The sequence below is a fragment of the Martinezella lusitana genome (genome assembly GCF_014207095.1).
In the GTDB taxonomy this organism is placed as follows: domain Bacteria; phylum Pseudomonadota; class Alphaproteobacteria; order Rhizobiales; family Rhizobiaceae; genus Rhizobium; species Rhizobium lusitanum_B.
On record NZ_JACHBG010000009.1, the window covers coordinates 57156 to 172498 of the forward strand.

Below are 115343 nucleotides of genomic sequence, written 5' to 3' on the forward strand. Positions count from 1 at the left end.
GCGAACTCGAAACAGCGTATCAAGGACGGCAGCGCCGACGCAAAGGACATGCTTTGGGGCATCTGCTGGCGGATCGAAAATGGAAGGAGGGTTCAAAGCCGCTTTCCGTTTGTCTTCATCAATGGGTTTCTCTGGAACGAAGGCTGCATCATTTGACAGCACCGGCGGTCAGGCCGGCAATGATCTGCCGTTGCGCGAACATCGTCAGCACGAGAACCGGCAACGTCACGATCAGGGCGGCAGCCGCAAGCGGCCCCCAGCTGACCTGCTCGAAAGAGAGCATATTGTAGACTGCCACCGGTAGCGTGCGGGTCTCGCGGCTGGCAAGCACGATGCCGAAGACGAAGTTGTTCCAGGAGAAGATGACCGAGAGAATGAAGGCAACGACGATGCCAGGTCGCGCGATCGGCAGGGCGACGAGGCGAAAGACCTGCCACGGTGTTGCGCCATCGATGCTTGCAGCCTCCTCCAGTTCCATCGGTGTGGTCTCGAAATAGCCGATCATGATCCAGACGACGATCGGGACTGTCACGACGAGATGGATGATGATCTGCGGCCAGAGCGTTCCCAAGAGATTGAGCCATTGGAACAGCAGAAACAGCGGAATGAGGAAGGACAGGCCCGGCGTCATGCGGGCGATCATGATGACGATGGCGGACTTCTCAGCCTTAAGCCGCGCAATACCGTAACCGGCCGGTACGCCGATGACGAGCGCAAGCAGGGTTGCTGCCCCTGTCACCAGAATGGAGTTCCAGAAATAGAGGAAGAAATTGTTTTCCTGGAAGACGTTGACGTAGTTCGTCCAGGCAATGCGATCAGGAATGAGGATCGGTGGATAAGCGCCGTTGTCGATCTCGTATTTCAGCGAAAGCGAGATCATCCAGAGGAAGAACAGCACGACGGGTGAAACAATCACCAGCGCCACGAACAGCAGGCCGATGCGGTTGAGTGTCGAACGCTTCATCTCAATGCCCCTCCGCGTCAGTCCATTTCGTCCGCTGCCGCATCATCAGGAGGATAAAGGAAAGCGCGACGATGAGAATGAAGAACACCACCGCCATGGCCGAGCCATAGCCGATGTCGTAATAGGAAAACGCGGTATTGTAGAGGTAGATATTGATCGTCTCGGACGCTGTTCCGGGGCCGCCTTGGGTCATCGCATAGATGATGTCGAAGCTCTTGATCGCATCGATGCCGCGAATGATGATGGCGATTATCAGGAAGGGCGAGATCATCGGCAGCGTTAGATAGCGAAACTTCTGCCAGGCATTGGCGCCGTCGATTTCAGCGCTTTCATAGGGCTCACGCGGCACCGAGGCGAGGCCGCCGAGCACGATCAGCATGACAAGCGGCGTCCATTGCCATACCTCGACCAGAACGAGCGACGGGATGACGCTGGATTGATTATAGATCCACTCCTGCGGTCCGATGCCGACCAGCGATAGCAGGTAGTTCAGTACGCCGAGCTGAGGATGGAACATCATCGTCCATACGAGCGCCACGGCGACCGGCGTTGCCATCATCGGCATGACGAAGACGCCGCGCAGGAAGCCACGCAGCGGGAAATTTGAATCGAAGATCAGCGCTGCAAGCGTCCCGAACACCAAGGGGCCGACCACGGACAGCACGGTGTAGAGAACCGTATGCCATAGTGACTCCCAGAACCGCGCGTCCGTCGCCAACCGGACATAGTTATTCCAGCCGATAAAGCTTTGCGATTGACCGAGCGTCCACTTGTTCACGCTCATCCAAAGGGTGAAGACCCAGGGGAAGACAATGACTGCGGCGATCACGATCAGTGCCGGAACGACGAAGGGCCAGTAGTTGGGAGCAAGCCTTTGCGGCTTGCTCCTCTTCTCAGCTTTCGTTCTGGTCTCTTCGATGCTCACGGAGGCCATTATCCCTCGCTTCGCGCCAATACCGGCTCGAACTGCGCCGTCGCCGTCTTCAGTTCGCTTGCAGGATCGGCGCCACCGATCATATTGGTGAGCGCGACGCCGTAGATGTCACGGAACTCGGTGACCGGAATGATGACGGGCAGGGCGAGTTGCGAGACCTTGGCGGAACCCGCCACAGCATCCAGCCATGCGCCCGGCATTTTCACGCCTTCGCGCACCTTCTGATCTTCCAGGATGGACTGACGGAAGGGAACGCCGGCGCCGGCCTGCAACAGCTGCGCGCCCATGTCGTGCGAAATCGCCCATTGGCAGAAGAGATAGGCTGCTTCCTTCTTTTGGCTGGCGGCGGTGACGCCGATTCCGTCGCCGGTGGTGGCGGCTGCCTGCGCATTCGGTCCTTTCGGCATGATGCCATAGCCGACCTGGCCGACGACGCGGGACTTTTCCGGGTTTTCGATCGGCGGTGCGAAGCCGACGCCGTCAAGCCACATGCCGATCTTGCCTTGCAAGAAGGCGGATTGTGCTTCGGCCCAGTTGAAACCGGAAACGCCGGGAGGTGCCGATTTCGTCATCAGGCGCTGATAGAGCTTGGCGGCGTCGACGGCGCCTTGCGATTCCGTCTGCAGTTTGCCGTCGGCCGAGAGTGGCGTCGTGCCATGGCCGAGCATGAATGTCGTCCAGACCGGCGCGTTGGCGTTCTTCAGGCCGCGCGCGACAAAGCCGTAAGTGTTGGTCGCTTTGTCCGTCAGAGCCTCGGCGGCCTTGACCATGTCCTCGAAGGTTGCAGGGTAGGTGAGACCCTTCTTTTCGAACAGGGTCTTGTTCCAGTAGACGATCCAGTAGTCGACCGAGAAGGGGAGCGAGCGCATGACGCCCGCGGAATCCTTCGCGAATTTCAGGCCCGCCTCGGCAAAGTCGCTTTCCGTCAGCGACGCATCGGTGAGCGACGGATCTTTCATGAAGCCGCTGATATCGGCGAGCCAGCCGCCTTTTTCGAACTGGCGCTTCTGGACGTGATAGCTCAGATGCACGACATCGAAGCTTGGCTTGCCGGAGGAAAGCTCGATCGTCGTCTTCTGCCGCTGCTGCTGCTCGGGCGTTGCCTCGGCATTGACCTTGATGCCGGTCAGTGCCTCGAATTCGCTTAAGTATTTGAGGATCGTCTCGCTGCGCGGGCTCTTGATCAGGTTGACCTCAAGCGTCGTGCCGGAAAAGCGCTTCCAGTCTACGGCGGCCGATGCGGTGCGAACACCCAGAAGGCTTGCTGCGCCAAGCGCGGCGGTGCCGGCCATGAAGCTGCGACGTGTCGGATTGAAAAATGACGATGACATTCTGTTCCTCCTCCTTTGGCCGAGAATCTCCTCATTCGCGGCCTTGTTATTCAAACCCATTCAAATCTTCAATGCGCGGTCCCGGGCACCGCCGATATGCGAGACGAGTGCTGTGACGGCTTCGTCGGCCGAGCGCCGCTCTATCGCCTCAAGCACTTTCAAATGTTCCTCCATCACCGGCCCGACATGGCCATTGATGCGGAATCTGTCCTGGCTGATCAGCCGCATCTTGATGGAATTGACGCGATAGGCATTCGAGATGATCGTGTTGCCAAGCGCGTCGATGAAGGCGTCATGCATGCCCCAGTCCACCGACTGCGCATGCAGCTCGAGTTCCGGAGAGTTATCGCCAGAGCGGATGGCATCGGCAATATCGCGATGATCCTTCAAGAGCTTGGCAATCGTGTCGTCCGACGCCGAATAGGTGAACAATGCCACCGCTTCCTTTTCCAGGAAGAGACGAAGCTGAAACGCTTCGCGGATCAGATCCAGATCGATATGGGCGATCTGCAACCCGCGCTGCGGCACCGTCTTGATCAGTCCTTCGGCTTCCAGGCGCGGAATGAGCTCACGGATTGCTCCGAGCGTCAGCCCCGTCAGCTCGACGAGCCGTCGCTGTGAGATGAACTGGCCTGGGCGAACGTCGCGCGCCAGAAGGTGGCGCGTGAAGCTCTCATAGGCTTTTTCCCTCAACGTCGGCTGTTCGCCTGGTCCGTCCATCGGCAGCTCCGGGTTGTTCGGTTAAGCCGCCTTGGCGCGAAACAATGCGTCGAAGGCAGCAAAGAGCTTGTCAGAATCCTGAGCGTTCATTGGCACGAGTGGCGGGCGTACCGCAAGCCAGCTCGCGTCATTTGCAAGGCGAGCAAGGATCGCCTTGATGGACGGGATGACCGGATAGTTCAGCAATTCTCCAACGAAACGTTCGACGTTGGCGTCATCAACGCCTTGCTCGGCCATGGCCTGCACTTCGCGGGGAAGCAGGTTCGCCATGCCCGAAATCGCACCTTGCCCGCCGAGGCGGACGCCGCGCGCCAGATGGCGTTCGTCACCGATCAGAATGATGAGGTCGCCATGCGTCTTCAAGAGCGTCTCTGTATAAGGCCAGTCGCCTGAGGAGTCCTTGACGCCGACCACGACCTCCGGAAATGCCGCGCGGAGCTGCCCGACGAGAGAAACGGAAAGTGGTACCATCGTCACCGACGGAATGTTGTAGACGATCACGTCGCGGGCATGGGCGCCCAGCATGGTGAAAACGGCGGCGAACCATTTGAAAAGTCCATCGTCGCTGACGTTCTTGAAATAGGACGGCGGAGCAAGAAGGATGCCGCGAACACCCTGTGCGAGCGCCTGGGCTGCCTGCGCTGCGGCGTCCTCGGCGGCGTCGACCAGAACGCCCATGACGATCTGCCTGGGAGCGATGCCGGCCTCTAGCATTGCCGCGAGAACCTGCTGGCGTTCCTGCATTCCGATCGAGGCGCCTTCGCCCGTCGTGCCGAACAGTGTGACGCTCCTGCAGCCATTGGCAAGGCAATGCTTGGCTTGTGCGATCACGCCAGCAACTATGATCTCGCCCTCAGCGTCAAAAGGGGTTGCCAAGGCCGCCGACAGGCCAAAATTCTCTCTCATTCGATCCTCCCGATCTTGTGAGATCAGTGCGTATCATGCTGACATGTTAGTTGTAAAGTGAAGTTTATATTAGTCGCGCATATGTGATTTATATGCGCGATGGATTGATGGAAAGAGGCGGTCAAAGTTGGTTGACTTGAGTGGTTATCGCACAACGCAGTCGCGTGATGTCCCGCAACAAGAGTGTTGCGAGACACCGCTATGCGGTGAGAGCGAGGCCTGAGCCGTGGACTGCTTAGTTGTGGCTCACGAGACGGTTCGCTAGCTCCTGACGGGCACGTAGTCGAGCCCGCCATCGATCTTCTGTGGCCTGCCGTGAAGGAAAAGCTCGCCGATGCGTGGGGCTGAGCGGGCAATGATCTTGCCGCGCTTGATGACGGCGAGGCGATTGGGCTTCAGGCGAAGCGCCTCCAGCGTATCGACGGCCTGCAGCACCACGAGATCGGCATTGCAGCCCTTTTCCAGCCCGTATCCCTCAAGGCCCATCGTCCTGGCGGAGTTGACGGTGAGGGCGTCAAAGATCTTCTTTTTATCCTCGATGCCAGCCATCTGCGCGACGTGGATGGCCATATGCCCGACTTCGAGCATGTCGCCGGAGCCCATCGAATACCAGGGATCCATCACGCAGTCATGGCCGAAGGAAACGTTGAGGCCCGCATCCATCAGTTCGCGCACGCGCGTCATGCCGCGCCGCTTGGGGTAGGTGTCATGCCGGCCTTGCAGCATGATGTTGATGAGCGGGTTGGGGATGACGTTGATCTTGGCTTCCGCCATCAGCGGGATGAGCTTGGAGACGTAATAATTGTCCATCGAATGCATCGAGGTCAGGTGCGAGCCGGCAACGCGGCCCTGCAGTCCGAAGCGGATCGTCTCCGCTGCCAGAGTTTCGATATGGCGCGACATCGGGTCGTCTGTTTCGTCGCAATGCATGTCGACGGGAAGACCGCGATCGGCGGCGACCCTGCAAAGCGCTTCGACCGAGGCTTTGCCCTCACCCATCGTGCGCTCGAAGTGGGGAATGCCGCCGACGATGTCGACGCCCATGTCGAGCGCCCTCCCAAGCGAGGCGACGCCATCTTTGGCGCGGTAGTAACCATCCTGGGGGAAGGCGACAAGCTGCAGGTCTATATAGGGCTTGACCCTGTCCTTCACTTCCAGGAGCGCCTCAGCCGTCACCAGTTTGGGATCGGAGGTATCGACATGGCTGCGAATGAACAGCAGCCCTTGCGTGACGGCGAGATCGCAATAGCGTAGCGCCCGATCGACAAGCTCCTCCTTGGTCACGATGGGGCGCAACTCTCCCCAAAGCGCGATACCTTCGAGGAGCGTGCCGGAAACGTTCATACGCGGCAGACCGAGCGATAGCGTCGCGTCCATGTGAAAATGCGGGTCGACAAAGGGCGGGCTCACCAGCCTGTTCGTCGCATCGATCTTGTCCTTCGTCTCGGTGGTGATCGAGGCTTCGATTGCTGCGATCTTGCCATCCTTGACTGCGATATCGATGCCCTTGCGGCCATCGGGCAGATTGGCATTGCGAATGATCAGATCGAACATGAAAGGCTCCTCGGATTATCTCTCGCCACGGCGATAGGGTTGCATCAGCGCCTGCGGCACGCGGGCTCGCCGGCTCATGACGGCAAGGGCGACGATGGACAGAATGTAGGGCGTCATCAGAAAGATCTGATAGGGGATGCCCTGGACTGCGGTTTGGAGGCGCAATTGGAATGCGTCGAAGAAGGCAAAAAGCAAGGCGCCGAACAGCGCTCGGCCCGGCCGCCAGGACGAAAAGACCACCAGTGCGATGCAGATCCAGCCGCGGCCCTGCACCATCGTCGGAAAGAAGCTGTTGAAGGCTGACAAGGTCAGGAAGGCACCGCCCATGCCCATCAAGGCACTCCCCGCGATGATGCTGCCGTACCGGATTTTCATCGGGTTGAGGCCTTGGGCCTCGGCGGCATGCGGGTTTTCACCCGCCATGCGGATCGCAAGCCCGACCGGCGTGCGGAAAATGAGGTAGGCCATGACGAGCGCCACCAGGATCGCGAGATAGGTCGGTGCCGTCTGGGTGAAGAGAGCCGGGCCGATGAAGGGCAGGGTCGAGAGGCCGGGGATCGAGATCGGCTGGAAGGGCGTGATGGTCGGCGGCGTTCCGGCAACCGGCACGACCAGCCGGAAGATGTAATAGCTGAAACTGGATGCGAAGAGCGTCACGCCAAGGCCAGAAACATGCTGCGACAGGCCGAGCGTCACGGTCAGGGCTGAATGGAGCAGGCCGAAAATGCCGCCGGCGATCGCTGCGATCAGAAGGCCGGTCCACAGGTCGGCGCCGTGATAGACCGAGAGCCAGCCGATCATCGCGCCGAACGTCATGATGCCCTCGATGCCGAGATTGAGGACGCCGGCTCGTTCGCAAAGCAGCGCGCCGAGCGTGCCGAAGATCAGCGGTGTGGCGATCCTGAGCACGGCAGCCCACAGTCCGGCAGAGGCAATGATGTCGACCAGCGTGCTCATCGGCGGATCCTGTACTGCGTGAAGAACAATGCAATCAGCATGGTCAGTAGCGAGAGGGCGACCGTGACGTCGGCGATATAGGTGGGGATGCCGAGGCTGCGGCTCATGCCATCTGCGCCGACGAACATGGTTGCGGTGAAGATCGCCGCAAGCACGACACCAAGCGGGTTGAGGTTTGCGAGCATCGCAACGACGATGCCGGCATAGCCGAAGCCGGGCGAGAGATCGGTGGTCACATAACCTTTGACGCCCATGACTTCGATCGCACCGGCAAGGCCGGCCAGCCCGCCCGAAAGACATGCGACCTTGACGAGGGTCGAGCCGAGGCGAACGCCGGCAAAGACAGCGCCCGACGGGTTGAGGCCGGCTGCCCGCGATTGCACGCCGAAGACGGTGCGCGACTGGACGAAATAGACGATCGCCGCGATGACGATCGCAATTGCAAAGCCGATATGAAGGCGTGAACGGGCGATCAGCTTCGGTAGCATGGCCTGATCGACAAGAGCCTGGGATTGCGGCCAGCCGAATGCCGTCGGATCCTTCAGCACGCCGTCGATCAGCATGGAGACGAAGAGAACGGCGATGAAATTCAGGATGAGGCTCGTCACAACCTCGTCGACGGAAAAGCGCAGCCGCAGCCATAGTGGCAGGAGGATCAGGATCATTCCGGCGATGGCGCCGATCACCATCAGGAGCGGAATGAGGAAAGGGCCGGGCACACCGGCGAGCATTTTCGACCCGAATGCTGCAACGGCAATGGCGCCGAAATAGAATTGCCCCTCGGCGCCGATGTTCCACAGGCGGGCGCGAAACGCGACGGCGGCGGCAAGCCCCGTCAGGATCAGCGGTGTTGCGCGTGTGAGTGTCTCTGTTGCCGAGAGCCGCGAGCCGAAGGCGCCAAGCAAGATCCGCCGATAGGCTTCGAAGACCGGCGCGCCGGCAATGGCAATCAGGATGCCGGCGAGCGCGAGGGCTGCGATGATGGCAAGCAAGGGCGCGAGGATCATCATGTAGAGTGGGCGGTGTTCTCGCCGTTCAAATCGCATGGTCGGCCCTGCTCTTTTCTTTCCATTCGCCTGCCATCATCAGCCCCAGCAGCCGTGCATCGGCCTCATCGGCATCGATGGGCGGGGAAAGACGCCCGCCGACGATTGCCTGGATGCGATCGGCCAGCGCAATGACCTCGTCCAGATCCTCCGAGATCAGCAGGACGGCAGTGCCTTGCCGGCGAGCTTCCAGAATGCGCCCGTGAACGGCGGCGACAGCGCCCTCATCCAGTCCGCGCGCTGGTTGGGCGGCGATGAGGATGCGCGGGCGTTCATGGAGATTGCGTCCGAGGATCAGCTTCTGCATGTTTCCGCCCGACAATAGGCGGGTGCGGGTTACAGCATTGCCGCCGCGCACGTCGAATGCCTCGATGATCTCCTGCGCGAAGGCCATGCCTGCGCCTTTGTCGACCAGTCCGTGTTTCGAATAGGAGGACAGGCGCTCGAGCACGGCATTTTCCCAGATTGCCATTTCGCCGATGGCGCCGTCGCGGTTTCGGTCCTCCGGAATGCGTCCGATACCGGCATCGATGATCGCGGCGACGTCGAGATCGCCGACGGGCTTATCGAATAGGAGAAGCTCGCCTGAGGAACGATTTACGGTGCCGGACAGAATCTGGCCCAGGCTCGCCTGGCCGTTTCCGGACACCCCGATGATGCCGAGAATCTCGCCCGCACGGACATGAAAGCTGATCTTCCTCAGGCGCTCGACGCCGTCGCTTTTGAACGTGATGTCGCGAGCTTCGAGTGCGATGCCGCCAGGTACGCTTTTTTCCCTGGTCGGGCGTGTGACGCGATGTCCGACCATCAGTTCGGCAAGCTCTGCTTTGCTGGTCTGAGACGCCTGCCTTTCGGCTGCAACCTTGCCGCCGCGCAGCACGACAATACGGTCGGCCGTCGCCATGACCTCATCGAGCTTGTGAGAGATGAAGATCAAGGACAGGCCCTGTGCCGCCATTTGTTTCAGCGTCGAGAAGAGTTTCTCCGCCTCGATCTGAGTGAGAACCGCGGTCGGTTCGTCGAGGATCAGGATGCGTGCATCGTTGTATAGCGCTTTCAGGATCTCCACGCGCTGCTGCTCGCCGACGGAGAGATCGCCAAGGCGCGCGTCGGGATCGACTTTCAGGCCGAAGCGCTCGGAGATCGCCAGGAGCTTTTTGCGGGCTGCCGCCGTTTGGGACCTGAGCGACCAGAGTACCTCCGTACCCGTCATGATGTTTTCGAGGACGGTCAGGTTCGGCGCGAGCGAGAAATGCTGATGCACCATGCCGACGCCGGCTTTGATTGCGGCGCGCGGTTTGCCCTGCGGCAGTTCCACGTTGTCGATGAGGATGCGCCCGGTGTCGGGCACATAGTGCCCGAAGAGGATGCTCATCAATGTCGTCTTGCCCGCACCGTTTTCTCCGAGCAGGGCAACGATCTCGCCCTTTGCCAATGACAGCGAGATATTGTCATTGGCAATTGTGCTGCCGAAGCGCTTGCTGACACCTTCGATGGTCAGGACAGGAATGCTCATTTCGGAAATCCTGCAATCGGGAAGCGGTGCTGCCAACGTTGCTCGGCCTCGAGCACAGATGCAAGCTGCAGCAAGAGGTTATCCTCACCCATGGGTGCCATCAGCTGGACCGGCAGCGGCAATCCTTCGGTATCTTCGCCGAAGGGAAGCGTGATCGCTGGAAAGCCGGATATATTGGCAAGCGAGGCAAGCGGCGCAAAGGTGGTCATGCGCTCAAGGTGCAGCTCGGTGTCCGAATGATCCGTGGGGAAGGATCCGATCAGCGGTGGCGCCGAGGCGAGCATCGGCATGACGATGACGTCCACCGTGTCGAAGATCTCCCACAGGCTGCGGCTGGCCCTTACGGCGCCATTGAGCGAGCTCCAAAGGGCTGTTGCCGGCATGGCGCGTCCGCGCGTGATGAAGGCCTGCGTCATCGTCTCGGCGGCGCGCATGTCCAGGTCGAGATCGTCAATCAGGCTGGCAATATTGACGGAAATGATATCGCCAAAGGCGCGGGCGCTGGCCTCAACGGCGCGTTCTACGTCCTCCCAACGAAGGGATATCAATTCGTATCCCTGTCCTTCCAGCAAGCGGGCCGCCGCCTCCACCGCTTCGGCTCTGTCTTGCTCGATCGCATAGTGCTGTCCGGTGTCGGCCAGAAGCCCAATGCGAAGCTTGCCGGTCTTGGCGGAAAATTGCGTGATATCAGCGAAAGGTCCTCGTGTCCGACCGCGTATGACATCGAAGATCCGCGCGGTATCGCGCACGGAGCGGGTCACGGCGAGTTCGCTGGCTATGCCACCAAGATGATTGCCGAAGGACGGGCCGGCGGGCACGGCGCCGCGCGTCGGCTTCAGCCCGATAAGGCCGCAACAGGCGGCCGGCACGCGGATCGAGCCGCCCGCATCCGTTGCATGGGCGATTGCCACGATGCCGGCGGCAACTGCGGCCGCGGCTCCACCCGACGAGCCGCCGGCAGTTCTCATCGGATCCAAAGGGTTCCGGCAGATCGGCCCGATTGCCGGCTCGGAGGCGAGGGAGAAGCCGAACTCCGGGCTGGTGCTCAAGCCAAAGACGCAGAGGCCGGCATCGCGAAAGCGCTCGGCCAGATCGCTGTCTGCGCCATTGCCGCTACGGATGAACAGCCGTGAGCCAGCCATCACTGGCAGCCCCGGAAAGGGGCCGCCGAGATCTTTGGCAACCGTCGGCACGCCGGCAAAGGCGCGCTCAGCGAAGCGCTCTGGATGCGCTGACGCCTCCTGATCCAGGGCGCGCGCTGCCGCAAGCCCTGCCTCCGGATTGAGATAGGTGATGGCGCCAAGCTCGTCTTGCTTGACGCAGGCGGCAAGAGCTGCCTGCGTGGCATCCACGCAGGCGAGCTTGCCGGCCTTGATCGCGCCGGCCAGCTCGGTGGCATCGGCGAATGACAGGCTGCTCATGATCGAACCGGAGGGTTACTTCGGCTGATCCGGCACCTTCGGCACCTCGAAGGTGCCAGCTTTGATGTCGGCACGGACCTTTTCCATGGCCGCTTCCGCTTCTGCCGATGCGGTGCCCTTCACGTAGACGATGTCGCTGCCGCCCTCCTTCATCAATCCATAGGCCGTGTAGTTGCGGCCGACCGGCTTGCCGGCGGCAACGTCGGCGATGGCGGCATTGAGAATGGGACGGAAATACCACATCGCATTGGCAAAGACGGTGTCGGGGTAGCGCGGCGTGTAGTCGATCAGCGATCCCACGGACTTGATATGCCGCTCCTTGGCGGCATCGGCCGTGCCGATGCGTTCGCCGAAGAGAACATCGGCGCCTGCGTCGATCTGTGCGAGACCGGCCTCACGCGCCTTGGGCGGATCGAAGAAGGTGCCGATGAAGGAGACGAGGTGCTTGCAGTTCGGATTGACCGCCTTGACGCCGGCGGCGAAGGCGTTGATCAGCATGTTGACTTCGGGGATCGGAACGGCGCCGACGGAGCCGACGACATTCGACTTCGTCATCTTGCCGGCGAGCATGCCCGCAAGATAAGCGCCGTCATAATTCCATGTGCCGAATACGCCGAAATTGCTGCCGGCAGCCTCGCCGCTTGAGCCGAGCACGAAGGCGGTGTCCGGATAGTCACCTGCGACTTGGCGGGCTTCCTTTTCAACTGCATAGGCCTCTCCGATAATCAGCTTGTTGCCCTGTTCGGCATATTCGCGCATGGCGCGCGGATAGTCCGTGCCCGAGACTCCCTCAGAGAAGACGTATTCGATGACGCCTTCCTTGGCAGCGTCCTGAAGGGCTTTGTGAAGACAGGAATTCCAGGCATTTTCGACCGGCGAGGCGTGAATGCCTGCGACCTTGAGTGGCGCTGCCGCTCGAGCAGCCGGTGCAAGCGCACCGACGCCGAGGGCAATGCCGGATGCGATGACGGCACGGCGTGTCAATATGATCTGCTTGGTCATTTTTTAGTTCCCCTGCTTTTTGATCATTTGGTAAAAAAATCATAGGAGGCGTCTAAAAAAGTGTCAAGCAACAGCTATGCTCAAATAATATGCGAAATGATGAAGGCCTACATGTCTCCATTGGAGAGAAACAGTCTGGGCGGTCGGTAATTTCGTGGCTGGCGAATTGCGATCTTCAGCCATCAGGTGCGTATGTCCCTCAGCCCGCAATATGCTGGATCAGATGCGCTATCGCTGCGCGATATCGATCCGTATCGCCGCCTGCATCGACCGCAAGGGCTGCCCGATCAAAGGCTGCAGAAAGGATGTCGGCAAGTGCGTCGGCTGGGGTGTTGGAGGCGTGACCCAGATTGAGCGCTGCTTCCAGCCCGTGCTGCAGGGTCAGTGCCGTGGTTTCCTCGTCCAATTGCTTCATGTCGAGATAGCCGAGCACTGTCGGTCCTTCGATCAGCAAAAGCCGTGTACGGCCGCTCACCCGCATCGCATCGAGATAGGCATTGCTGCCGGCGATCAGTGCATCAAGAGCTGAAAGACGATCAGGCGTCGCCGCTTCGATCGCGGCTGTGACGGCAAGCGCCTCCTCGTTGACGACGGCGCGAAAGAGCGCGCGCTTGTCCTCGAAATGATGGTAGAGCGCGCCGCGCGTGATGCCGGCCGCCGCCACGATCTCCGGCGTCGACGTTTCGGCATAGCCCTTTTCAACGAACAGCGCGCGCGCTGCGGCGATGAGCGCGGCCTTGGTCTTTTCGGTTCTTTCCCGATTGGAGCGATAATCTTGCATGCATGCAGCCTGTATGTTATTTGCGAAAATACAGGCAGACTGTATGTCTTTTTTGAGGAGAAGTGAAGCATGAAGGTGACAAGCTATTACCCTGTGATCATGACGGAGCGCGTTGAGGAGACTGCGGCCTTCTACAAGATGCATTTCGGTTTTCAGGAGAATTTCGCCAGCGACTGGTATGTGCATCTGCAGCATGGGCAGGATGGCGCGATCAACCTGGCCATTCTGGACGGGCAGCATGAAACCATTCCGGAGCAGGGCCGCGGGCGGGTTGCGGGACTATTGCTTAACTTCGAGGTAGATGACGTCGATGCCGTTTATGACCGTCTGCGGCAGGCCGGCCTGCCCATTTTGCTTGCCATTCGAGACGAAGCTTTCGGTCAGCGCCACTTCATCACCGCCGATCCGAACGGGGTGCTGATCGACATCATAAAGCCGATACCGCCGAGCGCGGAATTTGCGGCGCTTTATGTCGACGATGCCCTGCCAAAAGAGCAGTAAGCTCTTGAAAGGCAATCGCTAAAATCCGCTGATACAACTCTATCTTTCATTAACTAGGTCACTTCACCCATCTTTTGGGGTTTCTATGCGAAAAGCCCGATGAAAGTGAGGTGACCCCATGCATGAACTTCCGGTTTCGTCGAAAATCATCAAGTCCGTCTTTTTCCGTCCCGATGACGGGCGGCTCTACATCCGTTTCAAGAATGGCGAGGAACGCCAGTTCACCGGCGTGCCGCAGAAGGCGGCGCTGGCCATGGTCAAGGCAACTTCGCCCGGCCAGCACTACATCGAACATATTCGCACCCAGTTCGAACGCGTCGCCTGAGGGACCCGGTCGTGGCTGCCCTCCCGCTTTGGAGACAAGTAGCGCCTGTGTCACCCGCAAGCTCGATGGGCAAAGTCAGCTTTGCCGACTAGCGCATTGATAAACGGCCAGTTACGCTATCTATATCAATCAGAACCATTTTTCTGGGAGGACGAGGCGTGGTTGATGAAAAGCAGCTCATCTCCAGGATCACCTGGAGGCTCATGCCGTTTCTGGGCATCCTTTATCTGATCGCCTATATCGATCGTCAGAATGTCAGCTACGCGAAGCTGGAAATGGTCGGCGATCTCGGCATGAGCGAATATGCCTATGGTCTCGGCGCGTCGCTGTTTTTCATCGGCTATTTCATCTTTGAGGTGCCGAGCAACCTGCTGCTCGACAGGTTCGGCGCCAGCAGATGGTTTGCGCGTATCCTGATATCCTGGGGGATAGTCACGATCGCTCTGGCCTACACGCAGAATGCGACGATGTTTTACATCCTCCGCTTCCTGCTCGGTGCCTGCGAGGCAGGCTTCTTTCCAGGCGTTCTATACCTCCTGACGCTGTGGTATCCGTCCGCCTATCGCGGCACGATGGTCGGTCTGTTCATGATTTTCAGTGCCTTTGCCAATGCGATCGGTGCGCCGCTGGGGGGGATGCTCCTCGATCTAAACGGCCTTTATGGCATGGCCGGATGGCAATGGGTCTTCCTCGTCACCGGCATACCCGCAGTTATAGCCGGGATCATCACGCTCTTCTTTCTGCCGGATCTGCCTGCCCAGGCGGCGTTTCTCAGCGACGCCGAAAAGACATGGCTCAAGGACCGGCTCGCGGCGGAAAATTCGAGCATGGAGAAGAATGCCGCCGACGGCTTCCGCGCGCTCATCAATCCGCGCGTGTTGCTGATGGCGCTTTGCTATGTCGGCTTTCCGCTGGCTGCATACGGTCTGAGCTACTGGCTGCCGACCATCGTCAAGAACTTCGGCGTTAGCAACACAACGAACGGCTTCCTGAACATCATTCCCTGGCTTCTCGTCGCCATCGCCCTTTATGCAGTGCCGGCAGCCGCTGACAAGGCGCAGTCCAAGACGCCCTATATCGTCTTGCCGGCATTGGTCGGCGCGGTCAGTCTGGTTCTCTCTGCCGTCATTCCCGACCATACCCTGCAGTTCGCCTTCTTGTGCGTCGCGGCCGCCGGGATCTTCGCCGGGCAGCCGGTGTTCTGGAGCCTGCCGTCGCGTTTCCTACAAGGGGCAGGCGCTGCGGCGGGGCTGGCTGCCATCAATTCAGTCGGCAATCTCGGCGGCTTTGTCGCCCAGAACGTCGTTCCCTGGATCAAGGATTCGACCGGCAGCACGATCGCGCCGATGTTCTTCCTTGCTGCTTGTCTGCTTGCTGCGGCGCTGTTGGTTCTCGTCATCGGCCGCATGATACCGAGGGCTCCACGAAGAGAGGATCTTGGCAATTCAGGTGCCGCAGGCGCGAAGTGATAGCCGGCAAGCCCATGTGATGACTTACGTCAAAAAAGGGGCGGCTGAAGGCCGCCCCTCTATCGGTTTGGATGCAGATCCTGCATTCAGGCTCGCACCGTCCGCTCAGGCGAAGGCATAGGATCCATCCGGGCGTTTGGGCACCCGCCGCTGCCAATGGATATAGCCTTCCTCTTCCATTGCCTTTTCATCCATCTCGACACCCCAGCCGGGCCGGTCGGGTCGAAGCTCGAGATAGCCATCCTTCGGCAGATAGGGATCGACGACATAGCGGGTTTCGCCCTGCCGCTGCTCGATCTCGTTGCCGCCATAGACATAGGCTTGGCCCTTCGGCAGCCGGTATTCGAGTATCCTAAAGTTCTGTGCGGCGGCCGAGAAATGCACGTTGACGGCGGTTGCGAGCGGACCCATCGGATTGTGCGGGGCAACGCCGACGAAATGCGCCTCGGCGATGGTCGCAATGCGCCGCATCTCGCTGATACCACCGACGACGCAGATATCGGGCTGGATGAGGTCGGCGCCCTTGACCTGCAACAGGCGCAGGAACTCGTTGCGGTTATAGAGGGATTCGCCGGTTGCGAGCACGCAATTGAGACCCTGCTTCAGTTCGCCCCACATCTCGATATTTTCGGGGCGCAGCGGCTCCTCATAGAAAAGCGGATCGTAAGGCGCGAGTGCGTTGCCGAGCTGGCGCGCGGCAACCGGTTCGAAGATCTTCGCATGGGCGTCGAAGGCAATCTCATAGTCGTCGCGCACGGTCTCACGTAGCGAGCGGAAATAATCGGCCGATGCCTTGACGACATTGCCCCAGCGGTGGGCATGCATGTCGATGCGCCAGGGGCTGAGTTTGAAGGCGGTAAAGCCCCATTCGGCATTCAGGCGATCGAACTCCTCGCGCGCTGCCGGAGCATCCGGCGCGGTATAAACGCCGGCATAGACCTTGATGCGATCGCGCACCGCGCCGCCGAGCAGCTTGTAGACCGGAACATTGAGGGCTTTGGCTGAGAGATCCCAGAGGCAATGGTCGAGCGCGGAAATCGCCGAAAGGCCAAGGGCTCCCGGCGGAAAACGGCTCTGCTGGATCAGCAGGTTGATGAGATAGTCGATGCGGCTCGGATCCTGGCCGGCGATGAAGCCGTAGAGATAGTCGAGGATCGGCGGCAGTGCCAGATCGGGGCCATGATTGTAGCATTCGCCCCAGCCAGTCAGTCCGTCATCCGTGTCCAACGCCACGATGACGCGCGGACGATCCTTGTCGCGGGTCATATACACCCGCATGCGGTCGATCTTCATCTAACTTTCCTTCTATAGATTGACATGGATACGGCATGGGAGGCGCCGCAGATGGGAAAACATTTGCCAAGGCGAGCCAAAGCGGCGGCACGTGATTGCTGGGGCCGTGAGGATGCAAGCCATCAGGCGGCGCTCCCGTTTTTGACGGTCTCAGGCTCGACATAGCGGAAGCGCCGCGAGCGGTCCCGATCACGCGGATCGGGGCGCGGGATGGCTGAGATCAGCGCTTGCGTATAGGCATGTTCGGGTGCGTTGCAGACCTTGTCGGCATCGCCAACCTCGACAAGGCGGCCCTTGTACATGACGCCGACCCGGTCGCACATGTAACGGATGACGCCGATATCGTGGCTGATGAAGATATAGGCGAGGCCGAGTTCGTCCTGCAGGCGCATCAATAGATCAAGTACCTGGGAGCGTACGGAAACATCAAGAGCCGACGTCGCCTCGTCGGCGACGATCACGCGTGGATTGAGGGTTATGGCGCGGGCAATACCGATGCGCTGGCGCTGACCGCCGGAGAAGGCATGTGGATAGCGCTCACGCGACCTTGGATCGAGCCCGACTTGCTCCATCAGATGGCAAACGCGTTCATCGAGTGCCCGGCCCTTGGCGATGCCGTTGACGAGCAACGGCTCACCGATGATCTGTGAGACGGTCATGCGCGGATTAAGGGAGCCGAAGGGATCCTGAAACACCATGCGCAGTTCGCGGCGGGCGGCCGCAAGAGTTGTCCCTTTCGCGCTTGCCAAATCGGTGACGCCGCCATCGGAGCCACGATAAAGGATTTCCCCGGCAGTTGGGTCGATAAGACGCATGATCGAACGACCCATCGTCGTCTTGCCTGATCCGCTCTCGCCGACGATCCCGAGCGTTTCGCGCGGCGAAAGCGAGATCGAGACATCATTGAGAGCGCGGACTTCGCCGAAGGCCATCGACACGTTGCGCAATTCGAGGATCGGCGCCGCGGCTCTGTCGAGCGGCGGGCGTGCCAGTCGGATTTCGGCCTTCCGCTCGAGCTTCAGCACCGAGCCGATCAGCATGCGCGTATAATCGTCCTTCGGCGCATGGAAGATCTGCTCGACCGGACCATATTCCTTGACCACGCCATTGTGCATGACGAGCACGTCGTCGGCGATCTGAGCGACGACGCCCATGTCATGCGTGATAAACAGGACCGCCATGCCATTGGCTTTTTGCAGCCGGGCGATGAGGTCGAGGATCTCGGCCTGCGTCGTTACATCGAGTGCCGTCGTCGGCTCGTCGGCGATCAGAAGCTGCGGTTTGCAGGCAAGCGCCATAGCGATCATGGCACGCTGGCGCATGCCACCCGAATATTGAAAAGCGTAGCGGTCGATCGCCTTTTCCGGGGAGGGGATCTCCACCTGTTTCAACAGGGAGATCGTCTCGGCGCGTGCTTCGGCCTTACTCATTTTCGTGTGGAGGCGCAGCGCTTCCATGATCTGGTCGCCGACCGTGTGGACCGGCGACAGCGAGGCCATCGGCTCCTGAAAGATCATGGCGATGTCACGCCCGCGGATCGACCTGATCTGTCGCCCGCGCGGATTGAGCTTGACGAGATCGACGGAATTGCTGTTTGCGCCATTCAGGATGATGGAGCCGGCGGTGATGCGGCCGGGCGCATCGACAATCTGCAGGATCGAGCGGGCCGTCACGGATTTCCCCGAGCCGCTTTCCCCAACGACGCAGAGCGTTTTTCCCGGTTCTATGGCAAAGGATAGATTGTCGACTGCGCGAAACGTGCCGGTTCGCAGCGGAAAGTCGACGGTCAGGTTTTTGACCTGCAGCAATGGGCGAGCGGTGTTCACGGAAACAATGTCGGTCATGCCCGCCTCATTTGTTGTAGGGATCGGCCGCATCGCGCAGGCCATCGCCAAGAAGGTTGAGCGCCATGACGGCAATGACAACGGCAACACCGGGCAGGAACAGCCACGGCGCCGTTGCGATCGAGCGGATGTTCTGCGCCTCGCGCAGTAGAACCCCCCAGGAGATGGTCGGCGGCTGCAGGCCAAGGCCTAGGAAGGAGAGGGACGTTTCGGCGAGGATCATCGCTGGGACCGCAAGCGTGATCGAGGCGATGATGTGGCTGGCAAAACTTGGCAGCATATGGCGGAAGATGATGCGCCCTTCGCTGGCGCCGTCCAGTCTTGCTGCAGCCACGAATTCCTCGGTGCGCAATGACAGGAAACGGCCGCGCACGACGCGGGCAAGCTGCGCCCAGCCGGTCAGAGACAGGATGATGGTGATCATCATATATTGCAGCGCTGCCGGCCAACCCTGCGGCAGAGCCGCCGCCATGGCGAGCCAGATCGGAATGGTGGGCAGCGACAGTACGAAGTCGATCAAGCGTTGGATGAAGAAATCGAGCTTGCCGCCGTAATAGCCTGAAATTCCTCCAAGAACGATGCCGAGCACCAGCGAGAAGAACACGCCGACGAGCCCGATCGATAACGAAATCTGCGCGCCCTGGACCGTGCGGCTGAAGACGTCGCGGCCGAGCCGATCCGCACCGAACAGCAAGAGTGGCGTCGATTTATCCGAGGATGCAAGAAGATGGATGTTGGTCGTGAAAAGGCCGAGCACGGAATAGTCGTAGCCGCGCCCGAACAGCCTGATGGAGACCGGCTTCGTGGTGTCTTCCTTGAAAATGGCAGCAAGCGTTTCCGGGTCTCTTGTCAGTTTCAGCGGGTAGTAGTGCAGCCCGAAGGAAAAGCCATTGTCCGTGTCGATGAAATGCACCCGCTGCGGCGGGTGGAAGGTTGCGCGTGCGTTTTGCTGATTGGAATCGTTGATCGCAAAGAAGCCCGGCACGATCGCAACGATATACATCAGCACGGTAACGACGAGGGCGACCATGGCAAGCTTGTGACGGCGGAATGCCCACCAGATCAGCTGCCATTGCGATGCCACGGCGTTTCGGTCGGGACGGAGATTTGTAACGGCAATATCGGCCATGGGCTGCTCCTATTCCAACCGAATGCGAGGATCGACGAGGGCAAGCAGAATGTCACTGATGAGTGACCCGATCAGCGTCAGCGCGCAGATCAGAAGCACGAAGGCGCCGGCAAGATACATGTCCTGCGCCATCAGGGCCTGAAGCAGCAATGGCGCCGCCGTCGGCAGATTGAGAACGATGGCGACGACGACGGAACCCGAAATGAGATTGGGCAACAGCCAGGCGATCGTCGAAATGAAGGGATTGAGCGCGATGCGCAGCGGGTATTTGACCAGAAGCCGAAACTCCGAGAGACCCTTTGCCCGCGCAGTCGTCACATAGGGTTTTGGCAGCTCGTCGAGCATATTGGCGCGCATGACGCGGATCAGGCTGGCGGTCGAGGACACCGCGAGAATGATAACGGGAAGCCAGAGATGCGACAGGAGGTTCAGCATTTTGGCGATGCTCCAGGGCGCAGTCTCGAACTCGGAGGAGAAGAGACCGCCGACATCCTGGCCGAACTCGACGGCGGCGACATACATCAGCACCAGTGCCAGCAGGAAGGAGGGGATTGCGAGGCCAAGAAAGGTGAAGGCGGTAAAGAAATAATCGCCGATCGAGTATTTCTTCACGGCGGAATAGACGCCGATCGGCAAGGCGATGGCCCAGGTGGCGATCAGGGCTGCCAGCGCCAGAATAAGCGTCAGCGCCATGCGTTCCCAGATGAGGCCCGAGACTGGCTGCTGCCACTCAAATGAGATGCCGAAATCCCCGCGCGAAAGAATGCCCCACATCCACTTCAGATATTGGATGAGCATCGGCTGATCGAGGCCGAAACGCTCGCGCAGCTGCGCAGCCGTATTCTGATCGACCACCTCATTCGACGAGGCGAGCGTGGCGATATAGGTCGTGACATAATCGCCCGGCGGTAGCTGGATCAGCACGAAGGCGAGGAAGCTGATAGCGAAGAGGGATGGGATCATCCATAAGAGGCGTTTACCGATGAAGACCAGCATGGCTATTTCTCGCAGTAAGCGCTGCCACGGGCAGCTCCGCATGAAGGAGAGCGCCGCCCATGGAGGACGGCGCTTGATCGGTGTGATCAGCTGGTGAAGAAGAACTGCTGCGGCATGGCGGGTCCCGGATTCGGCCAGGACCAGCTGTCCGGCTGTTTTTCGGGAACATTGTGCAGATTGTTGCGGATGATGCCGAAACCGCCGACCGCAAGGCAAAGCCCAACAGTTTCAAACTCTTCGGCGGCGATGTCGAAGATCTGCTTCATCACGGCACCGCGCTTTTCGAGATCGGCCGTTGAACGCGCCTCGTCGAAAAGCCTCATGCGCTTCTTCTGGCTTTCCGGCGGCTCCTCGCCCTGTTTGCCGTTCGAGGTGTACCAGACCGACCATGGGATTGCGTAGCGCGAACCCTGCGGATGAAAGGCGAAGAAATCGCGCGGATCGAGCATAGGGTCGAGACCGCCTGGTCCGGGCCAAACCTGTGCGTCGTGCGCATTGTCGTCACCACGGGTATAATAAAGGGCACGCTCGATCGTATTGACCTTCATGTCGACGCCGATCTGCGCCCAATGTGCCTTGACCAGTTCCAAAGCATCGACCAGATCGGGATAGAGGGTCGGAATGACGTCGATCGTGAAGAACATTTTCTGGCCGTCCGGCCGCAGGCGGAAACCGTTTGCGTCCTTTTTACCGTAGCCGGCCTGATCGAGCATCGCGCCGGCCTTGTCCGGATCGTAATTGGTGAATTGACGCGCGTATTTCTTGTTGTACCAGGGATGCTCCGGTCGCGGTCCGGCCTGATACGGCTGGCTTTGGCCAAAGTAGACGATGTCGATGATTTCCTGCCGATTGACGCCGAGCGACAGCGCCTGCCGGACAGACTTGTCGGCAAACATCTTGCGCATGGCCGGATCTTTATGGGTGATGTTGAAGTAGATTTGGCATTGCTGCGAGCTGGAAGGAATAAGAGTGAGAAGGCGATAGTCGCCCTTCTTCATGTTTTGCGAGAGCGTCGGCTTGTTCGCGAGCACACTGATGTGGCGCTCCTGAATATCGATCTTGCCCGAGATCACATTCAGCATCAGCGATTCCACATCCTGTGATATGCCGAAGTTGATCTCGTCGACATAGGGGAGTTGATTGCCCGCAGTATCGACCTGCCAGAAATATGGGTTACGGGTCATGACGACGCGGGTGGCGCCGCCGCTATAGGGCTCTTTGATGACCCAGGGGTCGAGCGTCGGCTTGGCCGGGTTTCCCCAGCGTGAAGGAATTTCGATATCGCCGCAGCGGGCGCGGAAGAGTTCGGGCCAGTTGCTGACGCCGGCCTTCTTGGCATCCTCGGCGACGTTCGGATTGTATTTTGGCAGAAACTGGCTGCAGTAGTGCTTTGGAAACAGCGTCGGATGCTGACCGAGCGGGGTTGCGAGATTTTCCAGATAAAGCGCGTTCGGTGCGGTAAAGCTGAACTTCACCGTATAGTCGTCGATTTTCGCGACATCGACAGCCTTGCCGGCGACGGTCAATTGCGCCGGTGTTGCGCTATAGAGATCGGTGTTCTTGACGCAGTCCTCGATGGCAAAGACCACGTCGTCGGCCGTGAATGGATGCCCATCAGACCAACGCGCGCCCTGAATGAGGTAGAAGGTGAATTGCGTGGCGTCGGCATTGACATCCCAACGCTCAGCAAGGTTCGGCAGGACCTGAGTGAATTCGAGGTTCCAGCGCACCAGGCTCTGATTGCCCACCATGCGCAGAATGCCGTTATGGTCGGAGGAGCCCCGCAGGCCTCGTCGTAGGGTGCCGCCATAGGTCCCGACCTTCTCATAAGGGGGGAGGACCATCGGCTTTTTCGGCAACCGGTCTGCCAGCGGCGGCAGTTTGCCGTCCTTGACGAGCTGAGCCAGCGCGGGTGCTTCGCCGCCCGCATCGGCGGCGCTGACGCGGCCGGCTAGAGACAGCGCTGCCATTCCTGCCATGCCGTTGAGGACGGCACGTCTGCTGACGCCGCGGGACAATATTTCATCGCGCATCGAATCCCTCCCATTTTTACCTCGGCCGGGCTTTGCCTCAACCGATGCGACAAGCTCCCGACCTGCCGCGATGCACCCCTCTGGCGCAGCGTCGAGACCATATGCTGTTCTCAGATAATTACAAGAGTTGACAGATTTTTACAGATTTAGTAGCCCTGTCGCGCAGGAAATGCGCTATGGCTGTCGCTGGTCGGCATTCAAGAAGGATGATGATGAAACTCTCTGTCGCCAACGAACCCATTACGGGCGCGACGCGCTTCGGCGACATCATCTATGAGCGGATCGTCGGCATGATTGCGGAGGGGAAATTCCCGGTCAACGAACGCCTGCCGGCGGAAGCCAGGCTCGCAGAAATGTTTGGTGCGTCACGGCCTGTGGTCCGCGATGCACTGGAACGGCTGCGTGCCGACGGTTTGATCGTTTCCCGCAAGGGGTCTGGCTCTTATGTTCGCCAGAAGCCGGATTCGTCAGTCCTCAAAATGGTGCCGGTCGGATCGCTCGCCGACGTCCAGCGCTTCTTCGAATTTCGCGCCGGGCTTGAAGCTGAAGCGGCGGAGCTTGCTGCCCGCAACTGGCAGCCCGCCGACAAGGAACGGATTTCGGCTGCGCTGCAAAAGATTGAACAATGTCTGCGCGAAGGCAGGCTTGGCGCCGAGGAAGATCAGGAACTGCATGATGCGATTGCCATCGCGACCGGCAATCAATTTCATGTCTCTGCCCGCGAGTTATTCAGGCCGCATTTCGCCATTGGCCACTCCGTCACGCGAAGTCTCAGCCTCAAGCGGACGCCCGAACAGATCCGCAGCGTCCAGGACGAACATGCCGTGATCGTGGAGGCGATCTTTGCGCGTCAGGAGACTGAAGCGCACGATGCCATGAAACGCCACATATTGAATGCGCGCGCCCGCATGTTCCAGGGCGTTTAGGGAGTTTGAGGACACGCGGGAAGAGGCGAGGCACGTCTTGAAGTATGTTCGTGTCCGTCTCAGCGGGCAAGAAGGGTAAGGGTAGGAAGATGAGCGTAGAAATCATGCGGCACGCGTTGGCTGGCGTATCCGGCGTTCCCGTCACGGCCTATGATGCCGGCGGCGAGGTGGAAGCACGGGTAACGGCTCGGGTTTACCAGCGCGTCGCGGCTGCCGGTATCCATAACATCGTTGCAGCCGGCAATACCGGTGAATTCTATGCGTTGACGCCGGACGAAATCCGCCGTGTCCACGAAGCTGCAGTCGCCGGCGTGGACGGCAAGGCGCCAGTCACGGCGGCGATTGGCCGCTCGCTGCGCGAAGCCATCCGAATGGCGAAGGACGCCGCGTCGATGGGCGCTTCGGCCCTCATGTCGCATCAACCGGTGGATCCGTTTGCCGCACCGGCGGCACAGATCGATTACTTCCGGGATTTGGCGGAGGCTTCGCCTCTGCCGCTCGTTGCTTACGTCCGTGCCGAAGGGTTCAGCGTCGACGATATGGTTCGGCTGGCTGGACACGGAAATATCGTCGGCATCAAGTTTGCGACAACCGATCTGATGCTGCTGACACGGTCGATTGCCGCTTCCGATCCAAATGGCGCGCTGTTCGTTTGCGGCTTGGCCGAAAGCTGGGCGCCGACTTTCGCTGCAGCAGGCGCGCGTGGTTTCACTTCCGGACTGGTCAATGTGGCGCCAAAGCTGTCACTTGCCGTTCATGCTGCCCTGGCCAGAGGCGATTTTGCCGCTGCGCGTGCCTTCGTGGCCAAGCTTGAACCTTTCGAGCGCATGCGCACCAAGTTCCGTAACGGCGCTAATGTCACGGTCGTCAAGGAAGCGGTCCGCTATTCTGGTCTGGATGTCGGCCCGGTTCGAGTTCCAGGGCTGCCGCAGCTCGACCGGAAGGATCGTGAAGAGTTACATGCCTTGCTTCGCAGCTGGCGGGAAACCGGCGACGCCTTCTAAGGCTGAGCACATTCGATTCCCACGCAAATGTGCCGCCACTCGTGATTGAGGCTGTCGTCAATCTGGGGGCAAGGCATCGAAGGCTTATGCACCGGCACCCGCAATTGGATTGCGAGAATGGTATTCCGTAACCATGAGCTTATCGCGGAGCATGGCTCTGCGGTGAGCCTAAGGCGCCAGTAGGAATGGACTTCGGCCGCCCAGACCGAAGCGTAGATCACCTGCCGCAGCGCATTGCTCCGCCATCGAGACTATACTCTCACGTTGTGGTTCTCATACTGATTGTCGTTAGACCAGGACATACCGAAGCATGCAGACCGACCGCGTCACGTCGTCTCTCATGAAGCGATTCGGTGATGACGCCACAAATTTGGCCGGTTTACGCAAACCAATGGCGTCGAAAACCTCGAAAAGGAATATCTGGCGTCCGGTCACGGTGGCGATTTCCATCGGCACTCAAAAGCATTGGCGACTTGGCAAAAGCTGCAGCTTCCGGTCGATTGGCCCGACCCAGTCACTTCCTCTTTCACATCCCGTGTTGCCGATCGCATAAGCCGCGACCCTTCGCCGCTGGTGACCACTCTTGCGACTTCCCGCTTTTCAATGCTCTTTGCCAGAGGGCTACAACCGACCACATCGAATCCGAAATACGAAACTCGCTTGAATTGTTTGAAGCATTGAAAACTACAACTCTCCTTGCTACCGTCGCATTCTGATAAGCCGCTCCGGCGCGGTTCGAACAGATGAGGCTCCCCCATGATAGCGGCGCTTTATCGGCGCGCAGAATTGATGCCATTGCCTTCGCGGTTGCTGGCATCATTGACATCATCGCCGCCGGCTTCACGGCGACGAAGCTTGAGGAAACTGCGATCACCGATGTAGCCTGCAAGGTTGCGTATGGCTCGCTCTTAACGAACGCGCCTCCCGTATTCGTTGTCGATCTGCCTGGTATGGCCGCGCTCATGGATTGCATTTTTTGCGTTCAAGATAAGCTCGGTGAAGCCGTAGCCCGACCATAGAGTCGCTTGAGATGAAACCGTTTCGAAATACCGACCGGATGGTCTGGCATGCGGTGGGCAGTTGAGAGCTTAAAGTTTTTTGAGTGCGTGGCCCAAGAGCGTGCGGGCCGATGGTTATGGAGAGTGCAATGGCTGTTTCACGAAAGACCTGGCTTGCGGGCGCAATCATTATCATTGCCGTGGCTGGCTACTACGCATGGACGAAGATCCATGCCCCCAGCCTTCCCGCCGGCTTTGCCGCAAGCAATGGTCGCATCGAAGCCGTCGAAATTGACATTTCCACCAAGACTGCCGGGCGATTGCAGGATTTGCTGGTCCGCGAGGGCGATTTCGTCACCGCCGGCCAGACGCTTGCTCAAATGGATACGGCTCAACTCAGTGCCCGAAAGCGCCAGGCAGAAGCGCAGCTTCGTCGCGCGCAGATCTCGATCGATACGGCGAATAGCCTTGTTGCCCAACGACTGGCGGAGAAGACCTCGGCTATGGCTGTCATCGAACAGCGCAAGGCCCAGCTCGATTCCGCAAGCAAGACGAATGCCCGCAACAGACAGCTGCTGAGCAGCAACACGGTCTCGCAGCAAATCGTCGACGACAGTGAGGCGAACGAGCAGTCAGCCAAGGCGACGCTTGCCTCGGCACAGGCAGCTCTTGCGGCGTCAGATGCCGCCATCAACGCTGCCAAGGCGCAAGTGGTGGATGCAGAAGCGGCGGTCGATGCGGCAAAGGCCGAGATCGAGAGCATAGAAACGGATATATCCGACAGCACGCTCAAGGCTCCGAGGGATGGCCGGATACAATATCGCATTGCCCAGCCGGGTGAAGTGCTTGCAGCTGGCGGCCGAGTGTTGAATCTCGTCGACCTCGGCGATGTCTACATGACTTTTTTCCTGCCGACGGAACAGGCGGGCCGGACCTCGATCGGATCGGACGTTCGTCTGGTGCTCGATGCGGCGCCGCAATATACGATCCCCGCCAAGGTCTCGTTCGTTGCGGACGTTGCGCAATTCACGCCAAAAACCGTCGAAACCGAGGAGGAACGGCAGAAACTCACCTTCCGCGTTCGCGCCCAGATCCCTCAGGAGCTTCTGAAGAAGTACATCCAATATGTCAAAACGGGGCTGCCTGGCATGGCCTATGTTCGCCTCGATCCGCAGGCGCAATGGCCTGACAATCTCGAACGCAAGCTCGTCAAGTAGCGGTTGACGACATGGTCGAAGCCGTCGAACAGACATTGAAGGACGACAAAAGCGACGTCGCGGTTGCCAGGCTGACCGATGTCAGGCTCGTCTACAAAAATGCGATCGGGCTGGACAACATCGCGCTTGATATTCCATCGGGGCGGATGACTGGCTTGATCGGCCCCGATGGTGTCGGGAAATCCAGCCTATTGTCACTGATTTCAGGTGCCCGCGCCGTGCAGACGGGACGCGTAGAGGTATTCGGCGGAGACATGGGCGATGCCCGACATCGCGACCGGACTTGCCCACGGATTGCCTACATGCCGCAGGGGCTTGGCAAGAATCTCTATCCAACCCTTTCCGTCTTCGAGAATGTCGATTTCTTCGGGCGCCTCTTCGGGCAGGACAAGGAAGAGCGGAAAGCCAGGATCGCCGAGTTGCTCGACAGCACCGGTCTCGGACCGTTTGCGCAGCGTCCGGCGGCGAAACTGTCGGGTGGCATGAAACAGAAACTCGGATTGTGTTGCGCTCTCATCCACGATCCTGACCTGCTTATTCTCGACGAGCCGACCACTGGCGTCGACCCGCTATCGCGCCGGCAATTCTGGGAGCTGATCGGCAGCATTCGGACAAGCCGGCCCGGTATGAGCGTCATCGTCGCGACCGCCTATATGGAGGAGGCGGCCGGGTTCGACTGGCTGATCGCGATGAATGCCGGCAAGGTCCTTGATACCGGTACTCCGCAGCAACTTCTTGAACGCACGCAGACCAGCGATCTCGATGCTGCATTCATCGCTCTACTTCCGGAGGCCGATCGGCGTGACCACCACGACATCATTATTCCGCCACGTCCGAAGGCGGCTGAGGGTGTCTACGCCATCGAGGCCAGTCACCTCAGCATGCGCTTCGGCGATTTCACCGCCGTCGACAATGTCAGCTTTCAGATCCCCAAGGGCGAGATATTCGGCTTTCTCGGCTCGAATGGTTGCGGCAAAACCACGACGATGAAGATGCTGACGGGCCTGCTTGCCGCGAGCGAAGGCGAAGCTAAGCTTTTCGGCCGCAAGGTCGACGCCAGCGACATGGCGGTCAGGCGCCGGGTCGGCTATATGAGCCAGGCCTTCTCACTTTATGGCGAACTGACAGTCCGGCAGAACCTCGATCTTCATGCCCGTCTTTTCAGATTGCCCGAAGAGCGGATCCCCGCACGCATCGCCGAAATGACCGATCGCTTCGGGCTGGGCAATGTGATGGATGCGCTGCCGGACGCACTGCCGCTCGGCATCCGCCAGCGGCTGTCGCTTGCGGTTGCAATGATTCACGCGCCGGACATTCTCATTCTTGACGAGCCGACCTCGGGTGTCGACCCGGTTGCGCGCGATGCTTTCTGGCAGATCCTCGTGGACCTCTCGCGCAAGGACGATGTGACGATCTTCATCTCGACCCATTTCATGAACGAGGCCGAGCGTTGCGATCGAATTTCGCTGATGCACGCGGGCAAGGTGCTGATTAGCGACACACCGGCGGCCATCGCCCGCAGCCGCGACGCGGCGACGCTGGAAGATGCTTTCATTGCTTATCTTGAGGAAGCCTCGGGTATCGTTCGAGGCGAAGAAGCCAAGGCTGTCGTGATGGCAAACGCTCACGAGCCACCCACAACGCCGGCCCGCCGACGACTCTTCGATTTTAGGCGGATGTTCAGCTATACGCGCCGTGAAGCGCTGGAGCTGCAGCGCGATCCCATTCGCGGCACGCTTGCCGTTCTCGGGAGCGTTATCCTGATGTTCGTGATCGGCTATGGCATCAACCTCGATGTCGAGGATCTGACCTTCGCCGTGCTCGACCGCGACGATTCGACCATCAGCCGCGACTACGTGCTCGATATTGCCGGCTCGCGATACTTCATCGAAAAGGCACCGATCAAGGACTATGCCGACATGGATCGCCGCATGCGCGACGGCGAACTCAGTCTTGCCATCGAGATACCGCCAAGCTTCGGACGAAACGTGTTGCGCGGCGACAATGTCGAGATCGGCGCATGGATCGATGGAGCCATGCCGCAACGGGCCGAAACGGTCAGGGGTTATGTTCAGGGCATGCACGCCAGCTGGTTGGCACGCAAGGCAAAGGAGCTCTATGGATCAGCAGCCACGCAAGGCGCGTTCACGATCGAAACGCGCTTTCGCTATAATCCGGACGTCAAAAGCCTGGTGGCAATGGTCCCTGCAGTCATCCCGCTGCTGCTGATGCTCATCCCGGCAATGCTTGCAGCCTTGAGTGTCGTGCGCGAGAAGGAACTTGGCTCGATCATCAACCTATACGTCACGCCCGTCAGCAAGCTGGAGTTTCTCATCGGCAAGCAATTGCCTTATATCGCGCTGGGAGTATTGAACTTTGTTCTGCTGACAGCCTTTGCCACCCTGGTTTTCAGCGTCCCCTTTACCGGCAGCTATCTGACCTATCTGACGGCGGCGCTGCTCTATGTCATCATCGCGACTTCGATCGGCATCGTCATCTCGTCCTTCATGAAAAGCCAGATCGCGGCCATTTTTGGCACTGCGCTACTGACCCTGATACCTGCGACGCAATATTCCGGCATGATCGACCCGGTTTCGTCATTGCAGGGCGCAGGTGCATTGATTGGCAAGCTCTATCCGGCAACCTATTTCATGACGATTTCTCGCGGCACCTTCTCCAAGGCGCTCGACTTCGCAGGCCTCTACGGCTCCTTTATTCCGCTATTGATTGCGATCCCGATCCTCTCGATCCTGGGCACGCTGCTTATCAAGAAGCAGGAGGGTTGACATGGCATTGTCCAATATCCTGCAGCTAGGGATCAAGGAGTTGCGTGGTCTGGCCCGCGATCCGATGCTCGTCCTGCTCGTCGTCTATGCATTCACGCTGCAGATCTACACCGGCTCCAGCGCCTTGCCGGAAACGTTGAACAACGCGGCTGTCGCCATCGTCGACGAGGATCAGTCGCCGCTGTCGGGCCGTATCAGCACGGCGTTCTACCCGCCGTATTTCGTGCCGCCAAAGCAGATTTCCATCGCAGAGATGGATCAGCGAATGGATGCGGGCCTCGATACCTTTGCGCTCAACATCCCCCCAGACTTCCAACGCAAGGTCATGGCGGGGCAACAACCGGCCATCCAGCTTAATGTCGACGCCACCCGCATGAGCCAGGCTTTCTCCGGGAGCGGCTATATCCAGACCATCGTCACAAGCGAGGTCGACGAGTTCATGAAGCGCTATCGCGCTGCCAGTAACGTGCCGGTGGAGCTGACCTTGCGGGCCAGATTCAATGCGCAGCTCAACAAATCCTGGTTCGGCTCGATCAACAACATCATCACCTCGATCACGATGCTTTCAATCGTCTTGACGGGTGCCGCCCTCATTCGCGAAAAGGAGCATGGCACGATCGAGCATTTGCTCGTCATGCCCGTAACCCCGCTGGAGATCATGCTGAGCAAGATCTGGTCGATGGGGCTCGTGGTCCTGGTTGCCACCGCTTTCTCTGTCTTCGTCGTGGTCAAGGGTCTGCTTGGTGTACCTATCGAAGGCTCGATGGCGCTGTTTCTGCTTGGAACAGCGCTCCAGCTTTTTGCAACGACGGCAATGGGAATATTTCTGGCTACCGTCGCGGGCTCGATGCCGCAATTCGGCTTGCTCCTGATTCTGGTGCTCTTGCCGCTGCAAGTCCTGTCCGGTGCCATGACACCGCGCGAAAGCATGCCCGATATCATTCAGAACATCATGCTTCTTGCGCCGAACACTCATTTTGTCATTCTGGCGCAAGCCGTGCTCTTTCGAGGCGCTGGTATAGATGTCGTCTGGCCGCAGCTTTTATCCTTGCTTGCTATCGGCGGGGTTTTGTTTTTCTTGGCTCTAGGAAGGTTCAGGAAGTTCCTGAGATAATCGTACGGTGATGCTGTTGCGGCAGTCCGTCGTATCTGTCCAGAGCTGCAAGACTGCTGAAATGCGAATGATTTTTCGCCTGTACCACCAAGGCACAGCTCGTTAGTTCTGTCACAAGACTGACAACTATCAGTTGCGATATAGCGTCGCACGGGCCTGCTTGCTTGATTGCTTCCGTGCGCAAATGCCCTAACTTGGGGTGGCAGTACCCTCTGATCCGAGGCTTATCATGACCGACGACGTCCTGCTGACATTCAATGCCGGATCCTCGACCCTGAAGATCGGGGTCTTCGAACAGACAGGCCGCCATGCCAGGAATATCGGGCGCGGAAAGATCGACTTCGATAAGACGCCGTTGACGCTCGCCTACTCGATCAGAGACGATCGATACGAAAAGACGCTTACAGGAGATAACGCAGAGAATTTCGTCTCCGTCGTCAGCGAGACCCTCGATCACATCCTTGGCCATCTCCCCGGTACCCTGCTTGCGGCATCCCACCGCATCGTTCATGGCGGTCTGCAGTTTCAAGGGCCGGTATTGCTTGACGATGCCAATATCGAACGCGTGGAGGGCCTTGTCCCGCTCGCGCCCTTGCACCAGCCGCAGGCGCTGCGCGTCATTCGCTCGCTTCGAAAACTTCGCCCCGACATTCGGCAAACCGCATCCTTCGATACTGCCTTTCATTCTTCTCAAGCAGATATTGTCAGGCGGCTTGCGATCCCGAGGGCGTTGCACGATGACGGCGTGCGCCGGTACGGTTTTCACGGGCTGTCCTACAAATACATCGCCTCGAAGCTCAATGAGATCGATCCGACGGTGGCACGAGGCAAGGTCATTGCATGTCATCTCGGCAGTGGCGCCAGCCTCTGCGCCATGGAAAACGGGATCAGTTGCGACACAAGCATGGGGTTTTCAGCGCTTGACGGCATTCCGATGGCAACGCGCCCGGGATGGTTCGATCCCGGTGCCCTGCTTTATCTGATGCGAAGCGGCCTGCATCAGCCTGAGAAAATCGAGGACTTCCTCTACCATGAATGCGGGCTGCTGGGCGTTTCCGGCATCAGCGGTGATACGCGCGTTCTTTTGCAGGACAAGCGTCCGGAAGCCGCCGAGGCCATCGATCTGTTCTGTCTGCGCATTGCCGGGGAGATCGGCCGAATGTGCTCTACGGTCGGCGGCCTCGATGCGATCGTCTTCACCGCGGGCATCGGCGAAAACCAGCCGGAGATTAGAGCCCGCGTTGCGCAAAGGTTGCAATGGTTAGGTATTGAGATCGACGGAGACGCAAATGAGCGCAATTTGATCTCGATCAACGCAACCTCCAGCGCCGTCAAGCTATTCGTGATTCCAACCGACGAGGAACAAGTGATCGCCGATGAGACGATAGGGCTCATTGCGTGACGAAAACGAGGAGACGAACATGACCGCAGTCGCCGCACCGCTTTCGCCCGAGGAACTGTCCCTGATCGACCGCTATTGGCGGGCGGCAAACTATCTGTCGGTTGGGCAGATCTATCTGATGAACAATCCGCTTTTGCGCGAACCTTTGAAGGCTGAGCACATCAAGCCGCGACTGCTCGGACATTGGGGAACGACGCCGGGACTGAACTTCATCTATGCCCACCTCAACCGCATCATCACGGCACGCGATCTCGATATCATCTATATGTGCGGACCGGGTCATGGTGGTCCCGGTATGGTGGCCAACACCTATCTCGAAGGTATTTACAGCGAGATCTATCCCGAGGTTCCCGAGACTGCCGACGGGCTGCAGCGTCTGTTCAAGCAGTTTTCCTTCCCCGGCGGTATTCCGAGTCACGCTGCGCCTGAGACCCCGGGTTCCATTCATGAGGGCGGGGAGCTTGGCTATGCTCTCGTCCATGCGTTCGGTGCAGCTTTCGACAATCCCGAACTGATCGTCGCATGTGTCGTCGGAGATGGCGAGGCTGAAACCGGTCCCCTGGCCGCAAGTTGGCATTCGAACAAGTTCCTCAATCCCGCCCGGGACGGTGCGGTGCTGCCAATCCTGCATCTCAATGGTTACAAGATCGCCAACCCCACTATTCTCGGACGCACGAGCGACGAGGATCTCAGGCATCTATTCGAAGGTTACGGCTACGAGCCATTTTTCGTCGAAGGCCACGAGCCGGCAAGCATGCACCGGCAGATGGCCGCAACCTTTGAACAGGTTTTCGATCGCATTCGCTCGATCCAGAGCGCGGTACGGGAAGGCAATGCGCCTGCGGCGTGCCCCCGTTGGCCGATGATCGTGCTTCGCAGCCCCAAGGGGTGGACGGGGCCGAAGGAGGTGGACGGCAAGAAAGTCGAGGGATTTTGGCGAGCCCATCAGGTGCCGGTGTCCAATTGCCGGGAAGACGATGGCCACAGAAAAATCCTCGAAGATTGGATGCGAAGCTATGATCCCGAAGACCTCTTCGACCAGCAGGGCAAGCTCAAGGCGGAGTTGAAGGCGCTCGCGCCCCGCGGCGCAAGGCGCATGGGCGCCAATCCCCATGCCAATGGAGGCCTTCTGCGCAAGGAGCTTCGGGTCCCGCCGATCGGGGATTACGCGATCGAGATCGATGACCGCGGCAGCAAGCAGGTGCAATCGACGGAGATCCTGGGGCATTATCTCCGGGACACGCTGAAACTTAATGCCGACGAGAAGAACTTCCGCATCTTCGGCCCGGACGAGACGGAATCGAACCGTCTCGGCAGCGTCTTCGAGGTGACCGACCGGGTCTGGATGGAACATATCGAGGACTACGATGTCCACTTGGCACGCGATGGCCGGGTGATGGAGGTCTTGAGCGAGCATCTTTGCCAAGGCTGGCTGGAAGGCTATCTGCTGACTGGGCGGCATGGATTGTTCTCGTGCTACGAGGCCTTCATCCACATCGTCGATTCCATGTTCAACCAGCATGCCAAGTGGCTGAAAGTCAGCCGTGAACTCGAATGGCGCAAGCCAATCTCATCGCTGAACTATCTGCTGACCTCGCATGTCTGGCGGCAGGACCATAACGGCTTTTCCCATCAGGACCCCGGCTTCGTCGATCTTGTCGCCAACAAGCGGGCCGATATTGTCCGCATCTATCTCCCGCCGGATGCCAACACGCTGCTCTGGGTCGGAGACCATTGCCTTCAAACCTACGACCGGATCAACGTCATCGTGGCGGGCAAGCAACCGGAATCGCAATGGCTCACGATGGATGAAGCAATCGCCCACTGCAAAGCGGGTGCTGGCATCTGGGACTGGGCAAGCTATGAGGACAATACGATCGCACCCGACGTCATTATGGCCTGCGCCGGTGACGTTCCGACCATGGAGACGCTGGCCGCCGTCATGCTGCTGCATGCTGCAATCCCCGACCTGAAGATCCGCACGGTCAATGTCGTCGATCTTCTTGCCTTGCAGGATCCCGAGCAGCATCCGCATGGGCTCGACCATCATGAATTCGATCGGATTTTCACGACGGACAAGCCGGTGATCTTCGCCTATCACGGTTATCCCTACCTCATCCACCGGCTGACCTACAGACGCACCAACCACCAGAACATCCATGTTCGCGGCTTTATCGAGGAGGGTACGACGACTACCCCATTCGACATGACGGTTCTGAACGAGCTCGATCGCTATCATCTGGCGCTCGAAGCAATCAGCCGTGTCCCAGGTCTTGCGGAGAAAGTGCCTGACGTCGTGGAGGCCCTGGAGGCGAAGCTCGTAGAACATCACGCTTATGTCAGGCAGCATGGCGAGGATATGCCGGAGGTCAAGGATTGGCGCTGGAGGCGGTGACGCTTGCAGTTGCCTATCTGATGGCGACTGACCGCTAAGCAGTAGCAGAACTCGTCGTTAGGTGGTCGCTCTGGCCAGGCGCTGACCGGCTGATGTTACCCGGCCACTGAGCGATCAGCGCAGGCGGTTTCCCTGGGTGTCGAAATAGCGGCGGCGCGAAGGATGGCAGTAGAGATGGATGATGTCGCCGCGCTGGATCTCCGGTCCGTCGCGGTACTCGGCAACCAGGCTTTGGCCATCTTCGCTCTGGCAGTAAAGGTAGCGCGTTCCGCCGAGATATTCGTCGAAATCAACTGTGACCCGAATGGCGTCATCCCGATCCGAGACGACTGTCAGATGCTCCGGGCGCATGCCGAGCATCAGCTGTTCGCCGGGGGACAAGCTTGCCTGCCGTATGTCAGTCTTGATGTAGCCGCCAGCCGTGTTTGCAAGACCGCTACCGACCCATTCCGCTTGGACCATGTTCATCCGCGGTGAACCGATGAAACCCGCCACGAAACTGTTGGCGGGATCTTCATAGACCTCGCGCGGACTGCCTGCCTGTTCTATCCTGCCGTCCTTGAGCACGACGATCTTGTCGGCAAGCGTCATCGCCTCCGTCTGGTCGTGTGTGACGTAGATCATCGTGTTGCCGAGCTCGCGATGCAGTCGGGCGATCTCGATACGCATGGAGACACGAAGCTCGGCATCGAGATTGGAAAGAGGTTCGTCGAACAGGAAGACGTCCGGCTTGCGGACGATTGCCCGGCCGATTGCGACACGCTGGCGCTGGCCGCCGGAAAGCTGGCCCGGCCGGCGATCCAGCAGATGGTCGATCTTGAGGATCGCCGAGGCGGCCTTGACTCGCGCTTCGATGTCCGAAGCTCCAACGCGTGCCATCTTCAGCCCGAAACCGAGATTGTCGCGTACGCTCATATGCGGATAGAGCGCATAGGATTGGAAGACCATGGCGATACCACGCTCGGAAGGATCGAGATCGGTGACATCTCGGCCCTTGATCGCAATCTCGCCGTCAGTGACTTCCTCCAGTCCGGCAATCATGCGCAGCAAGGTGGATTTACCACAGCCGGAGGGGCCGACGAAGACGACGAATGCGCCTTCCAGTATGTCGAGGTCGATGCCGTGAATGACCTCCAGCCCGCCGAAGCTCTTGCGGACGCCGGTCAGGCGCATGCCGTTCTTTGTCATCTCAGGCTCCGCGCTGCATCTGGTCGGCGCGGACCCAGACCAGCATTTCGCCGGGCTCACGATTGTCCCAAAGATGATAGGGAACGAAACGCGCGGTCGAAGAAGTGCTTTTTGGCGGTGCGGTCCGATAGAGATCCGCACCCCAGTCAGCCGTCTCCCGCGTCACGGCAACATCGAGTGCGACCGCTCCTTCCAGCGCGGCTATCTCCGTGGTTTTCGCAGTGGCCGGATCGCTGGAAAGCGAAATGCCGTTGAGATCGCGACCATTGTCCGTGGTCTCGACGCAATAGACGAGCGGCCCACGCATCAGAGCAGCGCGACCGGCATCCTGGCGGACTTTCGGGTTGGCAAACAGCGTGCGCGGGATAAGCGGAAGCGCAAGGTCGACAACATCGCCCGCCTGCCATTCACGCTCGATGCGCGCATAGCCATCGATCGTCACCGTTGCCAGATCGATCGAAGCGCCGTTGACTGCGAGCGTGGCGCCTTTGGCCCATTCGGGAATGCGCAGCGACAGCACAAATCTTGCCGCTCGATCGGTGCTGACGTCGAAGCGGATTGCGCCATCCCAAGGGTAGTGCGTTGTCTGGGAAAGCTGCACGGTCGTGCCGCCGGCGAGCGGTACACGGGCCTTGCTCTCACCGTAGAGATGGACGGCGATCTCGTTGTCGGCTGCCGCATACATATAGGAGCCGACGGAGGCGAGCAGGCGCGCGATGTTGGGTGGGCAGCAGGGGCAATGATGCCAGGTCCAGCGGTGATGCTTGCCGGCGCTTTCCAACGGGTTTTCATAGAAGAAGGTCTTGCCGTCCTGTGACAGCCCCGCCATTGCGCCGTTATAGAGCGCTACTTCCATGATATCGGCATAGCGCCGGTTCGGCCCGCGACCCAGCATACGGTTCGCCCAGAAGACCAGTCCGACGGAGGCGCAGGTCTCTGCATAGGCGCTTTCGTTCGGCAGGTCGTAATAGTCGGTAAAGCCCTCATTGGAGGCTGCAGGTCCGATGCCGCCGGTCACATACATCTGCTTGGTGGTCAGATCGTCCCAGAGCGTCTCGAGGGCCGCGGTCAGCGTGTCGTCGTTATATTCCGTGGCGATGTCGGCCATGCCGGAATAGAGGTACATGGCGCGTACGGCATGGCCCACGACCTTCGTCTGGTCGCGCACCGGTAGGTGCGACTGGCTGTATTCATAGGTCTTCTGCACGAAATTCTTGGGATCGCGGCTGTCGCGAATTGCCTCATCGGTGAAGAAATGCGGCTCCTGGCCGCGCTCGTCGATGAAGTATTTCGCAAGATCAAGATACTTCTTCTCGCCGGTGACGCGGGCGAGCTTGACGAGGGCAAGTTCCACTTCCTCGTGGCCGCAATAGCCGCGAAGCTGGCCTTCGCCATGTCCGAAGACGGTGATCATGTAATCGGCAAAGCGGCTCATGATGTCGAGCAGCTTGCGCTTGCCTGTGGCCTGATAATAGGCAACCGCCGCCTCGATCAGATGGCCGGCGCAATAAAGCTCGTGATGATCGCGGAGATTCGTCCATCTGCGGCCGGGTTGGACGCGCTGGAACCAGGCGTTCAGATAGCCGTCCTCCTGCTGCAGCTTTTCATACATATCGATGATGGCGTCAGCGCGCGCTTCAAGCTCGGGGTTCGGGCGCCTGTAGAGCGAGTAAGCGATGGTCTCGACCGACTTGCCGAGATCGCTGTCCCAGAACATCTGCGTGGAGCCCGACCAGGCCTGTAAGGGAATGACGATGCCGGGGCTTGTCTGGCCGACATCGATGGCCTTGATCATGCCGGCCTCGACGCAGCGATCGAGCAGCGTCGCAGCGGTGGAGTTGCAGATGGCATCCTGGCGGGCGCCGAAAAGGCCAGCAAGCTCGACATTCGGGACGGGAAGCGGGCGAAACTGGCGGTTTTCTCTGTCAGACATGGTTTCATCCTTGTTGAAAGGGTTATTTCACCGCGCCGGCCATCAGCCCGCGCATGTAGTAGCGTTGCAGAAGCAGAAAGACGATGACGCAGGGGATGGTCATGACGGCGATGCCGGCCTGGACCGCGCCCCAGTTGACGGCGCCGAGACGGCCGGTCCTGACGGCGATCATCAGCACCGGCAGGGTGAATTTCTCGTTGCTCGACAGGAGTACTAACGCTGCGAGGAACTCGTTCCAGGCGTTGAGGAAGGCGAAGATCGCAACGGTTGCGACGCCCGGCAGCACCAAGGGGAAGAGGACGCGGAACAGAAGTTTCAGATCGCGTGCTCCGTCGATGCGCGCCGCCTCTTCGATTTCCTTCGGCACGGCGTCAAAGGCGTTGCGCATCATGAAGACGGAAAAGGGAAGCTGCAGCGTCACATAGACGAGCGTCAGCCCGATCAGCGAATTGTTGAGGCCGAGCCTTGCCAGGATGATGAAGAGTGGCGTCAGGATCGACTGGAAGGGGATCATCAGCGTCGCGATGATCAGGATGAAGAGCGCGCTCTTGAAGGGAAAGCGATAGCGCGAGAAACCGTAGCCGGCGAGCAGGCTGACGATGACGGTCAAAAGCACGGTCACGACCGAGACGAAGAGCGAGTTCAGCGTATGCTGGATGACGCCGGCGCCGAAGCCATCGAGCGAGCGATAGGCGCCGAAGCTGAAGCCGGTCGTCGGCCATGGCGGGAGCGGTGGGAGGCTTGCCTCCGATCCATGCCTAAATGAGGACAGCAACGCGATCGCGAACGGCGCGAAGAAGAAAATGACGATGACCACGCCGATGCCGTGGTAGCCGATGCTGCCGAAGAGCTTGCGCCTCGCACGACGCTCTTTTGCGGTGGTCATGGCTTATCCTCCCCGACGCGCAGCAGCCAGAGCTGGACGATGCTGATCAGCACCAGGATGACCAGGAGCGCGATGGAAAGCGCTGCGCCATAGCCGAGATTGAAGGACACGAAGGACTGGTTGAAGATGTAATAGACCACCGAGATCATCCGGTTCTGCGGGCCACCTGATGTCATGATGTAGAACTGATCGAAGGCAAGCACCGAACCGGTGATGGAAATGATCAGCGCAAGCGCGATCGTGCGGCGCATCAGCGGCAGCGTCAGATGCCGGAAACGTTGCCAACGTTTCGCGCCATCGATCCGGGCAGCCTCGGTCAGTTCGGACGGTATTGCCTGCAGGCCGGTCAAAAGAATGATCATGGTGAAGCCAGCGATCTTCCAGACGACCATGACGATGATGGTTGCAAATGCCATGTCGAAATCGGCAAGCAGGTTCGGTCTCTTGTCGACGAGACCAAGCGCCAGTGCGACCGGCGCAAAAAAGCCGCTGTCGACATTGGCAAGCCAGACCCAGAGCAACGACGCTGTCGCAAGCCCGACGACGACCGGAAGGAAGATGATCGTGCGGTAGACGCCGACGAACGGTCTGTGCTTCTCGACGAAGAAGGCGAGGGGAAAGGCAACCGCAAAGATCGCGATTGTCACGACGACGGTGTAATAGGCGGTAAAGCGCAAGGCCGACATGAAACGCACGTCCGAGAGCATACGCGCGTAGTTGCCAAGGCCGATCCAGCGCGGATTGCCAAGCAGCGGCCAGTTGTGGAAGCTCATCCAGACAGTGAAGCCAACCGGTAGGACGAAGAAAATCAAGACGAGCGCCATGGCCGGCGCGATATAAAGAAACCCGTGCCAGTCGGCACGCCTTCGCCTTTTTCGCGGACGTGCGGCTGCGATAGCTCCAGGGCCGGCCATGGAATGCTCCCGATGTTGTGATGGAGGAACCGGGAAGCTCTCGGCGCTCCCCGGCGTTGATGGATCGGTTACTGTTGTGCGTTGTCGATGATCGACTGCATTTCCGACTGGGCATTGGAGAAGGCGCCGTCGGCATCGTTTCCGAAGATGGCGGCGTTGGTAAAGCCCGCCCATGGGCCGTTGGCACTGTTGATCAGATCGTTAAACTGCAGCGTGTAGGGCGTCTTGGCGATGGAGATCGCCTTCAGTCCGACTTGCATGCGCGGATCGAGACCCTGAAGCACCTGCTCGGCGATATCGCTGCGCGTCGGCAGGCTGCCGTATTTCGCCATGATCTTCTGCCCGTCGAGCGAGTAGGTGTATTCGAGGAATTTTTTCACGGCATCGAGCTTCTTCGTACCCTTGGAGATGACGAAATTGTCGCCCCCTGCAAAGGAAGAGGGCTTGCCGTCGACGCCGGGGATCAGCGTCACGCCGAAATGGATATCGGGATATTGCGTAATCAGCGTACCGATCGAAAAGGCGCCGATGCTCTGCTGTCCGATCTTGCCGTTGCTGATGCTGAGGAAATTGGCACCGGTGTCGCTTGCCGCGCCCGCCGGCACCAGATCCTTCTTCACCATGCTGCGATAGATCTCGACAGCCTTGCGCATTTGTGGCGTGTCGAGCGTCGCCTTCTTGCCGTCGGCTGAGAGAATATCTGCACCGGCACCCCAAACAAGCGGCGTGAAGGTGAAGATCATGCAGCCGCCACAACCGCCGCCGGAGAAATAGAAGCCATAGGTGTCGCCGCCGAGCGCGCGAATTTTTTCCGCATTCTGTTCGATTTCCGCCCAGGTCGCTGGCGCCTTTTCGGGATCGAGGCCGGCCTTCTTGTACAGATCCTTGTTCCAGGCAAAAACCGAGGTTTCTACGGAGAGCGGTAGCCCGTAAACATGACCGTCATAGGTGCCGAGCTTCACATGCGAGGGCGAAAGCGAGTTGAAGTAGGGCAGGCTTTTGGCCCAGTCGGTCAGATCCTCAAGCTGGCCGGCCGCAGCAAAGGCAGGCGTGTAGATGAGATCCATCGACAGCGCGTCGGGCGCCTGACCACCGGCAATGGCCGTCGCATATTTCTGTACGAGCTCGGCAAAGGGTACCTCGGTCAGCGCGACCTTGTCATCGTGACCGGCGTTATAGGCCTCAACGACTTTCTTGAAGGAATCGCCAATGCCGCTTCGAACCCACATGGAGATGTTTTCGGCAGATGCTAAGGATGTAAGGCATAGAGATATGAGGCCGGTTGCGGCCAGAAATCGCTTCATCATGTTTCTCCTCCCTTGAGGCAACTCCCATTGCCTCGTTTCTTGCACTAAAGCTTGGAATCTCCTCCGCAAGATTGCCGAACGATTAATTCGCACGGCAACGTCCTGATGCCCGGTTCGACGGCATGTCCTTCGGCAAGCGCCAGGACCGTCAATCCTGCCTCGCGCCCGAGCGCTTTCAGATTCATGTCGATCGTCGTCAACGGCGGGCGGGTCTGGGCAGCGACAATTTCCCAGTTATCGAAGCCGATCACCGAGACATCTTCCGGTACACGCACGCCACGCTCACGCAGCCCGTCCACGACCGCACGCGCGATCTGGTCGTTGCCGCAAAAAATGCCGTCGGGTTTCGGACCAGGCGCCATCCATAGCTTCGCGATCGCCTCATGCCCCCAGGCCTCCGACCATTCCCCGTAAAGCACCGGAAAGGCGTCGCCGACAAGGCCGCGATAGGCCCGGCTGCGTTCGCGCACGGATACGAAACTCTCCGGGCCGGTAACGTGCGCGATCCGGCGGCGACCGAGCTCGATCAGCCGCTTGACGGCAAGGGTCGCGCCCTGAAAATCGTCGGCGCAGAAGGTCACGCTGTCGGGCGCGCCCTCGGTGAAAGCATAGACGACCGGCACGGGTAGATTGGAGAGATCCACCGGCAGCCGGCGATCGATCCTTTTTCCTGAAGCGATAATGCCGTCGACGTGCTTGTCGAGCATGGCGTCCACATGAACCTTTCCGAGCGCCGGATCGTCTTCGATGGTACAGAGAAATACCGAGACGCCGTGATCGGCGAGCGCCTCTGTAATCCCGGCCATCACCGGAAGCGTGAAGCGGCCGTATGTATCATTGGTCAAAAGGCCGATGGTGAAACTGCGATTGCTGAGCAGGCTCTTGGCAAGGGCATTGGGACGAAAGCCGATTTCCGCTGCCATCCGCTTGACGCGGTCGCGCGTCTCCTCTGCCATCCGCCCGGTATTGTTCAATGCCTTCGATGCCGTTGAAATGCTGACGCCGGCAGCCGCCGCAACATCGTGAATCGTCGTTCGACCGCTTTTGGTACGCTGATTTTGCAGATGACCTCTCCTAAATGAATTGATGTGAGAAAAGCTTTTCTCATAGCGATAGTCAAGATGGGAAAAGCTTTTCTCAAGATTTTGTTGTAGCGCGGCCATGTGGCGCCGAGGTCTTGCCGATCCCGTTGAGGCCTGCAGCATGCACCCGTTTTCCGACAGGCCTGATCGGGATAACGGGTCAATGCAACACCCGTGAATGTTGAAGGCGCCGGAGGCAGCCGAAGGCAACCGATGGCTGGGTCTTGCTAGCTCAAAGGGCGGGCGACCGCTGCGCATCCGATTGATTAAATCAGCTAAATTGATATAGAACGAGGATACGCATTCATATCTTGCTGATCGGACCCCCATGAGCCGCAATTTTCTCGTCGTCCACCCTGAGGAGGGTATGTCCGTCCTGAAGGGACTTGCATCGCCGGCAAGGATCTCGGTGCTGAAATTGTTGCACGAGAGAGGCGCGCTGAACGTCAACGAAATCGCTGAAATCCTTGATTTGCCGCAATCCAGCGTCTCGACCAATGTGCAGATGCTCGAGGAGGCAGGGTTGATCCGCACCGAGACGCAGAAGGCGCGCAAGGGCAATCAGAAGGTCTGCCACAGCGTCTATGACGAGATCCTCGTCGTCTTCAAGAATGAAATCAAGGAAGCTGAACCGGATGCCATTGAGGTGGCGATGCCACTTGGTCTCTATACAAGCTTCGATGTGACGGCGCCGTGTGGTCTTTGCTCGGTGGACGGCATTATCGGGCTGCTCGACGTCCCGGCAACATTCCTTGATCCCGACAGGATGAAAACGGCGCTTATCTGGTTCACGCGTGGGCATGTCGAGTACCAGTTTCCCAACAACGCGCGACTGACCAATGCCCATGTTCGTGAGATCGAATTCGTTATGGAGTTGAGCTCTGAAGTGCCCGGCACAAGTGCGGACTGGCCCTCCGACATTACCCTCACCGTCAATGGTGTCGATATTGGAACCTGGACGTCACCCGGCGATTTCGGCGACAAACGCGGGGTTTTTACGCCCGATTGGTGGAAGCTGAAGGGATCGCAATACGGAAAGCTGAAAAGCTTCCGCATCAATGATGACGGTGCCTTTGTCGACGGCCTACGCATTTCGAACGTGACGCTGGCCGATCTCAAGCTCAACGAGCACCATTCGATTCGCTTGCGGATCGGCGTGCGCGACGATGCCAAGCATCCCGGCGGCATCAATATATTCGGCCGCGGCTTCGGCAACTACGATCAGGATATCCTGCTGCGCATCAGGACTCGCTAAGCCAATCGGCTTTTCTGATATTTACCCTTGACCGCAGCCGCGGCTTCCGCTTTATTCATCTCAAATTATGATATATATCATAAAATATGATAAAGTGGAGGATATCATGAAGGCTGCGGTGACCGCGCACGGCAAGTATACGATCTCGGACATCGATCCGCGTCTCTACGGTTCGTTCATCGAGCATCTTGGCCGCGCCGTCTATACCGGCATCTACGAGCCGGAGCACGCGACCGCCGATGAGAACGGCATGCGCAAGGACGTGATCGATCTCGTCAGGGAGCTCAACGTCCCGATCGTGCGTTATCCCGGCGGCAACTTCGTCTCGGCCTATAACTGGGAGGATGGGATTGGCCCCAAGGAAAGCCGGCCGACGAGGCTCGATCTTGCCTGGCATACCTCGGAAAGCAACCAGGTCGGCATCCACGAATTTGCCGATTGGTGCGTCAGCGCCAACACCGAAATGATGCTCGCGGTCAATCTCGGCTCCCGGGGCTTGGACGAGGCGCGCAATTTCCTCGAATATGTCAATCATCCCGGCGGCAGCGAATGGAGCGACAAACGCATCGCAAACGGCCGGGCTAAGCCTTGGAACGTCAAGCTATGGTGCCTCGGCAACGAGATGGACGGTCCCTGGCAGATCGGTCACAAGACGGCGGACGAATACGGTCGCCTGGCGCATGAAACCGCCAAGGCCATGCGGGCCTTCGACAATGGCCTGGAACTTGTCGTCTGCGGATCGTCCAATGCCCACATGCCGACCTATCCGGAGTGGGAAGCGACTGTTCTCGACCATACCTACAACGAGGTCGATTACATTTCGCTGCACATGTATTTCGAGAACCGCGCCAAGAACACCGCAAACTACCTCGCTCGCAGCCTCGAACTCGACCGCTATATCGGTACCGTTGCCGGGGTCATAGACTACGTCAAGGCCAAGAAGCGTTCGGCCAAGGATGTCTATATCTCGTTTGACGAGTGGAATGTCTGGTACCATTCAAAGGAGCGCGACAAGGCAACGCTTGCCGGCGCCAATGGCTGGCCGCATGCCCCAGCACTCCTCGAAGATGATTATAATTTCGAGGACGTGCTGCAGGTCGGCTGTATTCTCAACACCTTCATCAACCGCGCCGATGTGGTGAAAATCGCCTGCCTCGCGCAGTTGGTGAACGTCATCGCGCCGATCATGACGACGCCGGGTGGGGCGGCCTGGCGTCAGACGATCTTCTATCCCTACTACTTCGCCTCGGTCTATGGTCGCGGTACGGCGCTGAGGCTGATGGTCGACAGCCCCACCTATAAGGTGGATGAGCTCGGCGAGGTGCCATACCTCGACGTTTCCGCAGTTCACGATGCGGATGCCGGTGCGCTGACATTCTTCATCGTCAATCGTCACGGGACCGAAGCACTTGACCTTGATGTCAGCCTACTTGAGTTCGGGACGTTGAAGGTCATCGACGATCAGGTCATTGCCCATCCCGACCTCACCATCACCAATACCGCCGAGGCGCCCTTCAATGTCGCGCCGGTCAGGGCGACGGACGCCGTGGTTGCGGATGGCAGACTCAGCGCAAAGATCGCCCCTTTGTCGTATCGAGTGATCCGTTTACAGGCTTGAATTGTAAATCAGGATTTCCGATCTATATCGAAGATGCATCGACATCGAATTAGTATGATTTAATGTCAATACATCGGTCTTGGCGTGCCACTGGGAGGAAGAGATGGAAGCAGAAGCTTCTGTTTTGGCGCTGTTGCCGACTGACGCGTGTCCGTTCTTCATGATGGATATTCGCACGGTTCGCACATGTCAGACACATAGTCGTATCGGCTTTTCGGATTCTGACTGCCTCATCGAGGTGGTCGGATGACGGCGAATATCGAAATCCAGAATGTCAGTAAGCGCTATGGCGCCGTGACCGTCCTTGACGGTCTGTCTCTATCTATCAAAGCCAACGAATTCATGGTGTTCCTTGGTCCTTCCGGCTGCGGAAAGTCGACGCTTTTGCGGATGATTGCGGGCCTAGAGAGCGTCGACGAGGGTGCCATTTCGATCAATGGGCAGCGCATCGACACATTGCCGCCCGGCCAACGCGATGTTGCCATGGTCTTCCAGAGCTATGCGCTCTACCCGCATATGACGATCGCCGACAACATGGCGTTCGGCCTGCGAAATATCAATGTTGCGCGGGACGTGATTGCTGCTCGCGTTGCCGAAGCTGCCCGCATGCTGGAGATCAGCCATCTGTTGGAACGCAAGCCCGGCCAGCTTTCAGGCGGCCAGCGGCAGCGCGTCGCGATCGGCCGCGCCATTGTCAAGGAACCGAAGGCCTTCCTTTTCGATGAGCCCTTGTCGAACCTCGACGCGGCGTTGCGGGTGCGCACCCGTGTCGAACTGGCGCAACTGCGCAATCGTGTCCAATCGACGATGATCTTCGTGACGCACGATCAGATCGAAGCGATGACGCTTGCCGATCGTATCGTCGTCATGAACAACCGCAAGATCGAGCAGATCGGCTCTCCGATGGAGATCTACTCACGTCCGGCCAGTCGTTTCGTCGCCACTTTCGTCGGATCGCCAACGATGAATTTCCTCGACGTCGGCCTTTCCGAGCGCAACGGCTTCCTGTGCGCCAGGCTGCCCGACGGCACGATGTTGCAGACGGCAATCCGTGCCTCAGGCCCCAATGCCGCTCCGCATTCATTGGGCATTCGGGCCGAGGCGGTAAAGCCCGCAGGAGGTGCCGATGCGGCGACAACAGGCAAGGTCGAAGTGCTCGAACGCCTGGGCGACCGCACGCTTCTCTATACGCGCCTTAAGGACGGCAGCACTTTGGTGGCCGAAGACATCGGCAATAGTCGTGTGGCCATCGGCGAGGAAATCGCGCTGATGCTTGACGGCACCCGCAGCCATATTTTCGATGCAGAGGGGCGCGCCTGGCATAATGAGGAACCAGGCCATGGCTGACGTGACGTTGTCGCAAGCTCGATCGGCCACTAGGGCCGGCACCCGGAACAAGGTGCAGAACATCAACGCTCCGCTGTGGCGCAACGCGCTTTTCGTTGCTCCCTATCTCGTCTTCTTTGTCACGTTGCTCGTCATACCCTTGTTCTGGGGCATGTGGCTAAGCCTGCACAAGGCAGATGCCTTCGGCACCGGACGCTTTGTCGGAATCGACAACTACGTGCGCCTGTTCCGTGACAAGATCTTCCTGCAGGTGGTTGGCAATACATTCTACTTCGTCTTCCTGACCGTGCCGGCTCTGGCCATTCTCGGGCTCATGCTGGCTCTGGCGCTAAACCGGAAGACGAAGACGGCGGCCGTCCTGCGCACGATCTATTTCTCATCGTCCGTGCTGTCGGTAACGATCGTGACGCTGATCTGGCGCATCGTCTTCATCGGCAACTTTGGCCTGCTTGCCACGATCTATGGCTGGTTCGGCGCGACTTCACCAGCATTCCTGTCCGATCCGAACCTTGCGATGATTGGCATTGCGATTGCGACGATCTGGTGGTGCATCGGTTTGCCGATGATGCTCTTTCTCTCCGCACTACAGCAGGTGCCGGCAGAGATTTACGAGGCTGCCGCACTCGACAATGCCAGCCGCTGGCGCACGCTGCGATATATCACCCTGCCGTCGATCCGACGTACTTTCGTCCTCGTTCTCATCATTCAGGTCGTGCTTCAGTTCCAGCTGTTCGGCCAGTCGAAACTGATGACGCTCGGCGGCCCGAACAATGTGTCCAAACCGATCGTGTTTTACATTTACGAGGCGGCCTTCACCAAATGGGACCTTGGACTGGGCGCTGCGGCCTCCGAGGTTCTGTTCGTCCTGATCCTGATTGCTGCCATGGCGCAGTACTTCATCTCGCGCCGCAAAGGAGAGGAAGGATGAGTATGGGTTCCGCTGGCAATATGGTGGGTCGCTCGACTGGCGATCGGGTGATCCTGTTCCTTGCCATCCTCTGCGCTCTGATCATGATGGCGCCGGTGCTGTGGGTGATCGGGCTCTCGCTTAAGGACAACAAGGAATTGATGGCGGATATGAACGCCGTCTTCCATGCCCCCTACACGATCAACAACTACATCAATATCCTTGCGACCTCGTCGGTCTTCCGCTGGATTTTAAACAGTGTCATTGTTGCCGGCGGTTTGACGATCATGACATTGATCTTGTCTTCGCTTGCCGGCTACGGCTTTGCCAGGCTGAATTTTCCCTTCCGCGATGTGCTGTTCATCATCGTGCTGCTCGGCCTTGCGGTGCCGGAACAGGCCGTCCTGATCGCCCGGCACCAGTTATTCAGTTGGCTGAAGTTCCACAATACCTATCATGGCCTGGTCCTGCCGGGTCTGTCGGCACCTTTCGGTGTGTTTCTGATGACGCAGTATTTTCGGGCCATCCCGAAAGAGCTCGACGAAGCGGCACTTCTCGACAATGCCAGCCGCTTCAAGATCTTCTGGGCGGTTCTCCTGCCGCTGACGATCCCAGCCCAGGCGACGCTTGGCATCTTCACTTTCCTCGGCGCCTGGAATGACTACTTCTGGCCGCTGATTTCGGGAACGAAGAAGGAAATGTACACGCTGACGATCGGCATTGCCTCGACCCAGACCAACTTCGCACAATCCGAGGGCCTCGGCTTTCTGATGTCGCAAGCGGTCTTCGCCGGGGCACCGATCCTCGTTCTCTACCTGTTTTTCCAGAAATACATCGTGACCGCCGTCTCCGGTGCCGCCGTGCGCTGACGAGGTGGCAACGCGACGATGGTCAATCCGCCTCTTGGGGCGGCTTGCAGCCAGTGATCAAAGAACTCAAGAGGAGGAGTTGGAATGACGCATGCTTTGAGGAAATACATGCTGGCCGCGGCATCGGTCATCGCCTTCGTCGGCGCTACGCCGGCCTTTGCCGCAACCGATCTCACCGTCCAGCGCTTCTTCGGCGCCTGTGATGCCGATTTCGGTACCAACACCGACGTCAGCAAGGCCGTCGGCGAGTGCGGGATCATCACCTCGCTCATCAACAAGTTCAATGCCGACAATCCCGATATTCACGTCGCAGTCACTACGGTCGAGTGGCCGGGCTACGACCAGTTGACGGCGCAGTTTGCGGCCGGAGATCCGCCCGATATCGTGACCATCCACCAGTCCGTGCTCGCAGACTATCAGTCCAAGGGCCTGATCGTGCCGCTCGACGATCTGCTGAAATCGGTTGGTGTTGCGCCGTCCGATTTCACCGATGCCAGCCTTGGCGGCGTGACCAAGGATGGCAAGATCTACGGTCTGCCGATCGACAACTGGACCATGCTCTTCCACATCAACATGGACCTCTTCAAACAGGCCGGTCTCGTCAATGCCGACGGTACGCCGAAGCTTCCAACCAGCGCCGAGGAGCTCCTGGCGCAGGCAAAGCAGTTCAAGGAAAAGACGGGCAAGCCCTATTTCGTGCAGAACCTCGCCAACGAGGTCGCACTCTACACCCGCAATCTCTACACCTACCTTTTCCAGCAGGATGCCGGCTTCTTCGCCGATCCGAAGAAGGTCAAGCTGAATACGCCCGAAGCCAAGAAGGTTCTCGAGATGTACAAGGCGATCTATGACAACGGGGATACGACCAAGGATCTCGATTATGCTGCCAGCATCAATGCCTTCCTGAATGGCGATGGCGGCGTGCATCTGAATGGAACCTGGGTGATCGGCGACTATACGGCGTCGTCGCAAAAGGCAGGCACCGCCCTCAACAAGGGCGGTTACGCCGTATATCCTTATCCTCAGCTTTTTGCCGGCAAGAAGGCGCAATATGCCGACGGCCACAGTTGGGCCGTTTCGCAGAAGGATCGTTCGCCGGAGGCAACCGCCGCCATCGGCAAATTCCTGAAGTTCTTCCACGACAGTGATTTCGATTGGTCGCGGACCGGCCATCTGCCGGCTGTCAAGGCGGTTCTAGACTCGGCCCAGTTCAAGGCCCTGCCGCATCGTGACACGATCTCGTCAATCGCTCAGCTCGGCACGCCGCTGCCATCGGCCGTTCAGCGTCAGTTTGCGATCCAGGATATTATCGGGCAGGAGATGAGCGCGGCGATCACCGGTCAAAAGGGCGTGGATGCCGCACTTTCCGATATGGAATCGCGCATCAACGACCTGCTCGCCAACATCTAAGGCTCACACTCTCTCCGAGCCGAAGAGCAGATGCCTGCCGCCGGTCTCGCGGCGGGCATCAGCACAGTCAGCATGGAATCTGGCGTGCTTGGATCAAATTCTGCGGGTCTTGTTTTCGAAGGGTTGACCCGGTCGATGACGAAACCGCAGAGTAGTAAAAGTCTCGAATCTTGCGATATTCGGGAAGATGCCCGAGCGTTGCAGCCGACGTCACTACCCAATCGAAGCGGGTTGACACGCGGTTGTGATTGGGCGGACGGAAGAGGAGGTCGGGGCTTACCGACGCTTTCCGTTTTATCGACAGGTGTTCTGTGGTGGTGAGAATCCATGTTGGCCAGCTTCTTCGGTAACATCAGGTGGTCGTGGCCTCATCTTTGGTATGCTGACCGGTGCGGTTCTGCTTTGTATTTTCGGCAACAGGCTGAACCTGATGGGGATCGATCCCTACCTCCAGGACATTATTCGAGGCATTGTCATCCTACTTGCCATCTACATCGCCCCTGAATGGCGGTGACTGCCTCACGTCGTTCCCAAACCACAGGAGAATGCGCATGTCTCAATCATTGGCAGGCAAGATTGCCGTCATTACCGGCGCGGCTTCCGGTATCGGGCTCGCCACCACCGAAAAGCTCCTTTCGCTTGGCGCGACGGTCGTTATGGTCGACTGGGACAAAGCAAGGCTCGCGGAGCTTGCCGAGAAAATCGGAAGCAAGGCAGTGCCGCAGGTGACAAACCTGATCGATGCTGAAAGCTGCGCTGCGATGATCCCGGAAATCCTCAAGAAGGTCGATCACATCGACATTCTCTATTGCAATGCCGGCACTTACATCGGTGGCGATCTGACCGAGACGACCAGCGAAGCGATCGACAGGATGCTCACTCTCAACGTCAATGCCGTCATGAAAAATGTTCACGCCGTCGTCCCACATATGATCGAACGCAAGACCGGTGATATTGTTGTCACCTGCTCGATCGCGGGCCACTACCCGGTACATTGGGAACCTGTCTATGCCTCTTCGAAATGGGCGATCACCTGCTTCGTGCAGACGATGCGACGTCAGATGATCCCCCATGGGATCCGCGTCGCTCAGGTTTCACCCGGTCCGGTCATTTCCGCGCTTCTTGCCGATTGGCCAGAGGAAAACCTGCGCAAGGCAAAGGAGTCCGGCAGTCTTATCGACCCGAGTGAGGTTGCCGATGCTGTCGAATATATCCTAACGCGCAAACGCACTGTCACCATTCGCGATATGCTGGTCCTTCCCACCAATTTTGATCGTGTCTGAGGAGCGGAAACGCCTTCACGAAGCAGGGCGACATTCCTGACGCCGGGAAATGCCGCCCATGGCATTCGCCTCAACCCTTACTGGGCTCGCATGGAGCGTCCCGGTAGACCGAGAAATCAAACAGCTCCATTGGAGAACGCTATGCAGTTCGCGGGAAAGACCGTCATCATTACCGGTGCTGGAAAGGGAATTGGCCGTGCCTGCGCCAGGATCATGGCAGAGCGTGGTGCGCAGGTGATTGCGCTTAGTCGCACTGCCTCGGATCTCGAAAGCCTGCAGGCTGAAATCGGTGGTCGGTCTATCGTAGTCGATCTTGCCGAACCCGCAGCTACCCGGGCGGCGATGAAGGAAGCCGGAACTGCCGACTTTCTCATTAATAGCGCTGGAACCAACGTTCTCGAAACCAGCTTTGATATGACCGAGGCGGGATATGAGGCCGTGATGGGTATCAACTTGCGCGCCGCCCTGATCACATGTCAGGAGTTTGGCCGTGCGCGTGTGGCCGCCGGAGGCAGTGGCGCGATTGTCAATATCACGTCGATTGCCGGACACCGCGGCTTTCCGGAGCATCTTTGCTATGCGGCATCGAAAGCCGGTCTCGAAGGGGCGACGCGTGTGCTGGCAAAGGAGTTCGGGCCGCATGGCATCCGGGTCAATGCTGTAGCCCCGACGATCACGCTCACGGAGCTTGCACTCAAAGCATGGAGGGATCCAGCCAAATCCGAACCAATGATGGCACGCCACCCAATTGGTCGCTTTGCTGAAGTTGACGATGTCGCGCGCACGATTGCGATGCTGCTTTCGTCGGATACCGAAATGGTGACGGGAACGGTTCTGACTGTCGACGGCGGCTTCCTTGCCACGTAAGCTCGCCGTTTAAGTGAACGGTTTGACGTCATCTCCCACCGCGATCAGGGGAGCGGATAGAGAAAGCGGCCTAGTTGACAGCGCCTGGTTCGATTTCGTCGACAAGACGCAACCTTTTGGGGCGTCTCATGAGGCGTACGCGATGCCGTTGAAATTTTCTCACGGTCGAAGAATGGAAACGGAGCTGCGTGCAATCTTCGTCGCCCAAGCAGGATGAATGATTTCGTCGAACAGACGCTTGGTTCGATCTTTGATCGCGAGAGCAATACCTCCGCTATGAATGCGGTGTCATCTCATCGGCCGGCGTTTCGGCCGCGATTTCGCTTCCGGCATATTTCTCGGAAAGACGCTTGGCCCTTTGGGCAAGCTTCTCAAGACGTGAACATATCTCGTGCAGGCTTAGGTCTTCGATCGCCTTTCGCGAAGATTTAGTCATACACAAACCTCCATATCGGGGCGAATAAACTTGTTAGCCGCCTGTCTATCTTAGACATATAGAGCTTGGTTTCTGATCGGCCAGACCTACCTACGCCATCTCGTTGCGACACCGGATGTCTGTGCGGCGCGGCATGAGCTTGCTCTTGGAATACTCCGCCTGGGCTGCTGGCTGCCGAGCTGCAAGCACCTCATCCATATTGTTGTGCAACGACTATTCGTGCGATGCTCTTCCCGGGCTGTGGCCTAAGAAGCGAGACATTGGATGAGATGAGCGTATCACAGTCAGAGAGCGGCGGTTCGCGCAAGACCAGCCTTTATGAAGAGCTTCATGGGCGATTGAAGACAGAGATCCTCGGGGGAGCACTCCCCAAGGGACTTGTGTTGAGCGAGGCTGCTCTTGCCGATCTGGTGGGCAGCAGCAGGGCGCCGGTACGCCAGGCGCTGCAATTGCTGTTGGATGATGGATTGATTGCCCGGTTCGACGGGCGCGGCTTTATCGTTGGTGCGGCCGGAACGCCGCCGACGCGGCTGAAACTTGGTGACTTTCTCGGCAAGTTACTTGCCGGCGATGACGACAGACCGATGTTTGCCTGGCAGGCGCTTTATGAAGACGTCGAGCGTATCGTCGTCCATCGCTCCTTCTTTGGCCGGTATCGCATCAATGAAAACGAGCTTGCGCGCCATTTCGGCGTTGGGCGTGGCGTGGCGCGCGATGTTCTGCTGAAGCTGGAGACGCTCGGCATTACCGAAAAGGACGACAATTTTCGCTGGTCGATCGTGCCGCTCGACAGTCAGCGTATCCGCGACCTTTATGAGGTACGTGCGCAGATCGAACCGGTGGCTCTGGCAAGCGCGTTGGATGGGCTTTCGAAGGGGCATGTCGATGCGATGCTGTCACGCCTGTCTCAGGCGCTTGCGGACTATCCCGATGTTTCGGCCTCCACCATGTACGAGCTGGAGCTTGATCTTCATCAACGCAGTCTCCAGGCCTGCCCCAACAAGGAGTTCCTGAACATCCTGAAGCGAACGCACTGCATCCTCACGCTCAGCAAGCATGTCGTCGGCAGTCGCATTAAAAAGCCCGAATATGAGCCATTCCTTGCCGAGCACATCGGTGTTTTCCAGATGGTGCAAAAACGCGATGAGGAGGGGTTGCGCAAAGCCATGCGCGATCACATCACCAATTCGCAGCCCAATGTGCTGACCCGCGCCGCCTATATCCGTGAACACTACCGGCCCGACGAGTACAGTTTCATTTCATAGCTGCATAGAGAAGCTGTGGCACCACGGTCCGCGGATGATCGAGATCTTCGTCGCTACTGCACTTGGGACTTTCGCCAGCCGGCCGCCTGAGCATCCGTCTCGCTGCAGAACCAGCGTTCGCCACGGGAATAAGTCACGCGCGTCGCGTCGTAATGTTTCTGGCCCGGAACATAATAGATCCGTTTGCCCGTAGAGGAGCTGATATTGCCCTTGATGTTGCAAGCCGGATCCGTGTCCGGCCGCACCGACAGGCTCAGAGGCTTCGGAGGCAATGTATAGCTTCCTGCCATCGTGAAGGATGCGGCCAGACAGAGCGCGGCCAGCGCAACGAACTTAAACATTCTCGGATCTCCCGGTTGCGGGAGGCGTAGCAAACCGCGCTTTCGGTCCGGTTGAGGGGATCGATCAAAATCTAGCTAAATTCAAGATGGGAGACGTAGCAACTGATTGTGATCGGTCGCAAATGACACAGAATCTTGAAGGGCGCCACCGCAGCACTGGATCAGGTGATCGCGCCGACCTGCCACGGAACAAATTCGTTGTCGCCATAGTCGAAGGTCTCGCTCAGCGTCTTCTTTCCGGAGGCGACAGCGATGATTTCTTCGAAGATCCGCTCGCCGGCCGCCTCGATCGTGTCGTCGCCGCTGACGATGTCGCCGCAGTTGATGTCCATATCCTCGCGCATATGGTTATACATTTCGGTGTTCGTGGCGATCTTGACGCACGGCGCCGGCTTGAAGCCCGAAACCGATCCGCGACCCGTCGTGAAACAGATCACGTTGCAGCCGCCTGCCACCTGGCCGGTGACGGCGACGGGATCGTAGCCGGGTGTATCCATGAAGACGAAACCGGGTTCGTCAACGATCTCAGAATATTCGTAGACTGCCTTGAGCGGCATGGACCCGCCTTTGGCGACCGCACCCAGTGACTTTTCAAGGATCGTCGTCAAGCCGCCGAGCTTGTTGCCATAGGAGGGATTGTTGTTGAGTTCGGCGCCGTTGCGGCGGGTATAATCGCGCCACCAGTCAATCCTCGAAAGGAGCTTCTCTGCAACCGCTGGCGTGACCGCGCGGCGTGTCAGCAGGTGCTCCGCGCCATAGATCTCCGGCGTTTCCGCCAATACCGAGGTTCCGCCATTGCGCACGAGCAGATCGGAGGCGTAGCCGAGTGCGGGATTGGCAGAGATCCCCGAATAGCCGTCTGACCCCCCACATTCCAGAGCGAGCTTGATACCCGAGAGTGGTTGAACGGTACGCTTGGCGGAATTCACCTCGGGCAGCATATCGCGGATCATCTCGGATGCGGCGGCGATCGTCTTGCGAGTGCCGCCCAGATCCTGGATGGTCATGGTGCGCAACCGGTTTCCTTCTTCAAGCTTGTAGTGTTCGAGGATGGGCCCGATCTGGTTGGTTTCGCAGCCTAGGCCGATCATCAGGATGCCGCCGAAATTCGGATGGCGCGCGTAACCCTGAAGGGTGCGTGCCAGATAACGATACCCCTCGGAATTGGTGTTTATCGCGCAGCCGCCGCCATGGGTGAGAGCCACCACGCCGTCGACATTGTCAAAGCCATCCAAGCCGCCGGTGCGGTTGAAATGCTCGGCGATATATTTCGAGACGGTTGCCGAGCAATTCACCGTGGTGATGATGCCGATGAAATTGCGGGTGCCGACGCCGCCGGCGCCGCGATCAAAGCCCATGAAGGTCCGACAGTCCGCCTGCGGCAGCATGCCTGCCTCTTCAATGTCGACACTGAACTGGTAGGGGTGCTCGGATTCGATCACAGCCAGATTCTGCAAATGGACATGGCCGCCCGCCGGAATGAACTGTGTCGCAACGCCGATCGGTTGGCCGAACTTGCGGATCTCCTGTCCCGCCTGGATGTCGCACACTGCGATCTTGTGGCCGCGCGGGATCTGGTCCGCCGCGATCAAACCGTCGATACCTGTTGGACTGCCGGCGCGGATCATGGCGCGCGCGACCGCGACATCGTCGATGGGATTAAGCAGGATCACAGATGAAATGGCGGGCATCGGAAGTTCCATCGGGTTGAATAATTGTCTATTGCTAGCAATAGACAATTATTCAACGGGAGACGTCAAGCTTGATTGCGTGATGTGCACGCACGATGGTCTTCATTTTAAGGATGCGGGTCTTACTGATCCCAGCGGGTTGAGGCCTTCTCAAGGATATGATGGGAGGCTGCTACTGTTGATGTCGGCCAGCGCGGGAACTTTGCTGGTCTTGGTGAGCCAGACAACAGCCGCGATGGCGCAAAGTCCTACCAGGCAACCCGCTAGCACATCGACGACATAATGGTTTGCAGAGGGAACGGCCGAAAGTGCCATCGCGATGTTCAAGGCCAAAGCGGGATAGCGAAACAGGCGCAGGTCCCACATGGCCCAGGCGCACAGGGTCGCCGTTGCCGCATGAACCGATGGGAAGGTCAGGATGCCTGAGCTCTTTTCAAGGCTCCATACGAAATTTGGATCTTCTCGCACGGTTTGAAACTGCGCTAGAAATTCATACCCATAGGTAGGGTCAATATTCTGCAAAGTGGTCGGATCAAAATTGTAGAAAACATACGTGCCCACCGCTGGCCACAGCGTCGAGATGCCACTCGCGATAAAGCATATTAGCGCATATGCGATGATCATTTGATAGGCTCTGGCGCTTCTTTTCGCCACGATCAGGATCAGTGGGAACAATAGCAATTGATAGCTGAATGTTCGGTACGCCTGATTTAATATCTCAGCCAGTAGGCCATTCTTATCCAGCCATATCATAGCAGAACGCCAATCCACACCAAGCCAGCTATCCAAACGTGAAAGCTGAGCATCTGCGAGCGGAAAATTTGCCCTCATGGCCAAGTAGGTGGCTATGACATTCGGTAAGATTAATAGCAGCCCGCAACCCATACATTCGACAACTGCTCGGAGCGTCAGCATCTTACGTTTGGTCGCGAAAATGCTCACGGCACAAATGGTAAGTGCTATCGCAAAAATTGAGCCAAGCGTAGCCTTCAGTTCAAGCTGGAGACCAGAAATTTTCGCCAGTATCCAGATCGCAAAATACGAAACTGGCGTGCCCGCGAGCAACAATAGTCGCGGTTTTGAAACATCCAGCATATCACCTTGCCCCCAACTACCAGGGGTAGTCTACATGCGGATCGGTTGCCTCTCCGTAAATAAATCAACTCAAGGGTGACGAATGCAGAGCGACAGCTCTAAAATCAGCCCGCATAGCGATCAGCAAGGGAGGCCCTAAGTGATGGTTTATTGCTCGATTCGGCAAACTCGGTGGAGCGCCTGCAGACGGTGCTTTTGTAACTCGTTTAAAGCCCCCAACGGCATCTGTCGCCGCTTGTTATATTGGCCGTCGATGCGGATGGTGCATCGACAGTCCCGCTCATCTAGGCTCTATTATGTGGCTGGCGTACTAGCCAGGCGCTGAGATCGGCTTCTGCCCGCTCAAGTGCATTGTGATTGAGCAGTTTTCGAAGAAACGCAACGGCAACCGCTCGTGCCCTCAAATTGAACCGGCTATCATCGTCCTGGCTGCCGGCCGGTTGATAAACGCCGAGTTTGACGTAGAGCTGCTGCAAACGGTTCTGTACGCTGCGCACTGAGAGGTTGCGCCTTTGGGCGATGGCGCGATCGGTCAGGCCAAGGGCGATATCGACCAGGATTTCATACTCGGCCTCGGTGAAACCGTTGGTGTTGCCGAGGCTCTTTTGCTGCATGCCGCGGACTTCGCGGTCAATCACGCACTGGCTCTCGATGAAGATGCTGCGGAGTGCCAGTTTCAGCCGGTCGTCAGAGGCGGATTTCAGGACATAGCCATAGACGGCACCAGCCGGTACGATGCGCGAGACACCGCGAACATAGGCCTCGTCTGAGTAGTTTGACCAGAAGAGGATACGTGTCTCCGGTCGCTCTTTCCATATCGTGCGGGCAGCCTCGATGCCATTGCGTTGACCCATCTGCAGATCCATGACGATGTGGGCGGATTTCCAGTCGCGGGCCAGCCGCTCGCCCGTGCCACCGTTTTCGGCCTCCAGCACGCCGTTACATTCAGGAAGGGCCGCGCGGATGGCTTCGTTGAGGTAGGAGCGATGAAGCGGATCGTCCTCGATGATCAGAACCTTCATGCCGCAGCGCCTCCCGATGGCTTGGCGGCGATCGGCAAACTGACGCTAACCAGCGTTCCTCCAGTTGCCGCCTTTGCCTTGATCGCGAAACGCGCCGAGATAAGGCGCGCTCTGGTTCTCATGTTTTCTATGCCGCCTCCAGATAATCTGCGGGCATTTCCAAGCCCGAGGCCGTCGTCCATAACCTCAATGGTCAATGCGCTCTCGGACGCTTTCAACTGGACCTCTATACTACTCGCTTGAGCATGCCGGATTGCGTTGTTGATGGCTTCCTGGCCGATGCGGAAGAGGGCGATGGAAACGGATTGTTCAAGGCAATCAATGGCGCCGCCGGTCTCGTCTTTCAGCGACCATGTCAAAGTGGCCGCACTTTCCTGGATGGATCGCTCCAGGTGGTTCTCGACCGCCTGCGCGAAGCCGAACAGTTGAAGGACAGAGGGTTTTGCTTCCTCAATGATCTGGCGAAGATCATGCATGCTATGCTGCAATCCGCGAAACAGCGGTTCAAGTGCTTCACCTGTGACATCGGGCTGGCGTGCGAGGCGCTCCAGTCGACGTGAGAGACGGGTCAGATCGGCAAGGATTTGGTCGTGCAGGTCCATGCCGATCCGCTGACGCTCGGCCTCGAGCGCTTCGGTCAGTTTCAGAGCGCCAAGTCGCAGGCCCTCTTCGCGGGCGCGCGCTTCCGCTTCGACGATTGCCGAGCGCTTCGCCTGATCCGCGGCGCGGATGGCAAAGAAGTGAGGGGCGAGGAGATCGGCAATGACGCGCGCATTTTCGATATCTTCCATCGTATAAAGGCCGGTCCGGTGGCTTGAGCAGGAGAGGGCGCCAATAACGTGACCCTGAACCTTAAGAGGCACATGCAGACGGCTATGCAGCGACTGATGAAAGATCGGATGCGAGAAGGCGCCCTGGAAATGGAATTGCGGATCGCTCCAGGCGTCATCGGTCAAGAGGTACTCAGTCTCTCCCCAAAGAAGTGTCCGGATAGGGCTATTGCTCACGGGCGCCGGAAAGCGGCGCCCCCAATCCGTCTCTAGCCCGGTCTCGTATGCGGTGTGGAATTGCTCATCCACCAGAATGATGCAGACGTCCAGATGATCATGTGGGATGACATGGCTGATTTCAGCGGCAACCGATTGGATAACGGAATGAAAGTCGAGTTGACCGGCGAGTAGCCTCGATATGTTGAGGTAGTGGTCGAAGACCGACGCCGGCGCCAGATTGCGCAAAACAAACCCTCCCAGGTAGTATGTCGATCGCTTCTCCTCCGATCGATCTCAATATGCGAATTCTACGCTATTAAGCGCCTATCCGAGCTGTCCGTCCTGCGGATTTGCGCATTTTTTCTGCGGGATCCCGCAATGTCTCATCCGTTAAGCGCCTGTACAAGCGTAACAATCTCGGACATCCTGTTTCTACTGACGGGGGAACCTTCAGTGCAAATATTATTTTCGATCGGTCGTTGAGGAGCGCCTTCGAAAATCTTGGCCCAGAAGTGGAAGTACGGGCTCTTTGGGAGGAAAATATGAATATTGCGAAGATGCTTCTGGCATCCGCCGCCATCGCTTGCGTTGTCGTGCCGGGTTCCGCTTTTGCAGACACATCATCCAAGAAGATTGCATTGTCGAATAATTATGCCGGCAATTCGTGGCGTCAGGCCATGTTGACCAGTTGGCAGAAGGTGACCGGTGAAGCGGTTAAAACGGGCGTAGTTGCGGCCGCCGATCCGTTTACAACGGCGGAAAATCAGGCGACCGAGCAGGCCGCACAGATCCAGAACATGATCCTACAGGGCTATGATGCGATCGTCATCGATGCGGCATCCCCGACCGCGCTGAATGGTGCCATCAAGGAAGCCTGCGACGCCAAAATCGTCGTCGTTTCCTTTGACGGTATCGTCACTGAACCATGCGCATGGCGGATCGCCGTCGATTTCAAGGGCATGGGCGCCAGCCAGATCGACTATCTCGCCAAGAAGATGCCGAAGGGCGGCAATGTGCTGGAAATTCGCGGGCTCGCAGGTGTCTCGGTTGATGACGAGATTTCCGCCGGCATCCATGACGCAGCTGCCAAATATCCGCAGTTCAAGATCGTCGGCTCGGTTCATGGCGACTGGGCGCAGGACGTGGCGCAACGCGCCGTGGCCGGCATCCTGCCAAGCCTTCCGGACATCGCAGCGGTCGTCACCCAGGGCGGTGACGGATATGGTGCGGCCCAGGCATTCGCCGCTGCAAAGCGCACCATGCCGACAATCGTAATGGGCAACCGACAGGACGAGCTTGCCTGGTGGAAGAAGGAAAAGGATGCCAGCAGCTATGAGACCATGTCGGTTTCGATCGCTCCGGGCGTCTCGACGCTTGCATTCTGGGTGGCCCAACAGATTCTCGACGGGCAGCAGGTGAAGAAGGATCTGGTCGTGCCGTTCCTGCGCATCGACCAGGATAACCTCGAAACCAACCTTGCGACGACGCAGGCCGGCGGTGTTGCCAACGTCGAATACACACTGGATGACGCAAAGAAGGTTATCGCTGCGGCGAAGTAATCGCTCTGCTCGAATTAGAAGCCCGGCGCTGCTGACGAAAGGTGGCGCCGGTTGGACCCAACGCCCGGCCGGACGATCCATGGTTTCAGTCAAAGACAATAGCGTGATGAAAGAAAAGACCGAGCGACAAGCTGTCGTCTCGGTCAAAGGCATCAAGATGCATTTCGGCGCCGTCAAGGCGCTGGATGGAGCGGACCTCGCCATTCATGTCGGCGAGTGCGTTGGCCTCGTCGGACACAACGGCGCCGGCAAGTCGACGATCGTCAATGTCATCAATGGTGGCCTCAGCCCCCACGAGGGAACGGTCGCCTATGATGGCGACGCCAAGATGCATGGCATCAATGCTGCGCGCACACACGGTATTCGCTGTGTCTTTCAGGAGCTTTCGCTCGCTCCCAATCTGACCGTGGTCGAAAACATGCGCATCGTGCATCACGGCCTTTCCGGTTGGAGCTGGCGTCGACGTGCGGCTGCCATCGTTCGTGCCAAGCTTGACGAGATTTTTGCTGGCCACAAGATCGATGTCATGCGCACGGTTGGCGAGCTTTCCATCGCCGAGCGCCAGATGGTGGAGATCGCCATCATCTTCTCGACCGTCACTGAAAGGCCGAAACTCGTTATCCTTGACGAGCCGACATCCTCCCTGGATGCGGGGCTCGCGGCCCAACTGATGGCCTATGTGCGCGGCTTTGTTCAAGCTGGCGGCGCGGTGATGCTGATATCACACATTCTCGGCGAAATCCTGACAACCGCGAGCCGTATCGTGGTCATGAAAGACGGTCGTGTCGTTGCAGATCGCGCCGCGCGGGACTTCAGTGTGAATAGCCTTGTCCAGGCGATGGGTAGCGTCGTCAAGGAGCAGGATCGCAAGCGCAAAGGTGGCGAACGTGTTGCTACGCCGGAGATCCTAGCGTTGCCTCCTCGTAGTGGGCAGGGCCTTCCCTTTGAGGCACGCAAGGGAGAGGTGATTGGTCTTGCTGGCCTTGCCGGCCATGGTCAGACCGATATGTTGCTTGATCTTCACCGCTCTTTATCAAGCAGCTGGTTTACGGGTGGGCGCGATAACATCGCCTTCGTCGCCGGCGACCGCTGCCTGAACGGGACGTTCCCTTTGTGGAACATCCTGAAAAATCTCAGCATCGCATCCCTTGGCGATATGTCGAGGGTGTTCCTGGTCGACAGACAGCGGGAAGAGAGCCTTGGTGCGGACTGGAAGGGGCGGATCGAGATCCGAACTCCGACCATGGAAAACGGCATTCTTTCACTGTCCGGGGGCAACCAACAAAAGGTCCTGTTTGCCCGCGCGCTGGCGACCACGTCTCCGATCGTGCTCATGGATGATCCCATGCGCGGCGTCGACATTGGTACCAAGCAGGAAGTTTATCGGATCCTGAACGACGAGGCTTCGACTGGCCGGACCTTCATCTGGTACTCCACGGAAATGGATGAGATCCGCCTTTGCGACCGTGCCTACGTGTTTCGTGACGGCGCAATTGTTGCAGAGCTGGTCGGAGACGATATCACGGAGGAAAATGTGCTTGCAGCGTCCTTTGAAGGGGAGGGCGCATGATCCGTCCATCGTCCTCGACCCTGCGTCTCCTGATCCCGGCCCTCTCGCTTGCCGTCCTGCTGATCGCGGTCTTTTACCTTCAGCCACGGGCGATGAGCTATGTCGGGCTCAATCTTCTATTCAACCTCGCAGTCCCGATCGCGCTGGCGACGATTGCCCAGATGATGATCATGGCAGTCAATGACCTCGATCTGTCGATGGGGACATTTGTGAGCTTCACGGCCTGTGTGGCGGCGACCTACCTGCAGTCGTCGCCGCTCCTCGGTGTCCTCATCCTTGCCGCGGCGATTGCCGTCTATGCCGTTATGGGCGTGATTATCTATGTCAAGGACCTGCCATCGATCGTCGTCACGCTTGGCATGAGCTTTGTCTGGGGCGGCCTCGCCGTGCTGTTGCTTCCAGCACCCGGGGGGACTGCCCCTGAATGGGCTCGCTGGTTGATGACGTCAAAGCCACCGCTCGTCCCTGTGGCAATCGTAGCAAGCGTCGTTATCGCACTTGTCTCTCACTTGATCGTCATGCGCTCTTCCTTCGGCGTTCTCATCCGCGGGGTCGGTGGCAATCAACGTTCGCTTCAGCGTGCCGGTTGGTCTGTCCTGGGGTTGCGTGCAGCAGCCTACGGGCTTGCCGGTCTGTTTGCTGTGCTATCGGGCATTGCGCTGGTCGGACTGACGACCTCCGCCGATGCAAATATCGCTTTGCGCTACACGCTGCTGTCGATCGCCGGCGTCATACTTGGTGGCGGTGAATTCATCGGTGGCCGCGTCTCGCCGGTGGGAGCCGTCATCGGTGCCCTGACCTTGACCCTGGCAGGTTCGTTTCTGTCATTTCTGCGGATTTCCCCGGATTGGCAGATCGGTGCGCAGGGCGCCATCCTGATTATCGTGCTCGCCTTGCGGCTTCTGCTCAACCGCGTCGAGAAGCGGGAGAAACACTCATGATCGCCCTTCGCGCGCTCGACAGAAAGCCGTGGATCTGGTCCTTTCTCGCCACGATCATCGTCTGGCTTGTGACCGTTCTTTTTACAGGTGGGGCGAGTTCTATCGGCCTCTCGCAGGCAGCTCTGACGTTCGCAGCCTTCTCTGTGATCGTCGGGATCGGGCAGATGTTCGTCATCACGCTCGGTCCCGGGAATATCGATCTTTCCGTACCATCGACCATGACACTTGCGGGCACCGTGGCGCTGAAGCTGATGAATGTCGAGGACGGTATGATCGTGCCCGGCCTCTTGGTGTCGATGCTGATCGGGCTTGGAGTCGGTATCGGCAATTATGCGCTGATCAAGCTTTTGCGCATCCCGCCGATCATCGCAACGCTCTCGATGAGTTTCATTATCCAATCGACGGCCATATGGAGCAATCGTGGCCTGCGCATCAAGCCGCCGGAGCAATTGGCCGATTTCACGACGTCAGGCTTCCTTGGCATCCCCAATATCGCACTCGTTGCGCTGCTGCTTTCGGTGCTTGCCTGGGTCTTGCTGGAGCGGACGATCTACGGCCGGTGGATCTCGGCAATCGGGCAGAGCATGTTTGCGGCGCGCATGGCAGGCATTCCCGTCGACGGCACGCGGCTGGTGACCTATGTGCTCTGCGCCACTCTGGCGTCGATCTGCGGTTATCTGCTGGCGAGCTTTTCCGGCGGTGCCGCCCTCAATATGGGTGCAGAATATCTGCTGATGTCGATTGCCGTTGTCATCATCGGCGGAACCGCGGTGGCCGGAGGAGACTCGAATGTTCCGGGAATATGGGGTGCCTCGCTCTTCATGTTCCTCGTCGTGTCCATGCTCAACACCTATGGGTTCGGCGCAGGCCCGCGGCTCGTTCTGACCGGTCTGATCATTATTGCAGTCATCCTTGTCGCAGGCGGCCGCCCAGCCGGTGGCCGCTGACACCATTTCCTCCCAATTGCAGGACCTTCGAAATGCCGCATGACGTGTCGCCCCTCTATGAGATTTACGATACCCGCTTCCGCAATCTTGTGGTGCCAAGTGCCGGATTGGAGGAGCTCTATTCCGAATGCCGCTGGGCGGAAGGGCCTGTCTGGTTTGCCGATACCGGATGCCTGATCTGGAGCGACATCCCCAATGAACGCATGCTGCGCTGGGTGCCAGGCGGTGGTGTGTCGATCTTCCGTGCGCCATCGAATTTTACCAACGGCAATACCCGCGACCGACAGGGCCGCTTGGTATCCTGTGAACATGGCGGCCGCCGGGTGACCCGTACCGAGATTGATGGCTCCATCACTGTGCTTGCGGACAGCTACAAGGGCAAACGTCTGAATTCGCCGAACGATGTCGTCGTGCGCTCGGACGGAACAATCTGGTTCACCGATCCGACCTACGGTATCCTTTCGAATTACGAGGGTTACAAGGCCGAACCTGAGCAGACAACGCGCAATGTCTATCGCCTTGATCCATCGACGGGCGCGCTGGAAGTCGTCGTCGACGATTTCGGCCAACCGAACGGTCTGGCTTTCTCACCTGATGAAACCAGGCTCTATGTGGCGGATTCCGCTGCGAGCCATGATCTCATTGCTCCGCGGCACATTCGGGTCTTTGATGTCGTGGACGGCAAAGCCCTCATAAATGGCCGCGTTTTCTGCGAGATCGACGCCGGTATCCCGGACGGGTTTCGGGTTGATGTTGAGGGCAATATCTGGACAAGTGCGAGTGATGGCGTTCACTGCTTTGCGCCCGAGGGTACGTTGATCGGCAAGATCAAAATTCCTCAGACGGTGGCCAATCTCACCTTCGGTGGTCCGCGTCGAAATCAGCTGTTCATCACCGCTACGCGTTCAGTCTATCGCGTCTATACGACAGCAACCGGCATGCAAATGCCTTAAAATCGTCGATAAAAGGTTCCCGGTTGCGGGCTACGCTCCAACAGGTTGTTGGCACTGGTTCTTCGCCAGATTTCATGAACGTTTGATACTGCAAGGGGCTCGACTGCAAGCTGACGTACCCCTCAAACCGGAGATTGGAACGCCCCATTGAGCCATTTGGGCCGTGTTACTTCGATGTCCGGCTAACTCTATCTCTGCTTAGGCAACTGGCCCGGAAATATTGATTACCTAAACTGAGAATGCAACGAAATCTGCTCGTTTCAATCCTGAATCTGTTTGCTTCAACGGCGTCATCGAAGCAGTTTCTCTATAGCCGAGTTGCCCGACAAACGGAGGGAAGAGACCTGCCGTCGCGCTGCCTAATGGAGACGAAATAGTGGCGTTGAATGAAGTAACCTTAACCCCGTTCGCAAGGGCTGCCACTCACGTTCTATATCCGTTTAGTTGTTAGAGGTCGTCTGCTTCGGGTTGTGGTTGTTCATGACGTTGACGGATTTCGCGCCATAGGGTAGGGCCAAATTTGGAAATGTCCTGAATTCTGCTAACGAGATGTAACGCCAAGGAAGTTATGAGAAACACTATGGGTCGTAAACGGAAATTTGTCCTCATTGATCCAAGCTTCGATGGAAAAGGCGGCGACAAATGGCAATATGCCATGGCCTTTATCGATTCCGCGCGGGAGCGGGATTTTGAATTTACATTACTTGCAAATATTGAATCACCAACTGTCAGTGAAATCAATGGAGTTGGCGTTGATCAAAGAAATATCTTTAACTATAGTTTTTATATGCATGGAGATATAGTTTCTCGGCCGTTCTCAGGCGCCAAGCGGCGGAAAATTAAGCTCGCCGACGCGGCTGCAAATAGAGCTATTAGTGATATTAACGCTAAGATTGCTCGATCGAAGGAGGAAGAGGATCACATTGGCGTAGAGCGTTGGACCGCTATCAAAGCGGAAATTGTCGCCACTCGAATTCACGCGAAAGTCGTGGAAGAGGCAGAGGCCGATCGAGATGAGCCTCTTGTTACTCCATTTAATAGAGATGACTTCGCAATTGCGCTCGCTCGGGAGCTTTTAGACTTAGATCTCCAGAAAGGCGACGTTGTTTTTCTCCACACTGCAACGCAAGGCATGATGGAGAGCTTGTCTGAGATATCCATTCATCTCGACCAGCTGCTCGATGTTGATGCTTACTTCCTCTTTCACTTCGGGGCTGAAGCACCCGACGCAAGGACTTTCATTGACCGCTATCATTCCTACTCAAGCTTTGGTTCTCTAGCGTTGCGGCTTAAGACGGGCTCACCTTTCCGTCGGCTATTCCTGCTTGCGACGAGTGTACAGTTGCGCGACGAATTGGAAGCGCAATTTGGGGTTCCGGTGGGGCTGTTCGAAGGCCTCACCAATTGGACTCGTTACATACAAGCGGTCGGTGGTGACGGCGGTTATCAGGAGATTCGAAAGTCTGTTAGTTCCGACGTTCGCGATGGAGTGGTTTCGCTCGGTGTAAGAATAGCTGATCTCGATCAGCCTAGGATGGAAATTGTAAAAAGCACTGTAGATCTGCTTGAAAAGCAGGGGTTCACCGTCCGTGTCAATCTCGCATTTCATAGTAGAAACCGGGCCAAGGCTGCTCAACTAGTGGCTGGTCTTGATAGTGAAAAATTTATATTATTGTATACAGAAGAGAATGATAGCTATATCAAATTTCTTGTCTCTAACGCCTTAATTTTGCTCCCCTATCGGGAGGAGGTATATAGGAAACGCGTTAGCGCCGTTCTGCACGATTGCGCAGTTCTTGGGGTTTCCTGCGTGGTTCCGCATGGGACACCTTTGGCTGATGGGGGGGAGTATGCAGATGTTTATGTTTATGACGAGATTGCTGATGTTGCGTCAACCGTCTTGCTGGCCGCCACCGCTTTGCGGATCGATCCAGCGCGCTCATCTGAGCGGGTCTCAGTCGCGCATAAGCGGTTTGGCTCGGATGTAATCGGCAGACTTCTGCAATCCATGCAGCTGCCGTCGATGGTGATCTCGAAAAAGGCCCCAATCGCGACAGTTGTTATGCCGCTTTGGGGGCGTGTTGGGAGTTCGTATGCTATTGAAGCGCAAATTCGCTTTTTGCTCGAAGCTGGCTATTTCGTGATACAGCTACTCGCGCTCGATAAAGCTGCGGATCAATCAGAAGCGATGTCATATTTCTGGCGCATGCTCTATGAGAACTCACTTAAAATGCGGGCAAACATCCAACGAATTGCGTTTCGGGAGGCCGACGTAGATTTTGACTTATCTGTGGGTGAACCAAATGGCTTTGAACATTACCTTTCAAACATTGGGTCCAACAAGCTTTGGGACAATCGAGTGGAGTCGTTGACTCGCCAGTCCATTGTCACAGTTGTCAACCATGTATTCAACTCGAGGCTTGCTCGTCGTGTCGGTGGAGGAACGTTTATCCTTGAGACCCACGACATACAGAGTCGTCAAATGGTGCATTGGCCGATTCGTAATCCGCTTACCCAAGAACCGGAATCATATGACAAGCTCTTTCAACAAGAATTAAACGAAGTCGAATCCTATGATGCAATCGTTAACGTGTCAAAATTTGAACACGATCAGCTATTGATTGCAAATCGCAGCGCTAAAGTAATCACGCCTCATATCCCCCCGAATAGGAAGCCTCAGCAGTATGAGTCCATTAGCGCAATGTCATATAACCATGATTGGAGCGGGTTCTTTAGAGATGTCTACAAATTTGACTTTTTGCTGTTAGGCGATTCCCATCCGGCGAATGTTGAATCTGCAGTATGGTTTATAGACGAAGTGTTTGATAAACACCTCAAAGATCAGTCGTTCACGTTAGGTATCGTCGGTCGGGTTTGTTCGTCCCTCAGGCCTATATATGGAGAATTAGAAAAAGTCTTCTATTGCGGGTTTGTCGATGATATTGCTGACATCCGCGCGTTATCTAATGTGGTTGTACTCCCGGACCGTAGAGGGAGTGGTATATCAATAAAAACGTTGGAGACTTTAGCGTATGGTTCGCCATTTGTTGCGACGGATGTTGCCTTCCGTGGGCTTGCCGACCGTCTGCCGACGCCGCCAAGGTGCTTTAATGAACCCGAAGAGTTTGCCCGAGAGCTTGAGAAGCTTGCTGTAGATGAGAAGCGAAGGAGGGAGCACGGCGAAGAAGCGTGGAAGTTATATTTAGCGCTTGCAGGACAGTCAGTTTTTGATGGCGCGTGGAAGGCGATGTTCGATGAACTCAATTTGCCAATTCCTATTAATTTTCAATAGCATACATCAACAAGGTGATTGAGAGACTTCTATGAAGATAAAAGTTGCTATATTGGCAGTTGATAATAAGCCGAATACGGCAATTTTCTTCGATGCGCTGCTAAGATCGTTGGAGTTCTTCTCCCCCATCTCGGAGAGACTGGACATTACCGTCATTGGTGAAGTCAACGCCAAGCTGCGGGGTAGTTTGAATGTCCACACGCCCGAGGAGGTTTGCCAGGTTTCGTCATTCCCGGGAGCGCTGTCACCCTGGTACCGGGAGCAATTAGCTGGGCTCTACTTCGCGGCAGGAAGCGCCGCCGACTATTCTTTGGTGCTGCCAGTTGGGGCTTTCGCGATTAGTCCACTGTCAATCAACTCCCTCTTGCCGCGGCTGCGAGCAAGGACCACATGGGAGGCCCATTTCTTTCACCCAGAATGGTGGGGAAATGCAAAGTCGATCACCAGGAGACTTCCGCCGCATTCGTATGAAGGGCCGACGGTATTTCCAGGGATTTTAAATGGTCAGCTGGCACGGTGGGCACTAGATATCGTCCGTCGAGAGCACGCTTGCGACAGCTTTATGGTGCTGTCGGACCTAGCATTGTCCGGCAGGGATTGGAGCGCAATGTCGGTTTATGCTACAGCGGCGGGTTCACGATTTATGATGCACCATCACGATCCATTTGCTTCAAAGGGACTTGCTCTTATGAGTGAACAAGTGCTGTGGTCCGGGTCGCAGCTACCTGCTTTTGATCCGGCGCATCGTACAGGCAATGATTCCGGTTTGTTCACTTATGTACATTTAGATGAAATTTCTGAAGCTGAAAGAGTTCTGAGTCGTCTGTTTGCGTGCCTGAAGCCTTATTTAGGACACCAAAAGCCTCAGTGAGGAAAGAAAATCGTGAAAAGCTTGATCTCAGTATTTAGTCCGCTGAAGGAAAATGCTTCGGAAGAAGCATTGATGAGGCTGCGGTGTGACAGCCAGTCAATGAATTACTATGGCGATCTTTCTAGGTATATTTCGAAGAATATACTTGGTTTTGAGACGCTGAGCCTTCTTGATGTTGGACCCAGGACGGGTTCCGGCTTAGCGTTACTTCGACTTCTGCATCATCCGACTGCATTCACACGGCTTAAACTTGATCCGGTTTATGGAATCGATCTTGACCCCGAGTTTCAGCGGATAGCTGAAAGTGAGTTCGAAGATATTTACCCAATGACTGGAGATATATTCGATCTGAATGCTAAGTCATACGACGTTGTAACGTGTAGTCACACTATAGAGCATATTCCAGATCTGGATCCGTTCATCGAGCAGATGGCTAATATTGCCCGACGAGCGGTGGTTATTGCTTGTCCGTTCGAAGAAGTAAATCGTGTCCCCGGGCACGTGAACACGATCACCCAGGAATTGTTTGATAAGCATGACTTCATCGACGTTGAGGTTTACGACTCAAACCATTGGCATAATGGCGTATGCTGTTTGGCCTTTAGGAAAATTGGATGAGCGAAACTAGGCCAAAGGTAGTCTTTATTGGCAATTGCCAGGCACAAGCTTTCGAGAGCTTGTGTGGCCATTTAGGCGTTGAAGTTGATGTGATTGCCGTGCCGCCGATTTGGGAGATAAATGAAGACAGTTCAGGTTTTTTAGCTGATAGTTTAATGAGAGCTGATTTCATTTTCTCGCAGCGCTTGAGTGAAGATTACTCATTAGAGTTGATCAGAAATGGGGTTCTTCAAGATAGATATGGCGAAAAAGTAATTGTCTGGCCGAATATATACTTCGATGGTTACTTTCCGGGTATACGTTATCTATACAATGATTACGGAAAAATTGTGGGGCCACTGGCCGATTATCATTTTCAATGGATAATTGATAGCTGGCGGGATGGCTCGACAGTCGAGGAAACTGCTTTACTGGCGCATGATCTATCAGTGTGGAAGGGTGATGTAGATTTCGTAGAGCAATCAACTAACCAGTTAAAGTCTAGAGAAAAGAGGGCTTCTGTTAATATAAGTGATTATATAGTCAATAATTTCCGCCGGAAGAAGTTGTTTTATACGATGAATCATCCTGTGGATGAGGTATTAGTCGAAATGCTTGCGCGGCTTTTCCAGAAGGCTGGTGTACCTTTTAGTAGTAGAAACTCAGTTGGCTATCCCTATACGTTAAATCAGATAATAATTCCGGAATTCCGAATTTTTAGAGAAAGGTATAAACCAATCTTTGAAGAAAGTTGCCTTTTCAAAGGCGTGGAATCGCCCACCGACGTGCCCGCGTCGCTCCACAATGAACGGTCGTATAGTTTTCGATCTTTGATAGAAGCATATTTCGCGCTATACGATCAATCGCGTTAATTATGCTAGCGCAGACTAGGTCGTGTTGACAAAGTGGATTCCCAAATCGGCTGAAGCGTGATTCAAGACTGCTTTTTAGGAGGCAGTATTGGCGTGAGGCGATTTGAGTGTCGAGGAATGGCGTGTAATCGAGCCGTTCCTACCCGGAAACGGGGACGCAAGTCGCGGCCCGCTCACGATAATCGGCGCTTTTTAAACGGGATGCTGCATGTCCTGCGCGTTGGCTGCCCGTGGCGCGACATGCACGAACGCTACGGAAAATGGAACTCTGTCTATGTCCGTTTCCGACGGTGGGCTGAGCAAGGCGTCTGGGACGCTCTGCTTGAGACCCTTGTGGAGCTTGGCTTAACCGACGACTGGCAGCATATGATCGACAGCACGACCGTTCGGGGTCATTCGCAGGCTGCTGGCTCAAAAGGGGGCTGATAAGGAGGCTTTTGGTCGATCACGCAGCGGCTTTACGACAAAAATCCACGCCCGAGCAGACGGTCAGGGACACCCTCTCGGCTTTGTCCTGACGGGCGGTGAGGCATCAGATTACAAGGCGGTTCCACAACTTCTTGCTATTCCCGTCAGCAGGCTGCGCAAAATGCTGGCGGACAAGGGATATGATGCGGATGCAATCCGCGAAGAACTCCTGCTGCATGGCGCTCGTCCTGTCATACCATCGCGCTCGACGCGGAAGCGCCCGCTACCGTGGGATTACGTTGCATACAAAGACCGGAACCGCATCGAGCGCATGTTCAATAAGCTGAAGCAGTTCAGGCGCATCGCTACGCGCTATGACAAGACGAGGATGCGTTTGCTGGCTTCCTGGCGCTGGCCCCAGCCAAACTCTGGTTGCCCTTCATTGGCGCACAGGCTTAGGCCGCTCTTTCTCCGCTCCCCAGAAAGAAAGCCGCGCGTCTGGCGCTTCCTTGTGAACCGCAATCTGCATATGAGCCCGAAGCTCCTTGCGGAAACGTGAGGCGTTGCGTGCTCCTCATACGCCGACGAAGCAATCTCCGGACGCATCGTTCTTGAAGACTGCCGCCCCGCCAAAGGCCGAAGACAGGCCACCTTCGCCAATGACACCTCCGTTATCGTAAACTGCGACAACGCAATCCAGCGGCGCAACGCTGACTGTATCGCCGGATGGGGCGAAACCTGCGCTTCTGAAAAGGTAGACAGGACAAGGAGAAGTCATCATTCCCTGAGCATATCTCCGTCATCGGAGACCACAAGCGCCTGATGTAACTTTGTCAATACGGCCTAGCCTAGCGACTAAAATGTAAAACTGAGCCACCGGCTGCAATTAGGAAGCTCGGCGCACCTTCATTTACTTCGAAAGCAATAACCTCTTGGCATCCAATCGTCAAATTTTCGTCTTTGAACTGCACATGGCAGTGTTGGAAAGCAATGCATATGGACACTGGTTGCAAACGCGAATTGATGGATAGGTTTATATTGACGCTCCGCTTGTCACGTTGTCCGGTGAGAACTAGCGCCGTGCTGAGCGCCTTATGCTGATGCTTAGGTAGCTGTAGTGGGAGAATTAATTCCGGATGGTACATGTATGCGCCTGACAATACGCGACTACTACTGAGTACGATATTTTGATATTCTGGTAAGCGATAGCCTAACGCCGCGGGCATAGATTTTCCGAAGACCTTTCGGTATTCTGGAGCCGTTCGTCTTCCCTCTCGCTTGCCATGTCTTAGATAATGAAAAAGCGGATTTATTCCCGACTTTCGCACGTCCGGATACACCTCCAGATACCAAGCTGAGTCGAATTCAGGATGAGGGTCAAGTCCCAACTTTGCGCCTACTCTAACGTAGTGCTTGATAGGATTCGCTACCTGATAGCTGAGTTGCGAGATATAGTAAGATGGATCGAAATAGACATTTGGTCTTCTATTTTCTTGGATACCATACCGTAAGAAGTGCTTGAAGGGATCTACGGCTGCCGACGCGATGTCTGGATATTGCTGTAGATAGAACTCTTCGTCAAATAGGGCTCTACTCGACGGGGTAGCGATTGAGGCGATTATCGAATTAATCCGTGAGGTTAATTTCTTCATAGGAACATCTGTCCCTCGCAGATATCTCGTAGATCGTGGCGAAACCTCTCTTGATTACATTCATCGTAAACTTGTTTCAGACCTCGTTCTCGGACTGCGCGCCAAACTGCTTGATCCTCGTGCAACGTTAGCACGGCTTCTGCGAAAGCTCGCGCGTCTTGCCACGGAGCGCTCAAGCATCCTACGCTGTCATTCCAGCTTAGCTGTGCCATCAGCAGGGGGGTTATGACCATCGGCACGCCGTGTCCTACACAATTGTGGACTTTCTGTGGGATCCCGGCGGCAAACCGGGTCGGTGCAATAGATAGTCGGACGGAATTGAATACGTCTTGAAGATCATCAACTCGACCAAGAGCGACGACATCATGCCGCTCGAATTTCGTCCGAATTTCTCGTGTAATATTGCCCACCAATACAAGACGGGCCCGTGTGCCAAGTCGCGCGGAAACGATCGGCCATGCGTGAGTTAGAAACCAATCAATAGAGTCAACGTTGGGCGTCCCATCCTCAACGAGCGGTCCAACGAATAGAACTCCGTTTCGATCTTCAAAAGCTGAGGGCCCTGGTTCATTCGTCATCAGGTGCCCGAGTATTTTGACGTGAGTGACACCGCCAATTTTCTTCAACAATTGGCTTTCGCCGTTAGAAACGCAAACTACGACGTCAGCTAAGTTGGAAAAAGATGTCTCTAATCGTATCGCGTGACGAAGCAAGGAGCTGTCTATATGCTTATCGTGATTAAGTTCCATAATTGCTTGTCTAGCCGAGAATAGTGCTTCAGTGTCAAAGACAATGCGAGATTTCACCCAGTTTCTTAATTGAACTCCACATTCGAGAAATGTCTTTACTACGAAATCGACATTGTGTGGTCGACTGACCCAAAGCAGATCGTAGTATCCCGGGCGTTGATCAATAATCCGCTTTAGTTCGCCGAGCGCGCCAGGTTCCAGAATCTCTATTCTGGGGTCGACGTCGCGATAACGCGCGCTTGGCTCTGAATCAATATCATATACTGGTAGCATGGTGACCAAATATCCCATTTTGGTCATTAGGTTGATGATCGAGTTAGCACGAGGAAGACCTGCTCCGCTGTCCACATGCGGAACACGATCGTCGATGTACAGGACACGGAATCTGTTTCGATCCGGCTCTCGGGTCATGAACCCTGCAGGAGACGCGCCCGATTCGAAAAGCCAGTTTCTATGGCGCTTAAGCAATACATCTCTATGCTTGGAAAGCAGTGTCTCCACGTTTTCGCGAGAAGGTGAGGTTGCATTTTCGTAGTGAAAAGCAATGGCTCTTGGCTGATAGATAATGCGTCGACCAAGTTGGGCGCATCGTAGGCACAGGTCGGTATCCTCATAGTATGCCGGTGCAAAGGCATCATCAAACCCAGCCAGTCTCTCGAACAGGTCACGTTCAATCATAAGTGCGGCGCCAGACACATAACCTACTTCGCGCGCAAACAGAGCCTCGGGAGCACTGGGATCGCTAAGGCCGCGCAAGTATGGGTGTGTGAGCTGTGCGTCGTCTAAGAAGAATGCTCCTGCTTCTTGAAGTGTTCCGCCCGGGAATACCAGCCGCGCGCCAACGATGCCGACGTCGTCGTACAACTCAAATCCCTTTACCATTGCGTCTAGCGCACCAGGCATCAAATCGATGTCGGGATTGAGAAAAAGAATATGGCGTCCCGATCCTAAATGTGCCCCTCGATTACAGGCAGGTCCAAACCCTTCGTTCTTTTCATTATAGACTATGCGTGCGTTCTCGACTCGATTTAGAATATCTCGCGTTTCAGAATCCGAAGCGTTATCGATGATGATGACTTCAAACTTTGATTTCTCGCCTGCTTGATGGCTAGCGAGATTCGCTAGTGTCATGCAAAGAAGGTTAGCAGCATTATATGATACAATAACGATCGAAATGTCGGGATTGGTCTGCGCAGTAAAATGTATCTTTTGGCCATTTAGCCGAATGGCTTCAACGAGAAGGTTCGCGTGCAATTGGGCGACTTGGCGACCTATTCCAGCGTCAACTGCTTTAAGTTGATCTGATTTATGAGACATATTCACATTCCCAATAATGCATGGTGCGTGTTGAACCATTTAACACCGAAACTATTGGACGGTCTGGTTTAACTCAACGTGACCACAAAGGCCATTCGATATCAGTAATAGCTTCGTGGGCGCAAAACTTGTTGTCGGTAGGTGTTGCGTAACAACGGCACGAAGAACCATCGGCAAGGATGAAGTATCGCCACAACGCGATGTCATTGTTAGCGGAGGCAACTTTAGAAAGGATAGTGGCGAGATTGCTACCCCCTCCAGTCTGACAGTGCCGTCAGGACCATCATGTAAAATGAACGCATACGAGCGGGTCGCCTGGTGCAATAGGAACGAAGGGGCTTGGAAGGTTATTGTTATGTTATCGGAATCTGCTGCAACAAAAATTGCCGCAGTACTCCAATCAGGCTCGGCAGTAGATAGCACTTTCATCGCGAGCATTTGGAGCTTCTTCGCTTCATCAGTCATAGGCCGATCAGTGAACGAGGGAGCAATATTGATTCTCTTGCCAGCAAGGCTCCATAACTCCTCCCGCGATTCAACAGAATTTGTACCAAGCCGAACCCACCACGACCGGCGTTCTGGCGCAGAGCACGTCTGCCACTCGTGATGGTCCGTCCGAGAAACGAGGAACTCGGTCGCAAGAGGCTTTCCGTAGATGGCATGATCGGCGACCTCGGAAAGCCCGAGTGTCATTGCAGACGTCAGTACCAGTGGGCCAATCTGGTGGCTCGAGCTTCGCGTGTCCGTCGACGGAAACAACGGAGGTAAATTACTGCTACGAGATACATGTGCGCAAGATAACTTATCACTGAGACGCTTAGCCCCGAGATCCACATTCTGGCTATAGGCTTCAAATACGAATTTACTGGCGGCTGTTAACTCGACCAAATACTTCGGCGTCGCCGCCAACCCTTGTATTCGGCTAATCATATCGTGAATTGAACGAAAATTGTGGTCGGGCGACTGAGCTTCTAGTCCCTCGAACGCCACACTTGTACCCACCAGCGGCTTGCCATGAGCCAAGGCTTCGATGACTTTTAGCTTTAAGCCGGTTCCCATTAGCATGGGCGCGATGACGATATCCACCTCATTGAAAAAATCGCTGAGCTTCTCGACGTAACCGAGGATCTTAACGCCTGGTCCCATCTCGCTTGGCATACTCTTACAGATTTCGCCAGCGATGAGAAGCACTGGCATGGAAGGTTGCCATACCTGTTGCCAGGCCGAGGCAAATTGGCTTATGGAAACGAGATTCGCGTCGTTACCGTGACCCATGAACCCGATCGCTCTCACTTTGGTTGGCGAGACAAAATTCTGCACAACCGGAATGTTTGGCATCAGAAGACTTACCTCACGTCCGATAAGATGAGAAAAATACTTCTGTTCTGTTGGTTGGATAGCTATAACTATGTCGGCGCGAGACAAGCCTTCCTTTTCTGCGGCGGGACTTGTGTAGAAGAAATTCGGTGCTAGGCGGAATGGAAGATATTGATTTCGCCTCTCAGAGAACTTGTCATGCGTATCAATTATGCGCAAAACACCCGCAGGTACCTGAAGAAGGCAGGCAGAGAGGAAGACGTAGTTCACGAGAACGGCGGAAGCGGCTCCATGGTCTTCAAAATACCATCGGACGAAGTCGTTGAGTTCCTCAGGGCACCAATCATCTAGCTCAAACGCGGAAGCGCCGGTGTTTAATCTGATCGGATGCTTTAGCTCGAGGAACCATACTCGTCGAAAATACTCCTGCATCTTCTTTTGATCGGTGGGTGGGGTCTGCGCGAATCTGCGATAGATTTGGTCTTCATGAGCCAAATAGACGAAATCGATCTCAAAACCGCAATCTCGTAAGAAATCGCATGTTGACAGCAATCGTCTCCGATTTCCCGCACTACAAGGGAAGACAGGCATGGGTGCGATAACAAGAATAACGGGTTTTCCCATCAACGCTTACCTAAGTATAGCAATTTTAGCGTCGGCCTCAGAGATGACCAAGATCCTGCCGCTGCTTATTTGACTCTCCGTGGCGATCAAAGTGTGACCTCCATCGGCGCAATCAAAAGTAATGGATTTCACTAACGCAACTTTCGACTGATCGGAACCAATCGAGGAGAGATAACGTGGTGCGTGTATGCCCGGGATTGAAATCTCGTGCGAAGATCGCGTTCTCTTTGCGTCAAGGGACGGGTATGAGGTCAATTCGCGTCCAAAATTTCTATTCAAGAGAGCCACGATCTTGGAAACGAGGCTTTCAGTTTCATCCGCAAGGCACCGTAGAAGCGTTGCGACAACTGCTTGCTTAAGCTCCGCGCTAAGGGATTCAACAGCTCTAAGGGAAGTTATACTTACCGCAACTGAGCCGAACTGTGTGTCGATTGTCAACTCAGTTAGCTCCGGGAGACGCTGCGGCTTACCTGGGTGGCTAGGAGTCAAAATAACGAGATAAGTTAAGTCGCCCGATGTCGAAGTTTGGATGATCGACCACGCTAACACGCGCCAAAGGCTATCTGTGCCGGCCGCAATAGGAAAATGCAAATCTGGCGTTGGCTGATAGGTACAAAGCCAGACATCTTCACCAAGGATATGGGCGCACCCATCAAATTTTTCCAAAGCTTCCGCCAATCACGTTGCAAATTGATCCCAATCTAGGAACTCTATTCTCCTAGCTGATTGAATTTGACATCGAAATCACCCCCTTGAGGCGCAGTACCTCGAGGAACGCTAGCACCACGTGATATAGAGAACTGGAGGGAATCTTGTCGACAAGAGGCTTGCCGTCTCGATCGTAGTGATCAATCCAGCCGGCTCGTATAGGGGCGGGACTGAAAAACCGAGAAAAAATTGTGTTAGTAACCTTCGCTATAATTAAATCGCGATTCTCGCCAAGAAACTCTCTTGCCGCAACGCAGGCCTTTATTGTTTCAGTTTGCGGCCAAAGTCTAGTGTTTGGAGAGATTTCTGCGCCATTTCTATTTACCTGATCGATAGTATGACCTTTTTCTTCACGAAAGCCATATTTCATAGCGAAGGCTATTAATTTTCTCATTAAGTCAGGTTTTGGATCGCCGAAAATTCTCCCATAATGGCCAATAATCCATGCCCATTCAAATTGATGACCTGGCTCTACGATGTCACCGTGTGGTCCATCAAGGGGCGACCAATCGTCCTGAAAGAACTCTCCCAAGGCACCGGTATTCGAGTCGACCAAACGACTTTGAAAAAGGTCAATGATTTCTGCTGCTAGTCTATAGAATCGCTCGTCGCGAGAAACCTCTCCCCAGGCATTCATCGCTTCTATCAAGTGCATGTGAGGGTTTTGCTGCCTTGGGAATGACCGCTGCGCGTCATTCCAGAACCCTCCGAGAGGATGCTGCATTTCTCTTCTTAGAAAATCTACTGTTTGAAGTGCAACTGTAAGATACCGCTGATCTCTGTTAATTCTGTATGCCCAAGCCAAGGCAAAAATCGCAAAGCTAATATCATACAAATCAGAGGTGTCGTCCAATACCTCGCCCCTTTGCGAAATTAGCTTAGCCCAACCTCGCTCCGCTCCCAGCCAAGCTGACTTGATTAAGAAGTCCGCCGACTTTATGCCAACTTCATTCGAGCCGAAGATGCCGTGATGCGCGGCGTGGCTGAAAACATAGATTTGTCTGGCCTGCACCCTAACTCTGGTGAAACCTGGATCAACCGCAGCGCCGCGCATATCGAGGTGCTCAACAAAGCACCCATTTCTGTGGCGCCCCTCAGTACTCCAAAATGGCAAAAGCTCATCAACTAGATGACAATAAATTCTATCGTAAGGCACAGCAGATCTAAGGTTGTTATTCATAGCAAGCTCGTTTCTCGTGAGGCCTTAAAAATAAGTTACTGTCGCGCAATCTGTTTAGAAACAAAATCCCGAAGATCCGCTAGGCTACTCCCCTTAAATAACAGAGCTTTGATACCCGCTCGTTCCGCTGCAATGATGTCGCTTTCCTTATCCCCAATCATTATGCTCTTTGCAGCGTCTATAGGCCAATCTGTCAGCGCCTGAATTAGCATTCCCGGGTTTGGCTTCCTGTTGGGATGGTCAGGGTGACAATACTCTGGAACAATTGCCTCAGAATGGAACGGGCACACATAGAAGGCATCGATAAAGGCACCGTTGCGAATTAGTACGTTCTCGATCTCACGGTGAAATCGTTCGACATCGGATAGCTCGTAGAAACCACGGGCGACCCCGGCCTGGTTTGTTACGACGATTACGAATGCGCCAAAGTCGTTTGCCAGCCGAATTAGCTCGATTGCACCGTCAATTAGTTTTAAGTCGCCGACGCGAAATGTATAACCCCTATCTTCATTGATTACTCCATCCCGATCTAGGAAGAGAGCGGGTCTCTTTTGCAATTTTGGTATGTCGATCCGTGCTTGTTCCAAGGTCTCTGGGAGTCCTATATCTATAAAATAGCCTGAAAATTCCTGTCCAAGCAGGTAATTTTCTTCTACCATTCGGGGATAGACGTCGAGTTCTAAAGATGATGGTATCTCAGTAATGCGAGACAATATGCTTTTGCGAAATAACCCGATACCCGCATTAATCAGGCCGCCGCTGGTGGAATGAGAATCCTTCTCACGGAAAGCTATCACGTGACCATCCGCGATGTCGACGGCGCCGTATCGGCCCGCATTCTCGACATGCCTTAGAGCGATTACGCCTTCAGCTTCGGAATTTGCAGCTAGCACCGGCTCAAGGTGTCTGACATTGACGTCAAAGAGCGTATCGCCATTTGCCAGCAAGAACGTATCCTGAAGGAGGGCACTTGCGTGAGCCAACGCGCCGGCCGTTCCGGCCGGTTGCTGTTCGTTCACTATTCGTATACTGGCACCCAGAATTTGCCTTTTGTCATAGCGATCCGAAACTTGCTCAGCCATATGCCCTGCCAGAAGCAATATGTCATCGAAGCCCTGTCGAGCAAAATTGGCTATCAAATGATCAAGAAAAACAGTATTCTCGTCAATCTGCATTAAGGGCTTTGGTGTGTTCTGAGTAAGAGTCCCCAATCGGGTGCCCTTACCTCCAACCAGGATAAGAAGCTGACGAGTCGGTCGCCAATGATCGGGGGAGGTGTCACTCAAAGAATTTGCCTCCATGAGCACGCTCCCTCATTCGTGAAAACTACTGGGAGCAACTGTCCAGGCTCATTCCTTAAGGCATTAATAACCCGATAGCGCTCCGACGGGTTTGCGATAATCGATACGAAACCACCTCCACCTGCACCAGACACTTTTCCGGCCAAGCCTCCTGACGCGAGAGCAAGACCAAGAATCCTATCGATCTCCGCATTTGAAACGCTCGATGAAGTCTGTTTTTTTGCTTTCCAACCCCGAGCCATCGTTTCCGCTATTAGATCCAAACGGCCTTTCAAAAGTGCCTCCTTCATCTCAAGGGCCTCTCTCTTCAAAGCCGTCATCGCTTCAAGTGAAATCTGGTTTCTCTCCGCAAGTTGGCTCTGCTGAGACTCAATGACTTGTGCAGAACTTCTTGATCTCCCGGTATAGTATAACACGAGAGATGCTTCCAACTCCTGGATAGTCGAGGGTCGCATTCGGAGCGGATTAATTATGACTCTTTTATTGTCATAGAATTCCATGAAATTGAAACCACCAAAAGCAGCAGCATATTGGTCCTGCTTGCCTCCGGCAATCGTCAGTTCTTCTCGCTCAATTTCGAAAGCCAATCTAGCAACGTCGTATTCACCCAACGGAAGCCTGAGATAATGGCGGAACGCCTCCACCAGAGCGACCACTAGGGTAGAGGAGCCTCCCATGCCGGACCCAGCGGGTACGTCAACAGTGGTGCGGATACTCAGAGGCAACGGTTCGTTATTGTTGAATTCGCGAACGATGCGATTGTACACGCCACAATGTAGAAGCGTGCCCTCGTCAATCGAGACGCTCGGTGATGCTTCGGTTTCAAATCTCCGTCCCTGTTCCGCAGCATCGAAAATCAAGCGCCCTCGCGGGTTAGGCTCGAGGTGGACATAGGCATATAAACTGACCGTCGCGTTCATCACGTAACCGCCAAATTCATCGCAAAACGGCGATAAGTCGGTTCCACCGCCTGCTAGGCCGAGGCGAAGCGGCGCTCGGGCGCGAACGCCGCCAGTTGGCATCTGTGCCATTTTGAGGTCCCCAGTTCGTCAGTCAGACTGATGTCTGATAGCCTCTCTAGAGGCGCTATCGCAAGAGCTGGTTAGAAATTTCTTTTCAACTAATGCGGGTTGCACGAACAATGCCCTATGAAGAAAGCAAGCGAGTTCCGAAATGCTGTTTGTAGGACTGCGGGCGCCTTGAATTGGTCGGCGTCAGCATGCTGTGGGTTGGCAGAAAGGCTAGGGATTTGGTATGAGAATGATTAGGCTGACGGTCCAATTGATTTCATGTTCAAAATTGAGAGAGGCAATCGCGCATGATCAGGGTTTGGTCTTTTTGTTTCGGCATTAAGAAATTGTGGGCTGCTGGGTAACGTTGAAGCTTTCGAGCGTCGTGCTCGGATAATTCGCGAGTTTTTACGCGCCTGTTGTCAATCGTATAAATCAGTCTTGCGTAGGAATTCAGCTGAGTTAAGGAATTTCTGACTGTAGTTGCCTTGATGGGGCTGTATTCGATCGTATTATAGTTTGCGCGGAAATCGTTAGTGCTGCTTAAAGGGAAATAGAACTGTGGCCGGTTTGTTTTGCTCCCAAAGTTTCCACCGATTGCTGCAGTATTAGGGTGGGCATTGGTGGATTCAATATGTCAAAAGACTGCATAAGAAACAAAGATGTAAAAATGTGCGCAGTCGAATCTGCAATGAGTATGTTTCACGTAATGCATGCGGTTTTTTTGCGGGATATGCGAAGCCGTTTCTTTAATCATGGAATAGGTTTTCTTGTCGTTTCGCTTTGGCCGCTAGTTCATATGTTAGTTCTGCTTTTGGTAAATACTGCTATGGGGCGGCGTGCACCTTACGGCGACGATATGCTTTTATTCCTAACGACAGGGCTAATTCCTACACTTGCGTTCATGTATGTATCGCGTTTCATGGCGATGTCATTGCTAATGAATAGGCCGATGATGGCATTCCCAGTCGTGCATGCTGTCGATATTCTATTAGCTCGCGCTTTCTTGGAGATCATAGCCGCAGCTATAACACTATTCCTGGCTTTGTGTATTTTAATCATGCTAGGTAGTAATGTTATACCGAACGATTTGAGTGATGCGGTATTTGCCTATCTGGCAACAATCTTATTTGCTATCGGTATGGGCATACTGGCGGGCGTTCTCGCTATGTGTTTTGAGATTTTTATTACGATCTATTTTATATTGATGATTCTTGTGTACATATCGTCAGGATCGTTATTTGTATTGTCGTCACTGCCAGAATTTGTCGCGCGACCGCTTTCTTGGCTCCCGGTAGTGCAGTCAGTCGAATGGATGAGGGTTGCATATTACCCGACTTATAGTTCCGAGTATCTTGATCGCAGCTATTTCGTACTGGTTGGTCTTTGCTCGCTGGCTCTTGGGTTGGCACTTGAGAGGATCGTTCGCCAGCGGTTGATGGAATAAACCATCCTGACCTAGGAAGCGCGCGGGCAGTGACGCACTATCTACGCAAGAAGAATTTGCCGCCAATGCGTCCCCTTCGTGGTCAGGCGCTGCACGAAGTGGTTTGGCGTGAGGCCAGCAATCCGCGCGTGGTCAGTATTCTCCACAATCCCGGCTATGCTGGGACCAATGTCCATGGTAGACGGCGGCAGACTGGCGGACGCGTTCGCCAGGACGCTTATCGTCCCCGGATAACTAAGGTCCCCATCGCGGACTGGGAGGTCTGTTTGGAAGCGACCCATCCTGGTTATATCGGCTGGGAGGAGTCCATGAAGAGCCAACGGCGATTGGAGAACAACATCAACCGCTATGAAGCCGGCCATTCGGGCGTGCCACGCAAGGGCGCCACCCTGCTGCAGGGCGTCGCTGTCTGTGGGGGGGGGGGGGCGGTCGCCGGATGAGTTTGCGCTACAGTGGCCCTGCGGGAAACTACCCAGTCTACACATGCCGTGCCGACCGCGGCCACGACGGAGGGCCGTTATGCCAGGAGGTGCACGCGTCGAAAGCATTCTACTCGAAGCTCTGACGCCGGACAGGATCGCTATCGCCGTTGCCGCACTGGGCCAGATGGAAGAGGGGGGACGTCAACTCGAGCCTCAATGGGCTCTGCGGCGCGAACGTGCGGGCTACGAGACGGAAAGGGCACGGCGCCAATATGATGCTGTCGAGCCTGAAAATCACTTGGTGGCACGTTCGCTGGAACGTGGATAGAAAGAGAAACTGCGTGCAGCCGAGACCATCGAGCAGGACTATGAACGGTGACGATCCGACGAGCCCCTCGTCCTGAGCGATGCAGATCGAGACGGGTTACTGGCACTCAGAGAGAGCCTGTCAGGCATCTGGCATGCCACATCGACCACGGCGGCCGAACGAAAGAGCATCTTGCGCCTCATTATCTGCGAGGTCGTTCTCGACCAGAACCGGCTGCAAGGACAGGTCTGGATCTAGATCCTGTGGCAAACGGGAGCGATGAGCGAGCACTCTCCCAGAGAAGAGCCCACACCTACGGCGACTACCTCAATATCGGCAATTACAAACGCGCATAACGGAGACGAACGCTTTGTGTAAAATGGACAAGGAAATCGCGTCAGCGCTGAACGCGGAAGGCTTCCTTGCTGCATAGAATTGCGCCTTCAAAGGTGAGAATGTCTGGCTCCTGCGCATACGCTGGGGTATACCCACGGTCAAAATCAACGGAACTAACTCTAATCCCTTCGGATGGCCAGACGGAACCTATTCCGTCCAAGGAGCTGCTGCAGCTCTTGGCATTACGCCGCAGACCATCTTCAAATACTTGGCACGCGGCCTGACTCAAGGCCGGCAGCTAGTGAAAGAACAACCATGGCAGATCGAATTAATGGAGGACCAGATCGACATTCTGCGCGCTTGCGCTCAACGCAATAGGTGATAGAGGAAACAGGCATCATGAAATCATTGGTGACCCTGTAGTCGCGACAGCGCTGCTCGACAGATTGCTCCATTATGCCGTTGTCGTGCAGATCGAAGGATCAAGCTATCGGCTGCGGCAGCATGCCGAGCTGATGCCGGAGCATGTCCGATCCAAAGCCGTGATCGCCCCCCAGCATTTGCTCCACCTCAAAAGCAATGCGGTCGGCCGCCCAAAAATACCCAATTTTCCCAAACTTCCACATCGGCATGACTAGGGAATTTTACTTCGTTACTTATGAGGAAAATTCACGCGGCATTGACACTGAAGGCTCTGTGCTATCAAAACTTAATTAACGCCGCTCGCTAAATTCCGGCAACCCGGTTCCTGCCGAAGCCAAAATCTGCTTACCGCTCCCCGCTGCATCCTATCTCAATATTCCCCCGGCTGCGGATGCAGAGCCAGCATCAGGTCTCTGAGCCCGCGGCTGCCGTCGCGGTTGCCGGTGGCGGCTACGGCGGTGAAGATGCGTTGGGCATCGTCATACATTTTTAGATTGAGGTAGCTGTAGCCGCGCAACACCATCAGATCGGTGCGCTCCTGCTGGAGCTGTGAGCGTTGATCCAGATAGAGGAGGGTTTCGTGGTAGCGCTTGCCGTTGAAGGCTGCAAGGGCGCGGTCGGCAAGGATGGCGACCTGTAGTTCGGCGGCCCGTTGATGGTTCATCGGCGCCTTTGTCGCGGCGACGGCGGCGTTGTTCGCAAGTCCGGCGCGCAGATAAGCCAAGCTCTGTCCATAGGCCGCCTCTTCGCGCGACTTGGTATCGCTGCTGTCGAGCGCGACGCCAAATGCCTGTACGGCTTCCATTGGCCGGTTGAGGTTCATCAGGCACCAGCCATGCGAGAGCGCATTGGACGGCGATAGAAGCTTGGCATTGATGGTCGTGGTACACCCGGCCGGTCGGCGGGTCGTGCGAGCGACCACTTTCGTGCGACCAGCAGGTTCGGCATATTCGACCGGGGCCGTGCGGCGAGCCGGCACCACGGGTTGCTGGGCGACCTGTGTATTCACATAGGCTTGGTCGACGGGTGCCTGCGGCACCACCTGAGGGGCAACCAAAGGAGCGTTCTGAGGCTGGGTTTGCGGCACAAGCTGCGGCGCGATGACTTGCGCGGCCTGGTTCGGCGAGGGCAATGGCGCATAAGCAGGCGTACGCGGAGCCGGTTCGCCAAGAACAGCGATGCGCTGCGATCGGCCGGCCCATAGCCGCTGGACTTCGGCGACACCCTGCCGATCGTTCAATTGATTGCGGGTGATTGCAAGGCCATAGGCGGAAGGCTCGTCATCGGACTTCCAGCGCAGGGCCGTCTCGAACCAGCGGGCTGCCGCCTGCGGCTGGTTCATCGAGCGGGCAAACCAGCCGAACTGTTGGGCGGTCGGGACATATTTCTGCTTCACGACTTCGGCGGCGACGCGTCCCAGCACTTCTTCGGTGAGATTGGCGGGTGGCTGCAATGCCATCAGGTTTGCGGTCGCCGCCAGATAGGTCGCCATCGCATCCTTGGACTCATTGCGCCATTTATACATGACGTCCTCAGCTTCCTGCGGCTTGCGATCGGCAATCAGCACCAGGGCGAGACCCTGCGAGATCGCGGCGGAGTCCGCTTTTTCGTGGGCCGCCTTGAACCATTGTTCGGCGTCGGTGTAGTTGCTGCGGCGCAGATAGTACCAGCCGAGCAATGCCTCGTCCGAGGCAAGGCCCTGGCTACGGGCCACGCGCTCGACCTGGGAGAGATAGTCCTGCGAGACTGTCAGTTTCGGATCGTCATTGCCCTGAGCTACGAAGCGTCGCGCCAAATCCGTCCGTATGCTGTCGAACTCGCGACCGCCATTGCCATCCGGCTTCTCAAGGGCAAGCAGATCCTGCATCGGCTTATAGGGCAAGAGGGCAGAGGCCTTCTGGATGGTCGCAAGCCTTTCCTGCGGGTTCGTGCAGGTCTTCAGGATGTAGCTGTAGGCGTCCTGTCCACGCGCCGGCCGATCAGTGCTGATGAATGCTTCGGCGACGCGCCAGAGAACATCGATATCGCTGCAGGTGAGGAGGCTCGGGTTTTTCGAGCCGATATCGATGACAGTCGCATATTGCTTGAGATCGGAGGCGTTGATGAGGCGCGTGCGCGCCTCGGCGATCGCGAGACGCTCCAGAAGGTCGCTGGGTGGTTGCCACCCAGCCTCTGCGGCCTGACGGTCGGCTACTGCCTTGCGCACTTCCGCATAGCGGCCCTCGGAATAGAGCTGCCACATGGCTTCCAGCTGCTTGTCGCTATTCTGCGGAACGGCAAGCGGGTCAGCAGGCGGCGTCCAATTCGGATAGAGCGTCTGCAATCGCGAAATCTCCGCCTGAAGACGCGCCTTATCGCCCCGGCTCGCAAAATAGCGCAAGGCGCTTTCATCCACCTTCGGTGGGGCTGCGGCGGGCTGAGCCTGAGTGGACGCCTGTTGCGAAGTTTGTTGCGGTGCCGGCTGCGTGGCCGCCGACTGTGGCTGCTGCGTGGCCTGTGCGGCTGTATCGGCTTTGGTATCTGTCGTTGGCGCCGTATTCGGTACATCGGCAAGCACCGCAGATGGTGCTGCCGCCTGAATATGATCGGCGATTGTCTTCAGGTCGACCGGTTGTCCGGGGGCAGCGGCCTTGGTTTCAGCAACGAGTGTCACCAAGGGGTCGAGGCGGTTCGATCTCGCCAGCTTGATCTTGTCTTCCGGCGTGTCGAGATCCTTCGTGGCGAGGGTGAACCCCGCCACGGCGACGGCCATGAAAGCCATGATCAAGGTGGACTTTATAAACACTCCGGGTGTTTCTCCGTAACGAAAGCCAGGCTCAGCAGCTGCAAAGTGGCCGGGTAATAAAGTGTCGGAGCGAACTGCCGAACCGAAGCGGGCAGTTTCGTCCCGCCTACCACACACGCCACAACATCGTTAACAATTCTATAACCGGGCTCGGAGAGCAGGTCTTTCGGCTTGCCCGACGCCAGATCTATCGTCGCGGGTTCGTCTCCTTCGACGGTCATGCCTTGCTGCAGTCGTGTAAGCAGGGATTTGTCTGTAATGCCAGCGCGGGCCAGGTAAAGCGGGATCCTCACAGAATTATAGCCGAACTCCGGTTCGAAACCGTCGGCCGGCGCCGGCTTTGCCCGTAGGCTGACCCAATCGGCAGGCAATTTGCGCGGGCCGAACTGCATCGAGCGCAGCAACGAAAGACCGTCGTCCTTCAGCTTTTGCCATCGGCCGGACGGCGCCAGTAGCGCCATCACGGGAATGGCCTCATAGACCCAGTAAGATGGATTGATGATCGGGCCGTCCTTGCGACCGGGTGCCTGATAGCCCTCGACACCGGGAATGAGCAGCGTTCTCCCGCCCGTATCGATCACGACATGCGACAAGAGCGACTTCGCCATTGCTGCAGCCGTCTGCAAATAGTCCTTGTTGTTCCATGCAGATCCGGCAAGCGCCAGGGCATAGGCTATCAGCAGATCGCCATCCGAAGCATTGTTCGTGTCAGTCACATGTGGAGTAACTGCCGGATCCCATTTCCAGACGGCCAGACCATCGTCGCGCAACAGGAGCTCAGTCCGCGTGAAGTACCAGATCTGCTCGAAATCCGCCGGGTTGTTGGCGAGATAGGCGAGCAGCAAGCCGTAGCCCTGGCCTTCGCTGTGGCTGATGCCGCTGTTGCCATTGTCGAGGATGCGTCCGTTTGCGTCCAGGAACCTCGCCTTGTAGAGGGACCATGCTTGCGGATCGATTGCGGCGCGTTGTGCCGCGGCCGGCTGGGCGATCGCGAAAACGGCGGCGCAGCACAAGGCGAGTATCGAACGGCGGCGTCTCATTCTCGCCTGCCGATCTTGGAGAGGATGTTTGCCGTGGCTATACCGAGAAGCAGCGAGCCGATGACCAGTAGGAAGGCGTAGGAGAGGATATTGCTGGAAAGCCAGTTGGCGGCGATTAGCCTATAGTTGGTCAGCGACCACGGTTCAGGCATGACGAAGTCGAAGCGATTGACCGCGACGGTATCGATCTTTCCGGTCTTGCCGGAATAGACGGTGATATGACCGCTAATCTGCGACCAGTTGAGGAGCGAGGTCATGGCCTCGACACCAGCTCTCAGGTCGGAGGCACTAGGTGCGGCAACGACGGTCCAGGTCCCGTCATTCGTGGGGTTCGCCTCCTGAGCAATCAAAAACGTATTCGTATTCGACGGAGTAAAGATTTGCTCCGAACCGGGCATGAAACGCAGTGAGCTCAGCGAGATATCGAAATTGCGATGCATCCATCGCTGAAAATTGTCGACCTGTCCCTGCAACAAGCCGCCGCTGATGCGGGAACGCCAGTCTGCGATGGTCACCGATGAATCCGGAGCCGCACCCTGTCCCGGTGTGGGGGGGCGCCATGCCACCTGACTGGTCGCAGCAATATTCATTTGCGAGAGGATGGTCGACGGCAATTGTGAAATCGACCCAATGAAGATTGCATTCCGGCTACCGACCGCACTCGATGACGCTATCGGCTCGACCGCGATGGGATGTCCTGCAACGATTGCCATCTGGCCCAGGAGTGTCGCGGTCGTCGACAGCATGTCTGCGTCGATCCGATCGACGAACAGCGCCGTGGCTTCGCCATCGCGATTGTACGGATAGCCGGTGCCGGCAAGTGCCGCGAGATTGGGCCGCTGCTCGACTCTTGCGAAATCAGGAATACGGAACTGGCTGGTGTCGAACAACGCAAAGCGTGGCGTCGTGCTGGATGTAGCCGCGGGCGCGCAGGCCGAATCCTCATCCGCGAGCAGCATGGCTTCGAGCGTCACCGTATTGAGACCTGGCTTGAAGTGCCGCATCGTGATGCGAATGGGCAATTGCCGGAAGATGCCGCCGCCCGTCGCAGTGATCGGTTTCGTCGTCGCGATATTGCCGTTGACATAGACATCTATGTGGCTGCCCGGCCTTACGTCTTTCGCATAAGCGGCGTCGAGCAGGATCGTGGCCTCACCATAGGCGTTCGCATAGAAATCGGATGGAATTGCGATGTTGAAGCTGGTGTGGAAGCGCCGGCCCGAGAATTCCGCTGTCTTGACGCCCAGCTGTTCGAAGGAAAGGCTGGTTCCAGAGTAGACCAATGGGGCATCAGGCGCGGTCCAGCGCTGCGTCACCAACAGGTCGCGCCGTGTACCCGGGTCTTTCTCAGTCGGCGACACAACCATGTCGATGGCCGAGGAAATGGCTTGCCAGGATGGGCCGCTGATGAGCAAAATCTGCTGCCCGCCATGCGGGTCGGTCGCAAATGTCGCCACGGCGCCGTTCTGAGCCGCAGGCGGCACGGCAAACACCGGTTGCAGTTCGGTCGGTGTGCCGACGACGACGGTCATCTTTCCCGGGCCTGAAGGCGGCAACGTGTCCGTGCTGAACGAGAAGATCTCATTGGGCATTCCAGCAAGCAGCGCCAGACCCTGGGCGAGCCGCAATATCGGCTTTGTGGAGCCTGGCTGTGCCAAAGCCGGCACCACGAGATTGAACTGCGTCTTGCCGCTGGAGTCGACGCCGATTGCCCGTATTGCATCCGTCGTTGAGAGCTTTTCCGCTTCGCGTCCGGCGAACGTCAGATAGGTTTTTGCCGGGTCGATATCCGACCAGAGCTCATAGGTCGACGGAATGTCGCAATCGGTACGATGCCGCTGCGAGGCATCGAAGGTTAGCAGGTTAGCCCCGGGCTGCAGGAGGCCGCGCGGGATGTCGAAGCTGATGTCCGATGGATTGTCGGAAGAGCTGATCGGCTGCTGATGAACGACGCGATCGTTCAGGAGAATGGTGAGCTGCGAAGCTTCCGGAGCGACGACAACCGCATTCTGATAAGAGAAATTGAATTTTACGGGTGCGGCAGCCTGTTCCGGGGTGAGGTAGATCGACCAGGATTTGTGGTCGTTCTCGCCTTCAAGGCGCAGCTTCGAATAGGGAACGACAAAGCGACGGAATGCCGCTGCGGCGGCTACGGCCTTTTCGACTTTCGGCGCTGCCTGCTGTGTCGCTTGCGCGGGTGCGGCAGGCGCTACTGATTGCGGCGTGGCAGTCTGAGGTTGCGGGGTGGCCGCTGGCGGCGCCGCGACGGCAGGCGGGGTGGCCTGTGGGGCAACAGCTTGCGGCACTACAGCCGGGGGCGCGGCCGTTTTCGGCGGCACGGCTTGTGGTGTGCTCGTCTGTGGCGCCAGGATCTGCGGCGTGACCGGCGGCTCGCCCTTGGGGCGTTCGCCGGACATGTCGAATGGCGTCGATTGAGCCTGCGCGACGGTGGTGCCGATCAGCAAGATGAGAGCAGGGAGGACGCGGTTCATCAGCTCTTCGCCTTTGCGTCCTGCCGTTGCGGCGCCCGTTCACCCCCCACCCCTCGGAAGAGGTAGATCAAGCCGCGGCTGGTCTGATAGAGCGACAGGCCGAGGAACCAGATCGTTCCGCGGATGATGCCGGGGTTGCGCCGCCGCGCCTGCTGGAACTTCGTCCATTGGTTGGAATTGGCAAAAACCAGGTCGGCGATCAGTCGATGATCGGCAGCGCCCTTGGGGGCATACTGGCATCCGATGGCGGTGATGTCTCCCATTGGCTCTATGTTGCGGATGATGATCGACAAAGTGACCATGTCCGCACCGCTATAGGGTTGGAAACGGAGGGTGGCTTCGGAGCCGATCTTTATAGGACCGAGATCCTTATTGAAGACGTTCAATCGGGCGCCATGAACGGAAACGTCCTCGATGGAGGCGGCATTCCATCTGTCACCGGAACCGAATTCGCTGCGGCGATCGACGCGTACACGCCGTGAGGAGGCGCGCTCGCCGCGCTCCGAGACGACGCCGAGTGCGCACCCTGAAAGGATCAGGTTAATGATGTTCCAGCCACCGACGACAAGTGTCACGTCGGCCTTATACGGCTCGGCGTAGACGCGGTATATCGTCACCGCGAGAGCAATGATCTGCACGGCAAAGATGACAAAGAACGGGCGACTGATTTCGGAGAGCCGGCTGACGGAGATCGACTCGTCCTTGGCAGTAACCTTGAATGTCGGCTTACGCGGGTTGAGCATGACCGAGATGACGGCCGGCAGCAAATGCACCGTCTGGACATATTCGTATAGTTCGGAAATCCAGGGCCAGCGAAAGGAGCCATAGAGATAGTTCTGCATCATCAGGTTCACGAGCATGTAGGCAAGCGTATATGCGAGGAACTCGCTGCCGGAGGCTGTGAAAATCTCAAGGTCGAAGAAGAGATAGAAAAGCGGTGCGAACAGGAAGATGACGCGCGGGAAGGGGAAGAGCCAGAACAGCGTCGACGACATGTAGCAGAGGCGCTGCGGCAGGCTCAGGCCGCGCTTCAGCAATGGGAAGCGGAAACGCAGGATCTGCATCATGCCCTGCGCCCAGCGGCTGCGCTGGCCGATGAAGCTTGCAAAGGTCGCCGGCTGCAGGCCCGCGATAAGCGGTTTGTCGACATAGATGCTATTCCAGCCGGCGCCATGCAGCGCGAGTGCCGTTTCGCAGTCTTCCGTGATGCTGATACCGCTGAACCCGTTCTGTGATTCCAGCGCCCTGCGGCTGAGAACTGCGGCTGACCCGCAGAAAAACGCCGCGTTCCACTTGTCCAAGCCACGCTGAATAATGCCGTAGAACATTTCGTTCTCGCTCGGCATGGTATCGAAGGTGCGCAGATTGCGCTCCAGCGGGTCGGGATTGATGAAGAAGTGCGGCGTCTGGACGAGAAAGAGTTTCGGATCGTCCTCGAAATAGCCGACCGTCTCCAAGAGAAAGTCGCGCGCCGGTGCGTGGTCGGCGTCAAAAACGGCGATCAACTCACCGTCGGAGTGTTCGAGGCCATTATTGAGATTGCCGGCCTTGGCATGTTCGTTGCGTTCACGCGTGAGATATTCGACATCCAGGTCGACGCAGAGCCGCTTAAGTTCGTCATGCCGCGCGATGGCGGCCTCTGATTCCAGGACTTTGGTCGAATGCCGTTTTTGCGCGGTGCCGCCATCGTCAAGCAGCCAGACCTTGAGTTTGTCTGCCGGATAATCCATCGCCTTTGCCGAGGCGAGCGTGTTGGCGAGAAGGTTCGTATCCTCATTGTAGGAGGGTACGAAAACGTCCACGGACGGGAAATGCTGCGTCTTCAATGCGCGCGCGGTGCGTGGAGGCAGAGGCGTGGCAACGATGAAGAGGCTGAGCATCAGCATCGCCACGTTGTACATTTCGGCGAGGTAGAGCAGCAGTCCCGGAATGAAATTTTCCGGCTGGTTCATAGGCGGAAGTGTATTGGTCGTCCGCCAGTATACGTAACGCAGTACGATAGCCGTGCCGAAGGCGAGCGCAACCAGCCGCCAGGTGCCTTGACGCTTGAGGATCTTGATGATCGCCATGATGGTGACGGCGACAGTGCTGGCGATCAGCTGCGTCTGAAGGTTGACCGGCAATGTGATCAGCACGACCCCGCAAAACGCGATTACGGCCCATATCAAGATGCTGCGTGCTGTCTGCATCGAAGTTCCTTCAAAGGTATTGCCAGGCGCCATCCTGGCGCCCCGAGACTAGCCCGCCTAACGGCGGCATGTCCCGGATATGCCAGCGTCTCCGTTACAGTCCGGTAAAGGCACGATAATATTGCTCACGGTATTCGCCGGTGCTGGCTGCACCAGCATCGACGACGGCCCACCCGCGCCACCCGTCTGAGATGGGTCGCTTTGTCCATCCGGCAATGGCACACGTGGGCCGATCATCGGCGGAAGGGCCGGCTGCACCTGTGGCTGCGGCGGCACCACGGCTGGCCGGCGTATAACGGCCGGGCGACGGAGAGGTTGAACTGGACGGTTCTGATAGCCGATGGTGATCGGCGGCGTGCGATAGGGGGCCGTGTCGGGGTAGACCAGTTCGCCCGGCTTGCCGAGAACGGCCTCGGCTCCGCGCGGCGTGCCCCAGGGCGCCAGAGCAGCGCCATCGAAATGGCCGGCGATCGTGTAGCCGTAGACGGTACTCAGGAGCTGGCGCTCGGTGGCATGGGCATCACAGAGCCGGACCCTCGTCTGCACCATACCGAAATTGCGCTGGTCGAGCTGCCGCGCGAAACCAGCCTGAATCTGCTGCCAGGCATAGAGGCAGGTATCGCCGGTTCTGCTTTGGCCGGAAGCGTAACCGAATGGTCCATAACTATTCTGGACGAGGATCGCCGAGCGTGCGAGGCGCACGCCTGGAATAGCCGAGGCCATTTCGCGGGCGATCGCGCGTTCATTGATTGTGTTGAAAGGCCGGCTCCCGAGACCTTGATTTGGCCCCGCTACGCCGAAGAACTGAACCTTGAGGAAATTTTGACCAGGGACAGACGACGATGTGGCAAGCGAAATGGTCTGATCCACATCTTTCCCATGCCGTCGCTCGACCACATTGACGATTGCCGGACCGCCCGGTGGTGGAAATGCCAGCGCTTTTTCATTGTCGACAGTTTCTACGCCGATAGACTGCTTTACGTGACCAGTCGTCGTGCAGCCGGCTGCGAGGCAGGCCAAAGTAATCAGCGCTATAGTCTTTATAGAAAGCATATCTCGGGATCGCGACAATTGTTTATGGTCAGATTCATCGGCAAATTGCGCGCCGACTGGGGGAATCAAGTCTTTGTATTCGGTATAGTGAATAATGGTGAATATGGTTAACTGAGGGTTAATTTCGCGGCGGCATGTCTGTTGATGGAGGTTAAACAGTAGCCTCGTAAGCAATTCCACGCTGACGGGTGTGGAAGGCGGTATCCACTTAGAGCGGAGGCAAAGCCTTATCGATAACTATATGATTTTATTCACTATATATTTTGATTGGATGTCGGATGGGCGGCGGCGCTCTTAAGGGCCGCTGGGACTCGCCATCAAAGTCTCCGAAGCCGTGACTGGTGCGCGCAGTCTTAAAAGCTGCAGGAGAGCGGAAGTCCCCACTTTGATGAGGCTGGGGCTTTTCTGCGGTTGCGAAATGAATATAGTCGGCATCGTCGGATGGTGTCGTATCCGATCATTATTCCATTGTTACCGGCCGCAAGGCGCGAAAGTTCTGCACCCAAATGCTGGCCTGGCTTGATCAGAAAACCGAGATTGTCGAAAGTACCGATCAGGCATCGCGGTACTTCGAGCCAGCGCATGCCGCATATTACAGCGGGAAGCCCGGTCAGCCGCTAAAACTCATGCTGCAGGCACGCAGCGACTTCCTGTCGATCTGGCGCCGGGGAGATTACCGCGAGCACGTGGCCGAGTTCAAGCTTCTGGGGCGTCAGATCGTCATCGTCAATTCTCCGGATGCGATCCGCTATGTAGTGGCCAAGCGGCATGAGAATTTCGAGCGCAAGACGCCGCAGATGCGCCGCGCGCTTGAGTATCTGCTCGGCGACGGGTTGTTCATTTCCGACAAAGAGACCTGGAAGCAACGCCGGCCGCTGGTCTCGGACATCGTGCATAAGAACCGCGTGCCCGCCTTCGGTGCGATCATGCAGACGACCGCGTGCGAACTTGTTGACCGATGGCAGCGCCTAGGCGAGGGGACGGAAGTAAACGCCCTGTCCGAAATGGCGGGGCTGACTGCGGAGATCATCTCGCGGAGCGTTTTCGGCAACGACCTTGGCGAGGAGAGCGCCAATGCCGTGACGGAAGGTTTCGCCAGCTATCAGGCTTTGGTCGATTCCATCAATCTCGGCTATTTCCTTGGTTTTGATGAGGGACTCCCAATCGTCAAGACGCCGAGCCTGCGTCGGTCGGTCAAGCGCATCCATCGCATTATTGACCAGGTGATCGAAGATCATCTCGCCGGCAAGGGCGACAACAGCTCGATGGTCGAACTGCTGATCCGCCGGCAGCAGCGCAACCCGGAACTGAAACTCGATGTGGTCGCGCTTAGGAACGAGGCAGCGACCATCTTCATGGCCGGGCATGAGACAACGGCTGCGACCCTCACCTGGGCATGGTATCTGCTCGCGGGTGCGCCTTGGGTGGAAGAAGCTGTCCACGCGGAGATTGAGGCCGTCTGCGGCGACCGTGTCCCATCGATAGACGACGTCGCAAAGCTTGATTGGTGCCGGGCCGTGATCGAGGAGACGCTGCGGCTTTACCCGCCGGTTCCGATTTTGGCTCGACAGGCGGCCGAGCCGGATGAAATCGGCGATGTGAAGGTGCGCAAGGCGGCCCTCGTGTTGATCGTGCCATGGATTTTGCATCGCACGGACTCGCTTTTCCCCGAGCCGCATCGCTTTCATCCAGAGCGCTTCTTGGGTGATACGCGACCGACGCCTTACAGCTATATTCCATTCGCAGCCGGCCCTCGGGTATGTCCCGGTTTGCAGTTCGGTCTTACCGAGGCGATCCTCTGCCTTGCGATCCTTGCCCAGCGTTTTCGCGTACGCGTGAAGCAGGGTCACAATGTTCAGCCGCAATGCCGTCTGACTTTGCGGCCTCGTGGCGGCATACCCGTTACGTTGCACAGGCGCTAATCAGATGCTGGTTGGTGACAACGGCACGCCACCCGTTCCACAAAAGCGCAAGGCCTGGACCTATGAGGCTCCAAAGGCGCCGCCGCTTGCCGACTTCCTAGCCGGTGGCCATCAGCGCAAAACGTTCCTGCGCTATTGGCTCCACGACAATATCGACAATGCCGTGGACCTTTTCCTGTACTTCGCCTTGACGCTCCTGCCTGTTCGGACGCGCTCGGCAGTTGGTGGGTGGCTCGGGAGGTTCTTGGCGCCGCGGTTCCACAAAGGAGCCTATGCACGCGCTGCTGCTAATCTGAAGGCAATCCGACCGGAGTTGGGCGAAGCCGAACTCAAGGAGTTATTGGAGCGTTATGCGGACTCACAAGGTCGCCAGATGGTGGAGTATTCCGCGGTGGCCCAGCTGGCTCGCCGTCACGTCCGCAAGATCGGCATGGATGACATGGTCGAACGCTGCGCCGATGGTCCGGTGATTTTTATTGCCCCACATGTTGCCAATTGGGAGGTGCTGGGCTGGTGCCTTCTCGATATGGGCTTGCCTTTCGGAATTAACTACGATCCCCCCAAACGCCGATCACGGCAATACATCGCAAACAGGATGCGTAGGAAGGGGCCTGGAGCGCGTATCTTGAAGCCTGGCCGCAGCTATGTGCGCCCGGCGCTGCGGATGTTGGAGAGTGGCGGCAACCTGCTGATATTCTGTGACGAAGCATTTGGTGGTCGCATTCGGGCGCCCTTCTTCGGACGACCAGCTCATCTCGAAAGCAACTATGCCCTTGTTGCGCGAATGGCGCGAAAGACGAATGCGTTGATCTATCCGCTGTTCATCAGGCGGGATGGTGGAGCCAGTTTTGCCTTGCAGGCACTGGAGCCGTTCAAACTGCCGAAAACGCCAAGCACTGAAGAGCAGATTATTGAGGATGTTGGCGTTCTGAATGCAATAATAGAACCCATTGTTCGCGAACACCCAGAGCAATGGTATTTCGTGGATAATCGACTATTATGAACTCTGTAATCGACCCCTGGTTATTCGTGCATGGTGGCAGTTCGAGAAGATTGATTTTATTGAAATCGAGGGAATTCCGATGCAATCATACGATGAATCGCAATTGATAGTTGTGTATGGTTGAAGAGCGTCGGAGTTTGAACTGCTATCCTGAAGTCGGAAAATATAGCAGTGCTCGACGATCCTGCTGCTTTATGCGGAGCCAAAAAATCTTTTGGCGATCGCACGTTCCGCTATATAGCCACTGTGGCTTCAGTTTTATCAGACGATTTGGATGGGAATGGGTTTTAGATGACGATTTTGGTTTCCGGCGGGGCAGGCTTCATCGGCGCGAATTTCGTCCTCAGCTGGCTTGAGAGGCATGACGAAACGATAATCAATCTCGACAAACTCACCTATGCGGGTAATCTGGACACGTTGAAGGATTTGAGAGGCAACAATCGTCATGTGTTCGTGCATGGCGATATTGGCGACCGCGAGCAGGTAAGCGAGCTCATTGCCAGGCATAGGCCGCGAGCGGTGATCAATTTTGCAGCCGAAAGCCACGTGGACCGTTCCATTCACGGCCCGGGCGATTTCATCCAAACGAATGTGGTTGGCACCTTCAACCTGCTGGAAGCTGTACGCGGCTATTGGGATGGCCTACCGGAGGATGAGAAGTCCGCTTTCCGCTTTCTGCATGTCTCAACTGACGAGGTCTATGGTACCTTGTCCAAGGATGATGCTCCTTTCAACGAGCTCAATCGCTACGAGCCGAACAGCCCTTATTCCGCCAGTAAGGCGGCGTCAGATCATTTGGTCCGTGCGTGGTATCACACTTATGGTCTGCCGGTATTGACGACCAATTGCAGCAATAACTACGGCCCTTATCATTTTCCAGAAAAGCTGATCCCGCTAGTGATCCTGAACGCGCTCTTGGGCAAGAACCTTCCTATCTACGGTGATGGGCAGCAGATTCGTGACTGGCTTTATGTCAGGGATCATTGCAGTGCCATTCGGCGAGTGCTGCAGGAAGGCAAGATCGGCGAGACCTATAATGTCGGCGGCTGGAACGAGAAACCGAACCTCGATGTCGTGCATGCAATCTGCGCGATTCTGGACGAGCTCAAGCCGAAGGCCGATGGTGGCCGCTATAGTGATCAGATCGTTTTCGTAAAGGACCGGCCTGGCCATGATCGTCGCTATGCGATCGACGCTGGCAAGCTTGAGCGTGAACTGGGCTGGAAGCCGCAGGAAACATTTGAGACCGGGATTCGAAAGACGATCGAATGGTATCTGGCCAATCAAGATTGGGTTCGCAACGTCACCAGCGGCGACTATCGCGACTGGGTCGGCAAACAATATGAGGCTCAGTCGTGAGCGCCATTCTAGTTACCGGCGCTAATGGACAGGTCGGGTATGAGTTGCGGCGCTCACTTGCACCCTTGGGTGGAGTTGTCGCTCTGACGCGCCAGGAAATGAATCTGGCCAATGAAGCAAGCGTCCTTGCCGTACTTCGGGAGCACGAACCGCGTATCATCGTCAATCCTGCGGCGTATACAGCGGTAGATCGCGCTGAAAGCGATGTCGATCTGGCGATGGCAGTCAATGCTACCGCACCCGGGGTCCTGGCGCGCTGGGCCGCCGACAACGATGCCTTGCTCATCCATTACTCAACTGACTACGTCTTTGACGGCACGAAGAATACCCCTTACGCGGAAGGGGACGCTGTCAATCCGCAGTCTGTCTATGGCGAAAGTAAGTGGCGCGGCGAGGAGGCAGTCCGTTCCTCTGGCGTGCGTCATGTCATTCTGCGAACCAGTTGGGTTTACGGTCATCACGGCAGCAACTTCCTGAAGACAATCCTCAGGCTGGCGCAGGAACGAAGCGAGCTGAATGTTGTGGCTGATCAGTTGGGCGCGCCGACGTCGGCAGCACTGATTGCCGACGTTACGCGGACGATCGTCGAACGCGTTTCGAATTTGCAGACAACAGATGGTTTCAAAGAGACCTTTCATCTAACCGCTCGCGGCAATACGTCATGGCATGGCTATGCTGAGCACATCGTTCGTGAAGCGTCGGCAGGAGGTTTCAAACTTGCTCTTTCAATCGATAAGCTCAAGCCTATATCGACCGCGGAATATCCCACTCCGGCGAAACGGCCAGCCAATTCAAAGCTGGATTGCACAAAGCTTATGAACCGCTTAGGCATTACTCTTCCTGCATGGCAGGAGGGGGTTGACCATGTCGTGGCAAGCTTGCGGTCGACATGAGTGGAATGCTGTAGAACCGTGTGTGGCTTTGGTCACTAGGGCAACGGACAAGCACGAATGGAAAGAAGACGAGACGCACAACGATGACGAAAGCACGCAAAGGAATCATACTTGCCGGTGGCTCGGGAACGCGTCTCTATCCAGTAACGCTTGCGGTCAGCAAACAGCTACTGCCAATCTACGACAAGCCGATGATTTATTATCCGCTAACGACCTTGATGCTCGCTGGCATTCGCGAGATCCTTGTCATCTCTACGCCGCAGGATACGCCCCGTTTCGAACAGTTGCTCGGCGATGGCAGCCAATGGGGTATCAAGCTCGACTACGCGGTCCAGCAAAGTCCGGATGGCCTGGCACAGGCCTTTTTGATCGGTGAGGCGTTTCTAGATGGGGCGCCATCCGCTCTGGTCCTCGGCGACAACATTTTCTATGGCCATGACTTTACTCGTCTGCTCCATGATGCGAGTAGTAGGCAGGCTGGAGCGACAGTATTCGCCTATCACGTACAAGACCCGCATCGATATGGTGTCGTCGAGTTCGATCGTCATGGGCAGGCGGTCAGCCTTGAGGAAAAGCCGAGTGTGCCGAAGAGCAACTATGCGGTAACAGGACTCTATTTCTACGATGCCACAGTCGTTGATGTCGCCAAATCCATCCGCCCTTCACAGCGCGGTGAATTGGAGATAACCGATGTCAATACGCATTATTTGAACGCTGGCCAGTTAGAGGTACAGACCATGGGGCGGGGCTATGCATGGCTGGATACCGGCACGCATGACTCGATGCTGGAGGCGAGCCACTACATTGCCACAATCGAGAACCGGCAGGGCTTGAAGGTTGCTTGTCCCGAAGAGATTTCCTATCGCAATGGCTGGATCGGCGCGTCTAAAGTTGAGGAGTTGGCGCATCCGCTCAAGAAGAACGCCTATGGGCAATATCTCCTTGGGATCCTAGGTGAGAAAATATTCTAACTCTATACCGCGGTACTGTGAGTTGCTGGTGTTTCTCATGCGAACTTTGAGCAAGAAATAGATGAAAGCTATCGATACCGCCATTCCGGATGTTAAGCTCATCGAACCAGCGGTTTTTTCCGACGATCGCGGCTTCTTCTTTGAAAGTTTTAGCAAAGCGAAATTTGATACGGCGATCGGTAGGAGCGCCGATTTTGTGCAGGACAACCATAGTCGATCGGGAAGGGGTGTCCTGCGTGGTCTCCACTACCAACTGCCGCCTCATGCTCAAGCCAAGCTCGTGCGTGTCGTGGTTGGCGAAGTTTATGATGTCGCGGTTGACATCCGCAAATCTTCACCGACGTTCGGACAGTGGGTCGGCGTCCTTCTCTCCGCGGAAAACAAACGCCAGCTTTGGATCCCGGAAGGGTTTGCGCACGGATTTCTGACATTGAGCGATAATGCCGAGTTCCTCTATAAGACCACTAACTATTACTCTCCCGAGAGTGATCGTGGCATTCGTTGGAACGACCCGCAGATCGCGATCGACTGGGGCGCTAACGAGGCCCTCACTCTTTCTCCGAAGGATCAGCGACAACCACTATTAGCAGATGCAGAGACCTTCGCATAAACCGATATAAGGCCTGATGTACCCGACATCGACATATTTCATAAGGGCTAACGCGGCGGGAAAATCTTGCCGCGTCTTTGCCGACTGCCGCGCGTTGCAATGCAGGTCCACTTCGGATGTAGGTTGACGGTTTGCGATTTTATCATGTGGCAACTTAGTCGACCGCCAAGATCGCTTTGATCACTCCCGCCTCCGGCCTCAACCACTCCCTGAACACTTCCGGTCCGTCGTCTAACGAACCTTGATGCGTGTTCAATGCTGCTGTTTGCACCCGACCATTCGCCATCTGCTTCACAACCTCCGCGAAATCATCCGGCTGCGCATTGCGGCTGGCAAATAGCGTGGCTTCGCGCTTGTGAAACTCCGGATCCGAGAACGTGATATCGTCGCGGACGACGCTGACAAGGACGTAGCGGCCGCCATGGGCGATAAAGCCGAAGCCGCGTTGCATGGCGCGGGCGTTGCCGGTTGCGTCGATAACGACGTCGAAGAAGTCGCCATCGGTCAGACGTTTTGCTTGCGCCTCCGCTTCATCGTTGGCGATGAGTGTGCGGTCGGCATCGAGCGTAGCGAGGGCGAATTCCAATCGGTCTTCGCGCATGTCCATGACCGTAACGTCGGCACCGCGCGCCTTGGCAAAGATGATGGCAGACATGCCGATCGGGCCTGAGCCGACGACGAGGACGCGATCCCTAGCAGTGATGCCGCCACGCTTGACCCCGTGGGCGCCGATGGCCAGAAACTCGATCATGGCAGCCTCATCCAGCGAAGCCTTGCCCGCCGAGGCGACATTCTGCTCGGGGACGCAGATGAATTCAGTCATCCCGCCGTCGCAATGTACGCCGAGAACGGAGAGGCTCTGGCACGCATTGGTCACACCGCGGCGGCAGGCAACGCATTTGCCACAGGCGAGGTAGGGGACGATGTAGACATTCTCGCCGTTTCGGAGACGGGTAGAGCCATTCGCATCTTCGACTGTGCCGGAGAGTTCATGGCCCATGACGCGCGGATATTGGAGGAATGGGTGTTTGCCCTGGTAGATATGGAAGTCCGTGCCGCAAATGCCGACACGTCTGATGCGCACCAGTACCTCTCCCGGGGTTGGCTTGGGAACATCGCGCTCAATCAGCGAGAGCTTACCGGGTTCGTTACAGATCAGTGTCTTCATTGTGATGCACTCTTCAAGGGCTCGGGACGGATTGTCGGTGTTGGAAATAGCCGCCTCATGCGGAGACAAAAGGACGGTCTGGAGCTTCTGCTAGCTCTTCGCTGATCCCCAGGGTAACGCATTCTGGTTTGTCAGAAGCGATCATTGAGCGACCTCTTTCAGTGGATACCGCGCGGCGATTTCCCTCAACGTGGGAGCACTTGAATGACTTCCCACTTCACCTGCCCATGTAAGGAACGAGCGAATGCGGCGATCGACTTTCTCGCGATGGTGCTGGCTGATATCCGCGATGCGGTGATCGAGGAATGGATTGCGGAAGCGGTCGAGGGTCGTTGCGATATAGGTCCTGGCCTCGTCGCCCATGCGGTTTGCGGCAAAGCCGGGCAGTACTTCGCTTTGATAGAGCGTCTCCAACCTCGCGCAAACGTCATTGTCCGCAAAGATGCCGCGCACGGTTTCATCCGCAGATCGATTTTCGCGCTGCCAGATTTCGGCAAGAAAGGTGTGGCCGAGATTGAGGATATGCAGTTTCAAGCGCTCGTAGGGTTCGAGGTCATCCGTCAGCACGATGCTGGGATGGCTGCAGGGCGGTCGCACTCCCGGTGCGCGTTTGATTGCCCAAAGCGCATAGGGCTCCGCGACGGCACCGATCGGATCGATCGGCTCGGAAACGATACGGTCGACCAGCGTCTCGGCGAAGGCGACATGGGCGTCGAGCCAAGCGAAGAAGTCAGCCGGCAGCCTGTTGCGCGTTGCGCAATCGATGACCGCCTCTCTTAGAACCTTCCCATTGGCCGTTATCAGCTCACAGGGAAGAATAACGAGTGGGCGGCCGGATCGTTGCCAGCGCTTGACGAGGAGAGCTGCAAGCTTACCGGGGAAGGAGCGCGGAATCTCGCCGTCATTACCACGGCGATCTTCTTCCAGCGAGGTCTGATAACCCGTGTCGCCAGTGTTGGAGATGACGAATTCGGCATCCTCGGCAAAGAGCGATGAGAGTTCCTCCCAATTTTCCGTCGCGGAAAGGCCGCGTACGACGCTTTTGACCTGCACCGTATGGCTTACGGGCAGTCCGTCCGACAGGCCGCGGACAATCACAGGGTAGCCATTTGTGTCGTTGAAGGCTGCGACGCGCCCGCTGCGGCTGTTCGCGCCGGACACCTGTACGACGGTAATCGGGCCGACGTCCTGGCCGGACTGCTTTGCTTCATGCACGAACAGTGCTGCATGTGCCTGCAAGAACCGGCTTGTGCCGAATTGGATTATCCGCGAGCTCACGCAAGTTGCCTCATAGATGCAATATTGATTGCTGTTCCAGCTCGCTCGGGATGGCCTCGAACCATCCCTCAGTCGCGCCGGATTTGTTTTTTATCTATAGAAAACATCTGATCCATCGGCAGTCAAATGTTTTTATCGAAACAAGGAGAGGTTTCGTGTGAGGTGCCAGGCCGTGTTGGGATACAGACGAAGTCCTCTGCGATATGGGCAATTATGAGCGATATGCCGAGGGTCAACGTCCGGATGGATAGCTTGCCGCCGCTGCCGCGGCATATGCCACGTGCTCTACGGCGATCTGAGACGGGCTGATCTCCGTGCGGACAGCATGGGGGCCATGACTATCGGTGGGCGATCGGTAGAAAACATTAGCACAGCTGGCCGTGACCGATCATGCTCATTCGGTCGCTATAGGTCGCGGAGACGGCCAAGCGCTAAAGGAGGTGGTTTTGAGCTTTGGCGGTTTTCCGACAGATGATCAGCGCGCCGCCGGGCTTGCTGTCCGACGTGCGCCTTCTTCAGTCAATGTCTGGCCGTGGAATTTCGAAAGTGCCATGACGACATCGTCGATCTCCTTGGCGAGGCGTTGGGCATCCCATTTCAAAGCGGTCGCGGCAATTGCGCCGATTTCGCGCAAGCCCTGGATCGTCAGCAGGCCTTCGATTGCCAAAGTCGTGCGGCGGAAGACGATATCGGAGAGATGGACGACCAGTTCCTGCCGTGCGATCCAATCGATCTCGAGCGCACTGTGGCGTTGCGCGCCGGTGATACGTTGATTGTCACTATAGTCCGATGGATGGGCAAGGATTGCCGCGGCTGTTGTGCCGTAGCGGCTGAGTAGCTCATCCGCCCTGCTTATCTCCACGCCGGTTTTGACGGCGATCGACCGAATCCAGCTTGCACGCTCGTTGGAGCCCGTCGGAAAATCCCGACCGCCGCCGATGGCGAGACGCTCGGTGGACTGTTTGCGGTTACGCTGAAGGCGAGTAAGCACGGTATCGGCCACTTCTTCGGCAAAGCCGCGGAATGTCGTCCATTTTCCGCCAACCAGCGAGATGATCGGGAAAGGGCGTCCCGGCTGCGGTTCGAAGACCGGTGCGGAGTGGTCGCGGCTGATGAGGCCCGGTGACGAGGCGTCCGAGGCGGGCAGGGGACGGATGCCGCTGTAACTGTAAGTGACCTGATCGCGGTCGAAGCGCAGGCTCGGCAGCAGTGACCGCACGCTGTCGATGAAATAGTCGATCTCATGCTCTTCGCATCGCACATTGTCCGGGTCGTCGCAGGGAATGTCGGTCGAGCCGACCAGTGCCTGGCCAAGATAGCCGTAGACAAGGCAGATACGGCCGTCATCGGCCTCGAAATAGATCATATGGCCGTTCAGGCTGCGCACCAGTTCCGGGTGATCGAGAAGGATATGCGACCCCTTGGTGCCGCCGATCAGATGGGCGGGCGCCCCTAGTGCGGCATTCACATGATCGATCCACGGACCGGCGGCGTTGACTACAAGCTTCGGCCGGACGGAGAAGGCGTAGCCGTCCGAGCGCCGGAAGGTCAGCAGCCCGTCGATGGACGATACAAGTGTCGTTGTATTGGCGGCCAACGAGCCCTTATTGGCTTCAAGCCCGTCATTGACCAATTCATAGACCAGGCGCTCCGGCCGGCTGATCTTGGCGTCGTAATAAATACCGCCAGCAACGATCTGGCGTGTCACATGCGGCATTTCCTTGAGCGCACGACCCTTCAGCAGGAACCGGTGGCGCGGCATCACGCGGTTTCGCGAGCCGAAGAAGTCGTAGAGCGCAAGCCCGATCTTGATCAAGACAGCGCCGCGGCTGCGTGGCGCTGTCGTTGATCCGAAGAGTGTTCGAAGCGCGGCGGGTATGCCGCGCATCCACGAGAAGATCGGTACGAATGTCGGTAGCGCCTCGACGCAATGCGGTGCGTTCTTCAACAAAAGGTTCCGCTCGAGCGCCGATTGAGCGACCAGCCGGAACTCGCCGGTTTCCAGATATTTCAGGCCGCCATGGATCAGGCGCGACGGTGCTGCACTCGTCCCCGAACCGAAATCGGATTTGTCGACGATCAGGCAGTTGATGCCCTGTACCGAGAGATCGCGAAACAGTCCGGCGCCATTGACGCCTGCACCGAGAATGACGACGTCGATATCCCCGTCTTGAAGTTGCGAGAAACGTTGTTTCAGATCGGCAGCCATATCGGTCATAACATCATCGTCCTGCTGAATTGCCGCGGCAGAGCTTGCCCCGCGCGGCGCAATTGGCGGTCTAGTCTTGGGAGGTTTGGGAGGCGAGATTACCGATCCGCGGCCAGAGCGGCGTCATGGCTTCGGCAATGTCCTTGAAGAGATCATAACGAACCCGATACTCGGCGCTACGATGCGGGTCTGGATGGTAGGTCGTGGCGATCCCTGCAACATCACGCGGATTGCTCTGCGGGCTCGCGTAGACACCGATGCCGGCGCCGGCACAAAGGGCTGCTCCCCAAGCCGCGGCCTCGTCGGTTTCGGTGGTCGTAACCGGCATGCCGAGGATATCGGCAAACATCTGCACGACGATCGGGTTGCGCGACACGCCGCCCGCGAGCCTTGCCTGATTGAAGGAAAAACCGTCGCTTAGGGCATCGACGTGAATCTTATGGTTGAAGGCGATCCCCTCAAGAACCGCCCGCAGCATGTCGCCGCGATCATGCCAGCCGCCAAGGCCGAAGAAGCTGGCGCTTGCCTGGACACCATAGGGCGAGCCGAACAGATAGGGGTGGAACAATGCGCTCGATGGCCGGTTGAATGCTGCCTTGATCTCGGGTGCGAGCAGGGCGTGAATGGATTGGCCTGCCGCTTCAGCGTTTTTGATTTCACTGGCGCATAGCTTGTCCAGAAACCATTCATAGTTTGCCGATGATGCCGGCGAGATCGACATGTTGTTCCATTGGCCTGGCGCAATGGCGTTACGACAAAACCAGCGGCGATCGACACGCGGTGTGGAAGAAAGCGTCTCGTTGATCGAATAAGTTCCGGCAATGACCGCAACCACCCCTTCGCCGTAGCCACCTGCTCCAAGTGCGGACGCGGTAACGTCATGCAGGCCGGCGACAACGGGCGTGCCTTCGGCAAGGCCTGTGCGTCTTGCCACGGCTTCCGTTACATGTCCGACGACCTCATCGGACCGCGACACAAGCGGCAGCGCGCCCACCACCTCGGCAACGCCGAAGAGCTTCAGCGCATCCGCAGAATAGGCCTGGGTTGAAACATCGGTGAACGAGGTGCTTGCCTCGGTGCGGTCCGTGCCGGTAACGCCCGTCAGGCAAAAGCGCAGCCAGTCCTTGCAGCTTAGAATATGGCCGATTGCAGCGAAGCGCGCGGGCTCATTGGCCTTGATCCACGCAAGCAGCGCCGAAGGTGCTGAGACATGCGGCACCTGACCGGTCAATCGCAAGGATTCGTCGGCAACCGGGCTTTTCAGCCATTGTTCGACGACCGATCCTGCGCGGCTATCGAGAGATAGAATGGCGCGTCCGAGCGGCTTCTTCGCTCTGTCGAGCAGATAGATTCCGTCGCCGTGGGCGGTCGCGGCGATCGCCTGAATGTCGCTTGCAGAGCGATTGCTGAGCTTGATTGCTTCTGCGATGGCATCTGCAGTCTGCGTCCAGAGCTCGTCCATGTCGCGTTCGACATGGCGAGCGTGCGGCATGAATTGGGTCACGCGGCGCCGTGCGACTGCAAGCGGCGTTCCGTCGACATCGAAGATCACGGCTTTGGTGACGGTGAGACCGCTGTCGATTCCGAGCAGACTCGGCATTCCTGTTACTCCCGATGGTGAAGGATCCGGCGCCGGCCATATGGCCGCAATGGTCAGGATCGTTCTTTGTCGCTCCTGGCGACGACCACGTTGATGTTCTTGCTCTGCATGCGTTCGAGATGCGTCGCCGGGATCTGTTCATCGACGATGACGACGTCGAACTCGTCAAGGGCGGCAAAACTGTGCAGAGCCCGCCGCTCGAACTTGGTGTGGTCCATCAGCAAGACGCGTCGCGCCGCACTGTTGAACATCGCGCGCTTGATGTCTACCAGCTCGGGCGACTGATGAAAGACGACGTCATCGATGATGGCCGACATAGAAATGAAGGCAACATCTGCCCGCAGGCGATTGATTTCATTGATGGTCATGCGGCCCATGAAGGCGTTGCACCAATTGTAATATTGCCCGCCAAGCGCCAAAAGGTTCACATCATGCATATCCTTCAGCGCGTTCATCAAGGTCAGTGAATTGGTGATCGCCGTCACCGGGACTTTGGCCGAAAGTTGCGACGCCATCTGCAGGACCGTGGTGGAATCGTCAAGGAATATCGCCTGGCCGGGTTCGATGAACTGCATGGCGGCGGTCGCGATCATCTTCTTTTCGCTGGCCTGCCGGTTGGCGCGATAAACGTCGCTGGATTCGATCAGGCTGGTGGCGGTCGCCGTGACGATGCCGCGCGTCTTGCGCAAGAGGCCGCGGTTGACCAATTCATCGACATCGCGATGCGCGGTCATCAGGCTGATGCCGAACCGCTCCGTCAAATCCTCGATGCGGATGGAATTCTCCGCCATCACCGCCTCGGCGATCATTTGCCGGCGGGCGATCTGCCGGGATTGCCGGCTGTCGCTTGGCAGTTCATCCTGGAGGAAGGCAATGGGGCTTGTCTTGTCTGTCACGTTGGCCTCTGACGCTGAGCCTTGCGGATTACATTTGCCGCAGCGAATGGAATTCTAGAGAAAAAGAGTAGAAAGAACAGTTCGCTACCGAGATTACTGCAAGTTATGCCTGATGTTTTGTCAGGAAGCCACCAGCGGCGGCTGGAAGGATGGGGATGCCGCTTCCGGCACCCCCGTTATCATTACTGAGCCAGAACGAACGGCGCCGTGTACTTGGCGACATTGTCCTTGGTGATCAGGAGGCAATCGAAAAGCTGCTTTTCGCTCTTGGCACCGGTCTTGCCGGTCTTCAGGAAGCTGTCGGCCTGCTTGACGGCTTCTTCGGAGAAGACTGCGACCGGCTGCAGAACCGTGTACTGCAATTCGCCGGCCTTGATGGCGGCAACTGCGTCCGGCGAACCATCGAAGCCGCCGACCTTGACGTTGGCAAGCTTGCCGGCTTCCTTGAGAGCGGCAATCGCGCCGAGCGCCATTTCGTCATTGCCGGAGATCAAGCCGATGATATCAGGGTGAGCCTGCAGCATGGACTGCATCTTGTTGTGGCCCTGGGTGCGGTCCCAGTTGGCAACTTCCTTGGCAGCCTTCTGCAGGTCCGGGTACTGCGTCAGAACGGTTTCATAGCCGTTCGAACGGGTCGCGGCGTTGTTATCGGAGGGCGAGCCGAAGAGTTCGGCATACTTGCCCTTGTCGCCAACGGCTTCGACCCACTGCTGCGCGCCGATAGCGGCACCCTGAGCGTTGTTGGAAACGAGCTGCGCCTTGGCAAGGCCTTCCTGGTTGATTTCAGCATTGACCAGGAAAACAGGGATGCCGGCGGCAACGGCCTTCTTGACCGCGCCGACGGAGCCGTCAGCATTGGCCGGATCGAGGATGATGGCGACCGACTTGTTGGTGATAGCCGTGTCGATCAGGTTGCTCTCGGTGTTGGTATCGCCCTTGTGGGCACCGACCGTTGCGGTGTAGCCGAGCTTTTCAGCAGTTGCCTTGGCGACATTGCCCTCGGTCAACCAGTAGGGGTTGGACGGATCGTTGACGATCACGGTGATCTGGCCGGCGGCCCATGCGGCTCCGGTCAGAAGCGGCGCCACAGCAACCGCTGCCATGACGATGCGCAAACCTTTTTTGAACATTAGTCTCTCTCCCTTTTGATGAGCTTTGGTGATGCCGGCGGGCCGGCGGTTCTTTCACTGGTCGGAAGTCTCCGATCAGTGACAAGTTCGTATGCAGCGTCAGCTGGACTTGGTCCGGCGTCCGTACTGGATGCTGTTCATGAGCACGGCGAGCACGATGACGGCACCGGTGAAAACGGTTTGCCAATAAGAGGACACGCCGATGATCACCAGGCCATCCGACAGAAAGCCAATGACAAAGGCGCCAATCATGGTACCGCGCGCGGTGCCGCGCCCGCCTGTCAATGCCGCTCCACCGATAACCACGGCAGCAATTGCGGTTAGCTCATAGGTGTTGCCAGCCATCGGCACGGCGGAGGTCAACTGCGAGGATAGGACTAGACCTGCAACCGCGGCGCAGACACCCGACAGAACATAGACTGCAATCTTGACCTGCCTGACCGGAACGCCGGAGAGATCGGCAGCGCGCTCATTGCCGCCTGAAGCATACAGCCAGCGGCCAAAGGCGGTGCGGCTGAGGACTAGGCCGCAGATAATTGCGAGCGCAGCGAGCACGAGAACGCTGATCGGGATGCCGGCTAGACGGTTGGAACCCAACCAAGCAAAGCCCGTGTTGCCGAGTTCTGGACGGCCAGCGAGATTGTTGTAGGCAAGGCCGTTGCTCATCAGCAACGCAAAGCCTCGAGCGACGTACAGGACGCCGAGAGAGGCGACGAAGGCTGGAACGCGCAGGTAAGCGATGAGTACGCCGTTGACTGCGCCAACGATCCCGCCAAGCACGCAAGTCAAGATCACGACGGCCCATACTGGGGGATAGAGAATGATGCCGAAGCTTGACAGGACGACGCCCTGCATCAGGAAGCCCGCAACACAGCCCGTCAGACCGAGCGTTGAGCCGACTGACAAGTCAATACCGCCATTGAGGATAACGAGCAGCATGCCAATGGCCAGAATGCCGTAAATGGCAACATGTGATGCCATGATCAAAAAGTTATCCAATGTGAAGTAATTGGGCGACAGGAAGGAGAAGACCGCGATGATGGCGATCAGCGCGAAGAAGGCGCGCCCTTCCAGGATCAGCCGCACGAGACTGAAATTCCGCCGCTGTCCGTTCGAAACTGGCTTTTTATCTGTGATGTTCGTGACTGACATAATCAGTGCTCCATGAATGCGGCTAGTGCGCGACCACTGCTTCGCCGGAGGCGGCCATGATCTTTTCTTTGGGGACGTCGGGACCGAATTCGGCTGATATCTTGCCGCGGTGCATGACGATGATGCGATGGGCGATGCTCAGGCATTCGGCGACTTCCGACGTCGAATAGATGACCGCCAGACCTTCCTTGGCGCGCTCGGCCAGAAGCTTGAAGACTTCCGCCTTGGCGCCGATGTCGATGCCGCGGCTCGGCTCGTCGAGCAGGATCACCTTCGGATCCGTCGCCAGCATCTTGCCGATGACGACCTTTTGCTGATTGCCGCCCGAAAGCGAGCCGATCGCAGCCTCGCCGCCATCGGTCTTGATGTGAACCTTGCGAATGGACGCGTCGACAAGCGAGCGCTCGCGGCCGGTCGACGTAAACAGGCCCTTGGTGAAAGCACCGATGCTGGCGAGCGACAGGTTGGAGCCAACGGTCATCGTTTGCACGAGGCCGTCGCGCTGCCGATCTTCAGGCACTAGGACCAGGCCCTGGGCGATACGGCCGGCGATGCTGAGATTGCCGAGGTCACTGTTCCCGAGCAGGACACGGCCACCGCTCGATCTCAGGCGACCTGCGACACATTCGAGCAACTCGGTGCGGCCTGCGCCCATCAGCCCGTAGATGCAGACGATCTCGCCGGTACGGACCTGAAGCGACATGCGATCGACCGCGTTGTAAGCGGCACCCGAGGGGCCGGGAACGGTGAGGTTATCGATCGTCAGCGCGACATCGCCCATCTTGTAGCCGCTCGGTGGACTGCCCAGGTCGAAATTGTCGCCGACCATGTTGCGCACGATCCATTCGAGATCGATGTCCTTGCGCTCGGCATAGGCCGTCATATTGCCGTCGCGCAGAACGACGGCGTGATTGGTGATCTGCAGCGCCTCTTCGAGATGATGCGAGATGTAGACGATCGACACGCCGCGGCCGGTCAGATCGCGAATAACCTTGAACAAGACCTCGACTTCGGTGGCACTGAGCGCCGATGTCGGCTCGTCCATAATCAGGATACGTGAATTGACCGAGAGCGCACGGGCGATCTCGACGATCTGCTGCTGGCCGAGGCGCAGGTCTTCGACTGGGGTGAGCGGATCGATGTCCTCTTCGAGCTCCTCCATCAGCGCGCGTGTCTGGCGCTCTTCCTCGGCAAAATCGACCACGCCACCTTTCAGGATCTCGCGACCCATGAAGATATTGTCACGGACGCTGAGATTGGGAGCGAGGCTCAGTTCCTGATGGATGATGGAAATGCCGCAGGAGCGAGCATGGGTGGAGGAGGCAAAGCTGATAGCGCTGCCATCGAGGACGATTTCGCCCGAGCTCGGCTGTATGACGCCGGAGAGGATCTTCATCAACGTCGACTTGCCGGCACCGTTCTCGCCAAAGAGCGTCGTGACTTCGCCGCTGCGAATGTCGAAATTCACACCCTTGAGGGCATGGACGTTGCCGTAGGACTTGGCAATGTTACGGGCGGCGAGAACAACTTCGCCCGTGCGCGCCTGTTTTTCTCTCGCCTGGCTCATTTCAGCTCGACCTTTACGGGAGTGATAAGCCAGTTCTTGGGATTGATGAGTTTGAACACGCCGACAATCGTTGCCGTCTTACCCGTCAGCTTTTCCGGGTCGAGGCTGCCAAGGGTCGCCTTCTTCATCTCGTTGTTGATAGCCGAGCCGGCGTCCTGATATTCGATCTGGTTGGTGAACTGCCCGAACTGAATATTGCCGGTCGCGTCGCGAAGCTCGGTGCCGTTGATCGCCGGTCCGGTCTGGACGCGAATGACAACGCCTTCGGGAAGGCCCTGGACTCTGAATTCGTTGAGGTTGGCCTTGCGGTCACCAAAAGCGCCGGTGAGGGAGACTGGCAGCACCGGGCCGGTGCTGGTCGCCACACCATATTTCTCGCCCGCCGCCTTCTTATCAGCGAGGACGGCGGTGGCGAGCGTCACCGCATCGACGGCGCGCTTCTCGATATCCGCCTGTACCTTCGGAAACTCCTGGGCGCCGTAGCTATTCGGTTGGAAACCCTGTTCGCGCACATCGTGCTGGGAGCCGATCGTGACGACCTTGGTATCGGCGGCAATGGCGCCAATCACGATGACGACTGCGGCGATGCCGGCTGCGATCTTGAGCTTGGAGCCTGTTGGCTTGGCGGTTGTGTATTGAGTCTGCGTATTCATGTTCAAACGACCTTCGGCGATTGTGCCGGATTGCCTGATGGAGAGGGAGAAAAGGTGCTGCGGTGCCGGCTACGATCCAGCTGTGGCCAATGCGCGCACTTGGACCTGCGGGCATTCCGCTCGGCCACAGGTCGTGCCGCGACGGGAAAGGGAGTTCAGCATCAGGAGCCTCCTCAGCATGCCGAGTGACCGTCTCCTCCGATCGCCCGTCTTGGTTCTGTGGCCATCGATATCGACGGCTTCCGTGATAGAGTTGTGTTAATAACCGTATTTCATATGTTATAAATTTCGGAAGGTGTCAATCGGCAAAAGCAAGGCTTTGTCTGTTCTCCGTGCTCTCGCAAACGTGAGTCCCTCGCCTCCCTACACTCTATCGCTTCCATTCTGCCAATCGTGCGCGGAGTCATCGATCATATTGTGAATGGAGCTTTTCTAGAGTGCGGAAAAATCCATTATTGCATTGATATAATGAAGTAATATGGAGAGATTGCTCAAGGCGATCGCAACTTGAGTTTGCTTCTCCGCTTGACGCATGCGTCCCGAAAGTTCTTTTCCTTGGCCCGCTCCGGCAGCTTCGTCGCCGATCCGAGTAGGACTTCATGCCGTACATTTTAGCTGAAAAAAATTACAATACCAGAAAAAAATTACTGCAACTATGATATCTCTGTGTTATAAATGAGAGATCAATATGGTGGTTGCATTTGCGTATGGTTTGGCGGCGTCGAATGCGACTGATGCTCTATCTAGGGTCGTTCCCCTATGGGTGTAGGCGCGGATGGTTGAAAACGAGCGTTAGGGATAAGACCGGGAGGAATGAATATGTTTTTGGCGAATGCGAGCGTCCCCGGTGCGGGGCGGGCAGTGATGGGGCAGGTGCACAGTGCCTAAGAGTGACGGGATCATCATCGGGATCGATGCGGGAACTTCGGTTCTCAAGGCAGTCGCCTTCGAGTTGTCCGGCCGGCAGATCGCCTCCGCGTCGGCGCGAAATCGCTATGAGACGGGTGATGATGGTTCCGTAACGCAGTCGCTGAGGCAAACCTGGGCGGATTGCATCAGCGCACTGCGCGGCCTTGGCGAGAAGGTGGCGAATCTTGCGTCACGCACGGCTGCGATTGCGGTAACGGGGCAGGGTGATGGCACATGGCTCGTCGGAGCCGGCAATGCTCCTGTCGGAGACGCATGGCTCTGGCTCGATGCACGTGCTGCGCCGACCGTGACGCGGCTGAGCGCCGGCTCGGACAATCGCGCCCGCTTCGAGGCGACCGGCACGGGCCTCAATACTTGCCAGCAGGGCACGCAGCTCGCCCATATGGACCGCTTCATGCCGGAACTTCTGGATCGGGCCGAGGCATCGCTTCATTGCAAAGACTGGCTTTATCTCAACCTGACGGGTGTTCGGGCGACCGATCCGTCGGAAGCAAGCTTCACCTTCGGCAATTTTCGCAATCGGCAATATGATCCGATCGTTATCGATGCGCTCGGCCTTGCGCGCCGGCGTTCGCTTCTGCCTGACATCATCGATGGTACTCAGATCAGCCACCCTCTAACCGCTGACGCGGCAAAAACGGCCGGATTACTGGCGGGAACGCCTGTCTGCCTCGGCTATGTCGATATGGTCATGACCGCGCTTGGCGCCGGTGTGCGGACGGGCGGTCAGAATGCCGCCTGCTCGACGATCGGTTCAACCGGCGTCCATATGCGTGCGAAAGCCGTGCCGGACGTCCAGCTCAACGATGAGGGAACCGGCTATGTCATCGCCTTGCCGATCCCGGGCATTGTCACCCAGGTCCAGACCAATATGGGTGCGACCATCAATATCGACTGGATTCTTCGGATTGCAGCCGATCTGATGTCCGAAGGCGGCAGGAAAGTTTCCCATTCCGACCTCATAGCGCGCATCGATGCCTGGTTTGCCGAAGCGCGCCCGACGAACCTACTCTACCATCCGTATATTTCCGAGGCTGGTGAGCGCGGCCCCTTCGTCAACGCCCATGCCCGTGCCGGTTTCACCGGGCTTTCGACGCGGCACGGCTTTGCCGACATGTTGCGGGCCGTGGTCGAAGGGCTCGGCATGGCCACGCGTGACTGCTATGCGGCCATGGGCGACATGCCGTCGGAGTTGCGCATCACCGGGGGCGCTGCCCGTTCGCGCGCACTTCGCGGCTCGCTTTCTGCCGCCGTCAGAGCGCCGGTGCGCATTTCGGATCGCGAGGAGGCCGGTGCTGCCGGCGTTGCCATGATGGCGGCGGTCGCCATCGGTGCCTACCCCGACATGGACAGCTGTATCGCCGACTGGGTGACGCCGCTGCTCGGCGACGCCGAGGCGCCGGATGCCGAAAATGCTGCGCGCTATGACCGACTGTTCGACGCCTACAAGGATGTGCGGCAGGCGATCGCGCCGGCTTGGGACAAGCTGGCGCAGCACTAGCCGGGCACCGTGAGCGGGCGCCGTATTCAGATTTGATTTGATGATGCCAAAGGCATCCGAAGGAGCATGACATGATGGAACCGGAAATCTTTGATCTTTTCGTCGTCGGCGGAGGCATCAACGGTGCCGGCATCGCCCGCGATGCAGCCGGCCGGGGTCTTTCGGTCATGATGTGCGAAAAAGGCGACCTGGCCGAGGGAACGTCCTCGCGTTCCGGCAAGCTGGTGCATGGCGGCCTGCGCTATCTCGAATATTACGAGTTCCGTCTGGTGCGTGAAGCTCTGATCGAGCGTGAAGTCCTGCTCAATTCCGCAAGCCATATCATCTGGCCGATGCGTTTCGTGCTTCCTCATAGCCCGTCGGATCGTCCTGCCTGGCTCGTGCGCCTCGGGCTTTTCCTCTACGATCATCTCGGCGGCCGCAAGAAGCTGCCGGGCACGCGCTCGCTCGACCTTCACCGTGATCCCGAGGGCGCTCCGATCCTCGATCAGTATTCCAAGGGCTTTGAATATTCCGACTGTTGGGTTGATGACGCACGTCTCGTCGTCCTCAATGCGCTCGATGCCGCCGCCAAGGGTGCGCAGATCCTGACGCGGACGGCCTGCATCAGCGCCCGCCGCGATCAGGGCGTCTGGATCGTCCAGATGCGAAGCGAGCGCTCAGGAGAGGTGCGCACCGTGCGCGCCAAGGCGCTGGTGAATGCGTCTGGCCCCTGGGTCAACGATATCGTCCACCGCGTTGCCGGCTCCAACAGCAGCCGCAGTGTCCGTCTGGTGAAGGGCAGCCATATCATCGTTCCGAAATTCTGGAACGGCCAGCAGGCCTATCTGGTGCAGAACCACGACAAGCGCGTGATCTTCATCAACCCTTACGAAGGCGACAAGGCGTTGATCGGCACGACCGACATTCCCTATGAAGGCAAGCCGGAAGAGGTGAAGGCAGACGAGAAGGAGATCGATTATCTCATCACCGCCGTCAATCGCTACTTCAAGGAAAAGCTGCGCCGTTCCGACGTGCTGGAAAGCTTCTCCGGCGTGCGCCCGCTCTTCGACGACGGCAAGGGCAATCCGTCTGCTGTAACGCGCGACTATGTCTTCGATCTCGATGAGACCGGTGGCGCGCCGCTTTTGAATGTCTTCGGTGGCAAGATCACGACGTTCCGCAAGCTCTCCGAACATGCGATGCAGAAGCTCGCGCGGTTCTTTCCGAAAATGGGCGACGACTGGACACGTGGCGCCACGTTGCCGGGCGGTGAAATTCCAAATGCCGATTATGTGTCTTTCACGGATACGCTCCGTAGCGCTTATCCGTGGATGCCGCGCGCGCTCGTCAATCATTATGGGCATCTCTACGGTGCGCGCACCAAGCTCATCGTTGGCGACGCAACCTCGCTCGCAGGGCTCGGCCGCCATTTCGGCGGCAATCTCTACGAGGCCGAGGCTCGTTATCTGGCAGCTTCCGAATGGGCGCAGAAGGCGGAGGACGTGCTGATGCGCCGCACCAAGGAAGGGCTGCGCATGACGCTCGAGGAGAAGGCGGCATTCTCCGCCTGGTTCGATACCGAACTGGCACTTGCCGCCTGAACCAACCGACATCTGCCGGGAGACGATATCGATGTCCTTGACGCTTTCACTCAACACCAATCCACTGGTGAACCGCTTTGCGGAACCGTCCGACCTGATCGAAACGGTGGCGCGCGATCTGCGCATCCGCGATCTGCAGCTGACGCATGAGTTCATCAATCCAAGCTGGCAGGCGCCTGTCATTCGCCGTCTGACGCGTGATATGCAGGCCGCGCTGAAGCGCACCGGCGTCCGCGTGACGTCAGGCATGACCGGTCCTTACGGCCGACTCAACCACTTTGGCCATC

91 protein-coding genes and 2 pseudogenes (2 of these 93 cut by a window edge) are annotated in these 115343 nt (G+C 57.2%); 43 read left to right on the forward strand and 50 right to left on the reverse strand.

Annotated features, from left to right (window positions below; genetic code table 11):
* From GGD46_RS19260 to GGD46_RS19320, 13 genes are all read right to left on the reverse strand, one after another.
* On the reverse strand, positions 1-96 hold the 5' end (the start) of the coding sequence (locus tag GGD46_RS19260; RefSeq protein ID WP_184706822.1) for a sugar kinase. The gene continues 867 nt to the left of window position 1, outside the view; only the first 96 of its 963 coding nucleotides appear in the window; the start codon lies at positions 94-96; the stop codon falls past the left edge of the window.
* A 52-nt stretch (positions 97-148) separates the two neighbouring features.
* Positions 149-964, reverse strand: coding sequence for a carbohydrate ABC transporter permease (locus GGD46_RS19265; RefSeq protein WP_184706824.1), 816 nt, complete (start codon positions 962-964; stop codon positions 149-151).
* A 1-nt stretch (position 965) separates the two neighbouring features.
* On the reverse strand, positions 966-1898 hold the full coding sequence (locus GGD46_RS19270; RefSeq protein ID WP_184706826.1) for a carbohydrate ABC transporter permease: 933 nt from the start codon (positions 1896-1898) through the stop codon (positions 966-968).
* Entirely contained in the window at positions 1898-3229 is a 1332-nt protein-coding gene (locus tag GGD46_RS19275; protein ID WP_184706828.1) for an ABC transporter substrate-binding protein, read from the reverse strand. Before GGD46_RS19275 ends, GGD46_RS19270 begins: the two co-directional genes overlap by 1 nt.
* Positions 3230-3289: 60 nt before the next feature.
* On the reverse strand, positions 3290-3949 hold the full coding sequence (locus GGD46_RS19280; RefSeq protein WP_184706830.1) for a GntR family transcriptional regulator: 660 nt from the start codon (positions 3947-3949) through the stop codon (positions 3290-3292).
* Positions 3950-3970: 21 nt separating this feature from the next.
* Positions 3971-4855, reverse strand: a complete 885-nt coding sequence (locus GGD46_RS19285) for a dihydrodipicolinate synthase family protein (protein WP_184706832.1) — start codon at positions 4853-4855, stop codon at positions 3971-3973.
* Positions 4856-5116: 261 nt separating this feature from the next.
* Positions 5117-6409, reverse strand: a complete 1293-nt coding sequence (locus GGD46_RS19290) for an amidohydrolase family protein (protein ID WP_184706834.1) — start codon at positions 6407-6409, stop codon at positions 5117-5119.
* A gap of 15 nt (positions 6410-6424) precedes the next feature.
* On the reverse strand, positions 6425-7366 hold the full coding sequence (locus GGD46_RS19295) for an ABC transporter permease (protein WP_184706836.1): 942 nt from the start codon (positions 7364-7366) through the stop codon (positions 6425-6427).
* Positions 7363-8412: an ABC transporter permease gene (locus GGD46_RS19300; RefSeq protein WP_184706838.1), complete on the reverse strand. Its 1050-nt coding sequence runs from the start codon at positions 8410-8412 to the stop codon at positions 7363-7365. Before GGD46_RS19300 ends, GGD46_RS19295 begins: the two co-directional genes overlap by 4 nt.
* Positions 8402-9928: an ABC transporter ATP-binding protein gene (locus tag GGD46_RS19305; RefSeq protein ID WP_184706840.1), complete on the reverse strand. Its 1527-nt coding sequence runs from the start codon at positions 9926-9928 to the stop codon at positions 8402-8404. The genes GGD46_RS19300 and GGD46_RS19305 overlap by 11 nt, the downstream gene beginning before the upstream one ends.
* The gene (locus GGD46_RS19310) at positions 9925-11349 is read right to left on the reverse strand and encodes an amidase (RefSeq protein WP_184706841.1); all 1425 of its coding nucleotides are present in this window, start codon (positions 11347-11349) and stop codon (positions 9925-9927) included. Before GGD46_RS19310 ends, GGD46_RS19305 begins: the two co-directional genes overlap by 4 nt.
* 15 nt (positions 11350-11364) lie before the next feature.
* Positions 11365-12351 (reverse strand): BMP family protein, encoded by a 987-nt coding sequence (locus tag GGD46_RS19315; RefSeq protein ID WP_184706843.1) that lies wholly within the window; start codon positions 12349-12351, stop codon positions 11365-11367.
* Positions 12352-12550: 199 nt separating this feature from the next.
* A complete protein-coding gene (locus tag GGD46_RS19320; protein WP_184706845.1) occupies positions 12551-13132 on the reverse strand; it encodes a TetR/AcrR family transcriptional regulator in 582 nt (193 codons plus the stop codon).
* A 69-nt stretch (positions 13133-13201) separates the two neighbouring features.
* Here GGD46_RS19320 and GGD46_RS19325 point away from each other — a divergent pair, with 69 nt between their 5' ends.
* The 3 genes from GGD46_RS19325 to GGD46_RS19335 all read left to right on the forward strand — a co-directional run bounded on the left by GGD46_RS19325 (position 13202) and on the right by GGD46_RS19335 (position 15427).
* Positions 13202-13633, forward strand: coding sequence for a VOC family protein (locus tag GGD46_RS19325; RefSeq protein WP_184706847.1), 432 nt, complete (start codon positions 13202-13204; stop codon positions 13631-13633).
* Between the two features lie 118 nt (positions 13634-13751).
* Entirely contained in the window at positions 13752-13958 is a 207-nt protein-coding gene (locus tag GGD46_RS19330) for a KTSC domain-containing protein (RefSeq protein ID WP_184706849.1), read from the forward strand.
* A gap of 158 nt (positions 13959-14116) precedes the next feature.
* A complete protein-coding gene (locus GGD46_RS19335) occupies positions 14117-15427 on the forward strand; it encodes an MFS transporter (RefSeq protein WP_184706851.1) in 1311 nt (436 codons plus the stop codon).
* Positions 15428-15532: 105 nt separating this feature from the next.
* Here the strand turns inward: GGD46_RS19335 and GGD46_RS19340 are convergent, their stop codons facing one another.
* The 5 genes from GGD46_RS19340 to GGD46_RS19360 form a co-directional block, all read right to left on the reverse strand.
* Complete coding sequence (locus GGD46_RS19340; RefSeq protein ID WP_184706853.1) at positions 15533-16720, reverse strand: galactarate dehydratase; 1188 nt, start codon at positions 16718-16720, stop codon at positions 15533-15535.
* 122 nt (positions 16721-16842) lie between these two features.
* On the reverse strand, positions 16843-18564 hold the full coding sequence (locus GGD46_RS19345) for an ABC transporter ATP-binding protein (RefSeq protein ID WP_184706856.1): 1722 nt from the start codon (positions 18562-18564) through the stop codon (positions 16843-16845).
* A gap of 7 nt (positions 18565-18571) precedes the next feature.
* Positions 18572-19693 carry an ABC transporter permease gene (locus GGD46_RS19350; protein WP_184706858.1) on the reverse strand — a complete coding sequence of 374 codons (1122 nt, stop codon included), beginning with the start codon at positions 19691-19693 and terminating at the stop codon, positions 18572-18574.
* 9 nt (positions 19694-19702) lie between these two features.
* Positions 19703-20689, reverse strand: a complete 987-nt coding sequence (locus GGD46_RS19355; protein WP_184706859.1) for an ABC transporter permease — start codon at positions 20687-20689, stop codon at positions 19703-19705.
* A gap of 86 nt (positions 20690-20775) precedes the next feature.
* Positions 20776-22722 (reverse strand): ABC transporter substrate-binding protein, encoded by a 1947-nt coding sequence (locus tag GGD46_RS19360; protein WP_184706861.1) that lies wholly within the window; start codon positions 22720-22722, stop codon positions 20776-20778.
* Positions 22723-22934: 212 nt separating this feature from the next.
* Between GGD46_RS19360 and GGD46_RS19365 the strand changes: the two genes are divergently transcribed.
* From GGD46_RS19365 to GGD46_RS19400, 7 genes are all read left to right on the forward strand, one after another.
* Positions 22935-23648: a FadR/GntR family transcriptional regulator gene (locus GGD46_RS19365; RefSeq protein WP_184706863.1), complete on the forward strand. Its 714-nt coding sequence runs from the start codon at positions 22935-22937 to the stop codon at positions 23646-23648.
* Between the two features lie 89 nt (positions 23649-23737).
* Positions 23738-24652, forward strand: coding sequence for a dihydrodipicolinate synthase family protein (locus GGD46_RS19370; RefSeq protein ID WP_184706864.1), 915 nt, complete (start codon positions 23738-23740; stop codon positions 24650-24652).
* A 1147-nt stretch (positions 24653-25799) separates the two neighbouring features.
* Positions 25800-26867, forward strand: coding sequence for an HlyD family secretion protein (locus tag GGD46_RS19380; RefSeq protein ID WP_184706868.1), 1068 nt, complete (start codon positions 25800-25802; stop codon positions 26865-26867).
* An 11-nt stretch (positions 26868-26878) separates the two neighbouring features.
* Positions 26879-29653, forward strand: coding sequence for a ribosome-associated ATPase/putative transporter RbbA (gene rbbA, locus GGD46_RS19385; protein ID WP_184706870.1), 2775 nt, complete (start codon positions 26879-26881; stop codon positions 29651-29653).
* Position 29654: 1 nt separating this feature from the next.
* Entirely contained in the window at positions 29655-30767 is a 1113-nt protein-coding gene (locus GGD46_RS19390) for an ABC transporter permease (RefSeq protein ID WP_184706872.1), read from the forward strand.
* Between the two features lie 229 nt (positions 30768-30996).
* On the forward strand, positions 30997-32169 hold the full coding sequence (locus tag GGD46_RS19395) for an acetate/propionate family kinase (RefSeq protein ID WP_184706873.1): 1173 nt from the start codon (positions 30997-30999) through the stop codon (positions 32167-32169).
* Positions 32170-32188: 19 nt separating this feature from the next.
* Positions 32189-34564, forward strand: coding sequence for a phosphoketolase (locus GGD46_RS19400; protein WP_184706875.1), 2376 nt, complete (start codon positions 32189-32191; stop codon positions 34562-34564).
* A 114-nt stretch (positions 34565-34678) separates the two neighbouring features.
* Here GGD46_RS19400 and GGD46_RS19405 read toward each other — a convergent pair whose 3' ends face one another.
* The 6 genes from GGD46_RS19405 to GGD46_RS19430 form a co-directional block, all read right to left on the reverse strand.
* Positions 34679-35752 carry an ABC transporter ATP-binding protein gene (locus GGD46_RS19405; protein ID WP_184706877.1) on the reverse strand — a complete coding sequence of 358 codons (1074 nt, stop codon included), beginning with the start codon at positions 35750-35752 and terminating at the stop codon, positions 34679-34681.
* Between the two features lies 1 nt (position 35753).
* A complete protein-coding gene (locus tag GGD46_RS19410; protein ID WP_184706879.1) occupies positions 35754-37685 on the reverse strand; it encodes a glycoside hydrolase family 127 protein in 1932 nt (643 codons plus the stop codon).
* A 22-nt stretch (positions 37686-37707) separates the two neighbouring features.
* The gene (locus GGD46_RS19415; protein ID WP_184706881.1) at positions 37708-38571 is read right to left on the reverse strand and encodes a carbohydrate ABC transporter permease; all 864 of its coding nucleotides are present in this window, start codon (positions 38569-38571) and stop codon (positions 37708-37710) included.
* Positions 38568-39485 (reverse strand): carbohydrate ABC transporter permease, encoded by a 918-nt coding sequence (locus tag GGD46_RS19420; RefSeq protein ID WP_184706883.1) that lies wholly within the window; start codon positions 39483-39485, stop codon positions 38568-38570. Before GGD46_RS19420 ends, GGD46_RS19415 begins: the two co-directional genes overlap by 4 nt.
* A 68-nt stretch (positions 39486-39553) precedes the next feature.
* Positions 39554-40792 carry an ABC transporter substrate-binding protein gene (locus GGD46_RS19425; RefSeq protein ID WP_184706885.1) on the reverse strand — a complete coding sequence of 413 codons (1239 nt, stop codon included), beginning with the start codon at positions 40790-40792 and terminating at the stop codon, positions 39554-39556.
* 44 nt (positions 40793-40836) lie between these two features.
* Positions 40837-41955, reverse strand: coding sequence for a LacI family DNA-binding transcriptional regulator (locus GGD46_RS19430; protein ID WP_409527694.1), 1119 nt, complete (start codon positions 41953-41955; stop codon positions 40837-40839).
* A 247-nt stretch (positions 41956-42202) separates the two neighbouring features.
* On the opposite strand from GGD46_RS19430, the gene GGD46_RS19435 reads away from it, so the two are divergent.
* From GGD46_RS19435 to GGD46_RS19475, 9 genes are all read left to right on the forward strand, one after another.
* Positions 42203-43129 carry a transcriptional regulator gene (locus GGD46_RS19435; protein ID WP_184706887.1) on the forward strand — a complete coding sequence of 309 codons (927 nt, stop codon included), beginning with the start codon at positions 42203-42205 and terminating at the stop codon, positions 43127-43129.
* Positions 43130-43235: 106 nt separating this feature from the next.
* Entirely contained in the window at positions 43236-44747 is a 1512-nt protein-coding gene (locus GGD46_RS19440) for an alpha-N-arabinofuranosidase (RefSeq protein ID WP_184706889.1), read from the forward strand.
* A 103-nt stretch (positions 44748-44850) separates the two neighbouring features.
* Positions 44851-44997, forward strand: coding sequence for a hypothetical protein (locus GGD46_RS19445; protein WP_184706891.1), 147 nt, complete (start codon positions 44851-44853; stop codon positions 44995-44997).
* Complete coding sequence (locus GGD46_RS19450) at positions 44994-46094, forward strand: ABC transporter ATP-binding protein (protein WP_184706893.1); 1101 nt, start codon at positions 44994-44996, stop codon at positions 46092-46094. The genes GGD46_RS19445 and GGD46_RS19450 overlap by 4 nt, the downstream gene beginning before the upstream one ends.
* On the forward strand, positions 46087-47022 hold the full coding sequence (locus tag GGD46_RS19455) for a carbohydrate ABC transporter permease (RefSeq protein ID WP_184706895.1): 936 nt from the start codon (positions 46087-46089) through the stop codon (positions 47020-47022). The genes GGD46_RS19450 and GGD46_RS19455 overlap by 8 nt, the downstream gene beginning before the upstream one ends.
* On the forward strand, positions 47019-47870 hold the full coding sequence (locus GGD46_RS19460; protein ID WP_184706897.1) for a carbohydrate ABC transporter permease: 852 nt from the start codon (positions 47019-47021) through the stop codon (positions 47868-47870). The genes GGD46_RS19455 and GGD46_RS19460 overlap by 4 nt, the downstream gene beginning before the upstream one ends.
* An 84-nt stretch (positions 47871-47954) precedes the next feature.
* Complete coding sequence (locus GGD46_RS19465; RefSeq protein ID WP_184706899.1) at positions 47955-49280, forward strand: extracellular solute-binding protein; 1326 nt, start codon at positions 47955-47957, stop codon at positions 49278-49280.
* Between the two features lie 551 nt (positions 49281-49831).
* A complete protein-coding gene (locus tag GGD46_RS19470) occupies positions 49832-50563 on the forward strand; it encodes an SDR family oxidoreductase (RefSeq protein WP_184706901.1) in 732 nt (243 codons plus the stop codon).
* 141 nt (positions 50564-50704) lie between these two features.
* Complete coding sequence (locus GGD46_RS19475; RefSeq protein ID WP_184706903.1) at positions 50705-51430, forward strand: SDR family oxidoreductase; 726 nt, start codon at positions 50705-50707, stop codon at positions 51428-51430.
* Positions 51431-51704: 274 nt separating this feature from the next.
* Here GGD46_RS19475 and GGD46_RS19480 read toward each other — a convergent pair whose 3' ends face one another.
* Positions 51705-51866: a hypothetical protein gene (locus GGD46_RS19480; RefSeq protein ID WP_184706904.1), complete on the reverse strand. Its 162-nt coding sequence runs from the start codon at positions 51864-51866 to the stop codon at positions 51705-51707.
* Between the two features lie 269 nt (positions 51867-52135).
* On the opposite strand from GGD46_RS19480, the gene GGD46_RS19485 reads away from it, so the two are divergent.
* Positions 52136-53131 carry a GntR family transcriptional regulator gene (locus GGD46_RS19485; RefSeq protein ID WP_184706906.1) on the forward strand — a complete coding sequence of 332 codons (996 nt, stop codon included), beginning with the start codon at positions 52136-52138 and terminating at the stop codon, positions 53129-53131.
* 53 nt (positions 53132-53184) lie between these two features.
* Here the strand turns inward: GGD46_RS19485 and GGD46_RS19490 are convergent, their stop codons facing one another.
* The 5 genes from GGD46_RS19490 to GGD46_RS19510 all read right to left on the reverse strand — a co-directional run bounded on the left by GGD46_RS19490 (position 53185) and on the right by GGD46_RS19510 (position 58515).
* Positions 53185-53472, reverse strand: coding sequence for a hypothetical protein (locus GGD46_RS19490; protein ID WP_184706908.1), 288 nt, complete (start codon positions 53470-53472; stop codon positions 53185-53187).
* Positions 53473-53633: 161 nt separating this feature from the next.
* Complete coding sequence (locus GGD46_RS19495) at positions 53634-55163, reverse strand: UxaA family hydrolase (protein WP_184706910.1); 1530 nt, start codon at positions 55161-55163, stop codon at positions 53634-53636.
* A 150-nt stretch (positions 55164-55313) separates the two neighbouring features.
* A complete protein-coding gene (locus tag GGD46_RS19500; RefSeq protein ID WP_184706912.1) occupies positions 55314-56258 on the reverse strand; it encodes a phosphatase PAP2 family protein in 945 nt (314 codons plus the stop codon).
* A 284-nt stretch (positions 56259-56542) separates the two neighbouring features.
* A complete protein-coding gene (locus GGD46_RS19505) occupies positions 56543-57280 on the reverse strand; it encodes a response regulator transcription factor (RefSeq protein ID WP_184706914.1) in 738 nt (245 codons plus the stop codon).
* On the reverse strand, positions 57277-58515 hold the full coding sequence (locus tag GGD46_RS19510) for a sensor histidine kinase (protein ID WP_184706916.1): 1239 nt from the start codon (positions 58513-58515) through the stop codon (positions 57277-57279). The genes GGD46_RS19505 and GGD46_RS19510 overlap by 4 nt, the downstream gene beginning before the upstream one ends.
* A gap of 296 nt (positions 58516-58811) precedes the next feature.
* On the opposite strand from GGD46_RS19510, the gene GGD46_RS19515 reads away from it, so the two are divergent.
* The 10 genes and pseudogenes from GGD46_RS19515 to GGD46_RS34490 form a co-directional block, all read left to right on the forward strand.
* Positions 58812-59828, forward strand: a complete 1017-nt coding sequence (locus GGD46_RS19515) for an ABC transporter substrate-binding protein (RefSeq protein ID WP_184706918.1) — start codon at positions 58812-58814, stop codon at positions 59826-59828.
* Between the two features lie 106 nt (positions 59829-59934).
* Complete coding sequence (locus tag GGD46_RS19520; protein WP_409527695.1) at positions 59935-61398, forward strand: ATP-binding cassette domain-containing protein; 1464 nt, start codon at positions 59935-59937, stop codon at positions 61396-61398.
* Positions 61395-62339, forward strand: a complete 945-nt coding sequence (locus GGD46_RS19525; protein WP_184706921.1) for an ABC transporter permease — start codon at positions 61395-61397, stop codon at positions 62337-62339. The genes GGD46_RS19520 and GGD46_RS19525 overlap by 4 nt, the downstream gene beginning before the upstream one ends.
* Positions 62336-63286: an ABC transporter permease gene (locus GGD46_RS19530; protein WP_184706923.1), complete on the forward strand. Its 951-nt coding sequence runs from the start codon at positions 62336-62338 to the stop codon at positions 63284-63286. The genes GGD46_RS19525 and GGD46_RS19530 overlap by 4 nt, the downstream gene beginning before the upstream one ends.
* Positions 63287-63318: 32 nt before the next feature.
* The gene (locus tag GGD46_RS19535; protein ID WP_184706925.1) at positions 63319-64239 is read left to right on the forward strand and encodes an SMP-30/gluconolactonase/LRE family protein; all 921 of its coding nucleotides are present in this window, start codon (positions 63319-63321) and stop codon (positions 64237-64239) included.
* 580 nt (positions 64240-64819) lie between these two features.
* The gene (locus GGD46_RS19540) at positions 64820-67531 is read left to right on the forward strand and encodes a glycosyltransferase family 4 protein (protein WP_184706927.1); all 2712 of its coding nucleotides are present in this window, start codon (positions 64820-64822) and stop codon (positions 67529-67531) included.
* A gap of 31 nt (positions 67532-67562) precedes the next feature.
* Positions 67563-68402: a DUF6492 family protein gene (locus tag GGD46_RS19545; protein ID WP_184706929.1), complete on the forward strand. Its 840-nt coding sequence runs from the start codon at positions 67563-67565 to the stop codon at positions 68400-68402.
* 12 nt (positions 68403-68414) lie between these two features.
* Positions 68415-69020, forward strand: a complete 606-nt coding sequence (locus GGD46_RS19550; RefSeq protein ID WP_184706931.1) for a class I SAM-dependent methyltransferase — start codon at positions 68415-68417, stop codon at positions 69018-69020.
* A complete protein-coding gene (locus GGD46_RS19555; protein WP_184706933.1) occupies positions 69017-69871 on the forward strand; it encodes a WcbI family polysaccharide biosynthesis putative acetyltransferase in 855 nt (284 codons plus the stop codon). Before GGD46_RS19550 ends, GGD46_RS19555 begins: the two co-directional genes overlap by 4 nt.
* Before the next feature lie 117 nt (positions 69872-69988).
* A pseudogene (locus tag GGD46_RS34490) lies at positions 69989-70685 on the forward strand (IS5 family transposase); the annotation flags it as partial.
* A gap of 442 nt (positions 70686-71127) precedes the next feature.
* On the opposite strand, the gene GGD46_RS19565 reads toward GGD46_RS34490, so the two are convergent.
* The 6 genes from GGD46_RS19565 to GGD46_RS19590 form a co-directional block, all read right to left on the reverse strand.
* Positions 71128-71931 (reverse strand): hypothetical protein, encoded by an 804-nt coding sequence (locus GGD46_RS19565; RefSeq protein WP_184706935.1) that lies wholly within the window; start codon positions 71929-71931, stop codon positions 71128-71130.
* A complete protein-coding gene (locus tag GGD46_RS19570) occupies positions 71928-74036 on the reverse strand; it encodes a glycosyltransferase (protein ID WP_184706937.1) in 2109 nt (702 codons plus the stop codon). The genes GGD46_RS19565 and GGD46_RS19570 overlap by 4 nt, the downstream gene beginning before the upstream one ends.
* Before the next feature lie 12 nt (positions 74037-74048).
* Entirely contained in the window at positions 74049-75938 is a 1890-nt protein-coding gene (locus GGD46_RS19575) for a glycosyltransferase (RefSeq protein WP_184706939.1), read from the reverse strand.
* A gap of 718 nt (positions 75939-76656) precedes the next feature.
* Entirely contained in the window at positions 76657-77826 is a 1170-nt protein-coding gene (locus GGD46_RS19580) for an AGE family epimerase/isomerase (protein ID WP_184706941.1), read from the reverse strand.
* Positions 77827-77861: 35 nt separating this feature from the next.
* Positions 77862-79127: an HAD-IIIA family hydrolase gene (locus GGD46_RS19585; protein ID WP_184706943.1), complete on the reverse strand. Its 1266-nt coding sequence runs from the start codon at positions 79125-79127 to the stop codon at positions 77862-77864.
* On the reverse strand, positions 79109-80158 hold the full coding sequence (locus tag GGD46_RS19590) for a hypothetical protein (protein WP_210325640.1): 1050 nt from the start codon (positions 80156-80158) through the stop codon (positions 79109-79111). The genes GGD46_RS19585 and GGD46_RS19590 overlap by 19 nt, the downstream gene beginning before the upstream one ends.
* Positions 80159-80828: 670 nt before the next feature.
* Between GGD46_RS19590 and GGD46_RS19595 the strand changes: the two genes are divergently transcribed.
* The 4 genes and pseudogenes from GGD46_RS19595 to GGD46_RS33640 all read left to right on the forward strand — a co-directional run.
* Entirely contained in the window at positions 80829-81584 is a 756-nt protein-coding gene (locus GGD46_RS19595; protein ID WP_246806389.1) for an ABC transporter permease, read from the forward strand.
* On the forward strand, positions 81581-82024 hold the full coding sequence (locus GGD46_RS19600) for a recombinase family protein (RefSeq protein ID WP_313206315.1): 444 nt from the start codon (positions 81581-81583) through the stop codon (positions 82022-82024). The genes GGD46_RS19595 and GGD46_RS19600 overlap by 4 nt, the downstream gene beginning before the upstream one ends.
* 79 nt (positions 82025-82103) lie before the next feature.
* A complete protein-coding gene (locus GGD46_RS19605) occupies positions 82104-82334 on the forward strand; it encodes a hypothetical protein (protein ID WP_184706947.1) in 231 nt (76 codons plus the stop codon).
* Positions 82335-83050: 716 nt separating this feature from the next.
* Positions 83051-83283 (forward strand): annotated as a pseudogene (locus GGD46_RS33640) (ATP-binding protein); the annotation flags it as partial.
* Between the two features lie 159 nt (positions 83284-83442).
* On the opposite strand, the gene GGD46_RS19610 reads toward GGD46_RS33640, so the two are convergent.
* The 5 genes from GGD46_RS19610 to bcsN are packed head-to-tail and all read right to left on the reverse strand — an operon-like array spanning position 83443 to position 92631.
* A complete protein-coding gene (locus GGD46_RS19610; RefSeq protein WP_184707078.1) occupies positions 83443-85851 on the reverse strand; it encodes a cellulose synthase in 2409 nt (802 codons plus the stop codon).
* Positions 85848-86897, reverse strand: coding sequence for a glycosyl hydrolase family 8 (locus GGD46_RS19615; protein ID WP_184706949.1), 1050 nt, complete (start codon positions 86895-86897; stop codon positions 85848-85850). The genes GGD46_RS19610 and GGD46_RS19615 overlap by 4 nt, the downstream gene beginning before the upstream one ends.
* Positions 86894-89389 carry a cellulose biosynthesis cyclic di-GMP-binding regulatory protein BcsB gene (locus GGD46_RS19620; protein WP_184706951.1) on the reverse strand — a complete coding sequence of 832 codons (2496 nt, stop codon included), beginning with the start codon at positions 89387-89389 and terminating at the stop codon, positions 86894-86896. Before GGD46_RS19620 ends, GGD46_RS19615 begins: the two co-directional genes overlap by 4 nt.
* A complete protein-coding gene (bcsA, locus tag GGD46_RS19625) occupies positions 89389-91578 on the reverse strand; it encodes a UDP-forming cellulose synthase catalytic subunit (protein WP_184706952.1) in 2190 nt (729 codons plus the stop codon). The genes GGD46_RS19620 and bcsA overlap by 1 nt, the downstream gene beginning before the upstream one ends.
* 57 nt (positions 91579-91635) lie before the next feature.
* Positions 91636-92631 carry a cellulose biosynthesis protein BcsN gene (bcsN, locus tag GGD46_RS19630; protein ID WP_184706954.1) on the reverse strand — a complete coding sequence of 332 codons (996 nt, stop codon included), beginning with the start codon at positions 92629-92631 and terminating at the stop codon, positions 91636-91638.
* A 506-nt stretch (positions 92632-93137) separates the two neighbouring features.
* On the opposite strand from bcsN, the gene GGD46_RS19635 reads away from it, so the two are divergent.
* The 6 genes from GGD46_RS19635 (at position 93138) to rfbC (ending at position 99389) form a co-directional block, all read left to right on the forward strand.
* Complete coding sequence (locus GGD46_RS19635; RefSeq protein WP_184706956.1) at positions 93138-94553, forward strand: cytochrome P450; 1416 nt, start codon at positions 93138-93140, stop codon at positions 94551-94553.
* Positions 94554-94557: 4 nt separating this feature from the next.
* Complete coding sequence (locus GGD46_RS19640) at positions 94558-95556, forward strand: lysophospholipid acyltransferase family protein (protein ID WP_184706958.1); 999 nt, start codon at positions 94558-94560, stop codon at positions 95554-95556.
* Between the two features lie 291 nt (positions 95557-95847).
* Positions 95848-96915 (forward strand): dTDP-glucose 4,6-dehydratase, encoded by a 1068-nt coding sequence (rfbB, locus tag GGD46_RS19645; protein WP_184706960.1) that lies wholly within the window; start codon positions 95848-95850, stop codon positions 96913-96915.
* Entirely contained in the window at positions 96912-97808 is an 897-nt protein-coding gene (rfbD, locus tag GGD46_RS19650; RefSeq protein ID WP_184706962.1) for a dTDP-4-dehydrorhamnose reductase, read from the forward strand. Before rfbB ends, rfbD begins: the two co-directional genes overlap by 4 nt.
* An 83-nt stretch (positions 97809-97891) precedes the next feature.
* Positions 97892-98779, forward strand: a complete 888-nt coding sequence (rfbA, locus tag GGD46_RS19655) for a glucose-1-phosphate thymidylyltransferase RfbA (RefSeq protein ID WP_184706964.1) — start codon at positions 97892-97894, stop codon at positions 98777-98779.
* Between the two features lie 61 nt (positions 98780-98840).
* Entirely contained in the window at positions 98841-99389 is a 549-nt protein-coding gene (gene rfbC / locus GGD46_RS19660; protein ID WP_184706966.1) for a dTDP-4-dehydrorhamnose 3,5-epimerase, read from the forward strand.
* Positions 99390-99543: 154 nt separating this feature from the next.
* Here the strand turns inward: rfbC and GGD46_RS19665 are convergent, their stop codons facing one another.
* The 9 genes from GGD46_RS19665 to GGD46_RS19705 form a co-directional block, all read right to left on the reverse strand.
* Entirely contained in the window at positions 99544-100557 is a 1014-nt protein-coding gene (locus GGD46_RS19665; protein ID WP_184706968.1) for a zinc-binding alcohol dehydrogenase family protein, read from the reverse strand.
* Positions 100558-100698: 141 nt separating this feature from the next.
* Entirely contained in the window at positions 100699-101835 is a 1137-nt protein-coding gene (locus GGD46_RS19670; protein ID WP_184706970.1) for a mannitol dehydrogenase family protein, read from the reverse strand.
* A 475-nt stretch (positions 101836-102310) separates the two neighbouring features.
* Positions 102311-104053, reverse strand: coding sequence for a glycerol-3-phosphate dehydrogenase/oxidase (locus GGD46_RS19675; protein WP_184706972.1), 1743 nt, complete (start codon positions 104051-104053; stop codon positions 102311-102313).
* Between the two features lie 61 nt (positions 104054-104114).
* Entirely contained in the window at positions 104115-105644 is a 1530-nt protein-coding gene (locus tag GGD46_RS19680) for an FGGY-family carbohydrate kinase (protein WP_184706974.1), read from the reverse strand.
* Positions 105645-105697: 53 nt separating this feature from the next.
* Positions 105698-106453, reverse strand: coding sequence for a DeoR/GlpR family DNA-binding transcription regulator (locus GGD46_RS19685; RefSeq protein WP_313206316.1), 756 nt, complete (start codon positions 106451-106453; stop codon positions 105698-105700).
* 269 nt (positions 106454-106722) lie between these two features.
* On the reverse strand, positions 106723-107670 hold the full coding sequence (locus GGD46_RS19690) for a D-ribose ABC transporter substrate-binding protein (RefSeq protein ID WP_184706978.1): 948 nt from the start codon (positions 107668-107670) through the stop codon (positions 106723-106725).
* Between the two features lie 99 nt (positions 107671-107769).
* Positions 107770-108822: an ABC transporter permease gene (locus tag GGD46_RS19695; RefSeq protein WP_184706980.1), complete on the reverse strand. Its 1053-nt coding sequence runs from the start codon at positions 108820-108822 to the stop codon at positions 107770-107772.
* A gap of 22 nt (positions 108823-108844) precedes the next feature.
* Positions 108845-110389 (reverse strand): sugar ABC transporter ATP-binding protein, encoded by a 1545-nt coding sequence (locus GGD46_RS19700; protein WP_184706982.1) that lies wholly within the window; start codon positions 110387-110389, stop codon positions 108845-108847.
* Entirely contained in the window at positions 110386-111042 is a 657-nt protein-coding gene (locus tag GGD46_RS19705) for a DUF2291 domain-containing protein (RefSeq protein WP_184706984.1), read from the reverse strand. The genes GGD46_RS19700 and GGD46_RS19705 overlap by 4 nt, the downstream gene beginning before the upstream one ends.
* Positions 111043-111922: 880 nt before the next feature.
* On the opposite strand from GGD46_RS19705, the gene GGD46_RS19710 reads away from it, so the two are divergent.
* From GGD46_RS19710 to GGD46_RS19720, 3 genes are all read left to right on the forward strand, one after another.
* Complete coding sequence (locus GGD46_RS19710; RefSeq protein ID WP_184706986.1) at positions 111923-113473, forward strand: FGGY-family carbohydrate kinase; 1551 nt, start codon at positions 111923-111925, stop codon at positions 113471-113473.
* Positions 113474-113544: 71 nt separating this feature from the next.
* Positions 113545-115056 (forward strand): glycerol-3-phosphate dehydrogenase, encoded by a 1512-nt coding sequence (locus tag GGD46_RS19715; protein WP_184706988.1) that lies wholly within the window; start codon positions 113545-113547, stop codon positions 115054-115056.
* 31 nt (positions 115057-115087) lie between these two features.
* On the forward strand, positions 115088-115343 hold the beginning of the coding sequence (locus tag GGD46_RS19720) for a sugar phosphate isomerase/epimerase (RefSeq protein WP_184706990.1). 677 nt of this gene lie beyond the right edge of the window; the window shows 256 of its 933 coding nt (coding positions 1-256); it begins with the start codon at positions 115088-115090; its stop codon lies off the right edge, out of view.

Coding starts and splice junctions, on each gene's coding strand:
- GGD46_RS19270 (WP_184706826.1), bottom strand. CDS start 1,898: ATGGCCTCCGTGAGCATCGAAGAGACCAGAACGAAAGCTGAGAAGAGG.
- GGD46_RS19355 (WP_184706859.1), bottom strand. CDS start 20,689: ATGCTGGTCTTCATCGGTAAACGCCTCTTATGGATGATCCCATCCCTC.
- GGD46_RS19465 (WP_184706899.1), top strand. CDS start 47,955: ATGACGCATGCTTTGAGGAAATACATGCTGGCCGCGGCATCGGTCATC.
- GGD46_RS19620 (WP_184706951.1), bottom strand. CDS start 89,389: ATGAACCGCGTCCTCCCTGCTCTCATCTTGCTGATCGGCACCACCGTC.
- GGD46_RS19320 (WP_184706845.1), bottom strand. CDS start 13,132: ATGCAAGATTATCGCTCCAATCGGGAAAGAACCGAAAAGACCAAGGCC.
- GGD46_RS19575 (WP_184706939.1), bottom strand. CDS start 75,938: ATGGGAAAACCCGTTATTCTTGTTATCGCACCCATGCCTGTCTTCCCT.
- GGD46_RS19515 (WP_184706918.1), top strand. CDS start 58,812: ATGAATATTGCGAAGATGCTTCTGGCATCCGCCGCCATCGCTTGCGTT.
- GGD46_RS19715 (WP_184706988.1), top strand. CDS start 113,545: ATGATGGAACCGGAAATCTTTGATCTTTTCGTCGTCGGCGGAGGCATC.
- GGD46_RS19475 (WP_184706903.1), top strand. CDS start 50,705: ATGCAGTTCGCGGGAAAGACCGTCATCATTACCGGTGCTGGAAAGGGA.
- GGD46_RS19450 (WP_184706893.1), top strand. CDS start 44,994: ATGACGGCGAATATCGAAATCCAGAATGTCAGTAAGCGCTATGGCGCC.
- GGD46_RS19330 (WP_184706849.1), top strand. CDS start 13,752: ATGCATGAACTTCCGGTTTCGTCGAAAATCATCAAGTCCGTCTTTTTC.
- GGD46_RS19305 (WP_184706840.1), bottom strand. CDS start 9,928: ATGAGCATTCCTGTCCTGACCATCGAAGGTGTCAGCAAGCGCTTCGGC.
- GGD46_RS19435 (WP_184706887.1), top strand. CDS start 42,203: ATGAGCCGCAATTTTCTCGTCGTCCACCCTGAGGAGGGTATGTCCGTC.
- GGD46_RS19285 (WP_184706832.1), bottom strand. CDS start 4,855: ATGAGAGAGAATTTTGGCCTGTCGGCGGCCTTGGCAACCCCTTTTGAC.
- GGD46_RS19275 (WP_184706828.1), bottom strand. CDS start 3,229: ATGTCATCGTCATTTTTCAATCCGACACGTCGCAGCTTCATGGCCGGC.
- GGD46_RS19580 (WP_184706941.1), bottom strand. CDS start 77,826: ATGAATAACAACCTTAGATCTGCTGTGCCTTACGATAGAATTTATTGT.
- GGD46_RS19605 (WP_184706947.1), top strand. CDS start 82,104: ATGCCAGGAGGTGCACGCGTCGAAAGCATTCTACTCGAAGCTCTGACG.
- GGD46_RS19685 (WP_313206316.1), bottom strand. CDS start 106,453: ATGATCGCCGAGGCGGTGATGGCGGAGAATTCCATCCGCATCGAGGAT.
- GGD46_RS19690 (WP_184706978.1), bottom strand. CDS start 107,670: ATGTTCAAAAAAGGTTTGCGCATCGTCATGGCAGCGGTTGCTGTGGCG.
- GGD46_RS19370 (WP_184706864.1), top strand. CDS start 23,738: ATGAGCGTAGAAATCATGCGGCACGCGTTGGCTGGCGTATCCGGCGTT.
- GGD46_RS19695 (WP_184706980.1), bottom strand. CDS start 108,822: ATGTCAGTCACGAACATCACAGATAAAAAGCCAGTTTCGAACGGACAG.
- GGD46_RS19555 (WP_184706933.1), top strand. CDS start 69,017: ATGAGCGAAACTAGGCCAAAGGTAGTCTTTATTGGCAATTGCCAGGCA.
- GGD46_RS19705 (WP_184706984.1), bottom strand. CDS start 111,042: ATGAATACGCAGACTCAATACACAACCGCCAAGCCAACAGGCTCCAAG.
- GGD46_RS19290 (WP_184706834.1), bottom strand. CDS start 6,409: ATGTTCGATCTGATCATTCGCAATGCCAATCTGCCCGATGGCCGCAAG.
- GGD46_RS19395 (WP_184706873.1), top strand. CDS start 30,997: ATGACCGACGACGTCCTGCTGACATTCAATGCCGGATCCTCGACCCTG.
- GGD46_RS19640 (WP_184706958.1), top strand. CDS start 94,558: ATGCTGGTTGGTGACAACGGCACGCCACCCGTTCCACAAAAGCGCAAG.
- rfbB (WP_184706960.1), top strand. CDS start 95,848: ATGACGATTTTGGTTTCCGGCGGGGCAGGCTTCATCGGCGCGAATTTC.
- GGD46_RS19700 (WP_184706982.1), bottom strand. CDS start 110,389: ATGAGCCAGGCGAGAGAAAAACAGGCGCGCACGGGCGAAGTTGTTCTC.
- GGD46_RS19455 (WP_184706895.1), top strand. CDS start 46,087: ATGGCTGACGTGACGTTGTCGCAAGCTCGATCGGCCACTAGGGCCGGC.
- GGD46_RS19545 (WP_184706929.1), top strand. CDS start 67,563: ATGAAGATAAAAGTTGCTATATTGGCAGTTGATAATAAGCCGAATACG.
- GGD46_RS19360 (WP_184706861.1), bottom strand. CDS start 22,722: ATGCGCGATGAAATATTGTCCCGCGGCGTCAGCAGACGTGCCGTCCTC.
- GGD46_RS19615 (WP_184706949.1), bottom strand. CDS start 86,897: ATGAGACGCCGCCGTTCGATACTCGCCTTGTGCTGCGCCGCCGTTTTC.
- GGD46_RS19470 (WP_184706901.1), top strand. CDS start 49,832: ATGTCTCAATCATTGGCAGGCAAGATTGCCGTCATTACCGGCGCGGCT.
- GGD46_RS19520 (WP_409527695.1), top strand. CDS start 59,935: ATGAAAGAAAAGACCGAGCGACAAGCTGTCGTCTCGGTCAAAGGCATC.
- GGD46_RS19490 (WP_184706908.1), bottom strand. CDS start 53,472: ATGTTTAAGTTCGTTGCGCTGGCCGCGCTCTGTCTGGCCGCATCCTTC.
- GGD46_RS19295 (WP_184706836.1), bottom strand. CDS start 7,366: ATGAGCACGCTGGTCGACATCATTGCCTCTGCCGGACTGTGGGCTGCC.
- GGD46_RS19495 (WP_184706910.1), bottom strand. CDS start 55,163: ATGCCCGCCATTTCATCTGTGATCCTGCTTAATCCCATCGACGATGTC.
- GGD46_RS19445 (WP_184706891.1), top strand. CDS start 44,851: ATGGAAGCAGAAGCTTCTGTTTTGGCGCTGTTGCCGACTGACGCGTGT.
- GGD46_RS19420 (WP_184706883.1), bottom strand. CDS start 39,485: ATGGCCGGCCCTGGAGCTATCGCAGCCGCACGTCCGCGAAAAAGGCGA.
- GGD46_RS19595 (WP_246806389.1), top strand. CDS start 80,829: ATGAGTATGTTTCACGTAATGCATGCGGTTTTTTTGCGGGATATGCGA.
- GGD46_RS19535 (WP_184706925.1), top strand. CDS start 63,319: ATGCCGCATGACGTGTCGCCCCTCTATGAGATTTACGATACCCGCTTC.
- GGD46_RS19410 (WP_184706879.1), bottom strand. CDS start 37,685: ATGTCTGACAGAGAAAACCGCCAGTTTCGCCCGCTTCCCGTCCCGAAT.
- bcsN (WP_184706954.1), bottom strand. CDS start 92,631: ATGCTTTCTATAAAGACTATAGCGCTGATTACTTTGGCCTGCCTCGCA.
- GGD46_RS19265 (WP_184706824.1), bottom strand. CDS start 964: ATGAAGCGTTCGACACTCAACCGCATCGGCCTGCTGTTCGTGGCGCTG.
- GGD46_RS19500 (WP_184706912.1), bottom strand. CDS start 56,258: ATGCTGGATGTTTCAAAACCGCGACTATTGTTGCTCGCGGGCACGCCA.
- GGD46_RS19280 (WP_184706830.1), bottom strand. CDS start 3,949: ATGGACGGACCAGGCGAACAGCCGACGTTGAGGGAAAAAGCCTATGAG.
- GGD46_RS19665 (WP_184706968.1), bottom strand. CDS start 100,557: ATGAAGACACTGATCTGTAACGAACCCGGTAAGCTCTCGCTGATTGAG.
- GGD46_RS19300 (WP_184706838.1), bottom strand. CDS start 8,412: ATGCGATTTGAACGGCGAGAACACCGCCCACTCTACATGATGATCCTC.
- rbbA (WP_184706870.1), top strand. CDS start 26,879: ATGGTCGAAGCCGTCGAACAGACATTGAAGGACGACAAAAGCGACGTC.
- GGD46_RS19540 (WP_184706927.1), top strand. CDS start 64,820: ATGGGTCGTAAACGGAAATTTGTCCTCATTGATCCAAGCTTCGATGGA.
- GGD46_RS19440 (WP_184706889.1), top strand. CDS start 43,236: ATGAAGGCTGCGGTGACCGCGCACGGCAAGTATACGATCTCGGACATC.
- GGD46_RS19325 (WP_184706847.1), top strand. CDS start 13,202: ATGAAGGTGACAAGCTATTACCCTGTGATCATGACGGAGCGCGTTGAG.
- GGD46_RS19365 (WP_184706863.1), top strand. CDS start 22,935: ATGAAACTCTCTGTCGCCAACGAACCCATTACGGGCGCGACGCGCTTC.
- GGD46_RS19400 (WP_184706875.1), top strand. CDS start 32,189: ATGACCGCAGTCGCCGCACCGCTTTCGCCCGAGGAACTGTCCCTGATC.
- GGD46_RS19585 (WP_184706943.1), bottom strand. CDS start 79,127: ATGGAGGCAAATTCTTTGAGTGACACCTCCCCCGATCATTGGCGACCG.
- rfbA (WP_184706964.1), top strand. CDS start 97,892: ATGACGAAAGCACGCAAAGGAATCATACTTGCCGGTGGCTCGGGAACG.
- GGD46_RS19380 (WP_184706868.1), top strand. CDS start 25,800: ATGGCTGTTTCACGAAAGACCTGGCTTGCGGGCGCAATCATTATCATT.
- GGD46_RS19565 (WP_184706935.1), bottom strand. CDS start 71,931: ATGAAGAAATTAACCTCACGGATTAATTCGATAATCGCCTCAATCGCT.
- GGD46_RS19635 (WP_184706956.1), top strand. CDS start 93,138: ATGCTGGCCTGGCTTGATCAGAAAACCGAGATTGTCGAAAGTACCGAT.
- GGD46_RS19310 (WP_184706841.1), bottom strand. CDS start 11,349: ATGAGCAGCCTGTCATTCGCCGATGCCACCGAGCTGGCCGGCGCGATC.
- GGD46_RS19570 (WP_184706937.1), bottom strand. CDS start 74,036: ATGGTTCAACACGCACCATGCATTATTGGGAATGTGAATATGTCTCAT.
- GGD46_RS19430 (WP_409527694.1), bottom strand. CDS start 41,955: ATGGCCGCGCTACAACAAAATCTTGAGAAAAGCTTTTCCCATCTTGAC.
- GGD46_RS19315 (WP_184706843.1), bottom strand. CDS start 12,351: ATGACCAAGCAGATCATATTGACACGCCGTGCCGTCATCGCATCCGGC.
- GGD46_RS19530 (WP_184706923.1), top strand. CDS start 62,336: ATGATCGCCCTTCGCGCGCTCGACAGAAAGCCGTGGATCTGGTCCTTT.
- GGD46_RS19350 (WP_184706858.1), bottom strand. CDS start 19,693: ATGGCCGATATTGCCGTTACAAATCTCCGTCCCGACCGAAACGCCGTG.
- GGD46_RS19525 (WP_184706921.1), top strand. CDS start 61,395: ATGATCCGTCCATCGTCCTCGACCCTGCGTCTCCTGATCCCGGCCCTC.
- bcsA (WP_184706952.1), bottom strand. CDS start 91,578: ATGCAGACAGCACGCAGCATCTTGATATGGGCCGTAATCGCGTTTTGC.
- GGD46_RS19505 (WP_184706914.1), bottom strand. CDS start 57,280: ATGAAGGTTCTGATCATCGAGGACGATCCGCTTCATCGCTCCTACCTC.
- rfbC (WP_184706966.1), top strand. CDS start 98,841: ATGAAAGCTATCGATACCGCCATTCCGGATGTTAAGCTCATCGAACCA.
- GGD46_RS19390 (WP_184706872.1), top strand. CDS start 29,655: ATGGCATTGTCCAATATCCTGCAGCTAGGGATCAAGGAGTTGCGTGGT.
- GGD46_RS19680 (WP_184706974.1), bottom strand. CDS start 105,644: ATGCCGAGTCTGCTCGGAATCGACAGCGGTCTCACCGTCACCAAAGCC.
- GGD46_RS19405 (WP_184706877.1), bottom strand. CDS start 35,752: ATGACAAAGAACGGCATGCGCCTGACCGGCGTCCGCAAGAGCTTCGGC.
- GGD46_RS19675 (WP_184706972.1), bottom strand. CDS start 104,053: ATGACCGATATGGCTGCCGATCTGAAACAACGTTTCTCGCAACTTCAA.
- GGD46_RS19340 (WP_184706853.1), bottom strand. CDS start 16,720: ATGAAGATCGACCGCATGCGGGTGTATATGACCCGCGACAAGGATCGT.
- GGD46_RS19415 (WP_184706881.1), bottom strand. CDS start 38,571: ATGACCACCGCAAAAGAGCGTCGTGCGAGGCGCAAGCTCTTCGGCAGC.
- GGD46_RS19480 (WP_184706904.1), bottom strand. CDS start 51,866: ATGACTAAATCTTCGCGAAAGGCGATCGAAGACCTAAGCCTGCACGAG.
- GGD46_RS19425 (WP_184706885.1), bottom strand. CDS start 40,792: ATGATGAAGCGATTTCTGGCCGCAACCGGCCTCATATCTCTATGCCTT.
- GGD46_RS19460 (WP_184706897.1), top strand. CDS start 47,019: ATGAGTATGGGTTCCGCTGGCAATATGGTGGGTCGCTCGACTGGCGAT.
- GGD46_RS19590 (WP_210325640.1), bottom strand. CDS start 80,158: ATGGCACAGATGCCAACTGGCGGCGTTCGCGCCCGAGCGCCGCTTCGC.
- GGD46_RS19345 (WP_184706856.1), bottom strand. CDS start 18,564: ATGACCGACATTGTTTCCGTGAACACCGCTCGCCCATTGCTGCAGGTC.
- GGD46_RS19485 (WP_184706906.1), top strand. CDS start 52,136: ATGAGCGTATCACAGTCAGAGAGCGGCGGTTCGCGCAAGACCAGCCTT.